We start from the raw sequence: 115,343 nt of genomic DNA, 5'->3' as shown, positions 1-115,343 counted from the left end.
TTCCATCGATTTTGCTTTACGGAATAATTTCTCACTCGGTGGAGATGCTTCGTTTGCCCATTGCCGGAGTCGACGAATCGCTTCCTTCATTTTCTTTATTTTTTTCTGTTGCTCTTGGTAGGCGTGGAACTGTTCCATCAAGCGACGTTCTCGTTCGACGACGAACGCGCTGTAATTCCCTATATAGGTTGTCAGTTCACCGTCCTCGAGTTCAACGATCGAGGTGACGACGGCGTCTAAGAAGACCCGGTCGTGAGAGACGAGCAGGATGGTTCCTGTGTAGTCCCGTAAGAACTGCTCCAGCCATTCCACGGCAGCAAAATCGAGATGGTTCGTCGGTTCGTCAAGAATGAGCAGATTTGGCTCCATGAGTAACATGCGACCGAGACAAATCTTCGTCTGTTCACCACCGCTCAACTGGTGGAAAGGACGAGTGAGTAACGGACGAAGGTGTAACCCGTTCACCATGCGCTCGATCTTCGAGTCGAGTAGATAGCCATCCTTTTGTTCGAACGCATTCGTCGCTTCTGCATATCGTGCGAGTAACGCATCAAGATTCTCTGGTGCTGTCGCCATCATTTGCTCCAACTGTTGCATCCGAGAACGGATCGCGAGGATGTCTTCAAACGCTGTCCAAAGGACGTCGAGTCCGGTCATCGTCTCACTATATACAGGAAGTTGTTCCAAATAGCCGATCGTCAAACCGCTCTTTTGATAGATGACACCACCGTCCGGTTGCTCAAGGCGAGCAAGCAAGCGGAGTAATGTCGTCTTGCCACTCCCGTTTCGTCCAATCAGACCGACACGGTCGTGTTCGTTTAAGAAGAGGGAAACATCCGTTAAGATCGTTTCGCCTCCGAATTGTTTGGTTAGGTGTTGAATGTCGCAAATCATCATAATCAATTGATCCTTTCGCGCGCATCAAAAAAAGGAGAGCGCAAATAGCACTCTCCATCACGTGTGAAAGATGCGCTTTGCTGTATTTTTCAATCATGAAGTTCTAAAAAAGGGCAGACGAGTGCCTTAGAACGCCATTCCATGAAAAATCGCGCGCAACAGATACAATTGTTCCATCAACCAGTGTTTGCACGCGGCAAAGTCCATCTTTTCACACCACCTTTCGTTTCAGATACATTTAGTTTACTATTTTTTTGTCAGTTACGGAAGTCTGAATTATTTGAACACACCCGCGATTGAACTGAAGAAGTCACTAAGTCCATCGAATAGTTTAGCAAAAAACCCTTTCGTTTCTTCTGAAGTTGCGAAGGCATGGATATCTTGTCCCGCATTTTTGAGTCCACTTTCGATTTGTCCCCAGTTGATGTTCGCTTGCTCCATTTGATTGAATAGATTCGTCAACCGGTCCATTTGTGCGTCAGACAACTGGATATTGTTATTTTGAATGACTTGGACGATCAGGTTTTCGATCTCGACTTTGGTTTCCGGTTTTTGATTGGCGATCTCAGCCTTGATCTCATTCATCAAGTCAGCGACCTTATCCGTGCCGACCGTTTTCCCGACGTCTGATGTGACTGATAATTCTTGCTGTGCTAGATCCTTGCGTTCGTCACTTAACTTAATCCCGGTTTCAGCAGAAGTCTGATCGTACGCTTTCATGATTCCTGTCAGAGCTGAAGTCCCGGTCACCTTGTAAGGGGAAGTAATCGTGATGTCGGCATCTTTGACACCCGCTGTGACGAGAGCGTTGAGATACATATCCTTCGTCACCCACGTGATGTTCTCCGTCGAGACGGAGAGCCCATCTCCTTTTTCCGTCAGTTCGATTTTAGCCGACGAATACATGTTGCCCCCTTTTTGCGACTGTGGGATGTTTTTCCCGAGATATTTTTCTTCGTCAGCAGAGGTTGCGATGATTGGCGTGATGCCTTCCGGTGCATTGAGACGGGAAAGCACCCATGCTTTATCCTTTGCGCCGAGCGACTCACCGAGTGTGACGATCGTCTTATCAACGACTTGTTCGGCAGATGCGGCTGTCGGAAGTAATAGAGCAGAAGCGATAACGGCTGACGCCATGATTTTTGTTGGTGTATGCATAATGAAATCCTCCAATTGTAAGTAACAGAATGAATTATAGTATCAGGTACTAAATTTAGTGTACGGGAACGATGTCTGTTCGGAATCGGTCTGCAGATGGAGACGGTATCCGTCTTCTGACACTCCATAGTATAGCGAAAAGAGGACAACTTGACTTCCGTTTTCAGCATGCTATAGTGGATGGGAATCGAATAATGACCACTAGGGGAGTCAGTAGGCTGACTGAGACGAACGAAGACGTTCGGACCCTTTGAACCTGATTAAGTTCGTACTTACGGAGGGAAGTGGCGTCAAGTCTTGTTCTTCTTGCGCCATGCCCGTGTGTTTCGGGGTGGTGTTTTTTCGTTTCATACTAAACGAGGAGGATGAGATCATGACATTCACACAAGAAATCAAACAAGCGGCACAAGCGTATTGGGACAGTAGTTTTACGCACCCATTCGTTCAAGGAATCGGAGAGGGGACGTTACCACTCTCGAAATTTCGGCATTACGTCATGCAGGATGCCTATTACTTAAAACACTTTGCGAAGATTCAAGCGAAGGCAGCGTCAAAAGCAGACGACTTCGCGACGATCGCGACACTTGCCGAGCATGCGACTTCGACTTACGAGGCAGAGTTGAGCTTACATCAATCATTTTTTGAGCCGCTCGGTATTACGGAAGCAGATCTTGAAGCATTTGAACCGGCACCGACAGCATATGCGTATGTCTCCCACATGCATCATGCGAGTGAAGGAACGCTCGGTGAGACGATTGCTGCCATCTTGCCATGTTACTGGTTGTATTATGAAGTCGGACAGCAATTACTGACGTGTACTCCGGAAGAAAAAATCTATCAGCAATGGATCGACACGTACAGCTCGGAATGGTTTGAAAAGGTCGTCTTTGAACAGATTGCACGGCTTGATGCGCTGGCGGAGCAAGCGAGCCCGACGGAACGCGAGCGGATGAAACGTCATTTCGTGACAAGTTGTTACTATGAGTTACTCTTCTGGCATATGGGGTGGACGGAAGAGACGTTTGCGTCAGTTTACGAAACGATTCCAGCACGAGCGGTATCTTCTTGAATCGCTAGATGGTAGAATTAGGAATACCATTTAGTGAGAGTAGGGATTGGAATGGAAATCATCGTGATTGCACTTGTGATCAGTGCAGCATATGCTGTACAACGAATGCTTGGTAAAGTCAAAGTAAGATTTCTTGGATACATCATTCCGATATTAATCGTGTTATCCGGTATATCCGCTTCGACGCGTAACTTTAAGGTAGCGTATAGCATGGGGAGCTACATTTCTGCTGTTCTTGTCATCGTCGTCTATGCACTACTGACTTATTGGTTATACCGCGTCTACCATCGTGCGAAAGAAGAAGCTGAATATCCGTATCAATCACTAAAAGACCGAGGCATCCTTTAAGGAGCTTCGGTCTTTTGGTGTATCATGACATCATTTTTTCCAGTTTTTAAAGCCGTCACCAAATTCGAGATGCAGTTTGTCGGTAAAGACACCGTTCTGAAAGACCGGCACATCAACCGGTAAAGTGCCTTGCGGTTTGAACGTTCCGAAGATCGCGCGGATACCTGCAGGCAGGTTCGGTCCCGCTGATTTCAGATTGCCTGCTTCGGAGTCTGGACCGTTCGGGTCGCCTTTGAAGCCATAGACGAGGACATGTGCCGGTGCGTCCGGTTGAACAGCGACATCGTATGGGTTACGGAGACTGAGCAGGACGGATGGTGTATCCGTTTGTTTCGCATAGCGGAAGATCGAAGCCGGAATGGCTTGTTCTGGTGCAGTAGGGAGTAGTTTAGCACTCGTGTTGACGTTGGAGCCGACGATGATGTAATCTGCTGCATCGAGTTGCGCCCGTAATGTCGGGTTTTGGTCGAGCGGTAGCGTAGTAGCCGAGTAATTCGCTGTCGTCACGTGCCAGTTCCGGTTCTTCGGTAAGGAAGCGATCGTCTTTTTCATGCTGTCCGTCTGATCCGCCGCCGGAGCGATCACAAGAACGTTGGCATTCTTTTTCGGTTTGAATGGTAACGTCCGCTGATCATTTTTCACGAGTGTGACCGCGGCTTCCGTCATCGCGCGTTCTTTTGCTTTATGCTCGGGACTGCCGACGATTTGGTTCGCTTGCGCGATTTTTTCAGCTAGGGATGTCGAATCAGTCGTACCGTTCCATATTCCGCGTTCTGCCTTCAGCGTCAGAATCCGCTCGACCGATTGATCAATTCGTTTCTCTGAAAGGCGACCATCTTTGACCGCTGCGATCACGTCTTTGAAAATCCGATCAAGCTTTGTGACATCTTGCTCGGAACGGAGGATCGTCGGCATGAGCGCGATGTCGACTCCGGCGTCAAACGTCTTCAAGACGGCTTCTGATTCTGTAAAGTTATCAGCGATCGCCTGCATGTTCAACGCGTCCGTGATGACGATGCCATCGTAGCCGAGCTTTTCGCGCAGTACGCCCGTGATGACGTCATCCGATAACGTCGCAGGTAACGGGAAGGTACCGTTTTTCGACGTGACGACTTCGGGTTCGATTTGCGGCATTCCGATATGTCCCGTCATGACCATATCGATGTCTTCAGCGATGGCTCGCTTGAAGGGGACGAGCTCGACTTGTTCCAGCTCTTGCAAGGAGCGGTCGACGACGGGCAAGCCATAGTGGGAATCGGTCGCTGTATCGCCGTGACCCGGGAAGTGTTTGGCGGTCGCTGCGACGCCTTCATCCTGAATCCCCTTCATCAAAGCAGAACCGAGCGTGCCGACGAGCGCCGGATCACTCGAGAACGAGCGGACACCGATGACGGGATTTCCAGGGTTGCTGTTGACATCAAGATCCGGACCGAAGTTGACATTGATACCAAGTGCATGCAGTTCGGAACCGATGATATGACCGGCATCATTCGCATATGCACTGCTTCGAGTCGCGCCTAAAGCCATATTGCCAGGTAAGTTCGTTCCTGTTCCGAGCCGAGTGACGATGCCACCTTCTTGGTCGATCGTGACGAAAAGCGGAATATCGTTGCTGTCGTCTTGTTTGACGACTTCTTGCATATCATGAACGAGTTTCGTCGTCTGTTCGGTTTCGCTGACGTTCTCAGCAAACAAGATGACGCCACCTAAATCATAGCGGTCGATGATGTTCGCGACTTCTGGAGCAAGCGACGTATGATTGCTACCATTCCACTGCCGGAAATCGGGCATGATCATTTGCCCGATTTTTTGTTCGAGTGTCATCGTGTCGATTTTTTGACTGATCCGATCGGCTGAAGACCCTGCCTCTGCCATGACAGGCAAACTACTTGAGATAAGTAATGTTGCGAGTCCTGCTGTTAACGTGAACTGTCCGATTTTTTTCATGATGTATGTCCTCCTTTAGTCAAACCGTGACTGTAATTCTTTTCAATACGGACAGTATAGCAAGGGGGTTATTTTAAAACAATATTTTATTTGTAAACGATTTCAAATTGAAATAAATTTCAAAGTTGTTTTTAGGTAGACTGACTTGAATGAAAAAAAGTGATTCCCCCCTGAAGAGGAATCACTTTCAAGTAATTTCGAATGATCAGCTATAGCGCTCCACGATGTTTGTCAGCTGGCGTTCGACGAACGACTGATCCTGTAGTTCACTATTCGAAAGACGCAGTTTGATCATCGACTCGTCCGCACCAGCCATTTCACTAAACAATGATCCGAGACTGTGCGCACGACGGTCGACTTGGACGATTAAATCAATCCCAGATCCGTCTTGAAGCATGATGATTTCGATCTCATCCAGTTTATGAGCGTAATGTGTATTGCGTGCTGAATACTCAAGCTCCTGAGCAATCGGTAAATCTTTCCGGAATCGTCCAGGTAATTTTTCCGTGTCGGCTTTTTTCAATCGGAAGCCAAGTGACTCCATCGCATCTAAGACTGTTGCTTGGTAGCGGTTTGCTTCGACGATGACGGCGTCACGGTCAGATGGATCAACGGCTTGGGCGATGTCGAGACCCGTTTCGATCCACGATTTCGATTGGCTGACGGAGAGTGGCGTATTCAGTGGAACACGTAGAGTGAATGGAATTTCCCGCTCGACACCCGCTTCGATCGTGAACTTCGCTTCATTTAAGGCAAACCGGTCGAGCGTGAAGGTCGTAAACGTCGTGCTATCATTGACTTCTTGTTTGTACTGCGTGTTGAATTCAAGGTAAATCCGGTCAATTTCTTGATCGACGTTTCCACCTTTGATATGGACGACACCATGGATTTGACCGCCTGGTTCACAGCGATCATCCGTCAAGCGTGTATCGACCGTTGCTGCACCGATTCCGATTTGTGAGAGAATTTTTTTGAACATGATGAATTCCTCCTTATTGATTACGTGCGAATGATGAAGCGTGTAAACTTGTCGAACAGGTACGAATTTGCTACAGTTTCGAAAGAACATCAGAAAAGGACGGGACGACTAGTGGAACTACATGAATTAAAAGCGGGTCTTGCCTCGCAAATCACGCAAGGAACACTGATCCATGCAACGATAAGTAATCCGCGTCAAAAATCAAATGATCTCCGACGAATCAAGGTAAAACCGATTCTATTAAGAGATACGGTGATGATGCAGGTTGAGTTTCAATTTGAACGCGTTATGAAGCATGAAAATATTTTAATGGACGATTTCGTCGGGCGACTTGATGACTGGTTCACGGAATTCCGCCAATTCTTATTCCGTTTTGAAGAAGACGAATGGCAATTCCAGCTCTCGAAAAAGATGAAAGTCGCGCTCAAGACATCCAAAAAGGAACCGATGAAAGCTCTCTTGTCGCATGACCGCAAAAAAACCTATCTATTAGAAGACGGTGTACCGGTTCCGTTTCTGATTCGTTTGGGCGTCATGACGGAAGCGGGTCAGGTCAAAAAACAGAAGTACGATAAGTTTAAACAAATCAATCGCTTTCTTGAATTCGTCGAGGATAGCATCGCTGCCTTACCAAAAGGAAAAAAACTCCGGATCTTGGACTTTGGCTGCGGGAAGTCGTATTTGACGTTCGCTCTCTATCATTATCTAAAAGTCGTCAAAGGATTTGACCTCGAAGTGACAGGTCTTGATTTAAAGAAAGAAGTCATCGAAGAATGTACGCAAATTGCGCGTGATTTGGATTATACCGATCTGACATTTCGCGTCGGGGACGTTCATGATTACACAGAGGAGACGGAAGTCGACCTGATGGTGACACTTCACGCTTGTGATGTCGCAACCGACGTCGCACTCGCGCGAGCTGTTGACTGGAATGCATCGGTCATCCTGAGCGTACCGTGCTGTCAAAAGGAATTGAACCGTCAACTGGACTGTTCGCCACTCGATGTCATGCTCCAGCACGGACTGATCAAAGAAAAATTCGCGTCACTGGCGACAGACTCGATTCGTGCCGAGTTGCTAACGCTCGTCGGATATGAAGCGCAGTTGCTCGAATTCATCGATCTTGAGCACACACCGAAGAACATCTTGATTCGGGCATACAAACAAAACAAGCGACCAACGGAAGCAAAAATCGACCGCTACATCGCGTTTCGTGATTTGTTGCATGCCCGACCATTTTTAGAAACTGAATTAAGCGGCAGACTTGGACAGATTTCATCGAAACTCGTACAATAAGAAGGAGAACGAATCAAAGGAGGCAATACGATGGATTTCCAAATGTATTTTGAAGATGTCGTCCAAACAGCCCGCAAAGAAGCGCAAGCTGCTGGATTTGAAGAATTAACGACGCCAGAGAGCGTGGATGAAGCAATGAAACGCGAAGGGCTAACACTTGTCCTTGTCAATTCAGTATGTGGATGTGCTGGCGGGATCGCCCGTCCTGCTGCAGCGTACGTTAATCGGAAAGAGGGCATCAAGCCCGATCATTTCGTTACGGTATTTGCTGGTCAAGATCGTGAAGCGACAGACCGTGCGCGTGAATACTTCGAAGGTTATCCACCTTCATCTCCATCATTTGCATTAATGCAAGATGGAAACATCCTCTCGATGGTCGAGCGGTTCGACATCGAATCGTTCACGGCAGAAGAGGTCGTCGACAAACTTGAATCATTGATTGAAATCTACGCATAAGCAAAGAAGGCTCCTGATAAAGGGGTCTTTTTTTGTGTATTCATAAGATTAGCATAATAAATTTCAATATTGAAAGCGTTTGCAAAATTGTATAAAAAGTCATTTATGCATGATTTATGAATAGAAAGTCAAAAAAATTTATATATTTATGCTTTACAGTGAATAAATATTCGTATATCCTAAAAGCAATAGAACAGGTCAGGCTTTTCGGTATTGAATTGGACATACACATAAGTCATACTATTGTTAAAGTTCTGACAATTGAGCGTTGGAAGGGGAAAACTCGAATGAAAAAATTATTAGCAACGGCAATGGCAGGCATTCTGGCAGTCACGATGGCAGCATGTGGCGCGTCGGAAGAATCAACAGGTGGATCAAGCAAAAGCGATAAAGTATTGACGATGGGAACGTCAGCGGATTACTTCCCATTTGAATACATCGATACGAAAAAAGGAGAGGACATCGTCGGCTTCGATGTTGCGATCGCCAAAGAAGTCACGAAAAATCTTGGGTATACACTAAAAATCGAAGATATGGAATTTGGTAGCTTACTTGGTGCCCTCAGCTCAGGTCGTGTCGATTTCGTCATGGCGGGCATGACACCGACGGAAGAGCGGAAGAAAAACGCTGACTTCACGGATATTTACTTCGAATCGAAAAACTTGGTCATGACGAAGGATAAAGCGATCAGTTCAGAAGATGAACTAAAAGGTAAGAAAATCGGTGTCCAGCTTGGTTCGATCCAAGAGGGACTCGCGAAAGATCGCTACAAGGACAGTGAAACGGTTCCATTGAACAAGATTCCAGAAATCATTCAAGAATTGAATACAGGTCGGATTGATGCCCTCATCATCGAGGATGCAGTTGCCGTCAAATATATGGATCAAGATGCATCATTGAAAACGTATCAGATCAAAGAAGATGGTCCAGCTGGTTCAGCGATCGCCTTCAAAAAAGGGGATAAGATGCGTGACGATTTCAACAAAGAGCTGAAGAAGATGATCGACAGTGGTGAAATCGATAAATTAGCAGAAGAATGGTTCCAAAAAGAAGCAAAATAAGTCAAGTGCATGGGGGTGGGGGTAACCTCATCCCTTTTGTGCGACGTTAGGAGATTGATTATGATAGACTTTACAAAGATTCAAGATTCAATTCCATATATTCTCGAGGGCATTCCGGTCCTCTTCCAAGTCGTCATCGTCGCAGCCATTGCCGGGATGTTGATCGGAATCGTCGTCGCGGCACTGAAAATCACGAAGAGTCGAATCCTCCGTTTCATCGGTCATGCGTACACAGCGATTTTCCGGGGAACGCCATTGATCCTACAACTCGCGATCGTCCATTTCGGATTACCGCAGTTGACAGGGTATGTCACGACAGGATATCAATCAGCAATCATCGCCTTCTCCTTGAACTCCGGAGCGTATATCTCGGAAATCATCCGGGCAGGGATTCAGGCTGTTGATCGCGGGCAATGGGAAGCAGCGGACGCGCTCGGTATTTCGTATTTCAAACAACTCCGTTCGATCATTTTACCGCAAGCCTTTAAAAACATCCTTCCAGCGATCATGAACGAATTGATCACGTTGACGAAGGAGTCGGCGCTCGTCTCGACGGTCGGCGTGCTCGACGTCATGCGCCGCGCGCAAATTGTCGGAGGAGAAAAGGCGATTTATTTCGAACCGTTATTGTTTGCCGGATTCGTATATTTTGTTCTTGTCATGGGATTGAGCTTGATAGGCCAACAAGTCGAAAAAGCTATGAGAAAGAGTGGGTAATCAGATGGAACCTATGATCCAAGTCACCGATTTGCATAAGCAGTTCGGAAAATTAGAAGTATTAAAAGGTATCTCGACGACGGTTACACGCGGTGAAGTCGTCGCTGTCATCGGACCGTCGGGGTCTGGTAAATCAACATTTTTACGGTGTATCAACTTACTTGAGCAACCAACGAGTGGAACGATCATTGTTGATGGTTTCGAATTAACGAAACCAAAAGCAAATATCTCAAAAGCACGTCAGAACATCGGCATGGTGTTCCAACAGTTCAACTTGTTCCCGCATAAGTCGGTTCTTGATAACTTGACGTACGCACCGATCAACGTCCTCGGTATCTCAAAAGACGAAGCGATTAAACGGGCGGAGACGTTACTGGAACGTGTCGGTCTAGCGGAAAAACGCGATAATTATCCGAACCAGTTGTCAGGTGGACAAAAACAACGGGTCGCGATCGCACGCGCCCTTGCGATGGAACCGAACGTCATGTTGTTCGATGAACCAACGTCTGCGCTTGACCCAGAGATGGTCAACGAAGTACTTGATGTCATGAAGCAGCTGGCGGAAAGTGGGATGACGATGGTCATCGTCACACACGAGATGGGCTTCGCTAAAGAGGTCGCAGATCGTGTCCTGTTCCTTGATGAAGGCATTTTGATGGAAGAAGGTTCACCGGTTGAGCTCTTCGATAATCCGAAAACGGACCGGGCGAAAAAATTCCTCGAAAAAGTTTTATGAGCACAGTACGCTAACTCTGAAAAAGGGTTAGCGTTTTTCGGTTTTTAGTAGAGAGGGGGATAAAATTGAAAAAACTACTGGAAGGTCATCATACTCGTCTGACGCGTTTTCAATCAGAAGATACCGAAGTGATGCAACGACTACTTGACGATGTAACGTTTGCCCGCCATTTTAGTGCGATGCCATACCGTCACTTATCGAAAGAAAAGATTGAACAGATGATGGCGACGGATGCACCGGAGACGTTCCGCTTTGCCATTCGCAGTTTTGAAGATGAACGGATGATCGGGGTCGTCGCATTAGAAGATATATTACCGACACACGGAACAGCATGGCTGATGATCGGCATCGATCCGGATTGTGAAGGGCAAGGATATGCGACGGATGCGCTACAGACGATACTAGAGTACGCCTTCTTAGAGCTGAACCTGTACCGGATTCAATTGACGGTCTTTGAGTATAATACACGTGCGGTTAAGTTGTACGAACGCCTTGGATTCGTTCAGGAAGGTAGATACCGTGCCTTTTTACGACGAGATGGAGAGCGGCATGATATGTTACTGTACGGATTACTTGAACCAGAATGGAGGGATCGCTAATGATTCAAGAAACGGAAATCTTTGTCCGGTCGTTTCATGCGACGGACTTTTCAGGTCATGATTATGCCCACATCGAACGGGTTCGTCGTTTAGCGTTACATATTGCAAAACAAGAAGGCGGGAACGTCAAAATCATCGAACTAGCGGCCTTACTTCATGATGTAGCAGATAGTAAACTCGGAGGAACGGCAGAGACGGTCGCAACATTTTTGCAAGGAAAGGTGACGGAAGAAGAACAGGAACAGGTTCTAGATATCATCACGAGCCTGTCCTATAAAGACGGTACACGCCCACCGATGCAAACGATCGAAGGGCAAGTCGTTCAAGATGCTGATCGACTCGATGCCATCGGTGCAATCGGGATTGCGCGCACCTTTCAGTTCGCTGGTCGGTTCGGGGAGCCGATGCATGTACCTGGACTAGCACCACGAGAACCGGGTGACCGAACGGGAGAGACGAGTGCCCTGAATCATTTTGAAGAAAAGTTATTTCGACTTAAAGATTTAATGAATACGAAAACAGCACTTCATTTAGCGGAGGAGCGACATCGCTACATGGAAGAGTTCGTTAATCGTTTTAAGCAGGAATGGGATGGTGCAACGGGAGAAATAGGTGATATGTAAATCGTTTTAAACACATAAGGCGCGTTGTCCGGTTCATTTTCCAGACAACGCGCCTTATGTTGTATTTAACTAAGGATGATGGCAGTAATTAACCCAAGTGCTGCGAACAGACCAACGATCGCACCACCTTCCTCGTGGGCTTCCGGCATCATCGTCGAAGCGAGCATCGCAATGATCCCACCGCTTGCGAAGCCACCGATCATGGCGAATTGCATGTCCGGGAGTTCTGCGAGAATTGTGTAGCCGGCGAGCGAGGCGAGGGCGGAAATCAACCAGACGACTCCCCACATCAGTAGTACTTTGTTCTTCGAAAAGCCATCTTTTCGCAAACCGGTCGTACTCGATAAGCCTTCCGGGATGTTGCTGACGAAAATCGCCGCGACGAGTGCCGCGCTGACATTTCCGGATAACAGACTGGCACCGATCATGATTGATTCCGGGATCGCATCAAGAATCGTCCCGAAGAAAATCGCTGTTCCCGTGCCTTCGTTCCCACCAGACGAGCGTTTCCGTTTACTCGCGCCGCGTGACGAAACGAATAGGTCGAATCCCGTAAAGACGAGTGCTCCGACGATGAAAGAGATTGCGACGACGAGTGTCGTTGACTTCTTTAATGCTTCATCGAGTAACTCGAACGTCGCTGCTCCAATCAAGATCCCGGTCCCAAACGACATGATGTAACCGATCAGGCGTTGTTTTAATGGTAAGTACAATCCGAACAGGGCACCGATGACAACGGCACCACCTGCTAGCGCTCCCCAACCGAACGCTTCCCACATACGATCGCCTCCTTCTTGTCCTTTCTACCTGTTCTAGATAATTCATAAACATAGCGAAAAGAAATAAAAATAGTTCGCGACGCATGCAAGAGGCTGACTTAAAAAAAGAATGACGCGTCTTTTCACCCCCTTTCCTCAGGCGAGATACAAGATCCTGTAGGAGTGGCGTGAAACGCATCATTCTTATCTTTGTGGAGACCGATTTCTTGAGTCATTGAATCTCAATCATTAGAACGGTTGTTTATTTAACCAATGTCCACCGTCAAGAGCGATACATTCTCCGTTCAAGTAGCGGGCTTGATCTGACACCATCCACGTTGCAAGTGTTGCGATCTCTTCCGGTGTCCCGAATCGACCGAGTGGAACGTTGCGGCGAATTCGTTCCGCGTGTTCTGGTGATAATGCGAGTTTGTCAGCACCACCTGTCCGTTCGATCGGTCCTGGACTGATTGCGTTGACACGGGCTTGATATTTATAGCCCCATTCGACGGCAAGCGTCCGCGTCAAGTTCAGGACACCGGCTTTCGCAGCGGCGCTCGGAGCGACACCAGCGCCGGCCTGCCACGCATAAGACGCAACGATGTTGACGATTTGTCCACCGACGACTTGATCTTCCTGCCATCCTTTGACCAGAGCGTGACAGCAGTTGAATGTCCCGTTGAGGACGATATCGATGACCGTCTTCCATCCATTTGGTGATAACTCGTCGGTCGGGCAGATGAAATTCCCGGCAGCATTGTTGATCAATGCTTCGAGACGACCGAACCGTTCGCGTGCTTGATTGACTGCTGCTAGACAAGCATCCGCGTCACGGACATCCATCTGAATCGTCAGATGTTCGCCTTGAATCTGTCCTAGTGCTTCATCCATCAGTCGCAAGCGTTCCGCGTCGCGTCCTGTAACGACGACATTCCAACCGGCTTCCTTTAAGGCGAGCGCCATCGCTTTCCCCATTCCGTTCGTTCCACCCGTCACCATGATCGTTTGTGTCATATTGATTCCTCCTTTATGTAATGAATGAACAACCATTCATATTCTGTATTCAAAAAAGAAGGAGCGAACTCCTTCTTTTTCTAACTTATTGTGTTGCAAGAGCTGTATCTGTTAAGACAGGAACAACTTGTTTCTTACGTGAAACGACACCTTCGAGGTAAACAAGGTTGTTCGTCGCTTCAAGACCGTAAGCACGCTCGACGAGATTTGCTTCTTTCCCAAGGACGAGTCCAACTGAGTTGTTCGTCAAGATATCCGTGACGATGAAGACGAATAGATCAAGACCTTTTGCAAGGATGACTTCGTTGATTGCTGTTTCAAGTTCTTCTTGGCGAAGCAAGACTTCTGCTGTATCGACCGTGTTGACTTGAGCGATTTCGACTTTGAGTGTTCCCATCGTGAATTCTTTTGCATCAAGTGAGATCAATTCAGGAACCGTTTTCTTCGAGAGATCCGCTCCAGCTTTGAGCATCTCAAGACCGTAGACGTTCGCATCGACACCAGCGATTTCTGCGAGTTCACGCGCTGCGATGATATCTTGCTCCGTGCAAGTCGGCGATTTGAACAGAAGCGAGTCAGAAATGATCGCTGATAACATCAACCCAGCGATTTCTGGTTTGATGGCAACACCATGCTCTTTGTAGAGCTTGTTCAGGATCGTTGCTGTACAGCCGACTGGTTCTGCCCGGTAGTAAACAGGATCTGATGTCTCAAAGTTTGCGATCCGGTGATGGTCGATGACTTCTGTTACAGTAACCGCATCGATATCGTTCGCACTTTGTTGACGTTCGTTGTGGTCGACTAAAATGACGTGTGATGCTTCCGTCGCGACTTCTGTCACGAGACGTGGTGCTGAAACTTTGAACGTATCGAGTGCGAATAACGTTTCATCATTCATTTCACCAAGGCGGATGGCTTCAGCATTGACACCGAGTGCTTTCTTTAATTCTGCATAAGCGATTGCCGATGTGATCGTATCGGTATCAGGATTCTTGTGACCAAATACTAAAACTTTTTCCATGACGTGTTCACTCCTCAATGATTGTTGTCTCGCCCTATAGTGTATCATATCTCGGATTTAGAAAGCGTTCATTTTCACCATGATACCAGCGATTTTTTCACTCCAGAATGGGTCTGACGCGTAAAAGACGTTCATGCCTTTTTGTTTGTTCCCAAGGTACGCCCCGCGGTAATAACGTCCATCCCGATCGAGATAATCCTTTGCGATGAATCGACCGGTTTGCTCGATCGAGTCCGTCAAGGATTTATAGACGGTTGCATCTTCTCCCGGTGCAGAATCGGTCGCATTTACGCCGAACAAGTTATTTTTCTCGCGGGCAATCTCAGACCGTCCATAATCGGATTCGTGAATCGCATGTGCAAGCAGATAAGCCGCATTGACACGGTATTTCTTTTCCACGGACTTAAAGACCTTTCCTTTACCGATCAAGGGACTGTCCGGTGCTTGCTCCTTGATGAACGCATCGAGTTGTTTCGCACTGAGTCGCGTCGGTTTCGTCAAATCACGTGTTAATGTCTTCGATTCGACATATTTGCTCGTCCGAGGAGTCGTTTTCGTCGCTTCGCCGGCAACGATCAGTCCACCAAGTCCGTTGTCCGCAACGATGTAGTGAAGGAGACGACCACCTTTCGTCTGATAGTACGACGCATTCGAGACACGTTCTGCCGGGAACGGACGTAGGCGGTCCGTTGGGACATGACCCGTCACGCCGGCGATGCTGACACGACTTGTCTGTTCCCCGAATTCAAGCAACTGGACACGTGTACCGGAAGCGACATACGTGAGCCGTTTCTTTAAGTCGGCGTTACGATGAATCGACAGGATACCACGATCGTCGACGATCCCAGTACCTGGTCCACCAAGGTAGACGTAACGGTCGTCCGATGAACGTTTCACCGCACCACGCTGACCCGCGTATGCCTTCGCTTCAGTGAACGTCTGGAAGTCTTGCTCGTTGATTTTACCTTTCTCATAGCGCTCAGCAGAATAAGGCGCTTTTGGGGTTAAGACGGTCTTCGGTTCCTCGCGGAGCCAAAAGAACAAGAGTACTCCGATGAGGAAGAAAAAAAGTAATCCTTTTATCGAACCGGTCCGGCGCACGGGGCGACCGGGGCGGATGGTGCGTGTCGTCAAAGTAAATCACGTCCTTTAAATAGCAATGGACATTCGTGTCCAACGTAGGTAGTCTAACAAAGAAAAACAAAAGGGGGTGAACCTGTTGCAAATCGGTTATCGCACGTTGAAGACAGCGGTCGCTGCTGCGCTCGCGATGTGGATCGCAGAACAGCTCAAGCTCGATTATTACGTTTTCGCAGCCATCATCGCCATCTTAAGTATTCAATCGACACGAAAGAAGACGTTCCGGTCTTCTTACGAACGCATCATGGCATCATTACTTGCTATCGTGCTCGGATTCATTCTATTCGAGATCATCGGCTATCGTCCGGTGACGTTATTGATCTATTTCATTTTATTCCTTCCATTCGTTCAACGCCTCCGACTTCAGGACGGTTTCATCACGAGTGTCGTCATTCTGACACATTTGTATACGGAACGTCAGCTCAACGCGCACATCCTGTTAAATGAATCCTTATTGCTCGGAATTGGTGTCGGTGTCGGATTGCTTGTCAACATGTACATGCCAAGTCTCGATCTGTTGATTGACGACCGACGAGAAAAGATTGATCAACGGATTGCGTCCTTATTCTATGAAGTCGCCGCTGCGATCGAGACAGGGCGGGTCAATCATCATGCGTTGACATTAAACGAGACAGAACGTCTGTTACACGAAGGAAAGGATGCCGCTTTGAAACGGATGGGGAATGCGATTGGTCGTCGGAACGATGATGAAGATTATGCCTACTTCCGGATGCGTGAACAACAATTCGAGCTTTTGCGCGGTATCGTCCATCATGCGGAGGAACTGGTCCTCGTCGTCGAAGAAGGAAAAAAAGTCGCCGCCTTCTTTCGGACGATTGGTGACAATGTCCGACCTGAAGCCGACGCAATGGTGTACATTTCAGAACTAGAGGCATTATTGACACGTTTTCGTGCCTCTGCCTTACCCGTCACGCGGGAAGAGTTCGAGGTCCGCTCTGCCTTGCTGCACATGCTACAAGAAGCGGAGCAATATTTACGTTTAAAACAACGCTACGTCAATCAAAAGAAATAAAACATCGTTGAAGCGAACGTACCAAGCAGGAAGATCGCTAAAATCCCGATCGTCGTCCATTTGATGATGCGTTGTTGTTTTGATGGTTTTGCCATATCGTCATTGACTCCTCTCTTGTATCGACTGATTACTGCCATTGTACAAACAACCTTTCAGAAGTGCAAATGACGATCGGGATGGTATACTAAAAAAGCGCTAGTGGATTGAAACATATTTAGAGGAGGTTTTTGTCATGGTCAATGAACAACGCGTATTGGATACGTTTTTAGAGCTTGTCCAGATCGATTCGGAATCAAAAGAGGAAGCACGAATTTGTGCTCATTTGAAAAAAACGTTCGAGGATCTCGGATGTGACGTGTTTGAGGATGACGCTTCGTCTAAGACGGAACATAAAGGGAACAATTTAATTGTCACGCTTCCGGCAACAAAAGACGGCGTCGATAAAATTTATTTCACTTCCCATATGGATACAGTATTCCCGGGTCAAGGCATTAAACCAATCATCGAGGACGGTTATGTCAAGACGGACGGCACGACGATTCTTGGGGCAGATGATAAAACAGGTCTCGCCTCTCTGATCGAACTCGTGCATGTATTGAATGAAACGAAACAACCTCACGGGAAAATTCAGTTCGTCATCACAGTCGGTGAAGAATCTGGACTCGTCGGTGCGATGGTTCTTGACCCATCAAAAATCGATGCTGATTACGGTTTTGCACTCGATTCAGATGGAAAAGTTGGAGACATCATTACGGCGGCTCCAACTCAAGCAAAAGTCAATGCAAAGATTTTCGGGAAAACAGCGCACGCTGGTGTCGCACCGGAAAAAGGTGTCTCGGCGATTACGATTGCTTCGAAAGCGATCGCGAAGATGCCGCTCGGTCGAATTGATGAAGAGACGACAGCGAACATCGGACGGTTCAGCGGTGGTGGTCCGTCAACGAACATCGTTTGTGATTATGTCGAAATCTTCGCGGAAGCACGGTCGCTCGTCGCTCCGAAGATGGAAGCGCAGACTGAGAAGATGAAAGCAGCGTTCGAAGAAGCAGCGGCAGAACTCGGTGGTCGTGCCGAAGTCGAAGTCAAAGTCATGTACCCAGGATTCAAATTCGAAGATGGAGATCAAGTCGTCGAAGTCGCAAAAGCAGCGATCACACAACTCGGACGCACGCCACGCCTCTTACATTCTGGTGGTGGATCAGATGCCAACGTCATTGCTGGTTTTGGTATCCCAACGGTTAACTTAGCTGTCGGGTATGAAGATATCCACACGACGAATGAGAAGATGCCGATTGAAGAACTCGTCAAAACAGCGGAACTTTGCGTGACGCTAGTCGATTACATCACGAACAAATAAGCTGATGAAACACAAAAAGAGTGTATCGCAACATTGCGGTACACTCTTTATCATTGTACGATTAAACTACTTGAGGACGATCCACATATTCCATAGACTCTAGAACGAGTTCTTCTGTACATAATAAGGTCGAAGCGATTTCATCGATTTGAATCGACTTTCCGTATTTTTGCCGATAACTCTCGTTCAGTTTGCGGGCTTCCCGGACGATGCGGGCATATGTCCGTTCAATCTTAGTCATGGAAAAAAACCACCTTCCAAATCTGAATAGGTACAGTTTACCATGCTTCAACAGAAGAAAGGTGTATTTTGTGTATAAAAAATGCTAATTTTACGAAAAGGGGAAAAAGATGGAATTTTATTTTTTAGGGACAGGAGCCGGTATGCCGTCGAAACAACGAAACGTCACATCGATCGCCTTGTTACACCCCAAAATGACCTGGTTGTTCGATTGTGGAGAGGCGACGCAACATCAAATCTTACACAGTCCGATCAAACCACGGAAAGTCAACGCGATCTTCATTACCCATTTACACGGGGATCATATCTTTGGGTTACCAGGATTCATTAGTACAAGAGCAGCGCTGGAAGGAACGACACTGCTAACGATCTATGGACCGACCGGGATCAAAGAATGGATGGACGCGACATTACGCATCACAGGAACATACCTACGTTATCCACTCCGGATCGTTGAAGTCGAAGACGGTCAAACCTATGAACAGGACGGATTCCGCGTGACGGCGCGCTCACTTGAGCATCGTTTCCCGGCGTTCGGGTACCGACTAGAAGGACCAGAAGAGCGGGGTGCTTTGCGTGTAGATGCACTGCAGGAACTAGGAGTGCCTTCCGGTCCGCTCTATCGCCGGATTACTCTAGAAGAAACGTTCGAGTTCAATGGCACGATCTATCCATCGTCTGACTTTTTAGAATCACCAAAACCAGGTGTCAAGCTTGCCGTTCTTGGTGATACGATGCCATGCGCGGCGTCCATCGAACTGGCGCGAGATGTCGACGTATTAGTCCATGAAGCGACGTTCGCCGATCGAGAAGTCGAACATGCGGGACGCTTCGGTCACTCGACTGCCCGTCAGGCAGCTGTCATCGCGGATACGGCTCAGGCGAAAAAGCTTCTCTTGACGCACGTTTCCGCTCGTTATGTCGATCAAGAGGAAGTACTGGAACAAGAGGCACGAGAAGTATTCGCGAACAGCCATCTCATGTTTGATCACCGGGTAGTTCCGGTCAAAGGATAGGCGATGGACTTTCTCATTCTATGGGCACTCTTTTTACTGGCTGCTAGTGGCTTAGCGTTCTTACTCGAGCGGCGGACGGAAAAAGAAACATACTTGTATATGAAGTTCATTTTTTATGCGTGTCTCGGGGCCGTGTCGTTTCCAGTCTATGATATTCAGTTACCGCTCGGCATCATCATTTTCCTGATCGTCCTGCACCCGAAAAAGAACTCGCGTTATAAACGGTACATGGCACTCTTTGGGTTCTTATTTTTCCTGTTCCAACTCTTTCTCGGTCCGTTTGATGCTGGGATGTTGCGGGAAGAGACACAACAGATTGGTCGCGTGACAATCACGGATGATTCGTTCGATCGCTTTCTCACGCAAGTCGAACGCCGTGTCGGAGAAGACGGATTGCGATTGGAACAAAGTCAGTTGATGTTCGATCGGGGCGGGAATCTAAGGAACGCGTCGTTTGAGATGCTCGTCCAAACTCCGAAACGGTTCATTCGTTATGATGTCAGTTATCAAGAGTTGACCGGAACGATTTCCTATCGACCACGTGAAGAGTTGGCAACGAAATCATTGACGTCATATTATCAGAAACTGATTGATGCGAACCAATCGTTTGAGACGTTACGAAAACTCTCGATTCATGAGATTTTGCATGATTCCAAAACCCCCTATATCGAGATGGATCTCGATGGGCTATACGAAACGTTTAGTTTGCAGGATGCAACGGTCTTTTTGATCGATGACAAAGGGAAGCTAATTCCGTATGTCAATACAGGAGATGATGTCTTAGCGAATGCAATTCGCCTGACCTATCTCCGTTCTGACGGTCAATCCCTACGAGACAAAACCATTCTGTTATACAATTACAGCTTTGAGACCTCAAGGCGAAAAGGAGTCGTACGATGAAAAAATGGCTATTTGCTGCAAGTATTGTGTTACTTGCCGGTTGTGCAGAAACAAAAGAGAAACAACAAGCAACGTCTTGTGAGACCGAAGTGAAGGTGTCAGTCGTGGATCACGTCAAGGATAAGACATTATTCGATAAAGACGTGTGCTTGGACAAAAAAGATACAGCACTAGATGCGCTTGAGGATACGACGCTTGATGTCGTCAAAACAGGTAAGGGTGAGATGGCATATGTCACGGCAGTCGATGGGATTCGTGAAAAGTCAGCTGGAGCAGGAAGTGGCTGGGTCTTCGGGGTCAACGGCAAACCAGGCGAAGTCGGTGCTGGGAGTTATGAACTGAAAAAAGGAGACCGTCTTGAATGGCGGTTTGAAAAAGATGCAATGGCTTATTTTGAGTAAACCAGAACGGGAGCGACTTCACCCAGTGAACGTCGCTCTCTTTTTCATCGGGATGATCACGATTCCGTTCGTTCTCACACACGATCAAACGATCATCGTCGTCTATCATCTACTCTTGTTCTTATTCGTTCAAGAGCGGACTGTTTTTCGATATCTCTTACTTCCTGCCATGTATGCCTTTATGATGTGTGTACCACTCCTATATGGTGAAAGCGTTGATTCGTTTGCGATATATGAAACGACGATTCAGGTGACATTATTCGTCACCTCAAGTCAATGGATCTTCACGATAGTTCGACTTGAGCAGATGGGACCGTTGTTTCGTTTTCTTCCTCGACTAACGCGATTGACGGGGATGGTCCTGGCGCTAATTCCCTCGTTTTTACGGACTTGGCCGGAGGTTAAGATGAGTCATCCTGATACGTCGCTTGGCGTTCGACTGGAACGGATGGCGGCTTATCATATCATCCCGATCGAAGCGGAACCGTCTCGTTTACGACGGATCGCGCGACGGGACGTTCAGACCGGAGTATTACTAACAGTGGGACTACTGCTTTGTTTCACACCATGGGCAATCGTTTCGGCACTGTTTCTGCCAATATCATTATTAGTTACAAAGGGAGGAATCCGGGATGCCTATCATGTATACCGAGATCGATCGAGAAGAGCAACTGCGCCAACAGGCAATCGAACATGATCAATCGGTCTTGACCCCAGAGCACTTATTACATGGACGTGTCCGGGATCTGCTTGCGACCGCTTCTTTGTTCCGAGCTGGAGAACTCGCGACCTTGCTTGGCTTAGAAGCCTTTTTTGAAGCAGAGTCGAGTGAACTTTCCGCTGGGGAACAACAGCTCGTCGGACTCGGTCATGCGTTGTCTTCGTCACCAAAGACCTTGTTCTTGTCGGAACCTTTTCTCTTTCTTGACCATGTCAGGCGAAAGCGTTTAACGGGACTGCTTGAAGAAATTGAACGACGATTTAGTTGTCAGATCCACTGTTCGATGACGATCCAATCCGACCTCTCGCTGATGAGTGGATCGGCTGAAACGACCGGACGTCTCCTGAACCGGATTGAAAACGTTCAACATCGTTACCCGCTGCAGACACGGTATGCGCTCGTGACAGGAAAGTTATCGTTTCACCAAGGCGAACGGATTGCGATCGTCGGTGCGAATGGTAGTGGAAAATCGACGTTACTGCGGCTCGCACTCGGCGTCGAGCGACCACTTTACGGAAAAGTCAGACGGGCAGGAGAGACGCATTATGTACCAGCGCATCCGATGCTTGCACCACTAGACGATCGAAGTGGTAGTTTTGCTGTGCAAAAGAAGCGTCTCTTGGACGATATCGATTGGAGCAAGGACAGCTATTATTTTGATGAGCCGACAGCGGGTCTCAATGACAAGGCACGAACGGCTTTCATCGATTCGTGGAATACGAACTTGACGACGCTCATCGTCATGGCGACGCATGACTCAACTCTGATTCGAGCAGCGCATCGAATCATCTATCTTGTGCACGGAGAAGTAGCGTTTGACGGACCAACGGAGCAATTTTTACGTGAAAGCCGGCTATTTGTATGATCGTGGCAACGATTTTGATTATGGGTCTGTTCTTGATCATCTTCGAAAAACTGCCGATGACAGATCAACGATTACGATTCATCGCTATCATCACAGCAGCGGCAATCGTCGGACGATTGTTGTTTTCCAGTTTGCCGAATGTCCAGCCAGCAACGGCACTTGTCTTATTAGTAGCCGTCTTCGTCCATCCTATCGTCGGTGCCATCGCGGGGATGCTTGTCGTCGTGTTGACGAGTTTGTTTCTCGGAAGCGGTCCATTTGTTCTCTTTCAGGCGCTGGCGTATGCTACGATTACCAGTCTAGGATTCGTTCCATTTCTTCGATCCCGAATCGTATTGACTGGATATGGATTCCTCGCTGGTTTTTTATACGGATGGGTAAGTAATCTCGGTTTCTTAGTATTAACCGGATTTTCATGGCAGGCTTTCTTAACCCTGCTTGTGACCGGGGGAACGTTTGATTTACTTCATGGAATCAGTAACGCGATCTTCATTTGGATATTGTTTCCGATTTTTTTACGAATTTTGCATTCATTTGACGAAAAGAGGGGTACAGAATAGTAACATACGGAACGGGAGGGAAGGCATATGCTGGGATCATCGATTTCGCTTGCTTATGTCGTCATGTTACTCATCGTCTCGAGCATCGGCTTAGTGTTTGGCAGTATCTTGTTGATGAAAGATACGATTAGAGGACGTTACGCTGCTTGTTACTTACTTGCTGCCGCCATTTTCCCAAGTGCCATGTTGATTACCTCGTCAGAAGGATTACTGTTTCAACATTTACGGTTCGAGAGTTCATGGTTCCTTGCGATTGTCTCCTGGTTACTCGTCTTATCGACGGGCTATATCGTCTCAATCACGGGTGCGCTCGTCATTCGTTATCTGTATCGCTATACGACGACGTTCGACCGCGTCAAACGTTATGCAACGCGGCGTTTTCGTCATCATGAGGCATAAATACAAAAACGGAAGAACCAGCTATCTGGTCCTTCCGTTTTTTTCATGAATTCGCGTACAAGAGTTCTTCTTCTGTCGATGATTCTTGCTGGCGAGTAGGATCTTGAATTCGACCTGTCACTTCTGTCAGGAGACGGCGTGGTAAGAGACGGGACAAGGACACCATGGCGCGATTGCTTGCGCCTGGAACAACGACGCGACGCCCTTTGAGCATACCGCGGTACCCAGCGAAGGCGACGAGGTGTGACGGCATACTCTTGAACGGTAGCGTGATGTTCGCCCGGTCGAAGAAGTTCGTATCGGTCGGTCCCGGGCAGAGACAAGTCACACTGACACCTGAGCCGTCGACTTCTGTCGCAAGTGCTTCTGAGAACGACAGAACATAGGCTTTCGTTGCGTAGTAGACGCTCATGTATGGTCCTGGCATGAAGGCAGCGACCGACGCGACATTCAAGATGCGTCCAAAGCCACGTTCGACCATTCCCGGTAAGAGACGTTTCGTCAAATCCGTCAAGGCGACGACGTTGACCTGGATCGAGTTAATGTCTTCTGTTGGATCGATTTCCGCAAAGCGTCCCGACGTGGCGAAGCCGGCATTATTGAACAATAGATCGACCGTCAACTCTTGTTCCTCTAAGTACTGCACGAGACGATCAACACTGTCGCTCAGTGATAAATCAGCAGCGAATACATAGACTTTGATCTGATAGCGTTTTTCAAGGACCTGTTGAAGCTCCTTCAATTTCTTCTCATTGCGGGCAACGAGTACACAATCGAAGCCATCTCGCGCCGCGAGAACAGCGAGATCCAGTCCGATTCCACCCGATGCACCGGTAATCAATGCCGTTTTTCGTAACATAGGACATTCCTCCATTCAAAATCGTGAATCTGAGTCTAGTGTATACCATTCCATACCGTTCCCGCGAATCCTGTTTCGTAAGCATTTACTTTTCTTATCACTGGTCCAACCAGTATGATAGAACAGTAGAAGGGAAGTGGAATGGATGAGGAAAAAAGTAACCGTCGCCTTGTTGCTCGCGACGTTTTTAGCCGCGATCGAGGGGACGATCGTTGCAACAGCAACACCTGTCATGGCGAGTGAATTGAACGGGGCGAAATTAGTCAGTTGGATTTTCGCTGGATTTTTATTGTTCATGGCGGTATCAACACCGATTTACGGTAAAATGGCAGATTTATATGGTCGAAAACGGGTTCTCTTATTCGGAATCGGCGTCTTCACCGTCGCTTCGTTAGCCTGTGGACTTGCCCGATCAATGGAGATGTTGATCGTCTTCCGCGCCGTCCAAGGCATCGGGGCTGGGGCTGTGTTACCGATCGCGATGACGATCATCGGAGATTTATATACATATGAAGAACGTGGCAAGATTCAAGGGGTGCTTAGTGCAGTGTGGGGGATTTCGGGTGTTGCTGGACCACTTGTCGGTGGATTCCTCGTCGAATCGCTTTCATGGCGGTATATTTTCTTACTGAACGTACCGTTTGCCTTATTGTCGTTCTTCATGATCGTCGTCTATTACAAGGAGGCGGTCCGTGAAACGGAACGAAAAATTGATTATCGAGGTGCCTTGTTGTTTGCACTCGGGATGAGTGCGTTTCTGTACGGCTTATTGTCGGGGAGTGAGTCGGAGACGTTCTTGCGTCCGATCATTCTAGCGAGTTTTTTCATCAGTTTCGTGTTATTGTTCACGTTTTATCGGGTTGAGAAAAAGGCGAGCGATCCACTCTTGCCACCAGCGGTCATTCGCCATCCGGTCATTCTCGTGATCAACTTGGCAGTCTTTTTTTCCGCTTGGGTGCTCGTTTCGATGTCGGCCTATATTCCGATCTTCGCACAAGGAGTGCTTGGAAAGAGTCCGACCGAAGCTGGTTTCATGTTGATGCCACTGTCACTCTTTTGGACGCTAACCGCCATCATCGGTGGACGGACGATTGGTGTCGCCTCGCCACGGTATCGGACGATGACAGGAATGGGACTGCTGATCGTCGGCACAGTGATTTTATCGTTGATCACGCGCGAATCAAGTGATGTCTTTATCTATCTTGCCGTTTCACTGATCGGAATTGGTTTTGGTCTCTCACAACCTGTCTTCATGGTCGTCTTGCAGACATCCGTCGATTGGTCACTTCGTGGCTCAGCAACGGCCGTCAACTCGTTCTTGAGTACGACGGGGCAGACGCTCGGTGTTGCGATCTTCGGTACGATCTTTAACCTATCAATCCTTCGTTCGTTTTCAGCGTCGGATACGCTCTCAGGGTACGCGATTGATCCATTTTTCCAATCGAGTACGGCAAAAACGTTCGGACAGGACGTGCAATATGCGGCAGAAATCGCGTTATCACATGGACTACGTTACGTCTTCATCGGTGGCGTCCTTTGTGCGATCCTCGCGTTCGCGATGACATGGCGTTTACCGAAAGTTCGACCTGACGATCCACGATCGTAATGAAGGGGCTGACTAAAAAAAAGAATGACGCATCTTTTCACGCCCTCTCCTCAGGCGAGACACAAGCCCGTTTTCCTGCTTCATTCAAGCAGGAAAGTGGGTCTTGTTCGTCTCTGATAGCGCATAAATGCGCTTGTTCCTGTAGAAGTGGCGTGTGACGCGTCATTCTTTTTGTTACGAGATAAGGGTGGCAGATCATCATTCTGCCACCCTTATCTTTGTAGAGACTGACTTTTGAGTTAGACCCCTGTCATTAAGAGGATTGACTAGTGGCACTCTCACGCTGGGCGAGTTGTTCACGAATATCCCGTTCATTGCGTCGAAGGAACAATCCGATTCCGATCAACAGTAAAGCGGCACCGGTAATTTGAATCCATGTCAACTTCTCGTCAAACAGATAATATCCGAAAATCATCCCCCAGACCGCTTCACCAAGAATCGTGATGCTGACGATGCTGGCGCTGACACGAGCAAGGGCCCAGTTGAATAAATTGTGACCGAGTAACGTCGGGAAGACGGCAAGAAGAATATACAGCCACCAATCCTGTTGAAACGCAGCAACGAGATTCGTTGCTTGAATCAACGATAACAAGAGCAAGACGAGCGACGCGACGGCATAGACTCCGAACGAATAAAGGTTCGTTGAGACACTCGTCCGAACGTGTTGACCGAGCAACCAGTAACCAGCGACGAGAATCGTTGCCAGCAAGGCAAGACCGTCTCCGATCAAGGCACGCATGCCAACAGCGATATCTCCGTAAGCGACGAGACCGCCACCGAATAAAGCGACAGCAACGAACAGGAGTGCTTTGCGCGACGGATGTTGTTTGAAGAATAACGCGTTACCGGCCAGGACAAAAATCGGACTCGCGGTCACGAAGAGCGTTGAGCTCGCAACTGTCGTATAATCAAGAGAGAGGAACCACAGCCAAAAATGTCCGGCGAGCAAAACGCCACTTAACAGCATATGCCGGATCGTCGACGAACTGAGCTGCAACAGTTCCTTCAATCGAATGAGTGGGAGCAACAACAAGGTCGAAAACAACATGCGGTAAAAGGCGACAGCCTCGATCGGGGTCTCCGCCCACTTGACGAAGATTGCCGATGTTGAAATAAAGAATAAAGCCATGAATAACGTAAAATAGGGCATGGGTACCTCCACATGTCTGAAGTAAGGAAATGAGGGTGAAGCGTGTGCAATTGATCATTGCTGAAAAACCAAAACAAGCGGAAAAACTGGCAGCACCGTATCCGTCCGTGAAGCGGGACGGATACATTGAAATCAAACCATGTGACCGATTTCCGCAAGGAGCAAAACTCGCTTATGCGGTCGGACACTTATGCGAACTGCAGGAGCCTGCGCATTATGACGCCAAATGGAAACGATGGAACTACGATCATCTGCCGATCATCCCGGAACGATTTGATTACCGACTGGCAAAAGGCAAGAGTAAACCATACCAGGTCATCAAGAAATTATTGAATGAGCGGACGACGACTTCCATCATTATAGCATCGGATGCCGAGCGAGAGGGAGAGGCAATCGTCCGATTGATCTTACGTCTCGCGAACAACGCAAAACCGTTGCAACGACTCTGGATTTCGAGTCTGACGCCTCAAGCCGTTGACCATGGGTTTGCGAACCTGCTCGATGGAAAGGAAACGGAGAACATTTTTCACGAGGCGATGAGTCGCGCTTGCGCCGATTGGTTGATCGGGATGAATGCGTCACGTGCGTATACGACGTTACTGAAGAAGAAGGGCATCGCCGACGTCTTTTCCCTCGGACGGGTCCAGACACCGACGCTTGCACTGATTGTCGAACGGGAAAAACAAATCGAGAATTTCCGACCGGAGACGTACTACGAAGTCGAGGCGGATTTTACGCGATACAAAGGAAAATATATCAATGCGAAGAAACAGACGAAGCTGAGTGACCGTGACCAGGCACAAGCGATCGTGGATCGGACGAAAGGAACCGGAGTCGTCGCATCAATCGAGAAAAAGCGGCAGACGGAACGACCACCGTTTTGGTTCAGTTTGTCACTCTTACAAACAGAAGCGAGCCGACGGTTTGGTCTCGGTGCAAAAGAGACGCTCGATATCGCGCAAAAACTCTATATCCGTGGTTGGATCAGTTATCCGCGAACGGACTCTTCCTTCGTGACGAAAGAGGAGGCGGGACAGTTCCCGGTCATTCTTGATCGGTTATTGAAGCAAGCGGAATATAGCCCAATCAAGGATGTCCTGACGAACAATCCAGCTAACGATAAACGCTACGTCAATCCGGCAAAGGTCAGCGACCACTATGCGATCATTCCAACAGAAGAGGCGGGTGCCGTCGCGAAGCTCTCTGGACGAGATGCGCAAGTCTACGATTTAATCGTTCGCCGTTTCCTTGCTGCATTTGCACCGGACGCCGTCTCGGAGAAGACGGAAATCGTGACGACGCATGAGATGGACCGTTTTTTGACACGCGGCAGTCGGACGATTGATCCGGGCTTTAAACAAGTCTTACAAATCGAGTCAAAAGAAGTCGAATTGCCAGCCGTCGAACAAGGACAAGAGATGCCGATCAAAGGCTGTCGTCTGCTCGAGAAACAAACGGAGCCGCCGAAACGCTATACGGAAGGGACACTCATCCTCGGCATGAAAACAGCTGGTAAATTACTCGAAGATGAGCTACAAGCGATCATGAAGGAAGTCGAGGGACTCGGGACGGAAGCAACTCGTGCCGGGATCATCGACGGACTAAAACGGCGGGAATACATCAAACTCGTCAAAAAAGAGATTCATCCGACGCCGAAAGGTCGAATCTTGATCGATGCCGTGACGGGGAGTATTCTTGCTTCGCCAGAGATGACAGCGAAGTGGGAGAGCCGTCTCGAGCAAATCGGTAAAGGGGAAGCGTCGGCTGCCCAGTTCATTGAACAGGCGAAAAAATTGTCAGAGCATCTCGTCGTCGATGCCAAACAACGAATTGAACAACTCGCCGTTGATCCGACGCAAGTCAAAAGCAAGTCTCCGCGGGGTGCGACGAATCGTCCAGTCGGTCCGTGCCCACTGTGTCAATCAGCGGTACTTGATCGAGGGAAATTCTATGGCTGCAGTGGATATCAAAAGAACAACTGTGGCTTTACGTTACCGAAAACGATCCTTGGTGCCAAATTGACACAAACGGAAGTCAAAAAGGTACTCGCTGGACAAAAAACGAAGCCACTCGAGATGAAAAAGAACGCGCGTCAGTTCAAGGCGATGCTCTATCTCGAACGCGATCAATTAAAATTCGAATTCACGAAAGGGGAAGACTGATGCAATACGAACTGATTCAAAATCAAACGTTTCGTCCCGTCTTTGAACGACTGTTACAGGAAGGGCGTCGTTTGACGGTCTGGTTTCCGGACCACATCGAGGTACAGTCTGCAGAAGGACTCGTCGAAGAGGCAGAAGAACTATTCGGTGTGACAGCGGAAGTGATCGATGATCCACAATCATTCGGAAAACACATCCTGCTTCCGTACTTGACGGAAGTCGAGCACCGGGAAGATGGATTCATCCGCTATGAAGCTGAGCTGACAGAAGAATTACGCCAACTCGTACGCGAATTGACGTTACCGATGTTGACCGAAGGCGACTTCGAAGTGCTGTATTCGTACCAAATCGAGACGGAAACGGAGCGCTTCTTCGTCGAAGACTGGTTCCAAGCTGATTTGCAAAAAATACCTAACTAGGTGAAACTTTCTTGATCAGGATGACGTAATATAGCTTAACGTCATCATACTGTTCAATTGGAGGGTTCATCATGTTCACACTAGCATTCATGGAAGGCGAACTGGGAGGCGACGGCTTCTTCTCGGGTCTGCCGATTTTCATGGTCGGATTTTTCGTGCTCATCATCGGTTTCATTCTGTTCGCAGTCATATCTGCAGCCTCAAAGGGAATTTCGACGAATGCATTGACGCAACAACTGCGTGATCACGCGGCGCGTCTTGTCAGTCCGAATGAATCGGATGCACTGAATTACGTCGCTTACTTAGAAACGTTGACAAGTTTTCCGGTGGAAAAGACGAATCTCGAACCGTTTCGGATTGCGACCGGCATCTTAAGGCTCGTTCAGGGAGCAGATCAGATTTCCGAAACGACGAAAAAACAAGTCGTCGCCCAGTACCTACGACTCGGCATTTTGGATGCGGATCATTTAGCGGACGAACAACAGGTTCACAGCCATAGTCATAGCCATCACCATCATCATTAAAAAAGGGTCCTGAGGGGCTCTTTTTTTGTTGAGAACGGTTGAATCGTGACATCTAATTGTCATATACAACGATTTAAATTAAAGTTGTATGAAATTGAAATCTTTTTGAGCAGAATGCTGTGTATCGATTGAAAAAAGTTTACAATGAATGGACGGGAATACCTTTATTGCTGGAGAAGGATAAAGGGAAAGGAGTTGAATTCCTTAAATGAAAACATGGCTGAATCGAACGATTGGACGGCAAATCATGTCTGCGTTTTATGTGATTTTTCTGACACTGCTGTTAACGACAGGTGGTGTCTACCTATATACGAAACAACAGGTGGATGAATCACGGCAAGAATTAAAGATGTTAAACGAACATCGGACACGGGCGACGGATTTGTACGAATCATGGCAAAGCATGCAGTACGAGATGCGTGGCTTCGTCTTACTAGGTGACGAAGAGATGCTGAAGGAAATTGAAGCAAAGAAGAATGGCATCAATCAACAAACGACGTGGTTTGAGCGCAATGCACGCTTCAAAGAAGAACGGCAGTATGCAACGGATGCACGAGAACTTTACACGGCGTATACCCAACGCGTCATGCCAAGCCTCGTCAATTATGTCGCGGCGAAAAAAGACGGCAAGGTGACGGAGCCGTTCTTGAAGATGCCAACGCTCGGAAAGGTCACGAAATCAAAAGCACTCGATCCACAGCGGAAGTTCAACATCAAGACGAAGAGTGCGGCTGATATGAGTTCAAGTATCGTTGATATGGAGACGGTCTTCACAAAATATCGTAATTCCTTAAACGATCAAGAGATGACGGCGCAAGAGCGGCTTGGTAAACAAGTGAATTCATCGCAAATTCTCGGAGCAGTCAATATCGTAATTCTCTTATTAATCACTCTCGTCTTCGTCCGACCGTTCGTCCGTCGCTTGACGCGTCAGTTGCGTCAGTTGAACCGGGAAAGTGGACGACTTGCTAAAGGTGAGGATGCGACGCCGATCGTCATCAAGAATCGTCAAGATGAGATCGGTGAGTTGACGACGACGTTCAATCAGATGGCAGCCGCTATCTCGGGTCAAAAGTATCAGCTCGTCGCAAGTAACGACGAATTGCAAAGTCAACAGGAAGAATTGATTGCCCAGCAAGAAGAGCTTCAATCGCAACAGGAAGAGCTTGAAGAGGCACTCGACATCACGTTACGTAACGAGACCCATTTGCGTTATCGCAATGAGTTGACCGAGACACTCGCGTCTCGCGAAACGTTGACGGCGTATCCGGCGATCATCGAAAAATTGATCACGATCACCGATGCGGAGCTCGGAGCGATCGTCTTCTTAGAGCAGGACCGCTATACGAATCTCGTCTCGTACGGGATGACGGCAGCTCAGGAGCACCAGTTATTACATGCTTCGACGTCATTACTCGAACGCTCACGTCTAAACAAACGTGCTGTTCGCTCGACGAAACAAGTCGCGAGTCATCATCCGCTCCCATATCCGTACACGATGTACGAAATCGTCGTACCGGTGATGGATCCAGCGACGAACACGATGATTGCAAGCATTTACCTCGTTCGTTACCGGGATGCCTTTACGGAAGACCAGACGAACGAAATCTGGTCGTTCTCCCGTCAATTGGCACTCTCCTTGCTCCGGATGCGTGTCTTTGAAGAAGTCGAACGAGAACGAGAAAAAACCTCGAAACTCCTCCACTCGATTCGGGAAGCGGTCATCTATATCGAAGGGGAAACGATTTTTGCCAATAAACCATTGCTCGCTTTATTCCATCATCCGGCGCACGATCAAGTGGCGGAAGAAGGATTGATGACGCTCGATGTCAAAATCGAAGAGTTGGCAGTGCAAGTCGATCAACATGAGGCGTTCTTAACCTACATGGATCATGTCTGCAGTCAGGAAATTCCGACGGAGAGCTTGGCGTTGTCCTTAAACAAGGAAGAGCGATTCGTCACGCTGTATGCAGAGGAAATCCATTACGGCGGTTGCTTCCGCGGTACGATGCTCGTCTTACGTGACGTGACGGCAGAGACGGCGATCGACCGGATGAAATCGGAATTCGTCTCGACTGTCTCGCATGAGTTGCGGACACCGCTTGCCTCGATTTACGGCTACACGGAATTGATGCTCGCGCGCGACGTCCAGGAATCAAAACGTCAACGGTATCTCGAGACGATTCATGCAGAAACCGAACGGTTGACGAATCTCGTCAACGACTTCCTCGATGTCCAGCGCATGGAATCGAGTCAGCAACAATATGACTTCAAACCGCTTGATTTGACGAAAGTCATTCAGGAAACGGTCGAGTTCCATACGGCTTCGGCAAAAGATCACGAGCTAGTCCTTGATTTTGAAGAAACGACAACGGGGCGGATTCATGCGGACGAACAAAAAATGCGTCAGCTGTTCACGAACCTGATCAACAATGCAATCAAGTATTCACCGGATGGTGGTCAAATCACGATTACGATGCGTCAAGTCGAAGATCGTGTCCAGTTGAAGATCGAAGACGAAGGAATCGGCATTCCGCGTCACGCGCTACCACAACTGTTCAGTAAGTTCTATCGTGTTGATAATTCGGATAGTCGAAAAATCGGCGGTACCGGTCTCGGTCTTGCGATTTGTCAGGAAATCGTTCGTTCACACGAAGGAATGATCCATGTCGAATCAACGGAAGGTGTCGGTTCGGCGTTTATCGTCGAACTACCGATCGTCCAGTCCGTCGTACCGGTCACGGAATCGGTAGAGGACTGTTAATGTCAAAAGCGTTCTTTGATTTTTAAATCAAAGAGCGTTTTTTTTGTTGGTTTCCTTTGCAAAACGGGAACGGATTACTATCAAACAGAAAGGAAGTGAGGAGATGCGGCGAAGCAGATAGCCTTGTTAAGCCCGACGATCACTCATTCTTTGGATCCTGATCGAAGCCAGTAGTTCGTTTATTCCAGCGTATGTGATTGAACGCTTTTATTGGGAAGACCGGGGAATGAGTATTGCCGACGTCGTCATCGCAGAAATCGTCTTTGCTTGGGTCATGTTGATTGGTGAGGTCCCGTTCGGTTTATTATCCGATCGGTGGGGCAGAAAGCCTTTCATTCTAGCTGGTTTCGTATGTGAGTGGTTATCGTTTACGGTGTTGATTGAAGCCTACTCATTACCTGCCTTCCTCTTGGCAATGGTCCTTGCCGGCATCGGTGGCGCAGCACTTAGTGGAGCGCTTGAAGCCCACGTCTACGAAACATTGCGAATGCATAGAATAGAAGAGCGATTCGAGATGGTCTGGCGAATGATCTCGATTGGTGGTTTGTTAACGTCCGGACTTGCGGCACTTGTCGGAAGTTACGCTGCACAATCGGTAGACTTGATCTGGCACTATCACGTGTCCTGGTGGATTTTGCTCGGAACAGCACTCCTGACGTTTTTCTTAAAGGAAGCATCACGAGAACAAAACGTAGAGACGAGTTCGTTGAAGACATTGCTAAATGGTTTTTCGTTTCGACGCGTCTACGTCCGGATTCTTTGTCTTGTTTTGTTATACGGGGCAACAATTGATTTCGTAGATGAATTTTGGCAACTCTATCTACGAGATCAAGCGATACCGATGGTCCATTTCGGATTCGTCTTCGTGTTATTCCAAATCATGCAGGCGATCGGTGCGTCCTTATCTCGCTTACGGTCACCAGTCGGATGGGCGGTGATCTATATCGTGTGTCTTGCCGGATTGTCGGTTGCCTCTCCGCTCGTCAGTATCGTGTTACTCGGTACGCTGTACTTGTGTTATGGCTGGGCTGAGCCGTATGTGACGACAGTTATTCAAGAAGTAGCACCAGAAAGCGGACGCGCGACGTTTACGTCACTGATCTCGGTCATCGAACGTTTAACTGTGCTTGGAACCGGTACGCTGTTCGTCTTCGTCGAACGTGTTTTCTCGCTTCAGATGACCTATGCCGCGCTCGGTCTCGTCTCACTTATCCTACTTTTATTGTATGGTATGATGCGAACGCGTCGAAACTGAATCAAAAAGGACAAAGGTGCGTTGACCTTTGTCCTTTTGACTGTCATTTATTACGACACGTGTCGTTGTTCTGTAGACGAACGTGCCAATACCTGGCGAGCTGGTTGCCACATTAACAAGGAGAGGACTCCTGCGAGCGCATAGACAATCTCGATTGCAAACAGATCGGCAAGCCATCCGAACAGCAGACTACCGAGACAGAAGCAGAGTGCATACACGGTTTGTTGCACGCTATAGACATACGGTAACCGTTCGAGTGGTGTCGTCGTCTGCAACAACGTATTCAACTCGATCGCCCGGACTTGACTTGCGAAGCCTTGGAACAGACAAGCGATCACAGCAAGTGTGACGATTGGAGCGAAAGCGAACAAGAAGGTCGCACTAATCGAAAAGCCGATACTGCGATAAAGCAACGAACGCGTTCCACGACGACGTAACATCATATAACTACCGGCGATCATACTCAGCAGATAGAAGGCATTTAGAATGCCCCACCAGCGTTCCGACAGCTGAAAATGTGTGTCGATGTAAACGAGAAACAGAGCAGAAATCCACGCCGTACTGACGAACGCATCGATTCCGACGAGGTAGGTGTTGGCTTTCGCGAAAGGATTCGATCGCGTATAGCGAATACTCGACCGGAAGGAGACGTCTTCCCCTTCCATCGAAGGGTCGGGTAGAGAGCGGACGCTTCGATAGAACAGATAGCTGATGAGACTGGCACCTAAAAACAGACCCGCCGAGACGGACAAGACGGAAAGAGGCGATAACCAGCTGACCAGAATGGCGCCGAGCGGCCACATGATGAGCTGAATCACTTGATTCGAACCTTGTACGAGACTGTTAGCCTTTTGGACATCCTGGCACAGTCGAGGGATGAAGGCACTTTCGATTGGACGAGCAAATCCGTCGAAGAAGGCGATACACCCAACGAGTGCGAGGACGAGCAGCAGTGGTAAATCAAATCCCCAGATGATGCCTAAGAGAATCGTCTTAAGGAGTTGACTGCCGAACAACAAAGAGGCATGGGGAACACGTTGAGCGACGTGGGCGAATAAGAAGCCGCTTCCTGTCATGCCTGCTGTGACGAGAACGGGAAACAGGGCAGCGAGACTCGCTTGCCCTGTCGTTTGATAGATCATTGCGATCAGGGAGACGATATAGAGCGCATCTCCCGCATTCGCAATCCATTGACTGACCAATAAAAGCGTAAAACGGTTCATTCTGAATGACCTCCACATCGTACGTATTTAGTTAGGAGTGAGAATTCAGAATGACTTACATTGGACGCCCTCATTTCATGTTTTTTTCTAGTGTAAGAGGAAAAAAATGGATTGTCAACGTGTTTCTTGCTTGATGTGATGGCGAACGGGAGCAAATGGATCATCGAGTGATGTGACCGCTGCCTCGTGTTGAACAATTGATGTCTCCTCGATGACAGGTTGATCATGACGGCGAATACGATACGCGCGTTCGAGTCGACTCGTTAATAGATTGCATAAAAAAATCAACAAGGCGATACCAATCGTTGGAACGAGGAACATATGATTGATCCAAGAGACGGCAGAAAACTGGTTGAAATAGTATCCGAACATGGATGCCCATTCGAAGATCAGTGGAGTGATGCCTTCGTATAAGATGACCGTACCCGAAAAGAAGATGCCGAATAGCGATAATTGCACCAGGAGCATCAAAGTTTGAATGAATTGTTGCATGAAGATGATGGATAACGTCGGAACGAGATGAGGCCAGAGGTGGCGACGGAAACGATGCCATGTCCCACCCCCGAGCGTTGACGCCACGACCATGAACTCTTGGGTTAAAATTTGCCGCGTCTCGCCAATGATATAGAGGACGAGTGAGGGTAAACCAAGTACGATCAAAATCGTGAATTCAAACGTTAATCGATCCGAAAGGTAAGGAACAGCCAACATCTCAGGAAATATAAGAGAGGATAACATAAGCATCAAGGCGAGTAGCGAAACAGGCAGTACTAAAAATCCATCCATGACGATTTTTAAGATACCATGCAGTCGTTTTCCTCGAAAGGCTAATGGAATGCCAATCATCAGTCCGAGTATGAGGCGTCCTAACGCAACGAACGCGCAGACACCGAAAGTCCATTTGAATCCTTCGACCATCATTTGGAATAAGTCGTTTCCTGAACGATCGGTTCCAAGCCATTGATCAAATGAAGGTTTTAGCGGAGAAGTGGCAATGAAGGTGCCATCATCAGCATAACGATTTGAAATACGATCCACTTGTCCATCTCGAAAAATCGTGTTTCCAAAACTCATCAAAAGCAGACTGGTCAGTATGATGATACATATCCAAAAAATCGGATCACGCACAAGAGTCCGTCGCATCAGAGTTCTCCTTTCCATGCATTTGGAATAAGCCATTCTGCTAGGAGATCCAATACGAAAATCGGAAGATAGACTAAAAATAAAATAACAAGCAGAATTGGCATTTGTGAATTATAGAGGACGAAGCGGAATAATCCTTGTACTTCGAAAGTATATTCAATGATTAATAAACTCGATAACACCGTGATGATATTTGATCTAAAGAATAAGTAAAAGCGATAGAACATCGTCGGTAACAAATGCTTCCAAAAAAGTGTGCTGTTCTTAAGACCCTTCGCACGCGCGAGTTCGAGGAACAAGGACTCCTCTTGATCTAAGATTTGTGTCGTCAGCCATTTGATAAAGAAAAAGACTGTCGTCAAAGTTAGACATAGAATCGGTAGAAAACGAATAGAGTCAGCATACGTTCCGGCGACCTCGATCCGGTCAAAACCAGTCGTTTTAAAGAGATAAATGACAAGGGATTGAGAAAGGATGACCCAAAATAAATCAGGAACCATTTCGAGCGTGCGACTCATTTGTCTCAAGAACGTTCGCATCCATTTACCACTTCGATAAAAAAGAGAGACGTATAAAATCGCAACCATAAATGAGACGGCAAGCGAAGTCAAAAACAGAATCAGAGTCTCCTGAATCAATGGTTGTAGGGCAGGGAGTAGCTGATCTTCTCGTTCTGCAGTGACGTTATAGTATGTAATTTCATTCAGCTTGGTGAGTTGATGGAACTGTTCCTGTAAGCCAGTCCAGTAACTCTCGGGAACGAAATGCATACGGACGATAAGTGATGGAAGCGCACTAATTGCAATTAAAACGAAAAAGGCGATGATGAGTTGTAGTGATTTTCGAGCAAGAAAAGTCATGAACGAGTCTCCTTTCGTTAAAGTCATCCAATAGCGAGGATCCGGTCATTACCGATTTGGATCAACTGACTATTCATATGTTTTCGGCGAAGTACATAACGTTCGAACTGTTGCGTCGCGATGAACGAATCCCGTGTCGAGACCGTTGAGAGCGTCATCAGGACATGTTTTAATTGTGGTTGTCCTTCTTGTAACGAGAGATGCGTCATCCGATTCGCTCCGTCAAGTCGATTGAGGAATAACTCGATCTTACAACCTTCCTTGATCAATTCACTGATTAGGAACGCCGCTTGTTCAATGAACGTCTCGAATTGTTGGTGGAGACCGTAGCCACTCGGAGCCGATAAGTTCAAAGCAATCGTAAATGTATCCTGATTACTCGTTTCGAATACTTTCGCCTGCAGGCGACCGGTCTTCGCCGTCGCATACCAATCGATCTCTTTTGACGGTTCCGCCGTATAGGGTTTAGCACCAAGCTGAACCAGTTTGTTCTTGAGCGGTGAATAACGGTCCGGTCGGTCGCCGATCCGTAAACGCTGTAATAGTAACGGCGTCGCTTGCGCCGTCAAGGACGGTAAGACTGTAAACGACGGATACGTATCGAACGTAAAGAGATAAACGCCCATCTTCCAAGGCAGACGAATCGTCAAGATGATCTCATCGAATTCGGCTGGTCCGCGGCGAACCGTCTGAATCGGGATCGTCACTGCGTCTTCAGAGTCAATCACCGCATGAAATGTAGCTGGGTGTAGCGGATCCATCTCCGGGAAGATGACTCCGCCATCTGTGTGCAAACGAAGTGTCGCTTCGAGTCCAAGCTGACTCAAGGATTCGACACCGAAGACTTGCAAATGGAGTGACGTCTGTTCCTGGTTGAACATCAATGATTCATAGTGCTTCCATTCAATTGCGACGTCCCGTCGTAGCTGCTTTTCTGTTCGCCCGACGACGAAATGAATCGTCGCCAAGGCTGCGAACAGGAAACCGAGGACGGAAATACGCGGAATGAAGAGGAAGATGAACGTCATCGTGACGTACAGTGGAAAAAGTCGGCGTTCAAGCCAAAACGGGACGGAACGTTCAATCTGCATGATTCGTCACCCCATCTCGACCGGAACCGGCACGTCGTCCAGAATATGTGTTAAAACAGCCGCTTTCGTCGTCTTGATTCCACCTTCGAGTGTCAATGTCAGGCGATGGGACAGGACGTGTTTTGCAAGATATTTGATATCTTCCGGGATGATGAAGTCGCGTTGATTCAAGAACGCATAGCTTTGCGAGGCGCGAAGTAATGCAATCGCTCCACGCGGACTGACGCCAACTTCAATGAGTTCATGGTTTCGTGTCGCTTGAACGATGTGTAATAGATAATCGAGCACGTCTTGCGATGCATGGACACGGCGTGCCTCTTCCTGCCAGGAAATCAAGTCGCCACCTGACGCGATCCCGACGGCTGACCGACGGACGTTCGTTAGAATCTCAGACAATAAGCGACGTTCGTTCTCAAAATCCGGATAACCAACTTCGATCGCGACCATGAATCGGTCGAGTTGGGCGTCCGGTAGTGGGAATGTTCCTGCCGATTCAATCGGGTTTTGCGTTGCGATGACGAAGAATGGGGCTGGCATCTGATAGGTCGTTCCACCGATCGAGACTTGACGTTCTTCCATCGCCTCAAGCAGTGCCGATTGTGTCCGCGGAACGGCGCGATTGATCTCATCGATCAAGACGACGTTCGCAAACAATGGACCGCGTTTATTCTCGAACTCCTGCGTCTTTAAGTTGAAGAAGTCCGAACCAATGACGTCTGACGGGAGAAGGTCCGCCGTGAACTGGATCCGCGAGAAGGCACTCTCGAAGCTTTGAGCGAGCGCCTTCGCGAGCATCGTTTTCCCCGTTCCCGGTACATCTTCTAATAGAATATGTCCTTCTGCGATGAGTGCCGTCAGACAGAGATCAATGACGTCCGGTTTACCGAGATAGATCGAATTGAGTTGGTCTTTTAATTGTTGTAGTTTCACAGAAAATCCCTCCAAGGTTAACTAGTTGAGTAGCGTGCTAATTGTTGTTCGAAGCGTAGAATCTCATCGTCCGTGACGATTGTTTCCGACATGTCACCATATCGAATATTCCGATACAGCTGAAAATCGACAGGGACCTTAATCCGACGTAACCAGTCTTCGAGCGTTTCGTTCGGACGACGTTGCTGACTGCGCGGTAAGTGTTGCTCAAAGCGGATGACGAGATCACGGACACGTGAAGACGAATACGATGCATACAGGTAAGGCGATTTTCTTAAAGAAATAGGATGAAAGATCGATTGAGCGAATGGAACGTCATCCGTTACTTCTCCTGTAGACCTGCGCCGTTTTTTCACGCGGCGTGACTGAACGAGTTTCCAGACCATGAAACTAAACAAGCTGATTAAAATGACATATTGCAGATAAGAAAAGGGGGAGTCAGAAGCATCCGCTTTAAAAGATTTCCAGAGTTCTTTTGGACCAGGTCGTGGATCGATCGGTTCAAAAGGCATCTTGCCTTTTGTTTTAGTAGGTAAATGACCTTCTTTAAAACTAATTTCGCCGTTCGCTTCAGTTTCTGCCATCGAAGGCTTTTTAAAAGGATCCGGCATGATGTAATGCGTATAAACGTACGTCGTGACGGTTTGAAACAAGAACAGACCAATCAGAATGACACCAAGCGACATGATAAAGCGTTGCCGTAACACAAGCGATCCTCCTTCCTGTTTTTAAGGAAAAAATATCCATATGTACTTAGGAAGATTTTAGCATACACGCTTAACAAATAAAAACAATTTTCTGAAAATAAAGACAAGGTAAGACGATTCATTTTCAAGTGGTGAGGGTATGATGGAATCAGTGGTTCTTGAAAGAGAAAGGGTGTTTTGTATGAAATTGATTATTTTTGGAGCGACGGGTCAAACGGGGCAAGAACTGGTCAAGCAAGCGATTGATCACGGGCATGAGGTCACAGCCTTCGTCCGCAGTCCGGAAAAACTGACGCTACGTGACGAACGGTTACACGTCGTGAAAGGCGACGTGCTCGATCAAGAAGCGGTGACGGCTGCTGTTGCCGGTCAAGAGGCTGTCCTGACGGCACTCGGCACAGAGAGTCTTGCCTACAGTGGCTTTTTAGAACGGAGTCTCGTTCGGATCGTGACAGCGATGAAAAAACAGGGGGTAGAGCGGATTGGTTATGTCGCGTCTGCCGGTGTCGATGATGAATTACCGGGTGTGCAAGGGATGCTCGCTCAGCGGATTCTGAAAAATCCATTGAAGGATCACCGGCAAGCCATCGCACTCTTACAACAGGCAGATTTGAACTATACGGTAGCCCGACCACTCCGTTTACTGAACGGTCCGTTAACGGGACTTTATCGTCAAGCAGATACCGGTGTACCGGAAGATGCGAAACAGATCAATCGCGCAGATGTGGCCCATTTCCTCTTACAAGCGATTGAAACAGAAGATCATATCAAATCGAGTGTCGGTTTAGCTGAATGAAGAAGAAAGGTCTCTCCCGTCATATGGAAGAGACCTTTTGAATGCTTATTGTTGACGATAGACGGAGACCGAACCACCGTTGACAAAGAATTGACCGTAGCCATCTTGGTTGATCGTGACCGATGCTGTGTTGTTTCCAGTGATGTCCGTCCAAACTTCTCCTTTGTTCTGAAGCCCGACGTACATCCACTTGCTACCGCCAGGACCATCTGACAGGATTGTCGCAAGACCAGATTTTGCCCGGTCTGAGACACCTTCCCGTGTCCAACCGATGATGTCTTGGTTATCGAGGTAATCGTTTTGTTTTCCGAATGCGAAGTCTTTCCGCGCTTTGAGCAACGGATCAATCTTCGAAGCGAGTGCTGGAATTTCGCGATTCGACGTACCTTTTGTACCATAGTAGTCACCATAGAAGACCGATGGATAACCTTGTTCACGTGTCAGAATCATCGCGTAAGCAAGCGGTTTGAACCATGACTGAACCGTTGATTCAAGCGATTGTCCAGGCTGAGAATCATGGTTCTCTACGAGTGTGACGGCTTGGACTGGATTGCTCTTGACGAGAGTACCGTCAAAGATCGTCCGCATGTCATAGTACCCGCCGCCTTTACTTGCCTGTTCGAACTTGTAATGAAGTGGCGCATCAAAGACGGATTGTTGGTAATTCGTCCGGCTTAAGTAGTTTTGTAACGTGCCAAGATCGTTCTGCCAATACTCTGCGACTGTGAATAATGGTTTGCCCGTTGTCTGACGAACGTTCGCGAGCCAGTCCGCTAGGTAACCATGTTTGATATGTTTGACGGCATCGAGACGGAACCCATCAAGTCCAAGCTCATTGACGTACCATTTTCCCCAGTTCTTCATTTCTTGCTGGACTTCTGGGTGATCGAAGTCGAGATCCGCATACATCAAGTAATCGTAGTTGCCATTTTCAGTTGAGACATCTGTATCCCACGCTTTTCCGGTCCCACGGAACTTATAAATGGCGCTTTTTGAACGCGATTGATCCCAGTCTGTGCCGTCGAAGTGGTACCACTTCCATTTGAAATTCGAGTAGGTGTTATTTCGCGCTGCAAAATTGAAGCCTGTCCACGCTTGGATTTGATAATCACCAGAGACTTCCTGATTGCGGTTACTCGGATTCACTTCGACTGCCGTGACGGCTTCGGTGAAATCAGCACCACCTTTATGGTTCATGACTACATCCCCGTATACATCGATGCCAGCAGTGTGCAATTGCCCGATTGCTGTTTTCAACTGTGCTTTTGTACCATATTTCGTGCGGACTGTTCCTTTTTGATTGAACTCGCCTAAATCATACAGATCATAGGCACCGTACCCGACATCGCTTTGTGAAGTTCCTTTGTAGGCAGGTGGAATCCAGACCGATGTAATCCCGAGCTGATCGAGCTTTGTTGCGTCACTTCCGAGACGATTCCAATGGTTACCGTCATTTGGCACATACCATTCGAAATACTGCATCATCGTTCCGTTGTCTGCCGTTGCACCGACTGCAATCGGTTGCGCAAGTGGCACTAAAAAAGTAGCGGATGCGACGGTTGCTAAAATCCATCCTTTTCTTTTCACGTAAAGACCTCCTCGTAATTTTGTGAAAGCGCTTGCATAATTTATTATAGTGAAGCCTCAGAGGAAAGGAATATCGTCCCAGATTCTTATTTGTAAGACTCTTTCGTTCGTGACTTTTGACCCTGGAATATTTCTTCTGGAGAAATATTTTGATGGGATTGACGTCATGAATGAAAAAAATCAGGACCATCTAACCGTTGCCTTTCGATGAATATTCTGAATGACGACTCATCTTCAAAAAAGCGGGTCTATCGTCCATCTTCCACGACGAATGGATTCGATGTGAAAATGAGCGTGTAACACCCGCTTTCATACATACCAATCGAGGGGGAACACACATGAACTGGAAGTCAAAGGTCACAGGTGCGCTTGCCGCAACACTTGCGCTCGGGTCAATCGTCTTTACGCCGGTCACAGCAAAAACAGTCGATCCAAAACAAGTATCGACAAGTCCGCAGATGGTCACGTCACAATCGACGATTGATGCGTACTATCTACCAGCATCAGGGAAGACAGGGGCAGCGTTGAAGGCATCGCTGCACGATATCATCGACAACCATACACAAGTGTCATACGACACGGTATGGACAGCACTGAAAGAAACAGATCAAGATCCAAACAATGCGAACAATGTCATCGAGTTGTACACGGGGAAATCGATTGCGAAAAGTAACAACGGTGGCAATGTCGGTCAATGGAACCGGGAACATGTCTGGGCAAAGTCGCACGGTGACTTTGGTACGACGAACGGACCAGGAACAGACTTGCATCACTTGCGTCCGGAAGATGTTGTTGTCAACAGTGCACGGGGAAATCTTGACTTCGACAATGGCGGTACGAAATATAGTGGATGCGATTGTTATCGTGATGGCGATTCGTGGGAACCACCGAACCGTGTCAAAGGTGACATTGCACGGATGATCTTCTACATGGCGGTTCGCTATGAAGGTGGCGGAGAAATTGATCTCGAGACTTCAGAAACCGTCAACAATGGAACAAATCCATTACACGGGAAATTATCGACGTTAAAAGCATGGAATAAACTCGACCCAGTGGATAGTTTCGAAATGCGCCGGAACGATGTCATCTTTGAGAAGTGGCAAAAAAACCGGAATCCATTCATCGATCATCCGGAATACGTGACATCCATTTGGGGAAATTGATGTCGAGTCAATCTATAGGAAAATGCGATGTTCTCGATTCAGAGAGCATCGCATTTTTTAAGTCAAAGCTCATCAGGTTGAAACTTTTTACAACCATCATGCGTACAGCATACCGTAAACCATTTTTTAGTAGAAAGGTCGTACGGTATGATTAAACGCACGTTCAACAAACGAAACATTAAATGGCTGGTTGGTGGGGGGATCGTCGCTTGTGTCGCCTTCTGGTACAGTGTCGGAATCTTCGTCAGTAGAGGAGAACGGCCACTCGCTGATGGAACGTCACCATATGTCATCGTCCTCGGCGCTGGTGTCAAAGGCGAAAAACCGTCGCAAATCCTACATAACCGGATTCAGGCGGCAGCCGCATATGGAAAACAATATCCGAACGTCCGCTTCATCTTGAGTGGTGGACAAGGACCAGATGAAGATATCTCGGAAGCAGAAGCGATGCGTCGTGGAATGGTGGCGTCCGGTATTGAAGCAGAACGACTGATTCTTGAATCCAGTTCGACATCAACGACGGAAAATCTACAGTATTCAAAAGAATTGTTACCAAAGGATATCCGACGTGTCTCGATCGTCACGTCAGATTTTCATCTGTACCGCGCTCGAAAAGAGGCGAAACAACTGGGATTACAGACGGACGCGATTCCGGCTGAGACACCCCTTTCAGGAGTCCTTCGATTCGGAATGCGCGAACGCGTTGCGATTGTTGTTCAATTTATTCGCTAAAAACCCCGACATGTTAAACACGTCGGGGAGAATGAAGAAGTGTACCACATGATTAGATACCTTCACCTTTATGTTTTTCCTCAGAAGATTGAGAATCCTTTGCTTGTGAATTAGAAGCGTCGTGCTCGGCAGGTGGTTCTTCTTTGCCGAGTGCGACATCCTTCGCTTCGACGACTTTATTGCTAATCGCATTCAAATCGCCTTTTGTCTCATTGACAGTATCCTTCACGGTCGAAGCATCTGATTTCACCGTTTCAAGTTCTGTGTTCACTTTGTCATAGACATTTTGAACGTCAGAAGCGACTTCTTGAATGATGCTTGAAGCACTCTTCACTTGATTGATGACTTGTGATGCTTTACCTGACGGATCTTCCTTAATGGAAGAGGCGAGTGTCGAGACTGAATCCTTCGCTCCCCGTAAGCTTTGTTTCGTGTTTTGACGAGACGAAGAACTAAGTAGCGTCAATAGTCCGCCGACAAGAGCACCGAGTAACATCCCTGTGACGAGACTGACTTGACGACCTGATGATTCTTCCTGATCGAACTGGCGATTCAGATGTTCTGCGTGTGCTGCGTGTGGATCATGTTGAAGCTTCGGTTCCATGATGAACACTCCCTTGAGATAGTATTTAACCATGATATGGATATACCCTTGTGAGTGAATCAAAAACATTTAAAAATAACATGTATTTGAAATGAATTTAAAAAGACCATCGTGATATGATGGTCTTAAAGGTTCATTTGTTGGATGAATCATCATCATTTTCGTGACGAAGTTTTCGGTTGATTTCATCATAATCGATTTCGATATCGTCCTTGTTGCCCTTATAGCCATATCCTTTTGAAATGACGATGATCGAGGCGACCAAGACGAATACGATGATGAGAATGGAGACGACATATAGCCACATAGTCCACTCCTCCTTTCGTTCACTTTCTAGTATGACGGAAAACGCAGCTTCCGTCTAAACGAAATTGTAGGTTGTGTGCTAAACTGATGTCAGATAAACATGTTAAACGGAACGAGGTGACGGCGTATGAGTATTTTGGTCGTAGATGATGAGTTAACGAATTTAATGCTCCTAGAGCGATTGTTAGAAAATGAAGGCTATGACGTCGTCAAGGCGATGAGTGGGGAAGAAGCAATTGAATTGATGGAGGATCCGTTATTCATTGAAAAATTAGATGTCGTCCTGCTCGACGTCGAAATGCCGGGGATCAGTGGAATCGAGGCAACACGTTTGATTCGAAAACGGTTTGGTCTTGATGAATTACCGATTCTGATCGTTTCCGGGCGATCCAACGAAGAAGATATCGTTGATGGACTGAATGCAGGGGCATCCGATTATACGACGAAACCGATCCGAAAAACGGAATTGCTCGCGCGAGTTCGTAACGCGATTGGTCTGAAGCAAGCAATCGATGCGCGAAAACGCTATGAAAAAGTATTACAGGAAGACTTTGACTTAGCGCAAAAACTGCAACAGAGTGTGCTGAGTGCGAATATCGAAGACGATGAGATCCGGATCATGGCGACATATATCCCGTCTAAGAAATTAGCAGGAGATATGTACGCCTGGTACCGCATCTCTCAGAATAAATACGGCATCATCTTGTTTGACGTTATGGGACACGGTGTCTCTTCTGCGCTGATCACAATGGGAATGAGTTCGATTTTGTTCGAACTCGTGCACCGGATTGGTGATCCAGCACAAGTGCTTGAAGAATTGAATCAGCAGATGAGTCGTTTGTTCCCGGGAGACGAGACAGAAATCTATTTCACTGCTGTTTACCTCTACATCGACTTAGATGAGATGAAACTCAGCTATGCGAACGCAGGGCATCCACCTGGTTTGTTACGCATGAATGATCAAATCATTCCGCTTGAGAATACGGGACTTCCGGTCGGTATGTTCGAAGACTCGACGTATTCGAGTAAGACGATCGACATCGTCTCACCAGGATGCGTTTATCTCTATACGGACGGTTTCATGGAACTCTACAGTAAAGGTATCGATGAAGGAATCTATGCTATCCAGAATCTGATTGAACAACAAGGACCAAACATTCATCAGTTGATTCAACCGGATCAAAGTGATGAAGCGGATGATTTGTGTCTCGTGACGGTCGAAATCAATTAAATCGTAAAATGAAAAGACTCAGCGACGGAAACACCGTCGCTGAGTCTTTTTTAGCCATACAAGCTCTGAACTTGCTTGAACTAGAAGAACCTTCTCCGCCATAAAATGAACGCAGCAAGCCCAGAGAAGAAAATCATCATGCCGAAGACGATCCAGAAACCGATGACTTCTCCTTCCCAGGGTACGTGGACGTTCATCCCGAACATCCCGGAAATCATCGTCGGGATCGAGATGACGATCGTAATCGAGGCAAGGAACTTCATGACGAAGTTAACATTGTTCGAGATGACAGAACCAAACGTATCCATCGTCGAACTGATGATATCCTTATAGATTTGAGCCATTTCCATCGCTTGTCGGTGTTCAACGAAGACATCTTCGAGTAAATCTTCATCGTCTTCATGTTTCTCAAGACTTGGTGTCTTGATGATCCGGTCGAGTACACCATCGTTCGATTTCAAGGACGTCATGAAATAGACCAATGATTTTTGAAGGTTCATCAATTGAAAAATTTCTTGATTTCGCATCGAACGTTGAAGTTCTTCCTCAAGTTCGTCCATGCGACGGTCGATTTGACGCAAGAAACGTAAATACGAGGAACTGACTTTGTAGAGAATCTGGAATACGAAGCGCGATCGATAATTCGTCCGGAAGCCACGCAATTTACCACTCGAGAATAACGTCAGGACATCGAGCTGTTGCGAACAAACGGTTATGAAATGACGAGATGTCACGATGATACCGAGCGGAATCGTATTATAACGGCGTCCTGATGATTCTTCTTCGATGTAGGGAACGTCGACGATCATCAGTAGACCTTCTTCATCTTTTTCAAAACGTGGTTTTTCTTCTACATCCAAAGGGTCATAAATGAAATCCTCTGGAATATTCGTAGCAGCGATGACTTGGTCGGCTTCATCCTTTGTCGGATTGACAAGATGGATCCAGGAACCTTTCGTGAACTCCTGTATCTCGTTGACTGCCCCGGTGACATCGCTTCGATAAATCGTCAACATATTGTCTATCCCTCCTGCTCTTCACTGTCTCATTATAGAAATAGATGTGACAGCGTGTAAATGATTCTCCGATTTTTTTTTACGGAGATTAGTGATAAGATGAAAATAGAGGAGGGGAAGACATGCCTTTTTTTAATGCTAAGAAGCTCGAAGAACTTCAATCGATCGCGGATGGGGATCACGCGTTCCTTCAAAAAATCGGAGAAACGTATATCGCGCAGTTCGATCGAAAGTTTCCTGAACTAAAAGATGCCGTCGCCAAGCAAGATGCTGAGCAAACTGAAAAACTCGCTCACTTGCTAAAAGGTGCTTCCTATTCCGTTGCCGCTGATGATTTAGCCGATGATTTCGAACTACTTGAAAAAGAAGCAGAAACCGGTTCAATGACCGGCACGCAAGAAATCGTCGATCGGATTGAAGGCTGCATGGTTGAATTCCGTGTCATTTGGCTTGATGTGTTTACTGGAAAAAATCTTGACGTGCTGCGTTGAGGAATCGAATAGATTAAAAAAGCCGACATTTTGTCGGCTTTTTTGTGCTTATAAGACGTATGAATCGACCGTTTCGATCAATCGACCGATTTCCGGTTTCGTGATTTGTGCATTGACACCAACCGACTCACCTTTATGACGTAGATCGTCGGAAATTAAGGAAGAGAAGACGATGATCGGCAGTTCTGTATAACGATCGTCTTCACGGAGGCGTTTCGTTAAATGAAGTCCATCCATCTTCGGCATCTCGATATCGGTGATCAGGAGGTCGCAGTTGCTTCCTTGTTCAAAAGCATCGAATGCTTCTTTTCCATTGATGAACCATTTCAGACCATGGTAACCGGCTTCCTCGAGTGTTTCGATGATCAACGTCCGAAGCATTTCCGAGTCTTCGGCAATCCAGATGACTTTGTCGGACCGATCACGAGACTGGACGCGACGTCCTTCTTCGCGGGCGAAGATATCCTTACGTGAGAGCTCAAGTGCGATTTTTTCGTAGTCGAGCAAGATGATCATCTTGTCGCCTGTTTTGACGACACCGTTCGTTAATCCTTCGATGCCACGAGCGAGTTCGTTTGGTGTATCGATTTGTTCCCATGAGATACGACGGATTTCCGTAACGGAGTCAACACGCAGGACGCTCTTTTCTCCATTGAATTCACAGATGATCAATCGATCCTCGGTTGCTTCATCGTGGGGAACGCCGATGACGGTTGGCAAATCGATGACCGTCATGACTTCGCCGCGCAGTTCGATTAATCCTTTGACAGCATCCGGTGTACCTGGGAGTGGTGTCATCGGGAGCGGAACGATGATTTCCCGGACCTTCATGACGTTGATTCCGAACGTGTATGGTCCGCAATGGAAGATGACGATCTCGAGTTCATTCGTGCCGGCTTCTAATAAAATATCGTGCTGATTATACATATGGTTGTGCCCCTTTCCATTACCTTCACTTCACTTCTGACTAGTTATCGGCATGCTACGCTAAAAATTCTAGTTCTGAATTGACAAAAAAAGTGTTGTAATCGCTTTCATAATATGTTAAGCAAAAAGTTTGGCATTTGTCAGACCAATTGATTACAATAAGCTATGCAGCCACACACTGAAATGAGAGAGATAAAAATAAATGGAGGTAGAGTGGAATGACTACAGCAACAACCTACACATTTTTACTAGATGGACAATGGCATGAAAGTGAATCAAAAGAGACGATTGAAATCTCTTCACCATATAAAGAGGATCTTGTCGGTCGCGTCCAAGCGATGACGAAACCAGAAGTCGATCGTGCCATCGCTTCAGCGAAAGCGGCACAAGCAGAGTGGGCAAAACAACCAGCGAACAAACGGGCTGAATTGCTTCACGCTTGGGCAACGGAACTTGAAAAACGCGCGGACGAAATCGGTGAAGTCATCATGCGCGAAGTCGGTAAAGGACGTGCGGATGGCGTCAAAGAAGTTAAACGGACAGCTGAAATCATTCGCTACACAGCGGAAGAAGGTCTTCGTTTCGACGGTCAGATGATGCAAGGAGATTCGTTCCCAGGTGGTAGCGCGAAAAAAATCGCAGTCATCAAAAAAGCACCGCTCGGCGTAGTCCTTGCGATTTCACCGTTCAATTACCCAGTCAACTTAGCAGCAGCGAAACTCGCACCGGCCCTCATGACAGGAAACGCCGTTGTCTTCAAACCGGCAACACAAGGGTCGATCAGCGGTATCTTGATGGTCGAAGCACTCGTCGCAGCAGGTCTTCCAGCTGGACTCGTCAACATCGTTACAGGTCGTGGATCGGTCATCGGTGATTACTTGACGGCTCACCCAGGCATCAACATGATCACATTCACAGGTGGTACAGGTACAGGACAACACTTATCACGTCAATCGGCGATGATTCCACTCGTCCTTGAACTTGGTGGAAAAGACCCGGCACTCGTTCTTGAAGATGCGAATCTGTCACTTGCGGCAGATCACATCATCAGTGGTGCATTCTCTTACTCAGGTCAACGCTGTACAGCAATCAAACGCGTCTTCGTTCTTGATCAGCAAGCGGATGCGCTCATCGAAGAACTCAAGACACGAATCGCGAAATTGACAGTCGGTTCACCTGAACAAGACAGTGTCGTCGTACCGCTTATCGATACGAAATCAGCGGACTTCGTCGAAGGATTGATCACGGACGCAACAGACAAAGGCGCAACGCTCGTCACAGGTGGCGGACGTACGGCGAACTTGATCGAACCAACACTTCTTGACAATGTGACACGCGACATGCGCGTCGCTTGGGAAGAGCCGTTCGGACCAGTTCTTCCAATCATTCGTGTCAACTCGGTCGATGAAATGATCGCATACTCGAACGAATCAGAATACGGTCTTCAAGCAAGTGTCTTCACAGAGAACATTGATGCTGCGTTTGCAGTAGCGGATGCGCTTGAAACAGGTTCTGTTCAAATCAACGGCCGGACGGAACGTGGTCCTGACCACTTCCCATTCATCGGTGTGAAATCATCGGGTCTCGGTGTTCAAGGTGTGGGACGAAGCCTCGCTTCAATGACACGCGACAAATTAACAGTCCTCAACTTAAAATAAGTTTCTGACCGACCTTTCAATCTGCGGAAAGGTCGGTTTTTTGTGCATCCATTTCGGACACCCTAACGTAAGCTAGACAACAAATGTCACCCTTTGACGCACAAAGTTTGGCGCTATAGCTTCATTCTCTCTATAATGAAAGAAAATGGACGAGAGAAAAGAGGCGTGTAGGCATGACTGTATCAGACGAAATCATCCCAATTCCGATTCCGACACCATTTCCGGTAGGAGACGTGAACTGTTATGTATTACGAACGGAAGGGGAAAACATCCTCATTGATTGTGGACCAGATACGCTTGAAGCATGGCAAACGATGCAACGGATGCTTGCGCGATATGAACTTCAGGTCGAGGATTTAGATCGTGTCATCGTGACGCATCACCATGCGGATCATGCCGGTATGGCGCATCGCTTTTCAGTGAAAGGCATTCCTGTATATGGACATGCGCGGTTGCGTCCATACTTGGAGCAAGATGAGACATTTTTAAACAACGGAGATGCGTTCTTGCAGCGATTGGCGACATCGTTTGGTGTTCCGGAAGCGATTCAAAAAATATTACCGAGCTATCAATCTGCCTTGAAATGGCTTGGAAAAGGTCAACTTGATTTCACATTAAAAGAAGGTGACGCGATTACGCCATCTGGGCGATATCGGGTCATCGAACTGCCAGGGCATGCGAGTGACCAAATCGGAATTCTAAGTGACGATGGTGTATTGTTCGCAGCTGATCACCTGCTCGACCGGGTCGAGCCGAACCCGTTGCTCGAACAACCGCAACCAGGTGATGATGTACTAGTGAAACGCCCGGTCCTTGCGTATCTCGACTCTTTAGAAAAATTACAAGGTGAACAAATTCGAATCGCCTACACCGGACATGGTGATCCGATTCGAGATGTCGCGGCGCTCGTCGAAGAACGATTGATGCAACGCAAGGCACGCGGTGATCAACTATTGAAATATTTTACGGGAGAGCATACGTTATTCGACCTAGCTCAAGTGACGTATGGGAATCGATTAAAAAAATCATTTCCGCTCGTCATGAGTGAGATGAAAGCACGGCTCGACACACTCGTCGCGCGTAAAACAATTCAAGTCGAGAAGCGCGAAGGCATCCTCTACTATTCGAAAACGGAGGAAGTCTAATGCAACTCATCAATCGGACGATCGTCATCACGGGTGCTTCGAGTGGACTCGGCGAAGCGTTGGCACGAGCCTTGCATAAAGAAGGCGCAAACTTGATTCTGATTGCACGACGTGAGGAACGATTACAGGTGTTAGCGTCTAATCTTCAAGCAGATTATCTCGTCTACGACTTAGAAGAAGCACCGGAAGATCTCGCACAACTGTTGTCTGACCGTTATGGGCATATTGATGTGCTGGTTAACAATGCCGGATTTGGGGAATTCAGCTTCTTGGAGAAGACGTCGATTGAGACGATTGAGTCGATGCACCGAATCAACGTCTTAAGCCCTGTCCGTTTGACGAAAGCATGCCTTCCGTTAATGCGAGAAGGAGGCATGATCGTCAACGTCGCGAGTCAGGCAGGGAAGTTGCCGACACCGAAGTCGACGATCTATTGCATGACGAAAGCAGCGATGTTGCAATTTTCAAACGCGCTACGTCTGGAGTTACGTCCAAAAGGCATCCATGTCATGACGATTAACCCAGGACCGATCGCGACGGAATTTTTCGAAAGAGCGGATATTAGTCGGAAGTATGAAAAAAACGTAGCTTCGATCGTCTTATCAAAAGAACAGCTTGCACAGACTGTCGTACGGGCGATGCGGCGCCACAAGCGAGAGGTCAATGCACCATGGTGGATGGAGCTTTCAGCAAAAGGATACGGCGTCATGCCACGGCTGATTGAGTGGTTAGGAAAACCAGGTTTCGACAAAAAGTGATGACGGAGGAGAACGACAAATGAAAAAAAAGGTAATCAGCTTTCTTGCCCTAGGTACGCTGCTCGCAGGCTGTGGTACTCCGGATGCGACACCGGAACCGAAGAATGTCTTAGGGACTTCTTATCAGACGATTGAAAAAGAAGCAGAAAAATCAACGGTTCGGATGTACATGTGGGGTGGCGATGAAGGCATCAATGCTTACATCGATGAATACGTAGCACCGCGTTTGAAGAAGGAACACAACATCACGTTAGAACGCGTACCGATCGAGACGGCGGATATCATTCAAAAACTGCGTGCTGAGAAGCAGGCAGGTAAGGAAAAAGGTGTCATCGATGTCGTCTGGATCAATGGCGATAATTTCTTGAATGCCAAAAAAGATGATTTACTGTATGGCGAAATCACAAAAGTACTCCCGAACATGAAGTATGTCGATGCTGCTGCCCAAAGTTCAGATAGCGGCACGAAAACAGAGAGTCTTGAAGCCGCGTGGGGGAAAGTCCAGTACACATTGCACTATGACGCAGCTGACGTGAAGTCGCCACCGACCGATTTGAAAGCGTTGAAGTCTTGGGTCAAGGAAAATCCAGGACGCTTCACGTATCCGGAAGTGACGGACTTTACGGGGAATGCCTTCGTGCGCCATGTCATGTATGGTGTCGAATCGAACGCGACTCTGAAAGACCCGAAGGCAGACTTCAAGAAGACATGGGCCTATCTGAACGAAATCAAGCCTTACCTCTGGAAAAAAGGCAAGACGTATCCGAAGACGCTAGCGCAACTCGATCAGTTGTACGCGAACGGAGACGTTGATTTCACGATGGGCTTCAACGAACGACGAGCAGAACAAGAAGTGAAGTCAGGAACGTTTCCGAAACAAACGCGTCCGATCGTCTTGAAGGATGGTTCAATCGCATCGACCCATTTCCTTTCCGTACCGTTCAACGCACCGAACCCGAAAGGCGCACTCGTTACGATCAATACGCTGTTGTCACCTGAGGCGCAATTGAAAAAATACGATGCGACGTACTGGGGCGACGGAACAAGTCTTGATTTATCGACACTTGAATCGTCAGAACAAAAGCAGTTCGCTGATGTACCGGCCGCACCGTCGACGCCGAAGCCAAGTGTATTTGAAGGGAAAGTCCGAACGGAACTAGATCCATCGGTCTTCGAGATGATCCGTAAGGAATGGCCGTCTCGTGTGGCGCGGTAACGCATATCCTGCTGCACTCTTGATGGCAGGAATGGTCTTATACGGGTTATGGGTCAGTGTTTCGATGACGTCACCCGCCGATTATCACGAGCTACTGACGGATGACGTCTTTTTAGAAAGTCTAGCCGTCAGTAGTTATGTGGCCATCGTCAGTACGATCATCGCTTTGATCATCGGCGTGATACTCGCACGAATCTTGAGCAGAACGCGGCTAGCGGCGTTGCTTGCAATTCCATTATTCATTCCTCATCTAGGAGCAGCGTATCTCGCAATTCTCTATCTCAGTGACGTTCCTGTCATCGGACCGCATGAAGGGAATTATTTTAGTGTCATGTTGACCTATCTGTACAAAGAAATTCCGTTCGTCTTTTTTTATCTCTTACCGGTGGTCCGGCGTCTTGATTCACGTTATCAAGAACTCGGTATAATGCTCGGTTTATCACCAGTGCGCCGATTCTGGCATGCACGGGGTGTTTTCCTGCTCGTTCCAATACTTGAAGCCGGTTTTATCTTACTTGCCTTTATTTCGTTTGCGTATGAAATTCCGGCATTACTTGGCGTCACCTATCCGAAATTACTTGGCGTCTACGCCTTTGACTTATACACTCAAGGTGATTTATCGGATCAACCGCTCGCTTTTGCGATGAGTGTCGTCTTGACGGGTGGACTCTTCCTCTTACTCGTGCTCATGACGGGGTTAACCCGTCCGCTGGCAACAAAGATCAGTAGGGGGCGAAGCGAATGAAAAAAACGAGTGTCATCTTATGTGTTGTTCTTCTCTTCATCGTTCCCTTGATCGGATTGATTCCGGGAGAGTGGACTTGGAATCTACGTCTTGAAGCGACGCTTAGCACGACCGTCGCAATGATCTGTGCCGTCGTGTTGTTGAATCATCTCTTCGGATACATGGCGGGAAAAGCAATCGCCTTTCAAACAGGGAAGCGTATTCGCATGGCAGAGTTCTTGATTAGTTTACCGTTGTTCGTTCCCGTGTTATTGCTATCATTCGGTCTCTATTTAACGTGGATCCGGCTCGGTTTGGCAGATCGTTTTTTCGGCGTATTACTCGTGTTACTTCTGCCGACATTGCCGTATACGGTCCGCTTATACACGAACGGATTTCAGGCACTTGGAGAACGAATGCTCGAACAGATGGTCTTGCTTGAAGGGAACCGATTCAAACGGTGGTTTTATTTGACGGGACCGATGTTGCGGTCAACGTTACAATCCGTGACGTTACTCGTCACCGTGATCACGATCAGTCAATATGCGCTTGTCGCATTGATTGGTGGTGGAATCGTCCGCATGATCGCGCTGGAAGTATTTCCGGCGTATTCTGGTAATTCCCAGGAAGCGGCTCGTCAGGCGACACTTTGGTTGATCGGGTTGCCTGTCCTTTTTTATGCGTTACAAGCGGTTATTTTTTCTAGCTGGATACGAATCGTACGGAGGCGTTTAAATGGAAGTCACGATACAACAAGTCAATAAACGATTTGGAAGCAAGCGGGTGTTGTCCGACATCGATGTCAGCATTGCGTCTGGGCAATGCGTGGCGTTAGTCGGACCGAGCGGTAGCGGGAAAACGACGCTTCTCCGCCTGATTGCGGGTCTCGAACGTGTGACGAGTGGGATGATTCGATTCGGGGAACGAGACGTCACGACACTTTCGCCGAATCAACGAGGTGTGACGATGATGTTTCAACGGTCGTTATTGTTTCCGCATCTGAACGTCGAACAGAACATTCGTCTCGGTGCCAAACAGTTAACACCAATCGAACTCGAGTCGTGGTTACACCGCGTCGGACTCGAGGGGAGAGGGAAAAGTGCTGTTCACGAACTGTCAGGTGGTGAACAACAGCGGGCGAGTTTAGCTCGTGCGCTGGCGAGTCAACCGGACTTCTTGTTGCTCGATGAACCATTCTCGAGTCTAGATGTACCGAGACGACGGGAACTTCGGACATTGATCCGAAAGTTGACCGAGGAACAAGGCGTCACGACGCTACTTGTCACGCATGATCGAGAAGAGGCGATGGCGATGGCGGATATCGTCTATGTCTTAGAACAGGGGCGAATCGTCGATCATGGCACGCCGATCACGCTCAGTCAGACAAGTCCGTTTTTTGGCGAAGGCATTCAGATTGAAGAAACATGGCATCCGTTGACGGCAGTCAACTTGGTCTCAAGACCGACGAAGGAAACGGATGAACGTGTTACGATTACGAAAGAACTCATTCAATACGGTGTTCGTTTCTACGAAGTAGAACGAGCATCCGGAGAACGACTCGTACTCTCTTCAGACGAGACGATTCATGAGAAAGAAGGCTATATCGTTAGAAAGGAGGGGTGACATGTTAGATACGCGTGCGCGTAAAATCGTTCAACCCCTGTTTGATCAAGGGGCGACCTTATTTAAGAAAATTGGATTATCGGCGACACAGGTGACGATCATCTCCGGCATCATCGGTGGTGCGACGGGCTTTTTCGTCTATAACGACATGATGGGAACGGCGATTGTCTTGTTATGGATTTCAGGTATGCTCGATGTCATCGACGGGACGATGGCGCGTAAAGAGAAGACGACACCGATCGGCACGATTCTTGACCTTGTTCTCGACCGGATCGTCGAGCTGTCAGTATTGATTGGTCTTGCACTTCGGTTTCCGGAAACGCAAGTCGTTATTCTGTTGCTCGTCGCATCATTCGTCATTGGGATGACGATGTTCCTTGCAATCGGAGCAGTCAGTGAAAATTACGGCTACAAATCGTTTCAATATCAACCGGGACTGGTCGAACGAACGGAAGGATTCCTATTCTTGACGGCGATGATTCTGTTCCCAAGCGCTATCATTTGGATCGCAAGCGTCTTCTTGATCGCTGAACTCTATACGGTCGGAGAACGATTCCATCAAGCGTCGAAGGTATTACGATGAGTGAACAAGAGATGATCATGACAGTGGACCAATCTGGAAATCCGCTTGGACCGCGTCCGCGATCGGAAGTCCACGCAAAAGGTCTATGGCATGAAACGTTTCATTGTTTTGTCTATGATCCAAAACGGGACGTCGTGTTGCTCCAGCAACGGTCTGAACAGAAAAAGGACTTTCCAGGAATGCTTGATATCACGGCAGCGGGTCACTTGCTTGCGAATGAGACAGTCGAGGATGGTGTCCGGGAACTCGAGGAAGAAATTGGTTTGACATGTACCTTTGATCAATTGATACCGCTTGGCATCCAGGAAGAGGAGTTTCGGGATGCGTCGCTCTGGGACTGTGAGCGATGCCATGTCTTTCTTGCTCGAAGTGATCAAGCGATAGACGCATACGTCCTCCAGGAAACAGAAGTGAAGCGATTGATTGCTTTTTCAATCGAGCAGTTTGAACGAATCGCGGACATGTCCATCGAGCGCATTCAGGACACGACAGGCGAATGGTTCGATCGTCGTCAATTTGTTCCGCATCCTTCTACGTACTGGAGTCATGTCCGACAGGGAATCGAACGATTACGTAACCCAAGCAAATCTTAAGAGTCATGACACAGAACGACCTACGATCGAATGTGATGTCGATGTAGGTCTTTTTTCGTACATTTGTTCGACACGAGAGTAGCGAAATTCAGGTATATTTGAGATAATTAAGTATATATACAAAAGAAGGAAAGAAGGTGCAGCCAGTGGCATTACGATTTGCACTACTCGGGTTGCTGACCCAAGGGGAAGCGACCGGTTATGATTTAAGCGCGACTTTTAAAAAACAGATGATCCACTTCTGGACCGCACATCATACACAAATATACCGAGAGTTGTTAAAGATGGAAGAAGCAGAACTCGTGACGAGTGTTCATATCGTTCAAGAAGATCTGCCGGACAAAAAAGTCTATTCGATCACGGATAAAGGACGGACGGAACTCGTCGAATGGTTACGGACACCAAACGAATTCAAACCAAAGATGAAGGATGAAAACTTGATGCGTGTCTCGCTCTTGCACCTTCTCCCACCAGAGGAAGCAGTCGCTTATCTAGAAGAATCGAAGCGACACCATCAATTTGCCGTCGAGATGATGCAAAGTTGGCGTCACGATCATCTCGAGAACGGTGCAACACTAGGGGAGACCTTGACGAGTGAGTACGGCTTGCGTATGATGTTGAATTACTTGGACTGGTGTGATTGGGCGATCGCGGAAATCAAAAAAAGCGGAGCGAACGTCTAAAAAAACTGGCTCGACCGTCATGTAGATGGCGGATTCGAGCCAGTCTTATTTTTGATGATATGAAGTAAGGAGTTAAACCATGTATTTTAATGATTACGAAGACTGGATCGAAGAAGAAGCGGAATCCTTATTTCGCTTACATCAGGAACCGTTGACGCGAGAAGCGACGTCGTATTCGCAATTTACGGCGTATGTAGAAGAGGCACTCCTTGAACCATTATTACTGAAACTACGTTGGCTTGGAGAAGCGGAAGAAGAAGAGATTCTAGAACAGGCGGATGCGAGCGTATGGGAGAATGCCTCGGGCAATTCGGAAGCTTCTCTTCGGCGAGATGTGTTACGACGAGTCGTCGGACGAGACTTTACTGCGCATATTCTCGCATACCTGACACCGATTCTTGAAGCTAGACAAACTGCGTATGAAGAGGAATTAGAACAGCTTCAATTGGCGCATGCGGAACAAATGGAGGAAGTTCAACAACATGAGCAACAGATTGAACTCGGACCACCACCTGAGAAAATCAAAAAATGGTGGTATCTCAAAGAAAAAGAAGTATCGCGTTCCTATACAGAGGAAGAACGATCTGCATTGCAAACTCAACAACAACAACTCGAGGATGAGTTAAAACGGCTTGAACAAAAAAAGCGTGAGACAGAAGCCAATCTCAAACGATTGGATTCGCTTCACCGTCTATAATTCACGTCAAAAAATGGAGCAGACGGCATGATGTCGCCTGCTCCATTTTGTATAGAGGCTACTCGATTAAGCCTGTGTAGCGAGTTTCGCAAGGACAAGTTTCGCGACCGCTTCACTTGAAGCCGGGTTTTGTCCTGTGACGACGTTGCCGTCGATGACTGCGAATTCTTTACCCGCATCCGATGTCAGGAAAGTAGCCCCTTCACCGCGAAGTGTCGTCTCGAGCAAGAATGGTACTTTATCTTCGAGACCTGTTGATTTTTCCTCTTCATCTGTAAAGCCGTTGATTTGACGACCTGAGACGAATGGTTTGCCATCAATCATGACGTGCGCGAAGGCAGCAGGACCGTGACAAACTGATGCGACGACGCCATCTTTTTTGATGACAGCTTCGATGGCACCCGCAACTTGTGGGTTGTTCGGGAAATCGACGACCGCACCGTGACCACCTGGGAAGTAGACTGCGTCAAATGATGCTGGATCCACTTCTGAGAGTGCTTTCGTGTCGTGCAACGCACGGCGCGCATCTTGGAATTTTGGCAAGATTTCTTTGACGATCGATGCTTTATCGATCGGCACATCTCCGCCTTTGATCGACGTGACTGTCACGTCATGTCCTGCGTCCTTGAAAAGGTTGTATGGTGCTGCGAACTCCTCGAACCATAATCCTGTTTTGTGACCATTCATGTCATCTGCGCTTGTTGATACGATTAAAATACGAGCCATAATAAAACTCCTCCTCTGTATGAACGTTACAAAGAAGGAGTTTCCCGGTGAAGTAAAGAGTTAAACCTCACCGGTGTTCGGTATAGTGATGGACCGGCAACGAAGCAAGCGCTTGGTCAATCTGAGCTTGTGAGACCGGCTCTTTCATCGCTTGGACGTTTGCCTGAAGCTGTGACACGCTCGATGCACCAGGAAGGACGATGTCGACCTGTTGATCGATTGCTTGCAACGCAAGCGCCGGAAGCGGGAAATCTTGAAGTTTTTGTAGACTCGCTTCAAGCGTTTCCTTATCAAATTGTTCAAACCGATCAACCGACTGCAGACGTGAAGCACTTTCGTGTGTCAATAACCCCTTAGCAAGAGGACCGCGGGCAACGACTTGGATGTTTTTTTCTTTTAAGCGTGGTAATAACTCTTCGATGCGACGATCGAACAATGAATAAGGTGTCATCAAATAAGAAAAATTACTATGCTCGAGCCAATATTCGATGACATTCGGGCGCAATGACGACAGACCGTACTCTTTGATTTTTCCATCTGCTTTTAAGTCTTCCATCGCGCGAATCGATGCGTCAAGATCGTCGTCGATTGTGCCACCGTGGACGTAATACAGATCGAGATAAGGTGTTTCAAGACGATTCAAACTTTCAAGACAAGCTTGTTTCAGATAGTCATAGCTCGGATCCCATGTCCAACCGGTTCCGGTCGCGTTCATCCGATTTCCTCCTTTTGAGGCGAGAAACAATCGACTGCGATCTTCTTGTGAGAAGGTTTGACCGATGATCGATTCGACCGCTCCGTTCGCATAGACGTCCGCTGTATCGAAGTGGGTGATACCCGCGTCCAGTGCCGTCCGCAGGATTGCTGTTGCTTCTTCCTGACCGCGCTTTAAGATCGTCATCGTACCTAATCCTAATGACATGTTCAATTCCCTCTTTTCTTAGATGAACTATAAGTTTGGAACTTCTGCATTCTAGTGTATCATATCTTATGAAAAAGACGGTTTTGAAGTCTTGCGGCAATACGTCGGAAACGGCATACTAATCATGACAGAGAACGTAAACTAGGATAGAAGAGGGGAACACTACCGATGGAAGAAAAAACGATTGAACGTGAAGTGATCTATGAAGGAAAAGTTTTTGATGTCGAGAAACACGTTGTCACGTTACCGAACGGTAATACCTCGGTCCGTGAACTGGTCTATCATAATGGTGCCGTCGCCATCATCGCTTTTGATGAACAAGGAGATCTGATTGTCGTCGAACAGTACCGGAAGGCGTTCGAGAGTCTATCGATTGAGATACCAGCGGGCAAACTCGAGAAGGGTGAAGATCCACTCGATTGTGCCGGACGTGAATTAAAGGAAGAAACAGGGTACGTCGCGAAAGAGTTACAACATGTCTTTGATTTCTACGGTGCGCCTGGTTTCTGCAGTGAGCGTGTACATATCTATGAAGCGATTGGTCTCACTGCCGGTGATCGTCAGCTTGATGAGGACGAGTTCCTTGAGAATAAGACCCTTAAGCTTGAAGAAGCGCTCGAACTTGTTGCAAACGGAACGATCGTCGACGCGAAAACGATCATGGCGATCCAGCATTGGCAAATTCGTACTTTAAAATGATTCTCATTTAAATGATTTTCAGTTGATAATCATTTTAATTTGAAAAAAGACTGATTATCAGCTATGATAATAGCATCAGTTCGAACAAAGGGGGCGCTATGATGGAAAGTCGTGTAGAACGCATCAAAAAACAGCTAAGCGGTAAAGGATATAAGCTGACTCCCCAACGTGAAGCGACTGTGCGTGTCCTGCTCGAACACGAGTCGGATCACCTCAGTGCCGAAAATGTCTTTCTCCTTGTAAAAGAAAAGAACTCCGACATCGGACTTGCGACGGTTTACCGGACGCTCGAATTATTGACGGAGCTTGAAGTCGTCGATAAAGTCAACTTCGGAGATGGCGTATCCCGGTTTGATTTACGACAAGAAGGTGCGAGTCATTCGCATCACCATCTCGTCTGTATCGAATGCGGATCCGTCGAAGAGATTTTAGACGATATGCTAGAAGAAGTAGAGAAAGAAATCGTGTCCCGATTCCACTTTAAAATCAAGGATCATCGCCTGACATTCCATGGCGTCTGCCGTGTCTGCCAAGAGCGTCATGCTCGGGAAGCGTTGGAACAATCGCAAACACAAACAGTCTGACCGTCCGACGAAATTTCGGATGGTTTTTCTTTTTCAATTTTATAGGTCAGACCTCTTCACAACGGTTTACACCTTTGATATGATGGGAAAGTAAGCGATTTCGTAAACGAAGAGGATGAGTTCAGTGCGTGAACAACTGGAAGCATTTATCAATTATTTAGTGATTGAACGGCAAATGTCCGCGAATACGGCAGCTGCGTATCGAAATGATTTAAATCAATACTTACAGACGCTTGAAACAGCGGAAGTTTCCTCGTTCGAACAGGTTCACCGACATCATATCGTCGACCATATTGAACGATTGCTTGAAGCACGCAAGTCACGATCGACGGTTCGCCGGGCGACGAGCTCGATCCGTTCGTTCCATCAATATCTGGTCGAAGAGAGACTAACGACGCATGATCCGTCTCGTCATCTTGATTTACCGAAACCGGAGAAGAAGCTACCCGTCGTCTGGAGCCAAACCGACGTCGAACGTTTACTTGATTCGGTCGTCGGTGTCGATCCGCTTACACGACGAGATGCAGCAATGCTTGAACTTCTCTATGGAACAGGGATGCGCGTCAGCGAACTGCTCCAGCTGAAGCTGAACGATTTGCAACTCGAACTCGGTTATCTGTCGTGTATCGGGAAAGGGAACAAATCCCGCATCATCCCGATGAGTTCGACGTCGATCGAGAGCGTCAGGACATATCTTGATCTCGCGCGAAACAGTCTCGGCGGTCAACAGACGGACGATGTCTTCTTAAACAGTCGCGGCGATCGCTTGTCACGGCAAGGTTTTTGGAAGATGATCAAACGACGGGCAAAAGAAGCGGGCATCGAAAAAGAGATCACACCACACGTCCTGCGCCATTCGTTCGCGACCCATCTACTTGAAAATGGTGCAGATTTACGCGTCGTACAAGAAATGCTAGGACACGCTGATTTGTCGACGACACAAATGTATACACACGTCAACAAAGCACGACTCCACGACGTGTATAAGAAACATCATCCACGGGCGTGATGGTTCTATCTTTTAAAGGTCTGACTTCAGACAAATGATGCGTTTTGTCTAGTCCCTTTATGGGAAAAATCGTAACGGGAATCGCACAACTACAGCTTGTATATAGGAGGAACAGCAAATGGCTCAATCATTTAAACGTGTATTTTTGATCGTCATGGACTCCGTAGGAATCGGAGAAGCACCGGACGCTGAACAGTTCGGAGATCTTGGTTCGCATACGCTCGGTCATATCGCGCGTGAACGCAACGGACTCAACATGCCGAACATGGCAAAACTCGGTCTTTCGCATATCGAGTCGATCGAAGGTGTCTCAGCTGAAGAAGCACCGCTTGCGGCATACGGAAAAATGCAGGAAGTATCTGCGGGGAAAGATACGATGACAGGACACTGGGAAATCATGGGACTCCGGATTGATACACCATTCCGTGTCTTTGAAAAATTCCCGGATGATTTGATTCATCGCTTGGAAGAATTCTCAGGACGGAAAATCATCGGGAACAAACCGGCTTCTGGTACGGAAATTCTCGACGAACTCGGACAAGAGCATGTCGAGACAGGCGCCTTGATCGTCTATACATCGGCAGACTCTGTCCTTCAGATCGCAGCACACGAAGAAGTCGTTCCATTAGAGGAACTGTACCGGATTTGTGAATATGCACGTGATATCACACGGGATGACCCGTACATGCTTGGTCGTATCATCGCACGTCCATTCCTTGGTGAAGCAGGAGCGTGGGTCCGGACGGCGAACCGTCACGACTATGCCCTTAAACCATTCGACCGGACGGTCATGAACGAACTTGAGACGGCAGGACTCGATGTCATCTCACTCGGTAAGATTGCTGATATCTATGACGGCGAAGGCGTGACGGATGCAATCCGTACGAAGTCGAACATGGACGGCATGGATCAGCTCGTGAAGCAACTCGATCGGGATTTCAACGGACTTTGCTTCTTAAACCTCGTTGATTTCGATGCGTTGTTCGGACACCGTCGTGATCCGCAAGGCTACGGACAAGCACTTGAAGAGTTCGATGCGCGTCTTCCGGAAGTGTTTGCTCGCTTAAACGAAGACGATCTCTTGATCATCACGGCTGACCACGGAAACGATCCGGTTCATGCTGGAACAGACCATACACGGGAGTATGTACCGTTGCTTGCCTATCATAAAAATGGTGTTGCAAAACCGCTCGGTATCCGTGAAACGTTCGCTGATCTTGGAGCGACGGTCGCAGAAAACTTCGGCGTCAAAATGCCGGCACATGGAACAAGCTTTTTAACAGAACTATAATTCGAGGGAGCGATTCAGATGACAGTCAACTGGAATGAAACACGTTCGTTTTTAGAAAGCAAGATGCAGGCAAAACCGGAGATTGGATTAATTCTCGGTTCAGGACTTGGTGTCCTCGCGGATGAGATTGAAAATCCAATCGCGATTCCATACCACGAAATCCCGAACTTCCCGGTATCAACAGTCGAAGGACACGCGGGGCAACTCGTCTTCGGTACTCTTGAAGGGAAACAAGTCGTTGCGATGCAAGGACGATTCCACTTCTACGAAGGATATTCGATGGATATGGTCACGTTCCCAGTCCGTGTCATGAAGGCGATCGGCGTTGAGACATTGATCGTTACGAACGCAGCGGGTGCTTGTAACGAAGCGTTCGAACCAGGTGATTTGATGTTGATCACGGATCACATCAACTTCTTCGGTACGAACCCATTGATCGGGAAGAACGTCGACGAGATGGGACCACGTTTCCCGGATATGTCGAAGCCATATGATGCGGAATTACTTCGTCTTGCACAGGAAACAGCGGATGAACTCGGAATTCGTGTCCGTCAAGGTGTCTACTTCGGAAACACTGGTCCAACATATGAGACACCAGCAGAAGTTAAGATGGCACGGATGCTCGGTGGCGACGTCGTCGGTATGTCGACGGTCCCTGAAGTCATCGTTGCCCGTCATTCAGATATGCGAGTCCTTGGGATTTCGTGTGTCTCAAACATGGCAGCAGGTATTCTCGATCAACCGTTACACCATGATGAAGTCATCGAAACGACAGAACGCGTCCGCGCACACTTCCTATCGCTCGTTCGCGGTTCGATCAAAAAAATGTAACGACTGTTTTAAAACTCATAAACCACTCCTGAGGAGGAACTAGATTATGCGTATGGTAGATTTGATTGCAACAAAACGAGACGGTGGCGAACTCGCAACAGCTGATATTCAAGCAATGGTAGAAGGATTCACGAATGGTGAGATTCCAGATTACCAAATGTCAGCGATGTCGATGGCGATTTTCTATCAAGGAATGTCAGATCGTGAAATCGCTGATTTGACGATGGCGATGGTCAACTCGGGCGACGTAATCGACCTTTCACGTATCCACGGGAAAAAAGTCGACAAACACTCAACTGGCGGCGTAGGTGACAAAATCAGTTTGATCGTCGCACCACTCGTTGCGTCAATCGGTATTCCGGTTGCGAAGATGAGCGGTCGTGGACTCGGTCATACAGGTGGAACCATCGACAAACTCGAAGCGTTCCCTGGTTTTGACGTCGAGCTTTCAGAAGAAGCGTTCGTTTCACAAGTCAACGACATCAAGATGGCGATCATCGGTCAAACGGGTAACCTGACGCCTGCAGACAAAAAACTCTACGCACTTCGTGACGTCACAGCGACGGTCAACTCGATTCCATTGATCGCAAGTTCGATCATGTCGAAAAAGATCGCAGCAGGAGCAGATAGCATCGTACTCGACGTCAAGACAGGTTCTGGTGCCTTCATGAAATCGTTCGAAGATGCAAAAGCACTCGCGACAGAGATGGTTTCGATCGGTAAGAGTGTCAACCGTAAGACGGTTGCTGTCATTACGGACATGGATCAGCCGCTCGGCTTTGAAATCGGAAACGCAAACGAAGTCAAGGAAGCGATTGAAGTCCTTCAAGGGAAAGATGTCCGTGACTTGAAAGTCATCGCTTTGACGATTGCATCACACATGGCAGTCCTCGGTGATTTCTACCCGACGTTCGACGAAGCATATGCTGATCTCGAAACACGTCTCGGTAACGGAGCAGCACTTGACGTCTTCAAGAAGTTCATCGCAGCTCAAGGTGGCGACGCGTCACTCGTTGACGACATGACAAAAGCACTTGAGACGAAATACGAAAAAACATTCGTCGCTTCAAAAGCAGGTTATGTCTCTGAAATCATTGCTGACGAAGTCGGTGTTGCAGCGATGATCCTCGGTGCTGGACGCGCGACGAAAGCGGATGAAATCGATCACGCAGCAAGCGTCACGTTACACAAGAAAGTCGGCGACCGTGTCGAAGTCGGCGATGTCATCGCAACACTTCGTTCAAACAAAGAAACACTCGATCAAGCAATCGAAAAAATGGATCACGCGTACCACATCAGTGAAACGAAACCGGCAGAACGTCCGCTCGTTCACGCTGTCATCCAGTAAGCAATCCAATCAGCAATACTTGAGTAGTGGACTTTGTCCGCTACTCTTTTTTTTTTGTGATAGAATCAAAATTGTAAAAATATAGGATGACTAATTTTAGGAGTGAGTGTATGAAACGGTGGTTGATCGGAATTGCCAGTCTAGTTGGAATCATCGGAGGTGGTGCCTTATTGATGACTTTCGCTTTTACACAGGACATGAACTCGGATGGAACGAAAGAGACTGAAATACAGCGGAAAGCAAAAACTTACTTAGAACAGCATCTTCCGGAAGCGAAGGTGACCGGTAGTCTTTACGACAACATGGGCAATTTTCCATTTGAATATGCCGCACGCGCGATAGACGAAAAAACGAATACTGAGTTTTTCGTCTATCAACAAGAGGAGTCGGGGAGGTTCGTTGACTCGTATCATGCGTCACTTTGGGAAGATCGGTTAGAGCGACGGATCCCGTCGCCGACTCTCGAACAACTGAACCATCAATTGAGCGTGACCGTACTTTATGACAACGATAAAATACAGCAGCTAGGTGATGCGCGTTTTGATTCAGAGGCTTATTTACGGAAGGAAGTCGCTCCGACGCTCTTAGTGGACGTTCCACGCAAGCGACACGAACAGGATAAAGCGCAGGTCACAGCGTGGGCAAAGTCGTTGCGCGAACAAAAGATTCTTCAACACATGACAGTCAAGGTCGATTATGTTTCGGAAAAAGGAGAATTGCTTGAGAACGGAGATTCGATCTTCGTGAAGCTGTAAGATGGATGGAAAAAATGAGAGTACGCGGTTCCTCTTCGATTTGTTATACTGGAAATACTTGTAATGAAAAAGGGGGGACTCTCATGAAACCACCACGCTTACAAAAAGGGGATAAGATTGCCATCGTCTCGCCGGCGTCTGCTGTCGCAGCATACGTACCGCGTCGGCTCGCCCGCGGCATCGCGACACTTGAAAAAATGGGCTTTGAGGTCGTCTTGATGCCGAACGCAACGGCTGTTCATAGTCATACGGCAGGAACGATCGGGGAACGGCTGCAAGATTTACATATGGCATTCGCAGATCCGTCAATTAAGGCGATCATCTCGACGATTGGTGGGTTTAACTCGCACCAGTTGCTCGACGAACTTGATTATGAGTTGATCCGGAACAATCCGAAAATCTTTGTGGGCTTCAGTGATATCACGGCACTCTTTGCGGGCATCTATCAGCAGACAGGATTGACGACGTTCGTCGGACCCGCGCTCCTGACGCAGTTCGGTCAATTCGATGGTCTTGATCCGTATACGGAAGAATCGTTCAAACGTACGTTCATGCAGACGGAGCCGATTGGTCGAATCGAAGCGTCTGAGGAATGGACGGACGAGATCTTACGCTGGGATGTCGCGGACGACCGAAGACGAGAACATCAAGTGAACGCAGGATACACGATCGTTAAGACGGGTATCGCAGAAGGACCGATTTTGACGGGAAACACGGGAACACTTTTACTCCTTGCTGGAACACCATACTTGCCATCGTTTGACGGTGTCGTCTTGATGCTTGAGGATGACGAGAGTGAGACACCGGAAACGATTGACCGGTATTTCACGCAATTACGGCATATCGGTGCGTATGACAAGATTGCGGCACTCGTCGTCGGACGCTTCCCGCGCAAAGTCGATTTTGATCCGGACTTCCCGCTCAAAGACATCATTTTACGTGCGACACGAGGATATGACTTCCCGATCATTCTTGATGCGGACTTCGGACATACAGATCCTGTTGCGACACTCGCGAATGGGGTGCGGATTCGTGTCGAAGCAACGGATTCGGTGACGCTCGATGTGTTAGAGGCAGCCGTCGAGTAAAAAGGTCTGCACGACGTCTTGAAATTTGGTACACTGTACCATGGAATCACGATCTTGAATCGTGACGAATCTCCTGCTGAAAAGCACGAAAGGTTGGTCAAACATGCAAAAAACTGGTCATATCTTATTAGAAGATGGAAATAAAATCGAATTCGAATTGTTCAACGATGAAGCACCGATCACGACTGAAAACTTCGAAAACCTTGCAAACTCGAACTTCTACGATGGATTGAACTTCCACCGTGTCATCCCAGGCTTCGTCTCACAAGGCGGATGCCCAATCGGAAACGGTACAGGCGGTTCAGGAAAAACGATTCCTTGCGAAACGTCAACATCATACCCACACAAACACAAAGCGGGTTCACTTTCGATGGCACACGCTGGTCGCAACACAGGATCAAGCCAATTCTTCATCGTACACGAGCCACAACCGCATCTCGACGGCGTACACACGGTCTTCGGACAAGTGACTTCAGGTCTTGAGCATGCACAAAAAATGAAGCAAGGCGCTGGCATCAAAGAAATCCGCGTCGAAGCGTAAGTTCTTGCTCCTCTTCGAACGTTCGAAGAGGAGTTTTCTTTTTTTAGATCCGGGTACAATCAGTAAGGGAAGTCAACTCGAAAAGGAGTGTTTGTCATGCGTTTAGAAGGAAAACGAATCATCCAAGTCGTCAGCAATGACTTCGAGGATTTAGAATTATGGTATCCAGTCCATCGCTTGCGTGAAGAGGGCGCAATCGTCGACATCGTCGGGGAAAAAGCAGATGAGACGTACATCGGAAAATATGGTGTCCCGATCAAATCGAATAAGACGTTTGATGAGATCAATCCATCGGAATACGATGCGATTCTTGTTCCGGGTGGTTGGTCGCCCGATCTGTTACGCCGCTTTGACTCTGTTTTGAACATGGTGCGTCATTTTGACCAGAACAAGCAACCGATTGGTCAAATCTGCCACGCTGGTTGGGTGCTGATCTCTGCTGGCATCTTAAAAGGTGTTAACGTCACGAGTACGCCAGGGATCAAGGATGATATGACGAATGCAGGTGCAATTTGGCATGATGAAGCCGTCGTCGTTGACGGACATATCGTCTCGAGTCGTCGTCCGCCCGATCTACCGGACTACATGCGTGCCTTCATCCAAGTGATGGAAGAACAAGCATGATTCAGATGCAGGGGACGTCACGTGACGGTCTCCTGCCTTTTTGATGGATTATGAAAAAAATGCAGTAATTCTGTGTGAGAAGGTGTAGAATGAATGAGTCTCAGTCGTTCATGCTCCTGAGAGTTGTTGAAATTAGGAAGGTGTAGAATCACATGCTAGTAAAATATAAGAAGTTGAATGAACGGACCGCGATGGGGCTGATCGCCTTTTCGTGCGAAGTGAAGGATCCGAAGTATTTGCTTGAAACGGTTCAAGCCTATGAACAGGAAGAAGACCAACGCTTGTATTTGTACAAACAAGATGAGGATTTCGTCGGTGTCATCGGGTTTCAATTAATGGATGGCCATGCTGAATTGAAACATATCGCCTTATCACCGTCTTTCCGTGGAGAACGGATGTCGTATCTCCTACTCGATGAAGCAGTCAAGCTCCTTCGAACGGATATTACGGGTGCGACCGAAGAGACGCAACGCCTCGTCGACAAATGGAAAAACCAATAAAAAGACCGGTCCATGGCTCAGATGGACCGGTCTCTTCGGTTTTGTAGCGCTTCCTGTCGCGCAAGAACGACATCCGTGCGATCACGCAAGCGATGCTTATGCGTCACATAGTCGAGATCAGGTGCTGTCGCTTCAAGCGCGATGGTCCGGATGACATCCGGGAAGACAGATAACGGGATGTGTCGATAAACCGGATCCATAAAATGATGACGATGATCGAGCAAACGAGAGACGTCGATTCCGGACGCAATCAGCGTAGCTCGGTGACGTTCGATCTTATCAAATGCTTTCACATATGTCCGCTGTGCGCCATGCGCATTGCCGCGCCGATGGTGATAGCGGGCGACGGCCAGTTGGATCAGACCGACAAGCGCCTCATCCTGGCGCTGTCCTTCTTGCCAGACTTCCTCTAAGATTTCATGGCACTCGAAGTAATCGTGCCGGATGTTGAATTCAAATACGAATCGCTCGATCGGATTCATGGAATCACCTCTTCCTTTGAATATAACATAGTCGAACCCATCCGTTGTATGGTATACTAAGGCGCAAAAAACGTTGATGGGCAGGGAGAATCATGGAATCATACAGTGTAAAGATGGATGCGTTTGAAGGCCCGCTGGACTTGCTGTTACACTTGGTTGGTAAATTAGAAATCGATATTTATGATATATCCGTTTCCATGGTGACGGATCAATATGTGTCCTATATCCGTGCGATGCAACATCTTGAACTAGATGTTGCTAGTGAATATCTTGTCATGGCAGCGACGCTGTTGCAACTGAAAAGCAAACAACTCTTGCCGATTGAACAGACGGAATACGATGAGATTCCCGATTTCGAGGAAGAACCGACACGAGAAGGTCTGATTCAACAGTTGATCGAGTATAAAGCGTATAAGGAAGCGGCACTCGTCCTCAAGGAAAAGGAAGAGGCGCGTCTTGAGCTGTTCTCGAAACAACCAGAGGATTTGATGCGTTATCTCGATACGGACGCACAAGAGTATAATGGTACGTTATCCCTAAGTGATTTATTGCGTGCATACGAAAAAATGCGTCAACGGGAAGCTTGGAAGGTACGTCGCTCGAAGACGGTTAAACGGGAAGAACGGTCACTTGAGCAACAGATGGAGTCCGTTGCCCGTTACGTCGCGACGCGGGAACGTACGACATTCTTCGGCTTTTTTGCGGAGCAACCGACAGTTGAAGAACTGGTCGTCAGTTTCCTCGCCGTCCTAGAGCTCGTCAAGCAACGGGTCATTGATTGTGAACAGATGACCGATGACATCCTATTGCGGAGCATGGTGAAGGAGGAGAGTCAGATTGGCGTATGAACAAATCATTGAAAGCCTGTTATTCGTCGTCGGCGATGACGGCATTGACCCACGTGGTCTCAGTCAAGCGCTAGAGATCAGTGAAGCAGCGGCGCGCGAACAGTTACTGGCTCTTCAGACGACGTTCGAAGCGGAGCGACGGGTGTTGCAAATCGTGGAGTCAGGTGGCGTCTTTAAGATGGTGACACGTAAAGAGATGTCGCCGTATATTCAGGCGTATGCGGGATCACTTGCAGAAGACTCCTTGTCTCGAGCAGCGATGGAGACACTCGTCATCATCGCGTACAAACAACCCGTCACGCGTGCTGATATCGAAGTCGTCCGTGGCGTCAAGACGGAACGCGTCATCCATACGTTAAGTGCAAAAGGTTTGATTGAAGAAGCGGGACGCGCCAAAGGCGTTGGTCGCGCGAAATTGTATAAGACGACGGATCATTTCCTGGACCACTTTGGTCTGAATAGTATTGAGGAGTTACCACCACTCGAGTTCGAAGAAACGTTCGAATCAGATGGAGATCTCTTCTTCCGGAATGATCCTTCATTAGAGGAGAGAGTGAATTAATGGAACGGTTACAAAAAATCATCGCACAAGCAGGTGTCGCTTCACGGCGTAAAGCAGAGGAATTGATTACAGCAGGCCGCGTCAAGGTTAACGGGAAAGTCATCACGGAGCTCGGAACGAAAGTTGGAGCGCGTGCTGAAGTCGAAGTCGACGGCGTGAAGCTTGAGCGTGAAGAACACGTTTATTACATGCTGTATAAACCAACAGGTGTCGTCTCGACGGTTGAAGACGATAAGGGGCGTAAGACGGTCGTTGATCTCGTACCACCGGGACACCGTGTCTTCCCAGTCGGTCGACTCGACTACAATACGAGCGGTCTTCTTTTGATGACGAATGACGGTGAATTCTCGAACCTTCTGCTTCACCCGAAGTATAAGGTACCGAAACGCTACATCGTCAAAATCAAAGGTGTACCGGAATATTTCCACGTCAAAGGTCTTGAAAAAGGCGTCGTTTTACCGGACGGCTTTAAGACAGGGAAAGCGCGCGTCGAGATGCGTGACATCGACAAGAAGAAAAACACGGCAATCCTTGAGATGGTCATCTACGAGGGGCATAACCGCCAAGTCCGTCAAATGGTCGAGACACTCGGTTCAGAAGTCTTGAAGTTAAAACGTGAACAGTTCGGTTTCTTGACACTGGCAGGTCTTACTTCTGGCGAGTGGCGTGAACTTTCAAAAAAAGAAGTCAATCAATTGCGTGAGCTAGCGGATCCAGCCGCTCCACCTACGAAAAGACGTAAGAACACAAAAAAACGTTAATTTGTAAAGCGAGAAGCTCATCCTCCGGGTTGAGTTTTCTTTTTTTGTGACAAAACGATTAACGAATTTCACATTTTGTCAACGTTTAAGCGATTTCAAGTACAATATGGGTGGAGGCGGTAAAATATGAAAAAAACGAAACAAAATCCGGAAGAACGCTTAGCAGCAGCCCAGCAAAAAAAGAAGAAACGCTCTTTCTGGCGTCTGATGATCATGACGATGGTCTTGTTCGCCGGTGCTGTCGTCATCATGCAATTCGTCGATCAAGCGACACGTGATAAAAACGGTCGTGTCATGGCAGGCGATGATGCTCCTGGTTTCGCACTCGTCGATTTATACGGTGAGAAACAGCACTCGATGGATGAATACAAAGGAAAAGGACTTTTACTCAATTTCTGGGGGACATTCTGTGAACCATGTAAGAAAGAGATGCCTTTGATCAATGACAACTATAAGATGATGCAGGATCAAGGTGTCAATTTCGTAGCGGTCAATGTCGGAGAAACACCGGTTCGTGTCTCAAGCTTCATCAAGGATATCGGCGGAACGGACTATCCGATCCTCATGGATACGAACAGTTCTGTTGAGAAGGCTTACGGGATCTATAACTTACCTGTGACGTTTATCATCAATAAAAAAGGTGAGGTCGTCGAGAAATACGAAGGTGAGATTGATCAAGCGAAGCTGGAAGAGATGGTGAAGAAGGCGAACCAGTAACGCATCGAAGGGGGATTTAAGGATGCAGGAGCAAGAAGATTTCAAACAACTGGACATGCGTTACGAGGAAGCAGAGCTTCGTTCGAAACGTAAAAATCCATCTTGGATCGACCGGGCATGGACATTCTTCTCGTCCGTTAAGGTCGGGTTATGGCTGATCGGTTTGATCATCATCGCGAGTGGGGTCGGTACGATTTTCCCGCAAGAGATGTATATTCCACAGGCAACACCACCGGAAGAGTTTTATCAAAAAGAATACGGTACGGCAGGGGATATCTACTATACGTTAGGATTCCACAACCTGTTTGAGTCATGGTGGTATATCGGATTAATCACACTGTTACTCTTATCAATCATCATCGTATCGATTGACCGCTTCTTCCCGCTCTACCGAGCATTGAAGAAGCAACCGGTCATTCAGTCGGACCGTTTCATGAATGGTCAGCGATTTGGCGCTGAAGCGACTGGAGACGTCAAAAAAATCGATGCGATTGCACCGTTACTTGAGAAGAAGGGCTATAAAATCCGTCGACAAGACGGGGCGCTCTTAGCAGAAAAGCAACGGTTTGGACGATGGGGTCCTTACATCAACCATATTGGTCTTGTACTATTCTTCGGAGGAGCGATGCTTCGGGTCGTACCGGGTATGCATGAAGATGAACTGCTCTGGCTTCGTGAAGGAGAGACATTACCAATCGAAGCGACGGACAACAAGTATTACTTGAAAAATGAAGCGTTCAACATCGAGTTCTATGATCCTGAGAAGGTGGACGCGAAATTCAAGAAATCGCTTGAAGCAGCGGGCGGAAACGTGCCGAAAAACTACGACACGAAGATGACGCTCTATAAAAAAGTCGGAGAGACAAGTGATTTCAAACCGAAACTCGAAGAAATCAAATCAGGTGAGACAGCGGTCAACCGTCCATTCGAATTCGATGATTTCCAAGTCTTCCAAGAACAATACGCGGCAGATCCGGAATTCAAGACGATGTCGTTTAGCATCGTCAACCAAAAGACGGGTAAAGTCGTGGATACGATCAAGGTCGATTTACGTGAACCAAAAGAGATATACAAGTTGAAAAACGGCTATGATGTCGAATTGAAGGATTTCTTGCCTGATTTCGTCGTCAAGGATGGACAGCCGACGACCAATTCTGGACGTCCTGTCAATCCGGCGTTCGTCTTTAATATCAAATCACCGGAGCACCCAAAAGGGGAGCGTAGCTTGATTGGTATCAAGCTGAATGTCGGTGGGGATGAGAACCAGTACAAGATGGCGTTTGCCGGTACGGAACTCTCAAACATCTCAGGTGTCCGAATCAAGAAAGACTTGACGCTCCCGTTCCTCTTTGCGGGTGGTATCATCTTCATGGCAGGTTTATTGATCGGGATGTACTGGCCGCACCGTCGTCTTTGGTTACGTGAGAAGAACGGTCGCATCCAGATTGCTGGATTTACGAACAAAAACGCATTAGGGCTTCAAAAAGAAGCCAATCTCGCGCTGACGGAAGTTGGTCTACCAGAACTTGAAGATCGACAAAAGTTGCGGGAAGAGGGGGAAGCTAAATGAACATGCTTCAGTTGAGTAGTAATCTGCTCTTAACGTCATTCATCGTCTACCTCGTCAGTACAGGTTTTTTCGCTGTTGCGACGAGTGGCAAAAAAGGTCCGACACGTTCTGGTAAGATCGCCTATACGCTCGCGATCATCGGTTTCCTGGCTCAGTTAGGATATTTCTTTACGCGTTGGGCGGGTGCTGGACACGTTCCGGTCTCGAACTTATATGAATACACGACATTCTTTGGCATGATGATGGTCCTTGGATTCTTGATCGTCTATGCCATCTACAAAAACAATGTCCTTGGCTTAATTGCAATGCCGGTTGCCTTGCTCGTCATCGCCTATGCGGCGATGTTCCCGGATGAGGTCCAACCCTTGATTCCGGCACTTCAAAGTGTCTGGCTTAAAATCCACGTTACGACGGCAGCACTCGGTGAGGGAATCCTCGCTGTCAGTTTTGCGACAGGATTGCTCTATCTGGTCCACGCAACAGACTTCAATAAAGAATCGAAAACACGAACGTGGCTTGAGATCGTCATGTTCTCACTCGTTTGTGTCGTTGGCTATATCTTAGTCGGTCTGTTGTTCAAAGCAACAGGTTCTGCATCAACGATCGAGTATGTCGCGAAGAACGGTGCAAAAATGACACATGAGTACACGATGCCGGTTCTGACAGGTCCTGAGAACGGAAAAGTCTTATCGGGTTCAGGTGCCGTCATCGAATTGCCGAACTTCTTGAACGCGAATAAGGTCAATACAGTCTTATGGTCAGTCATCGGCGGGGTCGTTTTATACGTGTTGCTTCGTTTCGTAGTTCTCCGTAAGCGAGTAGCAGAGAGTTTAAAACCAATCGCGCGGAAGATTGATTTAGAAACGGCGGATGAGATTAGTTACCGCGCAATCGCAATCGGTCTTCCAATCTTTATCCTTGGCGGTCTGATCTTCGCGATGATTTGGGCACAAATGGCATGGAGCCGCTACTGGGGCTGGGACCCGAAAGAGGTTTGGGCACTCATTACGATGCTCTTCTACGTGTTCTATCTTCACATGCGCATCCAGCGTGGGTGGATTGGTAAAAAATCAGCATGGTTATGTGTCGGTGGTTTTGCCGTCATCATGTTCAACCTCGTTTTCGTCAACCTTGTCGTAGCGGGACTACACTCGTACGCATAACGAAAAAAAGCAGTGGATCCGGAAACGGTCCGCTGCTTTTTGATGTTTCTTTGACAAAAGAGTATCGGTTAGGGGAAATCAGCCAGTGCAAGCCATTCTTTTCGTTTCATAGTATACTAAAAGAGTAGTAGGATAGAGGAGTAGAGTTTAGTTCATAGGAGGAGACAGCATGTCAGAAGAAGCACGTATTTTAGTCGTCGACGATGAGGAACGAATTCGTCGCCTATTGAAGATGTATCTGGAACGGGAAAATTTCACGATCGAGGAAGCAGACAATGGAGAGACGGCGCTTGAAATGGCGCTTGAGACAGAATACGATGTCATTCTCCTCGACTTGATGATGCCGAAGATGGACGGGATGCAAGTTTGTGAAGAACTACGAAAAACGAAAGCGACGCCGATCGTCATGCTGACGGCAAAAGGTGAAGAGACGAATCGCGTCCATGGGTTTGAGATGGGGGCAGATGATTATATCGTCAAACCATTCAGTCCACGTGAAGTCGTCTTGCGTGTCAAAGCGATCCTTCGTCGGGCGAGTGCGACGAAATTCCTCCACACGGATGCGAAAACTAAAGATGTTATCGTCTTCCCACACTTGACGATCGACAACGACGCGCACCGCGTGACGGTTGAATCACAAGAAGTCAATTTAACACCAAAAGAATACGAACTCCTGTATTTCTTGGCAAAACAAACGGACAAGGTGTTCTCGCGGGAACAATTACTCAAGGAAGTCTGGAACTATGAATTTTTCGGAGATCTGCGGACGGTCGATACACACGTCAAACGTCTGCGTGAAAAGCTGAATCGTTTGTCTCCGAACGCCGCTCAAATGATCACGACGGTCTGGGGTGTCGGATACAAGTTCGAGAATAGTCCAACCTGACGATGAAATGGTTGCAAAGTGTAGTCATCAAACTATGGGGAACGATCCTGTTGCTCGTCTCGGTCGTCTTGATTGCCTTGACGATCTTGTTACTTGAATTTTTTAACTCGTTTCATATCGAACAGGAACGGGGGCATCTCGCAAAGCTCGGTCAACAAGTCGAGACCGTCTTTCAGGCGCATTCAGGCATTGAGGAAGGATCGAGTACCGCGGTTGAAATCACCGATATTTACGGCGCGACGCTGATCGCGAAGACCCAGGACGATTCCGTCGAAGCAAACATCTCACAAGCGAAGGCGAACCGGATCATCAAGGAGCTTGAACGCCAAAACTGGAAAGCGATTGACGGTGAAGAGGGCGAGACGGCGATCGGCAACTATGAGACGTTCGATGGAAAGGCGGCACTCGCGTATCGGGCACCGCTCATTACGGATAGCGGCAATGGAACGATCTACTTGATCGAACAATTGACGAACATCGAGCAGGCGAATGAAGGCGCACGTCAAATCATTCAGCTCTGTGTCTTGTTAGCAATCATCGGGACGACCGTCTTTGCCTTCTTCCTCTCGACACGGATCACGGCACCACTGCGGACGATTCGTCAAGCCGTCGTTGAGGCCGGTGAAGGAAAATTCGATCAAAGCCTGACACAACGTTCGCGGGATGAGATTGGTGACTTAGCGCTTGCCTTTAACGAGATGAGTAGCCAGCTTAATCAATACGTCACGGATCTCGATAAGGAACGTCACTTACTTTCCTCGATTCTGCGCTGTATGGCGGACGGCGTGTTGACGTTCTCGAAATCAGGTGAACTCCTCGCGACGAACCCACCAGCAGAGGCATTCCTTGCGGGGGCTCCCGTTCCAGACGAGCTGATTGAATTATTCCAGACAGTCATGCGGGAAGAGACGGAGATGACCGTCTCCTTCGAACGAGAGGGACGCTTCTACATCATCATTGTCAGTCCGTTACTCGAACAAGAAGAACAGATTGGAGCGGTCGCCGTCCTGCGTGATATGACGGAAGCACAACAACTCGAGAAGATGCGTGCTGATTTTGTCGCGAACGTCAGTCATGAACTGCGGACGCCACTCGTCATGCTGCAAGGATATTCGGAAGCAATCGTTGACGGAATGACCGAAAGTGATGAGGCGACAAAGGAATTCGCATCGATCATCTATGATGAATCGCAACGTCTGTCCCGTCTTGTCAATGATCTCCTCGATCTCGCGCGAATGGAAGCCGGTTATCAGGAGTTACGGATAGAAGCCGTCGAAGCCGTTTCCTTCGCGCGGCGAGTCATCAAGAAGTTCAAACAGATGGGGCGCGATAAGCAGGTCACGTTCTCGGTTTCCGGTCCGAACGTCGTATTTGACGCCGATCCGGATCAGATGGAGCAAGTCTTGACGAATCTCCTCGGCAACGCTCTTCGATATACGGAGAACGGCGAAATCAAGATTAAGATTGACGAAGATAGGGAAAACATTACATTATCCGTGATTGATTCAGGTGACGGGATTCCGGAAGAAGATCTACCTTTCGTCTTTGATCGTTTCTATAAGGCGGACAAGGCACGAACGCGTGGTAAGACCGGTACAGGAATTGGTCTTGCAATCGTCGCGAACGTCGTCCGTGCTCACGGCGGAGAGGTCGAAGTCGACAGCCGCTTAGGAGAAGGAGCGACTTTCCGAATCCGATTACCAAAAAAACAAAGGAAGCGAACATTATGAGTCGCTTCCTTTCGCTATAGGAGTGAATGAAACATGAAAATTTATACGAAATCCGGCGATGAAGGAGAAACATCTCTCGTCGGTGGCAGAGTCAAAAAAAATGATCGATTGATCAGCTTGATGGGAGAACTCGATGAGTTGAATAGCTTCGTCGGACTTGCCCGGACAAAAGCATCATCGATCGAAGTACGAGAACAATTAACAGTCATCCAACATGCGTTATTCGACTGTGGCAGTGATTTGATGTATGTCGAACCGCGCCCGTCACGATTAAGTCAGGAAGCGACGGGTGATTTAGAAAGTTGGATCGATAGTTTGACGGAATTATCGCCACCACTCGACAAATTCATCCTGCCAGGCGGAACGGAAGCAGCTGCGACACTACATGTGGCGCGGACGGTCTGCCGTCGCGTCGAACGTTCGATGATCGACGTTCCCCAAGCGGCTCACTTGTTACCGTTCATCAACCGACTCAGTGATTTCTTCTTTACAGCAGCCCGCTATGAGAATGCCGTTAAACAAAAAGCAGATATTGAATACGTCCGCAGTGCGCATGTATTCAAACGAAAGGATGGAGAGTAATGAGTCAGTCATTCAGCACATGGAAAAAGGAAGGAACGAGCTTTCACCTCGTTCCGACCGATAAATTCAAGACGACGACGATTCTCGTCACGTTTTCAGCACCGCTAGAGGCGAAGACACTGACAAGCCGTGCAATCTTACCATACATCATGGAAAAATCGACAGCGGCTTATCCGTCGATGAAAGCGTTACGTGAGCCGCTTGAGACATTATATGATGCCGGGCTTTATGCGGACGCATCGAAGTTCGGAGAAGAGCATGTCATCTCATTTCAACTTGACGTCGTGCGCGGAGAACTCGTCCATCATCCCTCATTATTAAAAGAAGCACTCGAGTTGTTAGAGCAGATGGTCTTGTATCCAGACTTGACGGAAGGCGGTTTCCGCGAACAGTTCGTCAAACAAGAAAAACGACTGCATGCCTTACGAATCAGCTCGCTGTACGATGATAAGATGCGCTATGCACAGCAGCGTCTCCTTGAATTGATGGCACCAGGTGAAGCTGTTTCGTTACCATCGCTTGGGACACTCGAAGAACTGGAACGAATCACTCCATCGTCCTTACGTGATACATACCGTTCGATGATCGAAGACGATCGAATCGATGTTTTCGTCGTCGGACAGGTGACGCAAGACGAAATGGAAGATGCGTTGTCCTTCTTGCCGTCGCATTCGGAAAAAGTCAGCCATTACATCCCTGCTCAAAAAACAGTCAATGGTGTGAAACGGTCGAGTGAAACGCAACCGATCAAACAAGGAAAACTGCATCTTGGATACCGGGTAGCGGTCGATCCGACATCCGCTGATTCCGTCCGGATGCAAATCGTCAACGGTCTGTTTGGTGGCTTCCCACATTCGAAGCTGTTCATGAATGTCCGCGAAAAAGAAAGTCTCGCCTATTACGCGGCTTCCCGCTACGCAGCATTGAACAGTGCGCTTTATGTCTATGCCGGAGTCGATACGAAAGAGGCGGAACGTGCCGAGAAAATTATCTTAGAGCAACTCGTTGACTTGAAAGCAGGGCAGTTCACGGATGAGGAATTGACGCAGACGAAGGCGATGTTGATCAATGCGCGTCGTCAAATCCTCGATCAGCCGGGGCAATTGATTGGCTGGTTGAATGGTTCAAAGATGCGTGGACTGACACTTGAAGATGAGATCCATATCATTGAGACGGCGACACGTGAAGACGTCGTCCGATTAGCAGCGGCAATCGATCTTGATGCCGTATATCTACTGCGAGGTGAAGAATGATGGAACAACTGACCTATCACGATACAGACGAAACGGTATACCACGAGCAGCTCGATAACGGGTTGTCTGTCTACCTGTTGCAAAAAAAGGGTTATGAAAAGACGTATGCGACGTTTACGACGCGTTACGGTTCGATTGATCAACGATTCAAAAAAGGAGAGGAATGGATCACGGTACCGGACGGCATCGCCCATTTCCTCGAGCATAAGATGTTCGAATCTGAAAAAGGGGACGTCTTCCAAGAGTTCGGTCGTCTTGGTGCCTCAGCGAACGCCTTTACTTCGTTCTCGCGGACAGCGTACTTGTTCTCAGCGACATCATTGATCGAACAAAACCTTGAGACGTTGATCGATTTCGTACAGGATCCTTACTTCACGCCGGAAAGCGTTGAAAAAGAGAAGGGGATCATCACGCAAGAAATCCAGATGTATCAAGATAATCCGGGATGGCGCTTGTTCTTCGGTCTGATCGAATCAATGTATGCGACGCATCCGGTCCGGATCGATATCGCAGGAACACCGGAATCGATCAATCAAATCACAGCGGATGACCTATACACGTGCTATCGTACGTTCTATCATCCATCGAACATGGTGTTGTTCGTGGTCGGAAACATCGATCCGGAAGAGACGCTGGCGTTGATCAAGGCGAATCAGGCGAAGAAGGATTATACGGATCGCCCAGCGATCGAGCGGGATTATGGTCAAGAACCGCACGGCGTGCATCGTCCACGTCTCGAACTCGAACTCGACGTCAAGACACCAAAGGTATTGATCGGTTACAAGGACGAATCTGTCCGCGGCGAAGCACAAGTCCGTCGTGAGTTGACGAGTGAATTATTATTGCACCTCTTATTCGATCAAACATCATCGACGTATTTGGAACTGTATGAAGATGGTCTAATCGACGATACGTTCAGCTTTGATTACTCGAGTGAGGAAGAGTTCGCCTTCGCGACGTTCGGCATGGAGACAGAGGATCCAGACAAGTTTATCCAAGCATATGAGACACTTCTGCAATCACGACCAGATTTCACGGAAGATGAAGTCACGCGCAAGCGGAACATGATGCAAGGGAAATTCCTCCGTGCCTTGAATTCACCGGAATTCATCGCGAATCAGTTCTCGCGTCACGCACTTGCCGGTACAAATCTGTTCACGCTTCCGACATTGATTGCTTCAATTACGAAAGAAGAGATTGAAGCCCGTTTCGACGAGTTGTTCGCCATTGAAAACCGGGCGATCTCAATCGTCAAACCGTACGCGTGATGCGAATTCTCATCACCGGTGCGAGTGGCGCCATTGGTCTTGCGGCAGCAAAACAACTTGCTGCCGCCGGACATGAATTGGTGCTTCAGACGTATCGACAGCAAGCGGTTTTAGAACGGATGATAGAGGAGTGGCAAGGAGAGCACCACATCCTGACTGCGAACTTAGCTGACGAGGAGGACTTGCAGGCATTTTGTGCGGCATTACCTGTCGTCGATGCCTTCGTCCATTGTGCGGGAACGAGTTATAGCGGTCTGTTGCTCGATCAGTCGGCAACATCAATGAGTGAACTTTGGAAAATCCATGTCGAGGCGTTGATGCGCATCAGCCAAACCGTGACACGGACGAAACCGTTTACGTCGCAGCTTGCGATCGTCGTCATCAGTAGTGTGTTAGGGGAACAAGGTGTTGCGGGTGAAGTCGTCTATTCGACCTGCAAGGCGGCACAGCTCGGATTCGTCAAAGCATACAGTAAGGAACTTGGACCGATGCATGGACGCATCAATGCGATTACACCGGGATGGATCGATACGCCGATGAACGCGATTTTTTCTGAGGATGAAAAGGTAGAAGCGATTGCTGAAATTCCTGCCGGACGATTCGGAAAAGCAGAGGAAGTGGCTTCTGCGATCCGTTACTTGGTGCAACCCGAATCGAGTTATGTATCGGGAGCCATCCTTAAAATAGATGGTGCGTGGATGTAAGCATTGGAATTTCAGTTCAGGAATGCTTTTCATTTTTCAAAAAATCATTTAACATGAGGAATGGATAATCGTATCAATAGAGGAGGATGGGCGCGTGAGTGAGTTCGAGCAATGGTATCTCGAATATGAATTAAAGGTCAACCGTCCCGGTATACTCGGGGACATTGCTTCGTTGATGGGAATGTTACATATTTCGATCGTGACGATCAATGGTGTCGATCATCAACGACGCGGTATGTTGCTCCAAACGAAACAACCGGATCAAATTCCACGACTCGCTGCTATTCTCAAGACGATGTCAACCATAGAGGTCATCAAACTACGAAAACCAAAACTGCGTGACCGAATCGCGATTCGTCACGGTCGTTATATTGATCAAAGCAGTGATGAACGAAAGACGTTCCGCTTCGTTCGGGAAGATTTAGGGATTCTCGTCGATTTCATGGCAGAGCTGTGTAAACAGGATGGACACTTGTTGATTGGTGTCCGCGGCATGCCACGAGTCGGGAAGACGGAATCAATCGTCGCTGCAAGCGTCAGTGCGAACAAGAAATGGTTGTTCCTCTCTTCGACGTTGATCAAACAGACGGTCCGAACGTCGTTGTTCGATGATGAACGGACTGGGGATTATGTCTACATCATCGATGCCTTGGTGTCGCAACGGAATTTCGATGAACGGCACTGGCAGATTTTACGAGAGGTCATGCGTTTACCGGCGACGAAAATCGTTGAACATCCGGATGCGTTCGTCAAATCAAGTGAATATACGTGGGATGATTTTGATTACATCATTGAATTACGCAACACGACTGAAGAAATCATTGTGACTGAACTGCCTCGTTCCCATGGGGGAAATGATTGGTTCAACTTTGAATAAGTATGAAAAATGGAAGGTGTGTTACCGATGACCGAGCTCGGAACCTACTTAAAGGAACAACGGGAGGCGCTAGGCGTCTCTCTCGAACAAATTCAAACGACGACGAAGATTCAAAAACGTTATATCGTCGCGATTGAAGAAGGCAACTATGATCAATTACCAGGCGCTTTTTACGCCCGGGCCTTCATCAAGACATATGCGGAAGCACTCGGTCTTGACGTCGATGAAGTCTTTACGACCTACAAGCGTGATCTTCCAGAACCGGAAGCACAACCGGTCGTCGAATTGTCACGACGCGCGACGTATTCGAAATCAAGTGCACCGAAGAAAAGTGTTGCGAAACGCTGGATTCCGAACATCATCATCATCGTACTGATTTTTGCGATTGGTGCTGCCTTGTATTATGGACTTCAGATGTTCCTCGACGGTAACGAAGAGGCGAAAACGTCCGCACCAAAGCAAAACGATGTCACGATTGATCAAGGAGACGCACCGAGTAAAGAGACGGATGCGCCTGCGAAGACAGAAGAAAAGCCGAAGGAAGAACCGGCGAAACAAGAAGAAACAAAAAAAGAGTCTAAAAAAGAGGCAATTGCTGCGAAGTCGACATCTGGTCAAGATGTCACCTATGAAGTCGCAACGAAAGATACGATGAGTGTCTCGATTCAAATCAAGAAGGATGCCTCTCCGTCACCATTCGTTGGTGTGCGTGATACGTCTCTTGAAGGAGAAGCACTCGCGCCAGATCACATCAACGCGTCGGATCCGAATCCGATCGTCGTGAAGGACGCGAAGACGGACTTGATCCGGATCCGGATCGGTTCGATTAAAGGGATTGATAAAATCGTCGTCAATGACCAAGAACTGAAACTGAACCGTTCGCTTCTCGTCCAAAACATCTATCTGAAGAAAGTAGCCACGCCGTAATCCGGCGTGCCTTCTTTTAGATGGCATGTTCATCTACATATGAAATGAAGGAGGAGGGCGTTACATGAACTTACCGAATCAATTGACGGTATTACGCGTTTTATTAATTCCCGTGTTCGTCATCGTACTTGCGATTGATCCGAACTGGGGACAGTGGGATGTACTGGGAGCTGAACTTCCCGTCTCACACTTCGTTGCAGCCATCATCTTCCTTGTTGCTTCACTGACGGACTGGCTCGATGGGTATATCGCCCGTAAACAAAAACTAGTAACGAACTTTGGAAAATTTATGGATCCACTTGCTGATAAGATGTTAGTCGCTGCTGCGCTCGTCTACCTCGTGGAACTTGAGTTCGTTGCGGCATGGATCGTCGTCATCATCCTATGTCGTGAGTTTGCTGTTACAGGTCTTCGTCTTGTCGCATCTGACGAAGGCATCGTCCTTGCTGCCGGAAACTCTGGGAAAGCAAAGACTTGGGTCCAGTTGACATCAATCGCAGCGTATTTGTTGCACGATATCGTCTTTGCGATGTGGAGTATTCCATTCGCTGATATCACGATGTGGCTTGCTCTCATCCTGACGATCTATTCAGGTGTCGAATATTTCGCTAAAAACATCAAGTTAATTACGAAATCCATGTAAGTTGGATCAATTTAGACTGTTCGTCATACCGAACAGTCTTTTCTTATACTTCAAGAAGGTGAGGAATCAACATGAAAGCAGAAATCATCGCAGTCGGAAGCGAACTTCTCCTTGGAGAAATCGCCAACACGAATGCACAGTACCTTTCCGAATGGTTAGCCAGTGCCGGAATTGACGTTCATTATCATACAGTCGTCGGTGACAACCGCGAGCGGATGCAGGATACATTCCGTCAGGCTCAACAACGGGCGGATCTCCTTGTCATCACAGGAGGTCTTGGACCGACGGAGGATGACTTGACGAAAGAGGTGCTCGCAAATCTTCTCGGACGTGATCTCATTCTCGATCAAGCGGCGTACGAGCGAATCGAAGGATTCTTGAAGACACGCCAACGGGAGATGACAATTAACGAACGAAAACAAGCTCTCGTCATCGATGGCGCGACGGTTTTACGCAATGATGCTGGGCTTGCTCCCGGTATGTCGGTCCAGACGGAGCATCATCAATATATCGTCTTACCCGGTGTACCGCGTGAGATGAAGCAAATTCTCAAAGATCACTTCAGTCATCTCTTCGGTCAGGAGACGATTCGTTCCCGGACACTCCGTTTCTTCGGAATCGGGGAGTCGGCTTTAAACGACCGCCTGGAAACGTTGATCAAGGAAGCGACCAACCCGTCGGTCGCCCCTTATGCAGAGCTCGCTGAAGTCCGGTTGCGCCTGACGGCTAAAGCAGTCGATCAACAAGAAGCCGACCGTATGCTCGATGAACTCGAACAACACGTTCTTGCTGAAGTCGGCATGTACTTTTATGGGTATGGCGAGACGAGTCTGCCGGAAGTCGTCCTGAAACGGTATCAAGAAGCAGGATTGACACTTTCGCTCGCCGAATCACTGACGGGAGGAGCCGTCGCGAGTGGTCTCGTTGATGTTAGCGGTGCGAGTCAAGTGTTACGCGGGAGCGCCGTCGTCTATGATGATGCTGCGAAGCAAGCCGTGTTATCGGTACCAGAGGATTTATTACGAGAGCATACTGCTGTCAGTAAAGAGGTCGCGATCGCGATGGCTGAAGGGGCGCGGGAGCTGTATCAATCCGATATCGCTGTCGCCTTGACGGGGGAAGCAGGTCCGACGAGTAACAGTGGAAAAGGGGTCGGAACGGTCTATTGTGCTGTCGCGGACGCGCACGGAACACGGATCGTCGAATGGCAATATCCATCGTTCGACAGAGGCATGATTCGACTGCGCGCCGTCAAGGATACCTATTTCCTTCTACTGAAACATCTCGAAAAAGCACCAGAGTGAGAAAAATGGTCAAAGTGCAAGTATGCGAATAAATGTTCGTAAAATGCTTGTCATTCGGTCTCAAAAGAAGTACAATAATCTCAGTAAGATAATTAAAAGGAGGCCTGCTACGTGAGTGATCGTAAAGCAGCACTTGAGATGGCGTTACGCCAGATAGAGAAACAGTTCGGTAAAGGTTCTATCATGAAACTCGGAGAAAATGCGGATCAGAAGGTATCAGTAATCTCTTCTGGATCGATTACATTAGATATTGCCCTAGGTGCAGGTGGATACCCACGTGGACGGGTCATCGAAGTATACGGACCTGAATCGTCAGGTAAAACGACGGTTGCGCTTCACGCAATCGCAGAAGTTCAAAAACAAGGCGGACAAGCCGCATTCATCGATGCGGAGCACGCGCTTGATCCAGCATATGCAAACAAACTCGGAGTCAACATCGATGAGCTCCTCTTGTCACAACCGGACACTGGGGAACAAGCACTTGAAATCGCGGAAGCACTCGTTCGTTCTGGTGCGGTCGATATTCTTGTCGTCGACTCTGTTGCGGCACTCGTACCAAAAGCAGAGATCGAAGGCGAGATGGGTGACTCACACGTTGGTCTTCAAGCACGTTTGATGAGCCAAGCGCTTCGTAAGTTGTCTGGTGCAACGAATAAATCGAAGACGATCGTCATCTTCATCAACCAAATTCGTGAAAAAATCGGTGTCATGTTCGGTAACCCGGAAACAACTCCAGGTGGTCGCGCACTCAAATTCTACTCGTCTGTTCGTTTAGAAGTGCGTCGTGCGGAAGCATTGAAAAACGGTACGGACGTCGTCGGTAACAAAACGAAGATTAAGGTCGTCAAAAACAAGATCGCACCTCCGTTCAAACAAGCGGAAGTCGACATCATGTATGGTCTCGGGATTTCGAAGGTCGGCGAGTTGATCGATATCGGAACAGATCTCGATATCGTTCAAAAAAGTGGTGCATGGTACTCGTACAACTCAGAGCGTCTCGGTCAAGGACGTGAGAACGCGAAGCAATACATGGTCGAGCACCCGGAAGTCGCAGCAGAGGTCGAACGTTTGATTCGTGAACATCACGGTCTCGTCGATCGCGAAGAGCCGGTTGATTTCGAAGCAGAACAACCAGAAGATCTATTTGCTGAATAAACCGTTTCAGAGAGGATTCGCATGCGAATCCTCTCTTTTTTAGTGTAAAAGAGGGAAACAGTGGAATTCTTTCCCGTCCGTTCGTTGACAATGAACGAGTGCTATCCTTACAATATAGATGTACGTTTTTTAGACAGCTTCGATGAAATACCGAAATGAACTAAGAAACACCTTGCAAAGGGGAGGTGAACCCATGAGTACACTGACTTGGATTGTCATACTTCTCCTCACTTTGCTGATCGCATTCATCGTAGGCTACTTCTTGCGGAAATCGATTGCAGAAGCGAAAATTCAAGGCGCAGAAACGGAAGCGAACAAAATCGTCGAACGTGCGCGTGAATCAGCTGAGGCAACGAAAAAAGAAGCAGTACTCGAAGCGAAAGATGAAGCATTCAAACTTCGTAACGAAGTGGAAAAAGAATTGCGTGAACGTCGCCAAGAGCTAGCGAAACAAGAAGCCCGGTTGCTCCAGAAAGAAGAGACACTCGATCGCCGTGTTGACGCTATCGACCGTAAGGAAGATCAAATCAATACACGTGATGCAGAGATCGCAAAACGGAAGCATCAAGCTGAAGAACTAGAGCGCAAAGTAGAGGACCTGTATGAACAGGGACGTCAAGAGCTTGTCCGCGTCGCGAACTTATCGCAAGACGAGGCAAGAACGATCATCATGGATGAGACGAAACAGGCTGCTTTACATGACGCAGCCATTCTTCAAAAAGAAATCGAACAAAAAGCAAAAGAAGAAGCCGACAAGAAAGCACGTAACATCTTGTCACTTGCGATTCAACGGTTCGCCGCTGAACATATCGCAGAGACGACTGTATCGGTCGTCAACTTACCGAACGATGAGATGAAAGGTCGGATCATCGGACGGGAAGGCCGCAACATCCGTACGCTCGAGACCTTGACTGGGATCGACTTGATTATCGATGATACGCCGGAAGCCGTCATTTTGTCTGGTTTTGACCCAATTCGTCGCGAAGTCGCTAAAATGGCGCTCGAGAAATTGGTTCAGGATGGTCGGATTCACCCGGCCCGTATTGAAGAGATGGTCGACAAATCCCGTCGTGAAGTCGACGAGCGGATTCGAGAAATCGGGGAAGAAGCGACGTATGATGTCGGAATCCACGGCATTCATCCGGACCTTGTCAAAATTCTCGGTCGCTTGAAGTACCGTACGAGTTACGGACAGAACGTCCTGTATCACTCACTTGAGGTTGCCCACCTTGCAGGTATGATGGCAGCTGAACTTGGAGAAGATGTCACGCTTGCGAAGCGTGCGGGTCTTCTGCATGATATCGGGAAAGCGATCGACCACGAAGTCGAAGGCAGTCACGTTGAGATCGGAGTCGAGCTCGGTACGAAGTACAAAGAGCATCCAACCGTCATCAACGCGATCGCGTCCCACCACGGGGATACGGAAGCGACATCTGTCATTTCCGTCTTGGTCGCAGCTGCGGATGCATTATCTGCTGCTCGTCCAGGTGCACGTCAAGAGACACTCGAAAGTTATATCCGCCGTCTCGAACGCCTCGAGGAAATCTCGGAATCGTTCGACGGTGTCGAAAAATCATTTGCGATCCAAGCGGGTCGTGAAGTCCGTATCATCGTTCGACCTGACGTCGTCGATGATGTACTGGCTCACAAGATGGCGAGTGACATCCGGAAAAAAATCGAAGAAGAACTCGATTATCCGGGACACATCAAGGTCACGGTCATTCGGGAAACACGAGCAGTCGAATACGCGAAATAAGTGGAGTGGCGGGCGACCGCCACTTTTTTTAATGAACGGAGGAACAGCAATGAAGATTTTATTCATCGGAGACGTCGTCGGTGCACCCGGTCGACACATCCTGCAACAATTCACAGCACGCCTGAAAGCGAAGTACAACCCGAACGTCATGCTCGTCAACGGCGAAAACGCGGCACACGGACGCGGCATCACGAAGTCGATCTATCATCAATTCCTTGAACTCGGATTCCACGGAATCACGATGGGGAACCACACGTTTGATAACCGCGACATCTTTGACTGGATCGACGACGCGGATCGAATCGTCCGTCCGGCGAACTATCCGGAAGGCACGCCAGGTCGTGGGATGATGATCGTTAAAGCAGGCAATAAAAAGATTGCCGTCATCAACGTCCAAGGAACGGTCTTCTTACCACCACTCGGTGATCCCTTCCGAACAGTTGACGCGCTGATTGCCGAAGTCGAAGGAAAAGTTGATGCCATCTTCGTTGATGTCCATGCGGAAGCAACGAGTGAGAAAATTGCGATGGGCTATCACCTCGACGGTCGAGTACAAGCTGTCGTCGGCACACATACGCACGTCCAGACAGCAGATGAGCGTGTCCTTGACGGAGGAACAGCTTACATCACGGATGTCGGGATGACAGGTCCGCTGAACGGCGTGCTCGGAATGCGCCAGGAAGATGTCCTACGAAAATTCAAGACACAGCTCCCAACACGGTTTGAAGTTGCCGAAGGACGGGAACAACTTAATGGAGTCTTGATTCATATCGATGACACAACCAAAAAAGCAACGAAGATTGAACGGATTCATCTGACGGATCAGTCAGTATTCTTCGACTGATTGCCATTTCTGGATGGGGAGGTACACGCATGGACGTCCTGAAAGTATCAGCTAAGTCGAATCCAAACGCGGTAGCAGGTGCACTCGCGGGTGTCATTCGAGAGAGAGGTTCCGTCGAGATTCAGGCCATTGGTGCGGGAGCGCTCAATCAGTCTGTCAAAGCCGTCGCCATCGCACGCGGATTCGTGGCGCCTTCTGGCATCGACTTGATTTGTATCCCAGCCTTCACAGACATTTTGATTGATGGGGAAGAGAGAACCGCCATCAAACTCATCATCGAACCACGATAACGAATTGGACATAGGTCCTATTTGCAAGTAGACCATTTACTCGACTGGAGTAGATGGTCTTTTTGCTGCGCCTTCGAAATTTTCTCACCTTTCCACCGAGGGAGCATTGTACTACTTCCGGTAAATCGGTATCATGAGGGAGGATAGAGAGAACTATCATTTCAGGGGACAGAGAAGGAGCGAACGTCGATGTATAATCAGTTATCATGGAAAGTTGGCGGTCAGCAGGGAGAAGGGATCGAATCAACAGGCGAAATCTTTGCGATTGCCTTGAATCGACTCGGCTATTACCTGTATGGTTACCGTCACTTTTCGTCACGTATCAAGGGAGGACATACGAACAATAAGATTCGTGTCGCGACACAGGAAGTCCGGACGATTTCCGATGATCTCGATATTTTGGTCGCGTTCGATCAAGAGACGATTGATGTTAACTTCCACGAATTGCGTCAAGGTGCCATCATCATCGCGGATGCGAAATTCAATCCGACGAATCCGGACGAAGCACGCGCTTCCTTGTATGCGATTCCATTTACGGAGATCGCAGCTGATCTCGGTACGGCCTTGATGAAGAACATGGTCGCGATCGGTGCATCGAGTGCGATTCTCGGCATTGCACCGGAACGTTTCCAAGCCGTCGTCGAACAGATTTTCGGTCGAAAAGGACCAGACATGGTCGAGAAAAACTTAGCAGCGATTCGTGAAGGCGCAGCAGCGTTCGAAGCACTTGCAGGAGAGGGCGAACGGTTCGTCTTGGAACCGGCGGACGGAAAACAACGGATGTTCATGATCGGAAACGATGCGATCGCCCTTGGTGCAATCGCCGGTGGAGCGCGTCTGATGGCAGCTTACCCAATCACACCATCATCTGAGATCATGGAATACTTAATCAAGAAACTGCCACAGTTCGGCGGAACGGTCGTCCAGACGGAAGACGAATTGGCAGCAGTCACGATGGCAATCGGGGCCAACTATGCAGGTGTCCGTGCTTTGACAGCATCTGCTGGTCCAGGATTGTCATTGATGGCGGAAGCGATTGGGTTATCCGGGATGACCGAAACACCGCTCGTCATCGTCGATACACAACGAGGTGGTCCGTCAACCGGTCTACCGACGAAACAGGAACAGTCGGACTTGATGGCGATGATCTACAGCACGCATGGTGAGATTCCGAAGGTCGTTCTGGCACCGTCAACGGTAGAAGAAGCGTTCTACGATGCAGCAGAAGCATTCAATATCGCAGAGGAGTATCAATGCCCTGTCATTCTATTGACGGATTTGATGCTGTCGCTCGGAAAACAATCGGTTGAGCCACCGGATATGTCACGCGTTGAAATCCGTCGCGGAAAGTTGATCCAGGAAGACTTACCGGAACTTGAAGGAAAAGCGTACTTCAAACGCTACGAAGTGACGGAAGATGGGATCAGCCCACGTGTCATTCCAGGCGTTAAGCACGGAATTCATCACGTAACGGGTGTTGAGCACAACGAGGAAGGGCGCCCGTCGGAAGCGACGAAGAACCGGGTCGATCAAATGACGAAGCGACTTCGTAAGCTGAACACGTTCCGCTTACAGGATGCCGTTCTCGTAACGGAGCATCATGCAGAACCGGATATCTTATTCGTCGGTTTCAACTCGACACGTGGAACGATCGAAGAGATCATGCCACGACTCGAAGCACAAGGAATCAAGGTTGATCACTTGCATATCCGTCAAGTCCATCCGTTCCCAAGTGAGCTCGTCACGCCGCACTTAGAGCGGGCAAAACGAGTCATCGTCGTCGAGTATAACGCAACGGGACAACTGGCGAAGCTGATCCAGATGAACTGTGGACATGCATCGAAGATCGAGCATATCCTGAAATTCAATGGCGACCCGTTCTATCCAGCAGAGGTCGTCGAGCAGGTCGTAGGAGGGGTATATCATGGCAACCTTTAAGGATTTTAGAAATGATGTCAAACCAAACTGGTGTCCAGGGTGTGGAGACTTCTCGATTCAAGCAGCGATTCAGCGTGCTGTCGCGAACGTCGGGCTCGAACCAGAAGAATTGGCATTGATTTCCGGGATTGGCTGTTCTGGTCGGATTTCCGGTTACATCAATACGTATGGCTTCCACGGCGTTCATGGACGGTCTCTTCCGATCGCCCAAGGTGTTAAGATGGCGAACCGCGAATTGACGGTCATCGCGTCTGGTGGCGACGGTGATGGATTTGCAATCGGCATGGGACATACGATTCATGCATTCAAACGTAATGTCGACATGACGTACATCGTCATGGACAATCAGATTTACGGTTTGACGAAAGGACAGACATCACCTACTTCTGCACCTGGATTCAAGACGAAATCGACGCCAAAAGGGTCGATCGAAAAGAGTGTTTCACCCGTTGAACTTGCCTTGACGGCTGGTGCGACGTTCGTTGCCCAAAGCTTCTCGAACGATTTGAAGGGCTTGACGCAACTGATCGAGCAAGCGACGGCACACAAGGGGTTTGCCTTCATCAACGTCTTCAGTCCGTGTGTCACGTTCAACAAGGTCAATACGTACGATTGGTTCAAACAGAACTTGACGAAGCTGTCCGACATCGAAGGATACGATCCGTCGAACTTGGATCTTGCGAAACAAACCGTTCATGCTCATGACGGACTCGTCATGGGATTGATTTATCAGGATGAAGCACGTCCTGATTACCAGTCACAAATCGACGGCTATCAAGAATCAGGTCTCGCATATGCGGATCTTGAGTTAAACGAAGAAACATTCGGTAAACTGGCAGCAGAATTCATGTAAGATAGAGGAAAGATGTGTTTGGTTTTTTGGGGATGCTAAACATTTGGAAGTTCGCCACATATAAATAAACGTGAACTTCCGCGAAGGAGTCGGGGAAAGATGACGAAATTAGTAACGACGGTAGAAGAGACGGCAACGACGAAAACAATGCGGGCACTCGTCAAAGAAGAACGCGGGTTCGGTGCGGCACTGAAAGAAGTACCGGTACCCGTACCCGGTCGTGGGGAAGTTTTGATTCGAGTCGAGGCAACATCGATCTGTGGAACGGACGTTCATATCTATGAGTGGGACGCGTGGGCAGCCTCACGTGTCAATCCGCCGTATGTTTTCGGTCACGAGTTCTCGGGCGAAGTCGTCGAGCTTGGAGAAGGCACGAAACGCTTGAAGCTCGGTGACCGTGTCTCGGCGGAGACGCATATCGTCTGTCATCAATGTAAACAATGTCTTCGTGGTCAATATCACATCTGTAAGAACACGAAGATCATCGGTGTCGATACACAAGGTTGTTTTGCGGAATACGTCGTCATGCCGGAAGAAAACCTTTGGGTCAACCCGGAAGATATGCCAGCAGGAATCGCTTCGATCCAAGAGCCAATGGGCAATGCCGTCCATACGGTACTCGCGAGCGATGTCAGTGCGAAAACGGTCGCAATCGTCGGTTGTGGACCGATCGGTCTGATGGCAGTCTCCGTCGCTAAAGCAGCTGGTGCGGCGGAAGTCGTTGCGATCGACGTCAATCCGTATCGTCTTGAACTCGCGCGGACGATGGGGGCGGATGTCGTCATCGATTCACGTCATGACGATGTCTTGGAGCGGATCGAGCGCATGACGGACGGAGATGGAATTGATGTCGTCTGTGAGATGAGTGGTCATCCGGTTGCGATTCGTCAAGCCTTCGAGATGGTGACAGCAGGTGGAGACGTCAACATCCTCAGTCTGCCGGTCAAACCGGTTGAAATCGATTTGACGAACCACGTCGTCTTCAAAGGTGTCCGGGTCCAAGGAATCACGGGTCGGAAGATGTATGAGACATGGAGCCAGGTTTCTGCTTTCTTATCGAGCGGAAAAGTCGATGTCCGACCGTTAATCACACACACGTTGCCGCTAGAGCGGTTCGAAGAAGGATTTGAATTGATGCGTCAAGGGAAATGCGGGAAAGTCGTATTACAACCAAGGGGGACGAATTAATGGGATTTGAACACTTACGGACAGAACTAGAAGAGATGAAACAGGCGGGCACATTCCGCAACCTCGTAGCACTTGAGAGCGCGCAACATAACCGCGTGACGATCGACGGGAAGGAACTCATTCAACTGTCGTCGAACAACTACCTTGGACTCGCCGCACATCCGCGTCTCGCTGAACAAGCAGCGGAAGCAGCGCGCACGTTCGGTGCTGGAACAGGATCCGTTCGGACGATTGCCGGAACACTCGAGATGCACCAAGCATTCGAACGGGAACTTGCGACATTCAAGCACACGGAAGCAGCACTTGTCTTCCAGTCGGGATTCGCAACGAATCTCGGTGTCTTATCAGCACTGCTCGGTCCGGAAGACGTCGTCATCTCGGATGAGTTGAACCACGCTTCGATCATCGATGGGATTCGTCTGACGAAAGCGAAACGCCGGATCTATAAACACGTCGACTTGGCGGATCTTGAAGCGGCCTTACAAGAAACACAAGACGCGCGGACGCGCCTCATCGTCACGGATGGTGTCTTCTCGATGGATGGAAACATCGCACCACTTCCAGAGATCGTTGAATTAGCCGAGCGTTATGATGCACTCGTCATGGTCGATGATGCCCATGCGTCAGGTGTGCTTGGGAAAGCGGGACGCGGTACGGTCAATCACTTCGGTCTTGACGGGCGTGTTGCACTGCAGGTCGGTACGCTCTCAAAAGCCATTGGTGTCCTCGGTGGATATGTCGCTTGTGAACAGCATGTCAAAGATTATCTGATCCATAAAGGACGTCCGTTCTTGTTCTCGACATCACATCCACCAGCGGTCGTCGAAGCGAACCGTGAAGCGCTCCGCGTCATGGAGGAAGAGACGGAACTTTTCGATCGTCTCTGGGAAAACACGGAATTCTTTAAACAAGGACTCCGTGATCTTGGATTCGACATCGGTACGTCGACGACGCCGATCACACCGGTCATCGTCGGGGATGAAGCACGTTGCCACGAATTGTCGGACCGCTTACGTCAAGAAGGTGTCTTCGCTCAAGGCATCGCCTTCCCGACGGTCGCTAAAGGAAAAGCACGTGTCCGGACGATCGTGACGGCGGAACATACGCGTGAAGATTTAACGACGGCACTTGCAGCCTTTGAAAAAGTCGGTCGTGAATTAAACTTGATCGGTTGATATCGATCACGGACGAAATGCGTCCGCATACTTTCAGGCAGCGGATCAGCGATCCGCTGCCTGAAGTGCGTCACGGGCGAAAGAATCAACGTCGACCGTTTTTACTTTTGCGAGATAGGGAATAACAGATGAGGAAAGGATGTGACCTGATGAGTACGAAGAAGAAAGGGATTTTGCTCTCATTTTTGATGCTGACGCTGCTCCTTGGGGGTTGTATTCGCATCCAATATGATGCGACGATCCATACCGATCAGAGTGTCACCTTAAAGACGACATATGCCGCAAAGGAACACCCAGTAGCGCGTTTACTGAATCTAAATCCGAACTGGAATAGTTATGTCAAACAGGCAGAAAAGAATGGCTATGCGGCGAAAACGTTCAAGACGAAGGATGACTATGAAGGAATCCGGATGCAGAAGACATTCGCAAACTTCAAGGACATGACGTCGATCAAGGACGAATGGAAGACAGGTATCGGAGGGATTCTTATTCCACCCGATACGAAGTTCGACATGAAAAAATCGGATGGTTTTTGGTTTGATACGTATCGACTGGATACGAACATCGATCTCAGTATCGATCGTTTGAATATCAAAGGCTATCAACCGACGGGACAGGTCAAGAAACTCGCAGACCGGTATATCCGTCAAGCCGATATCGAAATCAAGCTCCACGGTCCGAAAGTGATTGGTCTCCAAAATGGAGAAAAGATCGACTGGTCGAATTACCATGATGTGTCATGGAAATTATACGGAACGAAAGCCAACCAGCTACAGTTGATTGCGTATGTACCGAATCCGACAGGTTGGATCATTACCGGTATCGTGTTATTAATCGGCGTCGGATTATTCCTCTACTGGGTCTTTCACCGTGTCCGCCGTTTGCGCAGGCAACAGTTGAAGACGATTAGCATCTCGCTCCTCGTCTGTTTGATCGTCGGGGGAGGCGCGTGGTGGGTGTTCGCGGAAGATACGTCAAGTGCCCCGCCACCAACGCGTCAGATCGTCACGCAAGGAAAGAGTGAAATCGTACCGACGTTCCTCGTCCACGGTCTATTCGGGACGGAGCGGACGTTCGTGCCGATGATTCAAAACTTCACGAATAAAAAAGTCGCCGATGATGGTGGTCGATGTGACGTGACTCGTTCCGGGAAAGCAACCTGTAGCGTCAACCCCTCGCCGACCGGATACCCACTTGTCCGAATCGTCTTCGCCGATGATGAGGCAAGTCTTGCCGATCAGCAAAAGTGGTTGAATGCGGCGATTGCCGCTTACGATGCGAAACAAAAAGCGACCTTTTCCGATATTCAGCTCGTTGGGCACAGCATGGGTGGTGTCGATGTCGTCGCCTATACGGTCCAAGAGGAGATGCCGTATCACGTCCGAAAAGTCGTGACGCTCGACTCACCGATCGCCGGCTCCGATTACGCGAAACTCGGCTTGACGCTCGCGCCGCTCGGCACGAATACGAACAGTCCTGCGATCCGCGATCTTGCGAAGGGCTCACCAGCGATGAACAATCTGACCCAAAGGCTTGAGACGTGGCCACGCGACGTACTCGTCTATTCATTTGGTGCCAAAGGAGGCGACTTCAATCTGATTTCGCTAAAGAGTTCGTTTGCACTCGAGAAGTTTACGGATAACATCCAGACGAAATCATACAAATATGATCACTTCACAATTCATCGCCGGGAGCCGGTCTTCCGCGAAATTCGCAATTTCCTGTTTAAAGAAAATCAAGTCACGGAGGAGGAACCATCATGAAACAGGTCGTCATCGTCGGCGGAGGAATTGCCGGTCTAACGGCTGCGGCATTGATCGCACAAGAAGGACATGCTGTTACGGTACTCGAGGGAAGCCGTGAATGGGGAGGATCAGCCGGGAAGTTCACACGCCGGGACTTGACGTATCCCGTTGGAGCGACCCTTGGGATGGGATTTGAACCGGGTGGTATTCATGCCCGTGTGCTCGATCATCTCGGAGTGACGCACCAAGTCGAGTCGCTCGATGTCGTCATGACGATTCGCATCGAAGGACGATTGATTCATTATTATCAAAATCGCGATGCATTTCTAGCCGAATTGACGTCACATTTTCCGGAGCAAGCATCGTCGATTCGGGCGTTCTTTGCTGAAATCGAGCAGATACACGAGGCGATTCGACCATTGATGGCAGAACTGCCGGCATTGCCACTTCAAGATTTAGCTGATGTCAGGCGGTTAGTTCGACATGCGAAAAGTGTCGTCCTCTTACCGTATTTTCCGCTGACGATTGGTCATCTGTTACGAAAACATCAACTAGCGGATACGTTGTTCGCACAAGTGATCGACGGGATCTTACTCGACAGCATGCAGACAGGGCAGGAGGCGTCAGCTTTGCTAGGGGCTGTCGCCTTATCGATTTATCATGAAGGTGCCTATTATGTTCCGGGCGGATTATACCGGCTGGCTGAGCAATTGAAAGAGACAGCCGAGGCGAGCGGAGCGACTTGTCTCCTTGGGCGAAAAGTCACGTCGATTCGTAAGACACCAGATGGGTTCTTGATCGAGGACCGTCGCGGGCGCTTGACGCTTGCTGATGCTGTCATCTGTGCGGTTCCGCTTGAAGGCATCCGAGAAATCGTCAGCGCGGATATGCGACGAACGTTACGACGGACGTACCAGCGACAGGAAAAGCTACAGCAATGGGCGACCTTTACGTATTATGCGGCGATACCAGAGTCGATCACTTTGTCTGACGAAGCATTCCGGCAAGTCCATGATCCGTCCCTACCTTCAGGTCATGCCTTCATCTCTCTCTCTCGTCCGGATGACCGGTTACGTGCACCAGCCGGTCAGCGGACGCTGACGATGTCATGCCATGTTCCGATTGGTACGTTCGATAAGACGGACCGGAAACGCTACGACGAACAAGTCGAGAAGATGTCGGCAATCTTCGAAGCCATTCTTGAACAACAGTTTCCAGGTTTCCGTCAACAGGCAATCGAACGTCATCCGGGTGGACCCGGTGCGTGGGTTCGCTATACGTTCCGTCCGGACGGTGGAGTCGGGGGATATCCGCAACGTCCGAGTACGAGTCTCTTGTTCGCAGCACCGTTTCGAACAGGCATTGATCACTTCTTTGCAATCGGCGACACGATCTTTCCGGGTGCCGGGACGATCGGGGCGACGACGTCCGCGATTCATGTTGCCCGACAGTTTGATGTCAGATTATGAGAAATCATCGTAAAATGATGAAAGAAGCGACGCATCTGTCGCTTTTTTCACATTTGAGGATTATGATGAGGAAGAGTCGGGAACATGATATCCATGAACAGAAAGAGAGAAGGAGTGAAGAACCATGGAGACATTCGAGCAAAAATGTCAGTCGTTCATTCAGGAACGACGACCTGAAGTCGGTCCGATTCAATTCGAGTCGGCGCGTACGTTTCTCAATGCACGCGGTTTAAGCGTTTACGAACGGATTTATCAAGGGAAAGAGGAAGTCCGATTGGCGTTCGTCGAGCAGACGAATGGTCAACAACTCGTGTCATTAATGGAAAATACATTCGGCAACGGACTGGTCTATTTTGTCTCAACGGCAACCGCGACATGGGATGGCGACCGTTTTGGTGAATACACGTTTTAAGTACATAGGGAGTCCCAGTCGATGACTGGGGCTCTTTCGTGTCGAAACCTAATCCTTGTCCCGTTCGTAAGGTAGATAAGTGACTCAGTTGAAGGAGGAAACGATGTGTCATCACTTGAACAACCTAAAACATCGACACGGCGGCTTGCGACCGTCTCGTTGATTTTCATGGCGGTCGGATTCGTCGTCTCATTGCCATTTAAAGAAAATGCGTGGGTCTTTTGGCTCCAGAGTGGTTTTGAAGCCGGACTCGTCGGTGGGATTGCTGACTGGTTCGCGATCACGGCGTTGTTTCGCCATCCGCTTGGCTTAAAGATTCCCCATACGAACCTGTTGCCGAAAAATCGGGAACGGGTCATCGAATCAATCGTTCATATGCTCGAGACGGACTTGCTCAATAAAGAGAGTATCGTCGCGAAACTCCAGCACATGACGCTCGCAGATCGTGTCATCAAAATCTTACGTTCGATTCTCGTTCTGCCTGCTTTTCGAGCGACCGTTACCGAACTATTGGTCGGTCTGATCCGGAAATTACCGAAAGAGGCGATTCTTGAGTTTGCGAATACACGGGTGACGGAGACGATCAAAGCGTATCCGTCAAAACGGCTAGCTGTCCGAGCGATGGAGTTAAATGAGGAACGTCGACTCGACGAGTGGCTGATGGATCAGCTACTCGGTTATGGGCAACGTCTGCTCGAAGACCCCGTCATCCGCGATCAGATTGGGCGCCTTGCCTATACGGCGATGATCGACCAAGAAAAGAATACATTCTTGCGGGTGACGGCGCGAACCGTCCAAAAAGTCTATTCAGAAGAAAAACTCAGTCTTGTCATTCAAGGTGTCTTGTTGACGGTCATTCAAGATATGCGACACGTCCATCACCCGAATCGTTTAGCGATTCTTGATCATCTGCGTCGTAACTTGGCACAGTTGTCGATTGATGAAGAGCGTCTAGCGAAAATCGATGCTTGGAAGGCAAGCGAGGTCGACCGGTTTGACTTCGTTCCGGTCATTGAACGCGCGTATGATGCTGGTTTGATCGAACTCGAACGCTACTTGACGTCAGATGCCTTCTGGACGGAACGGGCGATGCCGATGCTTTCGCGCGCTTTAGACGACTGGGAACAGCATCCGACGTTCAAAGATAGCAGTGATCAATGGATGAAGGAGCAACTCGTTCGTTTCGTCGAACAAAATCACCAAAAAATCGGTGGACTCGTCCGCGAGAACTTAAACCGGTTCGATACGGAGACACTGATTCATATGATCGAGGATAAGGTCGGCAGTGACTTGCAATGGATTCGGGTCAACGGAGCATTGTGCGGATTTATCATCGGTTTGATTCTCGGTGCGATCAAGGTGTTCGTCGGATGAGCCGATGGACATATGATGTGACATTGTCGGAAGCATTTGATTTTAAAGGAATCGTGTCTCGTTTGACGGAAGACCCGTTACAAATCGAACAGGATGGGCGACTCGTCGTTCCAGTCTTCGTCAACGATCAGGCATACATCACGATGATGGAAGCCATCGATGGTTATACGTTACGGATTGACGGTTCAGGACCGCAAACAGCGGTGCTGACGCAACTCAATCGGCGCTTTCGACTCAATGAACCGAATCCTGCGCAGCGTCTCAAGGCGACGTCGTTACATGCAATCGTCGAACGGTTCGGCGATGAACGACTCGTGCTTGATCATTCACCGTTCACGGCCTTGATTCGCTCGATCATTCATCAACAGATCAATCTCTCATTTGCCCATACGTTGACGGAACGTGTCTTTCGAACATTCGGAACGGTCAAGGACGGGATCATCCTTCCGCCGACACCGCGTCAATTAGCGGCAGCGCGTCGCGAAGACTTGCTTGCTCTGCAACTATCAGGACGTAAAGTTGATTATCTGCTTGGTGTAGCGACAGCAGCGATTGATTATGATGCATTGATGTCAGCCGACGATGCAGAAATCGCTGAGACGTTGATTGCACTGAAAGGCGTCGGACCATGGACAGTCCAAAATGTCCTGATGTTCGGGTACGGTCGTCCGGACCTTTTTCCGGCATCAGACATCGGGATATTACGGGCTTTCGAACGGTTGCTCGGTTACCGACCGACGGTGGAAGAAGCGACGCGACTGGCAGAGGAATTTGCCCCTTTCCGCAGTCACGCCGCCTATCTATTATGGCGTTCGATTGAATAAGGAACTATTCTTGTCACTCTATCGCGAGAACGGTATAATGAATGCGACAGAACGAGGAATCGTTCAGAATGCTAAGGGAAGCGACGTGTTCGCTAACGATAGAGGGGACGAATGTGGATGTATACAGATGAACAAATCATCGAAAAAGCCAATGAAATCGCCAAAATGATTTCAGAGACACCGGAAGTAGAACGATTTAAAGCGGCAGAAGCCAACATCAATGGAAATGAAAAAGTCCAAAAGATGATGAAACAAATCAAGTTCCTTCAAAAAGAGGCAGTCAACTGCCAACATTACGGCAAAACAGAAGCACTCGCACGTGTCGAAGCGAAGCTCGATAAATTGTTCGCTGAGCTCGATGAGATGCCTGTCGTCCAACAGTTCCAAGAAACACAAGAAGAAGTCAACGGACTTCTCCAATACATCACGGTGACGATCTCGAACGGGATTACGGATCAAATCATCGAAGCGACGGACGGAGATGTTCTCGCTGGTAAGACAGGTAGCGGCATGGAAGCAGAAAACAAAAGCGGCGGTTGCGGCTACTAATCACGAAATGAACGAAAAGCCGACGGACATCCGTCGGCTTTTTCTACGAATGAGGTGGAAGAATGGAAGCAGTACACAACACTCCGATGATGAAACAATACTTCTCGATCAAGGCGGACTATCCGGATGCCTTCTTGTTTTATCGGCTCGGAGATTTTTACGAATTATTCTTTGAGGATGCCAAAAAGGTCGCCCATGAGCTGGAGTTGACGCTGACGGCGAAAAACGGCAAGAACGCGGAACATCCGATTCCGATGTGCGGCGTGCCCCATCACGCAGCGAACGGCTACATCGAACAGTTGATCGAGCGTGGTTATAAAGTGGCACTTTGCGATCAAGTCGAGGATCCGAAGTTGACGAAAGGACTCGTCAAACGCGAAGTCATCCAAGTCATCACGCCGGGAACGTTGATGTCCGCCTTGACGGAAAAAGAGAATCGGTACTTAGTCGCGGTCGTCGAACAGGACGGTCGCTTTGGGATTGCTCGCGGAGATGTCTCGACAGGTGAGAGTGCCTTGACAAGCGTTGCGACACTCGACGGTGTGGTCAAGGAACTGAGCATCATCCTGCCACGGGAAATCATCGTCACGACAGAAGAACATGAGACAGCACTCGCACACTTACGGATTCCACTGACGCGTAGTTCACGGCGCGAGACGCATCCGCACGGCGACCGTGCGATTGATACAGCCCAAGCGGAAGCCTTTGCGGTGCTCTATGCCTACATGCACGATACACAAAAACGAGCGTTGACACATCTACAACCTGCTGTCGTCTATGAAGCGAGCGACTTCATGCAACTCGAGCCGAATACGGTCAAGAATCTCGAGCTCGTTCGCTCGGCACGGACAGGAGATAAAAAGGGTTCGTTGCTTGGTCTGCTTGACGTGACAGGTACAGCGATGGGTGGACGGATGATGAAACGGTGGTTAGAAAAACCGTTATTATCGGAACGCGTGATCACGGAACGGCTCGACGCCGTTGAAGAACTGTTGCAACACTATTTCGAGCGTCAACAACTAAAAGATACGTTACGCGAAGTCTATGATCTCGAGCGACTCGTCGCGAAAGTTGGGTATGGAACAGCGTCTGCGCGCGACCTCGTTCAATTGAAGTCGACGTTACGGCTGATTCCCCGCATTCAATCAGCGCTTGAGGAGATGATGAGTGAACGTCTCGGTCAACTCAGTCTCGGACTTGATCCGCACGATGAGTTGAGCGATCTACTCGATCGTGCGTTCGTTGAAGCCCCACCGATCTCAACGAAAGAGGGCGGAATGATTAAGGCTGGTTATTCAGCAGACCTCGACGAGTTACTCGTCGCCTCAAAAGACGGCAAGACATGGCTTGCGACACTTGAAGCCAGTGAACGGGCAGCAACCGGTATCAAGACGTTGAAGATCGGCTACAATCGCGTCTTCGGTTATTACATCGAGGTCTCACGTGCCAATGCCAAGCTGTTGCCGGAAGGACGGTATGAACGGAAGCAGACACTTGCCAATGCCGAACGTTATATCACACCGGAACTGAAGGAAAAAGAAGCGTTGATCCTTGGTGCGGAAGAGAAGAGTGTCACACTCGAGTACGATCTCTTCTGCGGGGTGCGCGATGAAGTCAAAGGACACATCGAAAGCTTACAACGGGTCAGTCGCCGGATCGCAGAACTCGACGTCCTCGTCGCACTGGCTGAGATTGCTGAGACGCATGACTACGTCCGACCAATCACGACGACGGGACGAACGGTTGATATTCAGCAAGGACGTCACCCGGTCATCGAAACAGTTTTACCGCGAGGTGAATACGTCGCGAACGGGATTACCTTAAACGAAGGACGCGAGATGCTGTTGATCACTGGACCGAACATGTCTGGTAAATCGACCTATATGCGACAGTTCGCCTTGATCGCCTTATTGCATCAAATCGGCTCGTTCGTACCAGCTGCTCAAGCGGAACTGCCGATCTTCGATCAAATCTTCACGCGGATCGGGGCGGCAGATGACCTCGTCAGTGGACAGTCGACATTCATGGTCGAGATGGTCGAGACACAAGAAGCCTTGACGCGTGCGACGGACCGGTCGTTGATCCTGCTAGATGAAATCGGTCGCGGGACCTCGACGTACGACGGGATGGCACTCGCACAAGCGATCGTTGAACACATCGCCCGGCACGTTGGGGCGAAGACGCTATTTTCGACTCATTATCATGAACTGACGGTGCTTGAAGAATCGATTGATCGATTAGCGAATGTTCACGTTCGTGCCGTTGAACAAGATGGGCGTGTCGTCTTCTTGCATGAAGTACGCGACGGAAAAGCCGACCAATCGTACGGAATCCATGTCGCGCGGTTAGCTGATTTACCGGATAGTCTGATCGAGCGGGCGCAAGTCCTCTTGTCCGAGTTCGAGCAGGCAGAGCCTGTTCCGGTCGTAGCACCTGTCAAAGCTCCTGTTCAGGAGGAGCCGGTTGATCAACTCAGTCTGTTCTCAGAAGCGGATCCGCTGCGTGAGACGATGGCGAGTCTTGATTTAATCAATATGACGCCACTCGAAGCATTGAATACGCTGTACCGCCTACAAGCCGAAGCAAGAAAGTGAGGAGAATGCAGTGGGAATCATTCGTGAATTATCCGATAGTTTAGCGAACCGGATCGCGGCGGGAGAAGTCGTCGAACGCCCGGCATCGGTCGTCAAGGAATTGGTCGAGAACGCACTTGATGCCGGTGCGACCCAAATCGATGTCGAACTCGAAGAAGCCGGAATGAAACGGATGACGATCCGCGACAACGGGCATGGCTTTTATCCGGATGACGCTGAACTGGCTTTCGTCCGTCACGCGACGAGTAAGATCAAGGACGAGCATGACTTGTTCCGGATCAAGACACTCGGATTCCGCGGAGAAGCACTTGCCTCGATTGCGTCCGTCAGTAAAGTGACGTTGAAGACGAAACGTGAGGATGCGGAAGGGATTCAGGTGACGCTTGAGTACGGGACGGTCGTTGAACGGACACCAGCAGCAATGAACCGAGGAACGGAATTGACGGTCGAGCATCTCTTCTTCAATACACCGGCACGGCTGAAGTATTTGAAGACGACGCATACAGAACTTGCGGCGATCACGGACGTGCTGAACCGGATGGCGTTTGCTCATCCAGACGTCAAACTTCGGGCTACCCATGAAGGAAAGACGTTGATCCAGACGAACGGATCAGGAGACGTCCGGCAAGCGCTGGCGAGTGTCTACGGTCATCAAACGATTCAAGGAACGTTGGTCGCCAAGGGCGCGAATGCCGATTATCAATTGACGTGTCATCTCGTCAAACCGGAAGTGACCCGTGCCTCGAAGAATTACATTACGTTGATTCTCAATGGACGTTCGGTCAAAAACTTCGCTCTGACGCAAGCGGTCTTGAACGGTTACCATACACTCTTGCCGATCGGGCGGTATCCGATTGCAGTCATCGAGGTGACGATGGATCCACTCCTGATCGATGTCAACGTTCACCCGGCGAAACGAGAAGTCCGTCTTTCAAAAGAGATGGAGCTCTGCCAGTTGATTCAGGAGACGATCAAGATGACGCTCAGCCGGGAGACACTGATTCCGAAAGTGACGCCACCGAAACCAAAAAAAGATCCGAGTAGCCAAGAAAAACTCGATTTTTCTTATGTCGCGGAACCAGTCGAAGAGACGTCATCGCGAGCGGTCTGGAATTATCCGATTCCGAAAAAGCCGCAAGAAGACGATCGATCACCTGTCGAGAAATCATTACCGTTTAGCAACGAGGATGATCTATTCGAGCCCATCGCACCGGTCAAGCAAGACTTTGTCGAACCGATTGAGGAACCAGCCGCGCGTCCGCGCTTTCCGCATCTCGACGTCATCGGTCAACTTCATTCGTCCTATATCGTCTGTGCCGGGGAAGACGGGATGTATATGATTGATCAACATGCAGCACAGGAACGAATCAAATACGAGACGTATAAGGTCATGTTCGGTCGACCACCGGAACAGAGGCAACAATTGCTCTTGCCGTATACGTTCGAAATCTCGTCGGATGATATGAAACGGATGGATGAGGTCCTGCCATTGCTAAAAGACGTCGGTATCGAGTTTGAAGCATTTGGTCCACAAAGTTTTATCGTTCGAGAAGTTCCGACCTGGTTCCCGTCCCATCGGCAGGAAGAGACGATTCAGGAATTACTCGATGAAGCCTTGATGAAGCGAAAAATCGATCTTGAGACGTACCGGGAGGACGCTGCCATCATGATGGCATGTAAAAAATCAATCAAGGCGAATCATCCGTTGAACGATGAGATGATGCGCCGATTGATTGACGATCTAGCGAAAACGGAGATGCCGTTCACGTGCCCACACGGACGCCCGGTCATCATCGAATGGACAACGTATGAACTCGAGAAGTTATTCAAACGGGTCATGTGATTAAGATGAGGAGACGATCCCATTCAGGTGTCGTCTTCAGATTGAAGACAAGGCGCAATTTTTCTCTAATGAGAAGGATTGCGCTTATTGTTCGTCTCGAATCATTTATTGTACTGATACACGACTGACTGGTTTTTGTTTGTGCTAATACAAAAAAAGGTGTGGATTTTCATGAGAACGGTTACTTCAGTAGATTAACTAGATTTCATTGATTGTTGAAGGAAAGAGGCGGATAATAAGACCCGAAACTGTTAACAAGGGGACCTTTATCATGCTTTCACGCGTTATGCGTATCATTCAAATCATTGCTCAAATCGCACTTATTTTTTGTTTTTCACTCAGTGGGGACTGGGTGAGCGAAACTTTCCAGTTACCATTACCCGGTAACATCATCGGCTTGATTCTTCTATACGTGACGTTAAAAAGTCGACTGCTTCCTCTCGTTGCCGTCGAACGGGGCGGAACCTTTCTGCTGTTCGTCATGCCGTTATTCTTTGTCCCAGCATTGTCTGGAATCATGGATTATACGGCATTCCTTCGAACATCTGGTCTTCAAGTCGTGTTGATCGTCGTCGTCAGTAGCCTGCTGACGTTAGTCGGCTCGGCTTATATCGTCGATCGCTTGGCACACCGGAAAGAGGCGGTGACCCCACATGAGTGAGACATTGTTCTGGATCATCCTGACCATTCTTTTATTCAGTGGTGCAATGTTTCTTTACCAACGTCATCCCCGTGTCTGGACGTTACCGATCCTGACGGTGACGGCTGTCCTGATCGTAATTCTCGTCTATAGCGGCGTCTCACATGCAGAATACATGCAAGGGGGACAATACTTGTCGAAGATGCTCGGTCCAGCGATCACGGCGTTTGCGATTCCGCTCTATCGTGTCCGACATCACGTCCGGCGTTTCTTACCGGAAATCGGACTTGGTGTCTTGCTTGGAACCTGTATTGCAATGAGTTCAGATTTGTTACTCGGTCTGTTGCTTCATCTCGAGCGGACGACGAACCTTGCCTTGTTACCGAAATCGGTCACGTTACCCGTTGCCTTAGCGATCTCACAAAAAGCTGGCGGGACGACGACGCTGACGGCAGCCTTCGTTTTATTGACCGGATTAACGGGATCCATCGTCGGACCAAAATTAATGACGGGCTTGAAGATTCGGCACTTCGTCAGTCGCGGAGTAGGCTTGGCATCGATTGCCCATGTCATGGGCGCGACGAAATCGATGAGTCTTGATCAACGCGAAGGGGCGGTCGGTCTGCTGACGATGGTATTGACAGCCGTCTGTGCCAGCGTCATCGCACCGTTTTTAATCACATGGTTATATGGATGAACACTCTGTTTTTTTAACGGAGTGTTTTTTTGTAGCCGATTGAAACTTGTCGACCGTTTTAGCAGTATAGTACAACAGAAAACAGGGTGGAGGAGAAGATGATGATTATTTGGATTAACGGTACATTTGGCGTCGGGAAGACGACAGCAGCAACTGGGTTACAAAAGCGCTGGAGCGGCTCACATATCTTTGACCCGGAAGAGACAGGTTATTTTCTACGGGCGCAACTGCCGGAAAAGAAGGACGATTTTCAGGATGAGCCGTTGTGGCGCACGTTTAACCGCCAGCTCCTCGAGCAGCTCGATACGGAAGATGCGCGGATTATCGTGCCGATGACCTTGACGAATCCAGCGTACTTTCAGGAAATCATCGGCACGTTACGAGCGAACGGTCATGACGTCCGTCATATCGCCCTGATGGCGAAGGAGGCAACTGTCAAACGCCGCCTGATCAGCCGCTTTGAGCGTCCAAACTCGTGGGGCGGTCAACAAGCGGAACAACGACTAAGGCAATTATCCGATCCGCTGTTCAGTCAACAGATCGAGACGGATGATCTGACGAAAGGGCAAGTCATCGATGCGATTGCTCTCGTGACTGGGATTGGACTCTCGCCTGCCCGATCGTGAAGGGTTCAAGAAAGAGGTTTCCGGGAATCATTAGATGATAATACATGAGGAGGAAACCATCTTGAACGAGGGGCAACTTATTGCTAGGAGGATTTATGAACATGAAACACTGGATGACTGAGAAATTGGGCAGACAGTTGATGGCGATTTTTTATAGTGTCTTTGCACTAAGTGTCATCACATCGGTTGCCAGTTATTTATACGTGGATAATGCAGACGGTCGGACGAAGGAGCAAGTACTCGACCAGTTACAAAAGACACAATGGTTCTGGTTCTTGAACTTGATGATTTTTTTATTTTGTCTATTGTTCATCGTCCGTCCGTTGATACATCGGGTGACGTCACAGCTCCGCGAACTGAACGTCAAGAGTCGTCGTCTTGCGGAAGGCAAGTCGATTTCGCTCGAGCATGATGTCGACAGCCATAATGAAGTCGGTCAATTGACGGCATCGTTTTACCAGATGGCACGGTCGATCTCATCACAACATGCGGAATTGTCAACTAAGAATCAAGAAATGGAACACAATCAGGAAATATTGAAGCAAAAACAGAACGAGCTTGAGCGCGCCTTGGAAGTGACCCGGACAAACGAGTTGCATCTACAAGATCGTAATGAATTAATCGAAACACTTGCGTCAAAAGAAAGTTTATTTGATTACTCCTCTGTCATCAGTACCATCGTCCGGTTGACGAAGACAGAGTTTGGGGCATTGTTACTGATTAAGAATAATGAAATCGCTCAAGTCGTTCCAAAAGAAATGACGGAAGAACAACAAGAAAGTCTGAAGACAGAATCGTTACTGTTAAAGCGAGTTATGATTTCAAAAGAAACCGCACATTCCTCAAAAAAAGTTGCGAACGATGATCTCATCAAGTATCCGTATCACGTTTATGAAGGTGTCATTCCGATTATGGATCCTGCAAAAGAAGAATTGATTGCCTGTCTTTATCTAGCACGGTTTGACGCACCATTCAACCAGCAGGATTTAGCGGAACTGGAATCGTTTTCGAAACAAATCGCGATCTCATTGATGCGAATGTCACTCTACGAACAGATGGAATACGAACGAAAAGAGACGGCACAGCTGTTGAATTCCGTTCGGGAAGCGATTCTCTATATCAAACACGAAGAGAAGACGATCTTAGGGAATCAGGCGTTATTTGATATCTTCCAGTCGTTACAAGTCGAAGAAGACAATGATTCGATGACCTTCCTTGAAGTTCGACCGGAGACGATGTTCGAACAGATGGACCAGAAGGAAGCGTTTGAAGCATACTTTGAAGAAGTCTTATCGGGTGAGATTCCGGAGGGCATGTTCTCCTTATCAATCGATCAAGGTGAATACTTCATTCAAGTTTATGCCGAAGCGATCGCGCATGGGGAACAGTCGAAGGGAACGATTCTTGTCTTCCGTGACGTCACGGCTGAGACAGAAGTCGACCGTGTGAAGTCGGAACTCGTCTCGACGGTCTCGCATGAACTAAGAACACCTCTTTCCTCGATTTATGGCTTTACGGAGCTCATGTTGAAACGAGATCTCGATCCCGAGCGGAACAAGCGATACTTGCAGACGATTCACGATGAATCGAAACGTCTGACTGATCTTGTCAGCGACTTCTTGAACGTCCAGCGGATGGAGTCAGGAAAGCAAGAGTATGACAAACAGATCTTTGACCTGAAGGAAATCGTCAAAGAACAAATTCAGTTTTATCAAGCGGCTACGGAACAACACAGTTTGCAGCTTGATTTAAACGATGAACAGGACTTCATGGTCGAGGCAGATGCAAACAGCATGAAACAATTACTCGGCAACCTCTTGAATAATGCGGTGAAGTACTCACCGGACGGCGGGGATGTCGTCGTGACGCTGACCCACCAGCACAATCAGATTGAACTCAGCGTTCGTGATTTCGGAATCGGGATTCCAAGTCATTCGATGCCGCATCTATTCAGTAAGTTTTATCGCGTCGATAACTCAGACAGCCGAAAAATCGGCGGGACGGGTCTTGGATTATCGATTTGTAAGGAAATCGTTCGCGCACATGACGGTAACATCGAGGTCGAATCGATTCTTGGAGAAGGAACAGTCTTCCGAGTTAAGTTGCCGAGTGCGACGGACGCGTTACTCGAAGCAGAATGAAATGATGAAGAAGAGGCGATATCTTGCGTCTCTTCTTTTTTGTCGTGCCTCGTGTGAGATTCGTCCAAATCCATGCGTTTGGCTAAAGCGAGTAAAATACAGATATTTAATCAATAAATCGAACAGATTGATGACAGAACGGCTAAAACAGTTGAAAAAATCGTAAGTTGTGCAGGTCTTGCGAACGTTTCTGAACTCTCGCTATAGTGTTTACAAAAAAGCGTGAGAGGAAGAGATCGATGCAAAGCTTGGAAGCGTTACTCACACCATCTCAAGATATCGAACAAGAGAATGCCAACATTGATGGAAAAACACCACTGGCGAAATTACAACGGATTGCCGGGGAAGCAGCACGACAGATGATGCGGCGACAACTCGAACCGGATGTCCTGCAGGCGCTTGACGATAACATCTTATATATCCATGACGCCGATTATTACGTGACCGGGACGACGACCTGCGCCCAGATCCCACTCGGTCAGCTACTTTCAAACGGATTTCAGACGACACACGGTTCAATCCGTCCAGCGCAAGATATTCGTTCTGCCCTTGCCCTTGCGGCAATCATCGTCCAGGCAAATCAAAACATGCAGCACGGCGGACAAGCCTTCGCGACCTTTGACGATGATCTAGCACCGTTCGTCGAGAAGACCTACCAACGCGAATGGAGCAAACTAAATGACCTCGTCCCCCTTTGGAAACGACGTAAGCGAGAGCGGCGCGCGTGGCAGGAGACGTACGAAAAGACGTTTCAGGCATGTGAAGCGTTCATCCATAATACGAATTCGATGCATTCGCGCGGCGGAGGACAGGTGCCGTTTTTATCCGTCAACTACGGAACGAATACGACGCAAGCAGGGCGGCTCTTCCAGCGTGCCTTGCTGACAGCGACGGAACGTGGACTCGGAAAGGGCGAGACGCCGATCTTTCCGATTCAAATCTTTAAAGTCAAACAAGGCGTCAACCTGTCACCGACAGATCCGAACTACGATTTGTTTCAACTTGCCACTCGCGTGACAGGAAAACGATTGTTTCCGAACTTTGCGTTTCTCGATGCACCATTTAACCGTCAGGAGCAACCGGGAGGAGCAGAAGTCGCGTATATGGGGTGTCGGACGCGTGTGTTTGAAGATCGGGAAGATGCACCGTCTGTCACGGGAAGGGGAAATCTATCCTTTACGAGTATCAATCTCGTCCGCTTGGCGCTTCAGAGTCAAACGGTCGATCAAATGTTCGAGTCTGTTCAAGACATAACAAGACTTGCATGCCGGCAACTCATCGCACGTTATGAGTTCCAGGCAAGCCAAACGGCTGACGCGTTTACATTTTTATATCAGCATGTCTGGAAAGACGGTGAGACGTTAAAAAGTACGGATCCTGTGGGTTCGGTCCTCAAGCACGGGACGTTAGCGGTCGGCTTCATCGGTCTCGCGGAATGTTTGACCGTCTTGACTGGGAGTCATCATGGTTATTCCGAACTGGCGCACCGGATTGGTCTTGCGTTGATTCAAGCGATGCGAACAGTCGTCGACAACTATGGTGAGATGACGGGATTGAACTTTAGTTTACTTGCCACTCCGGCCGAAGGGTTATCCGGGAAGTTTACACGCCGTGATATCAGTGATTTTGGAGAGATCGAAGGAGTGACCGATCAACCGTATTACACGAATTCCTTTCATATCCCCGTCGACGCGCCGGTGACGATCCGTGAGAAGATTCAACTCGAAGCTCCGTTTCACGCCTTATGTAATGGTGGACATATCACCTATGTCGAAACGGATGGTGCCCTTGCTGGAAATCCGGAAGCGATTGAAGACATCGTTCGTTTGATGGCAGAGGCTGGAATCGGCTATGGATCAATCAATCATCCCGTCGATCGTTGTCTAGATTGCCGAACGGAGCAGACGATCGAGGATCAGTGTCCGGTTTGCGGGAGTAAGTCGATCGAACGGATTCGACGCATCACAGGATATCTCGTCGGGACGCTGGACCGCTGGAATGAAGCAAAACGGGCTGAAGAGCAGAATCGGGTGAAGCACGATGCTACGCGTTCTTTCCCTTCTTCCTGACTCTGTCGTCGACGGTCCTGGTTTACGAACGGTTCTGTTTCTTGCCGGTTGTCCACACCACTGTGTCGGCTGTCATAATCCATCCTCCTGGGATCCGGCAGGTGGAGTAGCTTGGACGATTGACGAGACGGTTGCGCGGATTCAAGCGATCGGTCACCGGCGTCTGACGATATCCGGTGGGGAACCGTTATTACAAGCGGTAGCGCTCTTTCGGCTACTTGAACGACTCGGACAAGACTACGAGATACTCTTATACACAGGCTACATGTTGGAAGATATCATCAAACAGCTAGAATGGCATCCTTTGTTGCGCCAACTAGACGGATTGATTGATGGTCCGTTCGTCCTATCAAAACTTGACCGAACGATGAGTTTTCGCGGTAGTACGAATCAACGGATCTACGATCGACAGCAGCTAAACGAACGTTTGGACTAAACAAAAACTCCCCCATCTTTTCAGACGGGAGAGAATCAAATCATGCATATTTTTGTTCTTGATCGACGGATTCGACGACTGCGAGTGTCGTTGTCCGTCGTTTTTTGATGAAGAACGACAAGATTAAGGCTGCGAGTGCGAGTAACGTCGCGATGAAGAACGTATCATTAATTCCTTCGATCATCGCCTGCATCTGCAACCATTCCGGATTAGCGGCTTCAGGTTGTGAAGCGAATTCCGGGACATGGTGTTTCGTCCGTGATGTCATGATCGTCACGAGCAGACCTGAACCGATCGCACCCGATACTTGTGACAATGTGTTGTTCAATGCCGTACCGTGGGGTGTCAAATGTTGCGGAATGTGGTTCAATCCGTTCGTCATGACGGGCATCATGACCATTGAAATCCCAAGGAAACGTAGCGTATACATGATGACGAGAAACGCATATGACGTATCCGCAGCTAGCTGACTGAACGAGAACGTTGTTAGAACCGTCAGTGATAAGCCGATGATAGCAAGGATCCGAGCACCGAATCGGTCGAACAGACGACCCGTGATCGGTGACATGATCGCCATGACGATCGCACCCGGTAACATTAAGAGACCAGAGTGAAACGGTGAGATACCGCGAATCGTCTGGATGTAGATCGGCATCAAGATCATTGCTGAGAACATCGACATGTTCAAGACCATCGAAATCCCTTGTGATAAAGCGAACATCGGATACCGGAAAATCCCGAACTCAAGCATCGGTTCTTCGAGCATGAATTGACGTATAATGAAGGAAGTCAGGCTGATCACACCGATGATCAATGATCCGATGACCGTCCAAGACCCCCATCCGGCAGAACCGGCGGAACTGAAACCATACAGTAAACCACCGAAACCGAAGCTTGAAAGGACCAGTGAGAACAAATCGAGTTTGAGTGAACTTCGAACTGTCTCTTTCTTCAATAAGAAGGCACCCGTGAACAGCACGAGTAACGCAATCGGTGTGACGAGATGGAACAACATCCGCCATTCATAATGTTCAAGAATCCAGCCGGACAATGTCGGTCCGATCGCTGGTGCGAACGTAATGACGAGTCCGAAGATGCCCATCGCTTGCCCGCGCTTCTCGATTGGAAAACCGGTCAAGAGAACGTTCATTAATAGTGGCATCATGATCGCAGAACCCGATGCCTGCATCATACGTGCACCGAGTAGAAGCGGGAAGATGTGTGCTTGTCCAGCGATGATCGTACCAAGTGAGAACAGCGTCATCGCTGTCAAGAACAGTTGACGTGTCGAAAACTTCTGGACGAGGAATGCCGACGTCGGAATCATGATTCCGTTGACGAGCATATAGCCCGTCGTCAACCACTGGGCGGTGCTTGCCTGAATACCGAATGAGCCCATGATCGACGGTAAGGCGATGTTGAGTAAGGTCGAGTTCAGGACCGCAACGAACGCACCTGCCATGAGGACAGCTAAAATTAAATAAAGTCGTGATGATTGCTTGCTTGATTGCATTTCGTTATGCTCCTTTTGTACTATGAGTCTAAAATGTTAGACTTGAATTCTATGACTGACTTGGCTATCTTACCAGCAGAAGTCGAATGAGTTCAAATTATTTGCTTCATACACTAAAATAAGTGGTTGTCGAACCAATTATGAACAGAAAAGGACAAGACCATGAATCCAAAAAAGAAACAATTATTAGATGCTGCCTATCAACTATTCGTCGAAAAAGGTTATCAATCGACGTCCATTCAGGATATTCTCGAACATAGTAACGTCTCTAAAGGGACGTTCTATAATTACTTCTCCTCTAAAAATGAACTATTCATCGATGTATTCAATACTGTTTTTGAAAAGATGCGAACGGCGCGTAAGGAAATTCTCGTCGGACGAGATGTCTCGGATTATGAGACGTTCATCCAACAAGGTAACTGTTACTTGGAACTGATGCAAAAGTATAAATTGTATACGTTGTTCGAAGAGGCGATTGCTTCAAATGAAAAAGAACTGAAGACGTTCATGGAGAATAACCGTCTTCTTGAAATCGAGTGGACGTTTGAGCGGTTACGTGATTTATTCGGTCAGACGAAAGAACCGTATCTTCTAGATTTAGCGGTCATTTACACGGGGATGTTGCAATATGCGATGTATTTCTTCCGTCAATCCGAGCCGAACACCCAACCAGAACGGGTCGTCCGATATGTGTTCAATCGGTTGACGCATCTCGTCGAAGACGTCAGTCGAACGGAGGAACAGTTGATTCCGCCAAGATTCCTATCGGTCTGGCTTGATCGTCCACAAGATGAAGTCGTCATTCGGAAGGATTTATTCGAAAAGACGAGTGCGCATATGAAACGTTTGATCACCTTGTCTTCGATTTCCGAAGAATCAAAGGAAGCACATGAAGAAGTTCTCGATTTCATCTATGAAGAACTACTTGAACGGAAGAAACCAAAAATTCATCTTCTGCGTCGTGCACTCGAGACGATGGATGAAGATCCAGTCTTCGCGGGACAGGAAATCATGGCGACTTATAAAGCGATGGTCGATGAGATTGCCCGCATTCGGACCAAAACTTCCTAAAAAGGTTGCTTTTTGAAACTTAGCCGATTACACTGAGACCATTCATATTAGAAAAGGGGTCTCAATCATCATATGTTTACTCAATGGAAAAAAGAGTGGTTCTTGCAACCAAAAGCGGATTTGCTGTCCGGAATCGTTGTTGCTTTGGCACTCGTTCCGGAAGCAATCGCGTTTTCGCTGATCGCTGGCGTTAACCCGATGGTTGGTTTATACGCTTCCGTCATCATTGCGATCGTCATCTCGATTGCCGGTGGTCGTCCCGGAATGATTTCAGCTGCGACCGGTGCGATGGCACTCGTCGTTGTCCAACTCGTCAAGGACCATGGTGTCGATTATTTACTAGCTGCCGGTATCCTTGCCGGAATTCTACAAATCGCGTTCGGATTTTTAGGAATTGCTAAGTTATTAC

General features: G+C 48.4%; 117 protein-coding genes and 1 riboswitch (2 of these 118 only partly in view). Of the genes, 91 read left to right on the top strand and 26 right to left on the bottom strand.

Going from position 1 to position 115,343, the window contains the following annotated elements; genetic code table 11:
• On the bottom strand, nt 1-897 hold the start of the coding sequence (gene abc-f, locus ACHWTJ_RS11665; protein ID WP_394679759.1) for a ribosomal protection-like ABC-F family protein. 960 nt of this gene lie to the left of the window's left edge; the window shows 897 of its 1,857 coding nt (coding positions 1-897); its start codon is at nt 895-897; its stop codon lies off the left edge, out of view.
• 276 nt (nt 898-1,173) lie between these two features.
• Nucleotides 1,174-2,055: a DUF1002 domain-containing protein gene (locus ACHWTJ_RS11660; RefSeq protein WP_023467610.1), complete on the bottom strand. Its 882-nt coding sequence runs from the start codon at nt 2,053-2,055 to the stop codon at nt 1,174-1,176.
• Between the two features lie 193 nt (nt 2,056-2,248).
• A riboswitch (TPP riboswitch) is annotated at nt 2,249-2,355 on the top strand.
• A 73-nt stretch (nt 2,356-2,428) separates the two neighbouring features.
• Between ACHWTJ_RS11660 and tenA the strand changes: the two genes are divergently transcribed.
• Together tenA and ACHWTJ_RS11650 are read left to right on the top strand one after the other, a co-directional pair.
• Complete coding sequence (gene tenA / locus ACHWTJ_RS11655; protein ID WP_055966824.1) at nt 2,429-3,124, top strand: thiaminase II; 696 nt, start codon at nt 2,429-2,431, stop codon at nt 3,122-3,124.
• 51 nt (nt 3,125-3,175) lie between these two features.
• On the top strand, nt 3,176-3,472 hold the full coding sequence (locus tag ACHWTJ_RS11650) for a hypothetical protein (RefSeq protein ID WP_394679758.1): 297 nt from the start codon (nt 3,176-3,178) through the stop codon (nt 3,470-3,472).
• A gap of 30 nt (nt 3,473-3,502) precedes the next feature.
• Here the strand turns inward: ACHWTJ_RS11650 and ACHWTJ_RS11645 are convergent, their stop codons facing one another.
• Nucleotides 3,503-5,419 (bottom strand): glycoside hydrolase family 3 protein, encoded by a 1,917-nt coding sequence (locus ACHWTJ_RS11645; protein WP_294747518.1) that lies wholly within the window; start codon nt 5,417-5,419, stop codon nt 3,503-3,505.
• Nucleotides 5,420-5,624: 205 nt separating this feature from the next.
• Nucleotides 5,625-6,398, bottom strand: a complete 774-nt coding sequence (locus ACHWTJ_RS11640) for a sporulation protein (RefSeq protein WP_294747515.1) — start codon at nt 6,396-6,398, stop codon at nt 5,625-5,627.
• 111 nt (nt 6,399-6,509) lie between these two features.
• On the opposite strand from ACHWTJ_RS11640, the gene ACHWTJ_RS11635 reads away from it, so the two are divergent.
• From ACHWTJ_RS11635 to ACHWTJ_RS11605, 7 genes are all read left to right on the top strand, one after another.
• Complete coding sequence (locus tag ACHWTJ_RS11635) at nt 6,510-7,694, top strand: SAM-dependent methyltransferase (protein WP_294742709.1); 1,185 nt, start codon at nt 6,510-6,512, stop codon at nt 7,692-7,694.
• 30 nt (nt 7,695-7,724) lie between these two features.
• Nucleotides 7,725-8,150: a BrxA/BrxB family bacilliredoxin gene (locus tag ACHWTJ_RS11630; protein ID WP_064300267.1), complete on the top strand. Its 426-nt coding sequence runs from the start codon at nt 7,725-7,727 to the stop codon at nt 8,148-8,150.
• A gap of 287 nt (nt 8,151-8,437) precedes the next feature.
• On the top strand, nt 8,438-9,211 hold the full coding sequence (locus tag ACHWTJ_RS11625; RefSeq protein WP_294742704.1) for a transporter substrate-binding domain-containing protein: 774 nt from the start codon (nt 8,438-8,440) through the stop codon (nt 9,209-9,211).
• Nucleotides 9,212-9,268: 57 nt separating this feature from the next.
• Complete coding sequence (locus ACHWTJ_RS11620) at nt 9,269-9,928, top strand: amino acid ABC transporter permease (RefSeq protein ID WP_035409731.1); 660 nt, start codon at nt 9,269-9,271, stop codon at nt 9,926-9,928.
• A gap of 13 nt (nt 9,929-9,941) precedes the next feature.
• On the top strand, nt 9,942-10,664 hold the full coding sequence (locus ACHWTJ_RS11615; RefSeq protein ID WP_035409728.1) for an amino acid ABC transporter ATP-binding protein: 723 nt from the start codon (nt 9,942-9,944) through the stop codon (nt 10,662-10,664).
• Nucleotides 10,665-10,729: 65 nt separating this feature from the next.
• A complete protein-coding gene (locus ACHWTJ_RS11610; protein ID WP_294747513.1) occupies nt 10,730-11,263 on the top strand; it encodes a GNAT family N-acetyltransferase in 534 nt (177 codons plus the stop codon).
• The gene (locus ACHWTJ_RS11605; RefSeq protein WP_394679757.1) at nt 11,248-11,886 is read left to right on the top strand and encodes an HD domain-containing protein; all 639 of its coding nucleotides are present in this window, start codon (nt 11,248-11,250) and stop codon (nt 11,884-11,886) included. Before ACHWTJ_RS11610 ends, ACHWTJ_RS11605 begins: the two co-directional genes overlap by 16 nt.
• 65 nt (nt 11,887-11,951) lie before the next feature.
• On the opposite strand, the gene ACHWTJ_RS11600 is transcribed toward ACHWTJ_RS11605, so the two are convergent.
• The 4 genes from ACHWTJ_RS11600 to ACHWTJ_RS11585 form a co-directional block, all read right to left on the bottom strand.
• Nucleotides 11,952-12,665, bottom strand: coding sequence for a ZIP family metal transporter (locus tag ACHWTJ_RS11600; RefSeq protein ID WP_047390876.1), 714 nt, complete (start codon nt 12,663-12,665; stop codon nt 11,952-11,954).
• Nucleotides 12,666-12,893: 228 nt separating this feature from the next.
• Complete coding sequence (gene fadH, locus ACHWTJ_RS11595) at nt 12,894-13,658, bottom strand: 2,4-dienoyl-CoA reductase (protein WP_214724501.1); 765 nt, start codon at nt 13,656-13,658, stop codon at nt 12,894-12,896.
• An 85-nt stretch (nt 13,659-13,743) separates the two neighbouring features.
• On the bottom strand, nt 13,744-14,679 hold the full coding sequence (locus ACHWTJ_RS11590; RefSeq protein ID WP_035409025.1) for a manganese-dependent inorganic pyrophosphatase: 936 nt from the start codon (nt 14,677-14,679) through the stop codon (nt 13,744-13,746).
• Between the two features lie 57 nt (nt 14,680-14,736).
• The gene (locus ACHWTJ_RS11585) at nt 14,737-15,813 is read right to left on the bottom strand and encodes an N-acetylglucosaminidase (RefSeq protein ID WP_394679756.1); all 1,077 of its coding nucleotides are present in this window, start codon (nt 15,811-15,813) and stop codon (nt 14,737-14,739) included.
• Nucleotides 15,814-15,898: 85 nt separating this feature from the next.
• Here ACHWTJ_RS11585 and ACHWTJ_RS11580 point away from each other — a divergent pair, with 85 nt between their 5' ends.
• Complete coding sequence (locus ACHWTJ_RS11580) at nt 15,899-16,852, top strand: aromatic acid exporter family protein (protein ID WP_294742682.1); 954 nt, start codon at nt 15,899-15,901, stop codon at nt 16,850-16,852.
• Nucleotides 16,853-17,084: 232 nt separating this feature from the next.
• Complete coding sequence (locus ACHWTJ_RS11575) at nt 17,085-18,209, top strand: M20/M25/M40 family metallo-hydrolase (RefSeq protein ID WP_050678519.1); 1,125 nt, start codon at nt 17,085-17,087, stop codon at nt 18,207-18,209.
• Between the two features lie 61 nt (nt 18,210-18,270).
• Here ACHWTJ_RS11575 and ACHWTJ_RS11570 read toward each other — a convergent pair whose 3' ends face one another.
• A complete protein-coding gene (locus tag ACHWTJ_RS11570; RefSeq protein ID WP_023467629.1) occupies nt 18,271-18,450 on the bottom strand; it encodes a hypothetical protein in 180 nt (59 codons plus the stop codon).
• Nucleotides 18,451-18,559: 109 nt separating this feature from the next.
• Here ACHWTJ_RS11570 and rnz point away from each other — a divergent pair, with 109 nt between their 5' ends.
• The 7 genes from rnz to ACHWTJ_RS11535 are packed head-to-tail and all read left to right on the top strand — an operon-like array spanning nt 18,560 to nt 23,311.
• A complete protein-coding gene (rnz, locus tag ACHWTJ_RS11565; RefSeq protein WP_394679755.1) occupies nt 18,560-19,465 on the top strand; it encodes a ribonuclease Z in 906 nt (301 codons plus the stop codon).
• A 3-nt stretch (nt 19,466-19,468) separates the two neighbouring features.
• On the top strand, nt 19,469-20,365 hold the full coding sequence (locus ACHWTJ_RS11560) for a hypothetical protein (protein ID WP_294742677.1): 897 nt from the start codon (nt 19,469-19,471) through the stop codon (nt 20,363-20,365).
• A complete protein-coding gene (locus tag ACHWTJ_RS11555; protein ID WP_394679754.1) occupies nt 20,362-20,766 on the top strand; it encodes a DUF4430 domain-containing protein in 405 nt (134 codons plus the stop codon). The genes ACHWTJ_RS11560 and ACHWTJ_RS11555 overlap by 4 nt, the downstream gene beginning before the upstream one ends.
• On the top strand, nt 20,723-21,463 hold the full coding sequence (locus tag ACHWTJ_RS11550) for a hypothetical protein (RefSeq protein WP_394679753.1): 741 nt from the start codon (nt 20,723-20,725) through the stop codon (nt 21,461-21,463). The genes ACHWTJ_RS11555 and ACHWTJ_RS11550 overlap by 44 nt, the downstream gene beginning before the upstream one ends.
• Entirely contained in the window at nt 21,399-22,352 is a 954-nt protein-coding gene (locus ACHWTJ_RS11545) for an ATP-binding cassette domain-containing protein (protein WP_394679752.1), read from the top strand. Before ACHWTJ_RS11550 ends, ACHWTJ_RS11545 begins: the two co-directional genes overlap by 65 nt.
• Nucleotides 22,349-22,912, top strand: a complete 564-nt coding sequence (locus ACHWTJ_RS11540) for an ECF transporter S component (protein WP_294742667.1) — start codon at nt 22,349-22,351, stop codon at nt 22,910-22,912. Before ACHWTJ_RS11545 ends, ACHWTJ_RS11540 begins: the two co-directional genes overlap by 4 nt.
• Before the next feature lie 27 nt (nt 22,913-22,939).
• Nucleotides 22,940-23,311: a hypothetical protein gene (locus ACHWTJ_RS11535; RefSeq protein ID WP_394679751.1), complete on the top strand. Its 372-nt coding sequence runs from the start codon at nt 22,940-22,942 to the stop codon at nt 23,309-23,311.
• A 43-nt stretch (nt 23,312-23,354) separates the two neighbouring features.
• Here the strand turns inward: ACHWTJ_RS11535 and ACHWTJ_RS11530 are convergent, their stop codons facing one another.
• Entirely contained in the window at nt 23,355-24,170 is an 816-nt protein-coding gene (locus ACHWTJ_RS11530; protein WP_394679750.1) for an SDR family NAD(P)-dependent oxidoreductase, read from the bottom strand.
• A gap of 145 nt (nt 24,171-24,315) precedes the next feature.
• On the opposite strand from ACHWTJ_RS11530, the gene ACHWTJ_RS11525 reads away from it, so the two are divergent.
• The gene (locus tag ACHWTJ_RS11525) at nt 24,316-25,776 is read left to right on the top strand and encodes an MDR family MFS transporter (RefSeq protein ID WP_394679749.1); all 1,461 of its coding nucleotides are present in this window, start codon (nt 24,316-24,318) and stop codon (nt 25,774-25,776) included.
• A 253-nt stretch (nt 25,777-26,029) separates the two neighbouring features.
• Here ACHWTJ_RS11525 and ACHWTJ_RS11520 read toward each other — a convergent pair whose 3' ends face one another.
• Entirely contained in the window at nt 26,030-26,926 is an 897-nt protein-coding gene (locus ACHWTJ_RS11520; protein WP_394679748.1) for a DMT family transporter, read from the bottom strand.
• A 44-nt stretch (nt 26,927-26,970) separates the two neighbouring features.
• Between ACHWTJ_RS11520 and ACHWTJ_RS11515 the strand changes: the two genes are divergently transcribed.
• The 5 genes from ACHWTJ_RS11515 to ACHWTJ_RS11495 all read left to right on the top strand — a co-directional run bounded on the left by ACHWTJ_RS11515 (nt 26,971) and on the right by ACHWTJ_RS11495 (nt 34,050).
• The gene (locus tag ACHWTJ_RS11515; protein ID WP_394679747.1) at nt 26,971-29,088 is read left to right on the top strand and encodes a DNA topoisomerase III; all 2,118 of its coding nucleotides are present in this window, start codon (nt 26,971-26,973) and stop codon (nt 29,086-29,088) included.
• Nucleotides 29,088-29,507 (top strand): hypothetical protein, encoded by a 420-nt coding sequence (locus ACHWTJ_RS11510; RefSeq protein WP_075642039.1) that lies wholly within the window; start codon nt 29,088-29,090, stop codon nt 29,505-29,507. The genes ACHWTJ_RS11515 and ACHWTJ_RS11510 overlap by 1 nt, the downstream gene beginning before the upstream one ends.
• Nucleotides 29,508-29,578: 71 nt before the next feature.
• A complete protein-coding gene (locus tag ACHWTJ_RS11505) occupies nt 29,579-30,031 on the top strand; it encodes a hypothetical protein (protein WP_394679746.1) in 453 nt (150 codons plus the stop codon).
• A gap of 208 nt (nt 30,032-30,239) precedes the next feature.
• On the top strand, nt 30,240-32,795 hold the full coding sequence (locus ACHWTJ_RS11500) for an ATP-binding protein (RefSeq protein WP_394679745.1): 2,556 nt from the start codon (nt 30,240-30,242) through the stop codon (nt 32,793-32,795).
• A gap of 145 nt (nt 32,796-32,940) precedes the next feature.
• Entirely contained in the window at nt 32,941-34,050 is a 1,110-nt protein-coding gene (locus ACHWTJ_RS11495; protein WP_394679843.1) for an MFS transporter, read from the top strand.
• A 50-nt stretch (nt 34,051-34,100) separates the two neighbouring features.
• Here ACHWTJ_RS11495 and ACHWTJ_RS11490 read toward each other — a convergent pair whose 3' ends face one another.
• The 6 genes from ACHWTJ_RS11490 to ACHWTJ_RS11465 all read right to left on the bottom strand — a co-directional run bounded on the left by ACHWTJ_RS11490 (nt 34,101) and on the right by ACHWTJ_RS11465 (nt 40,004).
• Nucleotides 34,101-35,273 carry an MFS transporter gene (locus ACHWTJ_RS11490; RefSeq protein WP_394679744.1) on the bottom strand — a complete coding sequence of 391 codons (1,173 nt, stop codon included), beginning with the start codon at nt 35,271-35,273 and terminating at the stop codon, nt 34,101-34,103.
• Between the two features lie 114 nt (nt 35,274-35,387).
• Nucleotides 35,388-36,416 carry an ABC transporter permease gene (locus ACHWTJ_RS11485; protein ID WP_394679743.1) on the bottom strand — a complete coding sequence of 343 codons (1,029 nt, stop codon included), beginning with the start codon at nt 36,414-36,416 and terminating at the stop codon, nt 35,388-35,390.
• Nucleotides 36,416-37,276, bottom strand: coding sequence for an ABC transporter permease subunit (locus tag ACHWTJ_RS11480; protein ID WP_294742644.1), 861 nt, complete (start codon nt 37,274-37,276; stop codon nt 36,416-36,418). Before ACHWTJ_RS11480 ends, ACHWTJ_RS11485 begins: the two co-directional genes overlap by 1 nt.
• Nucleotides 37,277-37,299: 23 nt before the next feature.
• Nucleotides 37,300-38,367, bottom strand: coding sequence for a DUF58 domain-containing protein (locus ACHWTJ_RS11475; RefSeq protein WP_394679742.1), 1,068 nt, complete (start codon nt 38,365-38,367; stop codon nt 37,300-37,302).
• Nucleotides 38,368-38,373: 6 nt separating this feature from the next.
• Nucleotides 38,374-39,297, bottom strand: a complete 924-nt coding sequence (locus ACHWTJ_RS11470; RefSeq protein WP_029341157.1) for a MoxR family ATPase — start codon at nt 39,295-39,297, stop codon at nt 38,374-38,376.
• Nucleotides 39,298-39,314: 17 nt separating this feature from the next.
• The gene (locus tag ACHWTJ_RS11465) at nt 39,315-40,004 is read right to left on the bottom strand and encodes a hypothetical protein (RefSeq protein WP_394679741.1); all 690 of its coding nucleotides are present in this window, start codon (nt 40,002-40,004) and stop codon (nt 39,315-39,317) included.
• A 181-nt stretch (nt 40,005-40,185) separates the two neighbouring features.
• Between ACHWTJ_RS11465 and ACHWTJ_RS11460 the strand changes: the two genes are divergently transcribed.
• Entirely contained in the window at nt 40,186-40,800 is a 615-nt protein-coding gene (locus ACHWTJ_RS11460; protein WP_294742636.1) for an NAD(P)-dependent oxidoreductase, read from the top strand.
• A gap of 45 nt (nt 40,801-40,845) precedes the next feature.
• Here the strand turns inward: ACHWTJ_RS11460 and amyS are convergent, their stop codons facing one another.
• Nucleotides 40,846-42,387, bottom strand: a complete 1,542-nt coding sequence (gene amyS / locus ACHWTJ_RS11455) for an alpha-amylase (RefSeq protein WP_294742632.1) — start codon at nt 42,385-42,387, stop codon at nt 40,846-40,848.
• A 338-nt stretch (nt 42,388-42,725) separates the two neighbouring features.
• Here amyS and ACHWTJ_RS11450 point away from each other — a divergent pair, with 338 nt between their 5' ends.
• The gene (locus ACHWTJ_RS11450; protein WP_394679740.1) at nt 42,726-43,550 is read left to right on the top strand and encodes an endonuclease I family protein; all 825 of its coding nucleotides are present in this window, start codon (nt 42,726-42,728) and stop codon (nt 43,548-43,550) included.
• A 147-nt stretch (nt 43,551-43,697) separates the two neighbouring features.
• Nucleotides 43,698-44,282, top strand: a complete 585-nt coding sequence (locus ACHWTJ_RS11445) for a YdcF family protein (protein WP_394679739.1) — start codon at nt 43,698-43,700, stop codon at nt 44,280-44,282.
• 52 nt (nt 44,283-44,334) lie between these two features.
• Here ACHWTJ_RS11445 and ACHWTJ_RS11440 read toward each other — a convergent pair whose 3' ends face one another.
• Together ACHWTJ_RS11440 and ytzI are read right to left on the bottom strand one after the other, a co-directional pair.
• Complete coding sequence (locus tag ACHWTJ_RS11440) at nt 44,335-44,886, bottom strand: hypothetical protein (RefSeq protein ID WP_394679738.1); 552 nt, start codon at nt 44,884-44,886, stop codon at nt 44,335-44,337.
• A gap of 133 nt (nt 44,887-45,019) precedes the next feature.
• On the bottom strand, nt 45,020-45,193 hold the full coding sequence (gene ytzI, locus ACHWTJ_RS11435; protein WP_023467656.1) for a YtzI protein: 174 nt from the start codon (nt 45,191-45,193) through the stop codon (nt 45,020-45,022).
• 126 nt (nt 45,194-45,319) lie between these two features.
• On the opposite strand from ytzI, the gene ACHWTJ_RS11430 reads away from it, so the two are divergent.
• Nucleotides 45,320-46,423: a PP2C family protein-serine/threonine phosphatase gene (locus ACHWTJ_RS11430; protein ID WP_294742619.1), complete on the top strand. Its 1,104-nt coding sequence runs from the start codon at nt 45,320-45,322 to the stop codon at nt 46,421-46,423.
• Between the two features lie 80 nt (nt 46,424-46,503).
• On the opposite strand, the gene ACHWTJ_RS11425 is transcribed toward ACHWTJ_RS11430, so the two are convergent.
• Complete coding sequence (locus ACHWTJ_RS11425; RefSeq protein WP_023467658.1) at nt 46,504-47,439, bottom strand: magnesium transporter CorA family protein; 936 nt, start codon at nt 47,437-47,439, stop codon at nt 46,504-46,506.
• Nucleotides 47,440-47,561: 122 nt separating this feature from the next.
• Here ACHWTJ_RS11425 and ACHWTJ_RS11420 point away from each other — a divergent pair, with 122 nt between their 5' ends.
• Nucleotides 47,562-47,930 (top strand): Hpt domain-containing protein, encoded by a 369-nt coding sequence (locus ACHWTJ_RS11420; protein ID WP_294742616.1) that lies wholly within the window; start codon nt 47,562-47,564, stop codon nt 47,928-47,930.
• A gap of 48 nt (nt 47,931-47,978) precedes the next feature.
• Here the strand turns inward: ACHWTJ_RS11420 and ACHWTJ_RS11415 are convergent, their stop codons facing one another.
• A complete protein-coding gene (locus ACHWTJ_RS11415; protein ID WP_294742613.1) occupies nt 47,979-48,857 on the bottom strand; it encodes a chemotaxis protein CheV in 879 nt (292 codons plus the stop codon).
• Nucleotides 48,858-49,075: 218 nt separating this feature from the next.
• Here ACHWTJ_RS11415 and ACHWTJ_RS11410 point away from each other — a divergent pair, with 218 nt between their 5' ends.
• The 11 genes from ACHWTJ_RS11410 to ACHWTJ_RS11360 all read left to right on the top strand — a co-directional run bounded on the left by ACHWTJ_RS11410 (nt 49,076) and on the right by ACHWTJ_RS11360 (nt 58,537).
• Nucleotides 49,076-50,515 carry an NADP-dependent glyceraldehyde-3-phosphate dehydrogenase gene (locus tag ACHWTJ_RS11410; RefSeq protein WP_294742610.1) on the top strand — a complete coding sequence of 480 codons (1,440 nt, stop codon included), beginning with the start codon at nt 49,076-49,078 and terminating at the stop codon, nt 50,513-50,515.
• A 173-nt stretch (nt 50,516-50,688) separates the two neighbouring features.
• Nucleotides 50,689-51,660 carry an MBL fold metallo-hydrolase gene (locus tag ACHWTJ_RS11405; RefSeq protein ID WP_394679737.1) on the top strand — a complete coding sequence of 324 codons (972 nt, stop codon included), beginning with the start codon at nt 50,689-50,691 and terminating at the stop codon, nt 51,658-51,660.
• Nucleotides 51,660-52,418: an SDR family oxidoreductase gene (locus ACHWTJ_RS11400; protein WP_294742606.1), complete on the top strand. Its 759-nt coding sequence runs from the start codon at nt 51,660-51,662 to the stop codon at nt 52,416-52,418. The genes ACHWTJ_RS11405 and ACHWTJ_RS11400 overlap by 1 nt, the downstream gene beginning before the upstream one ends.
• 19 nt (nt 52,419-52,437) lie before the next feature.
• Complete coding sequence (locus tag ACHWTJ_RS11395; RefSeq protein WP_294747478.1) at nt 52,438-53,634, top strand: ABC transporter substrate-binding protein; 1,197 nt, start codon at nt 52,438-52,440, stop codon at nt 53,632-53,634.
• On the top strand, nt 53,621-54,379 hold the full coding sequence (locus ACHWTJ_RS11390) for an ABC transporter permease (RefSeq protein WP_294742602.1): 759 nt from the start codon (nt 53,621-53,623) through the stop codon (nt 54,377-54,379). The genes ACHWTJ_RS11395 and ACHWTJ_RS11390 overlap by 14 nt, the downstream gene beginning before the upstream one ends.
• Entirely contained in the window at nt 54,376-55,122 is a 747-nt protein-coding gene (locus ACHWTJ_RS11385; RefSeq protein WP_394679736.1) for an ABC transporter permease, read from the top strand. The genes ACHWTJ_RS11390 and ACHWTJ_RS11385 overlap by 4 nt, the downstream gene beginning before the upstream one ends.
• Nucleotides 55,094-55,981, top strand: a complete 888-nt coding sequence (locus ACHWTJ_RS11380) for an ABC transporter ATP-binding protein (protein WP_394679735.1) — start codon at nt 55,094-55,096, stop codon at nt 55,979-55,981. Before ACHWTJ_RS11385 ends, ACHWTJ_RS11380 begins: the two co-directional genes overlap by 29 nt.
• A 1-nt stretch (nt 55,982) precedes the next feature.
• Nucleotides 55,983-56,564, top strand: a complete 582-nt coding sequence (locus ACHWTJ_RS11375; RefSeq protein ID WP_238239286.1) for a CDP-alcohol phosphatidyltransferase family protein — start codon at nt 55,983-55,985, stop codon at nt 56,562-56,564.
• Nucleotides 56,561-57,157: an NUDIX domain-containing protein gene (locus ACHWTJ_RS11370; RefSeq protein WP_394679734.1), complete on the top strand. Its 597-nt coding sequence runs from the start codon at nt 56,561-56,563 to the stop codon at nt 57,155-57,157. The genes ACHWTJ_RS11375 and ACHWTJ_RS11370 overlap by 4 nt, the downstream gene beginning before the upstream one ends.
• Nucleotides 57,158-57,303: 146 nt before the next feature.
• Nucleotides 57,304-57,840, top strand: coding sequence for a PadR family transcriptional regulator (locus ACHWTJ_RS11365; RefSeq protein ID WP_294742594.1), 537 nt, complete (start codon nt 57,304-57,306; stop codon nt 57,838-57,840).
• A 79-nt stretch (nt 57,841-57,919) separates the two neighbouring features.
• Nucleotides 57,920-58,537, top strand: coding sequence for a hypothetical protein (locus ACHWTJ_RS11360; RefSeq protein ID WP_394679733.1), 618 nt, complete (start codon nt 57,920-57,922; stop codon nt 58,535-58,537).
• Nucleotides 58,538-58,603: 66 nt separating this feature from the next.
• Here the strand turns inward: ACHWTJ_RS11360 and ACHWTJ_RS11355 are convergent, their stop codons facing one another.
• Nucleotides 58,604-59,263 carry a type 1 glutamine amidotransferase domain-containing protein gene (locus ACHWTJ_RS11355; RefSeq protein ID WP_023467672.1) on the bottom strand — a complete coding sequence of 220 codons (660 nt, stop codon included), beginning with the start codon at nt 59,261-59,263 and terminating at the stop codon, nt 58,604-58,606.
• Nucleotides 59,264-59,330: 67 nt separating this feature from the next.
• Complete coding sequence (locus tag ACHWTJ_RS11350; protein WP_294742589.1) at nt 59,331-60,185, bottom strand: aldo/keto reductase; 855 nt, start codon at nt 60,183-60,185, stop codon at nt 59,331-59,333.
• A 168-nt stretch (nt 60,186-60,353) separates the two neighbouring features.
• Here ACHWTJ_RS11350 and ACHWTJ_RS11345 point away from each other — a divergent pair, with 168 nt between their 5' ends.
• From ACHWTJ_RS11345 to ACHWTJ_RS11295, 11 genes are all read left to right on the top strand, one after another.
• Entirely contained in the window at nt 60,354-60,884 is a 531-nt protein-coding gene (locus ACHWTJ_RS11345) for an NUDIX domain-containing protein (protein ID WP_238240036.1), read from the top strand.
• Nucleotides 60,885-60,985: 101 nt separating this feature from the next.
• Entirely contained in the window at nt 60,986-61,468 is a 483-nt protein-coding gene (locus ACHWTJ_RS11340) for a Fur family transcriptional regulator (RefSeq protein WP_023467675.1), read from the top strand.
• Between the two features lie 124 nt (nt 61,469-61,592).
• Nucleotides 61,593-62,477 (top strand): site-specific tyrosine recombinase XerD, encoded by an 885-nt coding sequence (xerD, locus tag ACHWTJ_RS11335; protein ID WP_294742582.1) that lies wholly within the window; start codon nt 61,593-61,595, stop codon nt 62,475-62,477.
• A gap of 118 nt (nt 62,478-62,595) precedes the next feature.
• Nucleotides 62,596-63,768 carry a phosphopentomutase gene (gene deoB, locus ACHWTJ_RS11330; RefSeq protein ID WP_394679732.1) on the top strand — a complete coding sequence of 391 codons (1,173 nt, stop codon included), beginning with the start codon at nt 62,596-62,598 and terminating at the stop codon, nt 63,766-63,768.
• A gap of 18 nt (nt 63,769-63,786) precedes the next feature.
• Nucleotides 63,787-64,599, top strand: a complete 813-nt coding sequence (locus tag ACHWTJ_RS11325) for a purine-nucleoside phosphorylase (protein WP_029341181.1) — start codon at nt 63,787-63,789, stop codon at nt 64,597-64,599.
• A gap of 46 nt (nt 64,600-64,645) precedes the next feature.
• Nucleotides 64,646-65,947, top strand: a complete 1,302-nt coding sequence (locus ACHWTJ_RS11320; RefSeq protein ID WP_055967087.1) for a pyrimidine-nucleoside phosphorylase — start codon at nt 64,646-64,648, stop codon at nt 65,945-65,947.
• Between the two features lie 110 nt (nt 65,948-66,057).
• The gene (locus ACHWTJ_RS11315) at nt 66,058-66,702 is read left to right on the top strand and encodes a hypothetical protein (protein WP_394679731.1); all 645 of its coding nucleotides are present in this window, start codon (nt 66,058-66,060) and stop codon (nt 66,700-66,702) included.
• 83 nt (nt 66,703-66,785) lie between these two features.
• A complete protein-coding gene (locus tag ACHWTJ_RS11310; RefSeq protein ID WP_294751312.1) occupies nt 66,786-67,790 on the top strand; it encodes a S66 peptidase family protein in 1,005 nt (334 codons plus the stop codon).
• A gap of 103 nt (nt 67,791-67,893) precedes the next feature.
• Nucleotides 67,894-68,331: a peptidylprolyl isomerase gene (locus ACHWTJ_RS11305; RefSeq protein ID WP_023467682.1), complete on the top strand. Its 438-nt coding sequence runs from the start codon at nt 67,894-67,896 to the stop codon at nt 68,329-68,331.
• 96 nt (nt 68,332-68,427) lie between these two features.
• Complete coding sequence (locus ACHWTJ_RS11300; protein WP_029341185.1) at nt 68,428-68,955, top strand: type 1 glutamine amidotransferase domain-containing protein; 528 nt, start codon at nt 68,428-68,430, stop codon at nt 68,953-68,955.
• A 152-nt stretch (nt 68,956-69,107) separates the two neighbouring features.
• Nucleotides 69,108-69,455, top strand: coding sequence for a GNAT family N-acetyltransferase (locus tag ACHWTJ_RS11295; protein ID WP_290755424.1), 348 nt, complete (start codon nt 69,108-69,110; stop codon nt 69,453-69,455).
• A gap of 17 nt (nt 69,456-69,472) precedes the next feature.
• Here ACHWTJ_RS11295 and ACHWTJ_RS11290 read toward each other — a convergent pair whose 3' ends face one another.
• Nucleotides 69,473-69,937 carry a DUF309 domain-containing protein gene (locus ACHWTJ_RS11290; protein WP_294751315.1) on the bottom strand — a complete coding sequence of 155 codons (465 nt, stop codon included), beginning with the start codon at nt 69,935-69,937 and terminating at the stop codon, nt 69,473-69,475.
• A gap of 92 nt (nt 69,938-70,029) precedes the next feature.
• On the opposite strand from ACHWTJ_RS11290, the gene ACHWTJ_RS11285 reads away from it, so the two are divergent.
• From ACHWTJ_RS11285 to ACHWTJ_RS11100, 38 genes are all read left to right on the top strand, one after another.
• Nucleotides 70,030-70,785, top strand: coding sequence for a segregation/condensation protein A (locus ACHWTJ_RS11285; RefSeq protein WP_023467686.1), 756 nt, complete (start codon nt 70,030-70,032; stop codon nt 70,783-70,785).
• The gene (gene scpB, locus ACHWTJ_RS11280) at nt 70,775-71,347 is read left to right on the top strand and encodes an SMC-Scp complex subunit ScpB (RefSeq protein ID WP_214855249.1); all 573 of its coding nucleotides are present in this window, start codon (nt 70,775-70,777) and stop codon (nt 71,345-71,347) included. The genes ACHWTJ_RS11285 and scpB overlap by 11 nt, the downstream gene beginning before the upstream one ends.
• Nucleotides 71,347-72,108, top strand: a complete 762-nt coding sequence (locus tag ACHWTJ_RS11275) for a pseudouridine synthase (protein ID WP_023467688.1) — start codon at nt 71,347-71,349, stop codon at nt 72,106-72,108. The genes scpB and ACHWTJ_RS11275 overlap by 1 nt, the downstream gene beginning before the upstream one ends.
• Nucleotides 72,109-72,234: 126 nt before the next feature.
• Nucleotides 72,235-72,825 (top strand): redoxin domain-containing protein, encoded by a 591-nt coding sequence (locus ACHWTJ_RS11270; protein WP_294742554.1) that lies wholly within the window; start codon nt 72,235-72,237, stop codon nt 72,823-72,825.
• Nucleotides 72,826-72,847: 22 nt separating this feature from the next.
• Entirely contained in the window at nt 72,848-74,395 is a 1,548-nt protein-coding gene (locus ACHWTJ_RS11265; RefSeq protein ID WP_394679730.1) for a cytochrome c biogenesis protein ResB, read from the top strand.
• A complete protein-coding gene (ccsB, locus tag ACHWTJ_RS11260; RefSeq protein ID WP_294742549.1) occupies nt 74,392-75,558 on the top strand; it encodes a c-type cytochrome biogenesis protein CcsB in 1,167 nt (388 codons plus the stop codon). The genes ACHWTJ_RS11265 and ccsB overlap by 4 nt, the downstream gene beginning before the upstream one ends.
• A gap of 169 nt (nt 75,559-75,727) precedes the next feature.
• Entirely contained in the window at nt 75,728-76,444 is a 717-nt protein-coding gene (locus tag ACHWTJ_RS11255; protein ID WP_023467692.1) for a response regulator transcription factor, read from the top strand.
• Nucleotides 76,445-76,446: 2 nt separating this feature from the next.
• A complete protein-coding gene (locus tag ACHWTJ_RS11250; RefSeq protein ID WP_294747451.1) occupies nt 76,447-78,174 on the top strand; it encodes an ATP-binding protein in 1,728 nt (575 codons plus the stop codon).
• Between the two features lie 33 nt (nt 78,175-78,207).
• Nucleotides 78,208-78,756 (top strand): cob(I)yrinic acid a,c-diamide adenosyltransferase, encoded by a 549-nt coding sequence (locus ACHWTJ_RS11245; RefSeq protein ID WP_394679729.1) that lies wholly within the window; start codon nt 78,208-78,210, stop codon nt 78,754-78,756.
• A complete protein-coding gene (yfmF, locus tag ACHWTJ_RS11240; RefSeq protein ID WP_294742538.1) occupies nt 78,756-80,009 on the top strand; it encodes an EF-P 5-aminopentanol modification-associated protein YfmF in 1,254 nt (417 codons plus the stop codon). The genes ACHWTJ_RS11245 and yfmF overlap by 1 nt, the downstream gene beginning before the upstream one ends.
• Nucleotides 80,006-81,277 (top strand): EF-P 5-aminopentanol modification-associated protein YfmH, encoded by a 1,272-nt coding sequence (yfmH, locus tag ACHWTJ_RS11235; protein WP_294742535.1) that lies wholly within the window; start codon nt 80,006-80,008, stop codon nt 81,275-81,277. The genes yfmF and yfmH overlap by 4 nt, the downstream gene beginning before the upstream one ends.
• Nucleotides 81,277-81,981, top strand: coding sequence for an elongation factor P 5-aminopentanone reductase (ymfI, locus tag ACHWTJ_RS11230; RefSeq protein ID WP_294742532.1), 705 nt, complete (start codon nt 81,277-81,279; stop codon nt 81,979-81,981). The genes yfmH and ymfI overlap by 1 nt, the downstream gene beginning before the upstream one ends.
• Before the next feature lie 94 nt (nt 81,982-82,075).
• On the top strand, nt 82,076-82,858 hold the full coding sequence (locus tag ACHWTJ_RS11225; protein ID WP_023467698.1) for a DUF3388 domain-containing protein: 783 nt from the start codon (nt 82,076-82,078) through the stop codon (nt 82,856-82,858).
• 27 nt (nt 82,859-82,885) lie between these two features.
• Nucleotides 82,886-83,785, top strand: coding sequence for a RodZ family helix-turn-helix domain-containing protein (locus ACHWTJ_RS11220; RefSeq protein WP_294742528.1), 900 nt, complete (start codon nt 82,886-82,888; stop codon nt 83,783-83,785).
• Nucleotides 83,786-83,849: 64 nt separating this feature from the next.
• Complete coding sequence (gene pgsA / locus ACHWTJ_RS11215; protein WP_294742526.1) at nt 83,850-84,428, top strand: CDP-diacylglycerol--glycerol-3-phosphate 3-phosphatidyltransferase; 579 nt, start codon at nt 83,850-83,852, stop codon at nt 84,426-84,428.
• 71 nt (nt 84,429-84,499) lie between these two features.
• The gene (locus ACHWTJ_RS11210; protein ID WP_294750072.1) at nt 84,500-85,732 is read left to right on the top strand and encodes a competence/damage-inducible protein A; all 1,233 of its coding nucleotides are present in this window, start codon (nt 84,500-84,502) and stop codon (nt 85,730-85,732) included.
• 111 nt (nt 85,733-85,843) lie between these two features.
• Entirely contained in the window at nt 85,844-86,887 is a 1,044-nt protein-coding gene (recA, locus tag ACHWTJ_RS11205; protein ID WP_023467702.1) for a recombinase RecA, read from the top strand.
• A gap of 193 nt (nt 86,888-87,080) precedes the next feature.
• Nucleotides 87,081-88,643 (top strand): ribonuclease Y, encoded by a 1,563-nt coding sequence (gene rny, locus ACHWTJ_RS11200; protein WP_023467703.1) that lies wholly within the window; start codon nt 87,081-87,083, stop codon nt 88,641-88,643.
• A 49-nt stretch (nt 88,644-88,692) separates the two neighbouring features.
• A complete protein-coding gene (locus ACHWTJ_RS11195) occupies nt 88,693-89,487 on the top strand; it encodes a TIGR00282 family metallophosphoesterase (protein ID WP_023467704.1) in 795 nt (264 codons plus the stop codon).
• 29 nt (nt 89,488-89,516) lie between these two features.
• Nucleotides 89,517-89,777 carry a stage V sporulation protein S gene (locus ACHWTJ_RS11190; protein WP_023467705.1) on the top strand — a complete coding sequence of 87 codons (261 nt, stop codon included), beginning with the start codon at nt 89,517-89,519 and terminating at the stop codon, nt 89,775-89,777.
• 189 nt (nt 89,778-89,966) lie between these two features.
• A complete protein-coding gene (locus tag ACHWTJ_RS11185; RefSeq protein WP_035398188.1) occupies nt 89,967-91,715 on the top strand; it encodes a 2-oxoacid:acceptor oxidoreductase subunit alpha in 1,749 nt (582 codons plus the stop codon).
• A complete protein-coding gene (locus tag ACHWTJ_RS11180) occupies nt 91,702-92,568 on the top strand; it encodes a 2-oxoacid:ferredoxin oxidoreductase subunit beta (protein ID WP_294742514.1) in 867 nt (288 codons plus the stop codon). The genes ACHWTJ_RS11185 and ACHWTJ_RS11180 overlap by 14 nt, the downstream gene beginning before the upstream one ends.
• Before the next feature lie 99 nt (nt 92,569-92,667).
• Nucleotides 92,668-93,756, top strand: coding sequence for an L-threonine 3-dehydrogenase (gene tdh / locus ACHWTJ_RS11175; RefSeq protein ID WP_294742512.1), 1,089 nt, complete (start codon nt 92,668-92,670; stop codon nt 93,754-93,756).
• Nucleotides 93,756-94,931: a glycine C-acetyltransferase gene (locus ACHWTJ_RS11170; RefSeq protein WP_023467709.1), complete on the top strand. Its 1,176-nt coding sequence runs from the start codon at nt 93,756-93,758 to the stop codon at nt 94,929-94,931. The genes tdh and ACHWTJ_RS11170 overlap by 1 nt, the downstream gene beginning before the upstream one ends.
• Nucleotides 94,932-95,080: 149 nt before the next feature.
• On the top strand, nt 95,081-96,694 hold the full coding sequence (locus ACHWTJ_RS11165; RefSeq protein ID WP_394679728.1) for an alpha/beta hydrolase: 1,614 nt from the start codon (nt 95,081-95,083) through the stop codon (nt 96,692-96,694).
• Nucleotides 96,691-98,145 carry a phytoene desaturase family protein gene (locus tag ACHWTJ_RS11160; RefSeq protein ID WP_394679727.1) on the top strand — a complete coding sequence of 485 codons (1,455 nt, stop codon included), beginning with the start codon at nt 96,691-96,693 and terminating at the stop codon, nt 98,143-98,145. The genes ACHWTJ_RS11165 and ACHWTJ_RS11160 overlap by 4 nt, the downstream gene beginning before the upstream one ends.
• Before the next feature lie 124 nt (nt 98,146-98,269).
• Complete coding sequence (locus ACHWTJ_RS11155; RefSeq protein ID WP_029341204.1) at nt 98,270-98,557, top strand: hypothetical protein; 288 nt, start codon at nt 98,270-98,272, stop codon at nt 98,555-98,557.
• A 105-nt stretch (nt 98,558-98,662) separates the two neighbouring features.
• Nucleotides 98,663-99,931, top strand: coding sequence for a DUF445 domain-containing protein (locus tag ACHWTJ_RS11150; protein ID WP_035398181.1), 1,269 nt, complete (start codon nt 98,663-98,665; stop codon nt 99,929-99,931).
• Nucleotides 99,928-100,755, top strand: a complete 828-nt coding sequence (locus ACHWTJ_RS11145) for a DNA-3-methyladenine glycosylase family protein (protein ID WP_394679726.1) — start codon at nt 99,928-99,930, stop codon at nt 100,753-100,755. The genes ACHWTJ_RS11150 and ACHWTJ_RS11145 overlap by 4 nt, the downstream gene beginning before the upstream one ends.
• A gap of 111 nt (nt 100,756-100,866) precedes the next feature.
• Nucleotides 100,867-101,304, top strand: a complete 438-nt coding sequence (locus tag ACHWTJ_RS11140; RefSeq protein ID WP_023467714.1) for a RicAFT regulatory complex protein RicA family protein — start codon at nt 100,867-100,869, stop codon at nt 101,302-101,304.
• Nucleotides 101,305-101,366: 62 nt separating this feature from the next.
• Nucleotides 101,367-103,898 carry a DNA mismatch repair protein MutS gene (gene mutS, locus ACHWTJ_RS11135; protein WP_394679725.1) on the top strand — a complete coding sequence of 844 codons (2,532 nt, stop codon included), beginning with the start codon at nt 101,367-101,369 and terminating at the stop codon, nt 103,896-103,898.
• 10 nt (nt 103,899-103,908) lie between these two features.
• Nucleotides 103,909-105,741: a DNA mismatch repair endonuclease MutL gene (gene mutL / locus ACHWTJ_RS11130; protein ID WP_394679724.1), complete on the top strand. Its 1,833-nt coding sequence runs from the start codon at nt 103,909-103,911 to the stop codon at nt 105,739-105,741.
• A gap of 271 nt (nt 105,742-106,012) precedes the next feature.
• Nucleotides 106,013-106,402, top strand: a complete 390-nt coding sequence (locus tag ACHWTJ_RS11125; RefSeq protein WP_050677344.1) for a CidA/LrgA family protein — start codon at nt 106,013-106,015, stop codon at nt 106,400-106,402.
• Nucleotides 106,395-107,078, top strand: a complete 684-nt coding sequence (locus ACHWTJ_RS11120) for an LrgB family protein (RefSeq protein WP_023467718.1) — start codon at nt 106,395-106,397, stop codon at nt 107,076-107,078. The genes ACHWTJ_RS11125 and ACHWTJ_RS11120 overlap by 8 nt, the downstream gene beginning before the upstream one ends.
• A 101-nt stretch (nt 107,079-107,179) precedes the next feature.
• Nucleotides 107,180-107,704 (top strand): AAA family ATPase, encoded by a 525-nt coding sequence (locus ACHWTJ_RS11115; RefSeq protein WP_394679723.1) that lies wholly within the window; start codon nt 107,180-107,182, stop codon nt 107,702-107,704.
• Nucleotides 107,705-107,805: 101 nt separating this feature from the next.
• The gene (locus ACHWTJ_RS11110; RefSeq protein ID WP_394679722.1) at nt 107,806-109,845 is read left to right on the top strand and encodes an ATP-binding protein; all 2,040 of its coding nucleotides are present in this window, start codon (nt 107,806-107,808) and stop codon (nt 109,843-109,845) included.
• A gap of 239 nt (nt 109,846-110,084) precedes the next feature.
• Nucleotides 110,085-111,914 carry an anaerobic ribonucleoside triphosphate reductase gene (locus ACHWTJ_RS11105; protein ID WP_394679721.1) on the top strand — a complete coding sequence of 610 codons (1,830 nt, stop codon included), beginning with the start codon at nt 110,085-110,087 and terminating at the stop codon, nt 111,912-111,914.
• Complete coding sequence (locus tag ACHWTJ_RS11100; protein WP_394679720.1) at nt 111,886-112,350, top strand: 4Fe-4S single cluster domain-containing protein; 465 nt, start codon at nt 111,886-111,888, stop codon at nt 112,348-112,350. Before ACHWTJ_RS11105 ends, ACHWTJ_RS11100 begins: the two co-directional genes overlap by 29 nt.
• A 40-nt stretch (nt 112,351-112,390) precedes the next feature.
• On the opposite strand, the gene ACHWTJ_RS11095 is transcribed toward ACHWTJ_RS11100, so the two are convergent.
• Nucleotides 112,391-113,863: a DHA2 family efflux MFS transporter permease subunit gene (locus tag ACHWTJ_RS11095; protein WP_294742485.1), complete on the bottom strand. Its 1,473-nt coding sequence runs from the start codon at nt 113,861-113,863 to the stop codon at nt 112,391-112,393.
• A 162-nt stretch (nt 113,864-114,025) separates the two neighbouring features.
• Between ACHWTJ_RS11095 and ACHWTJ_RS11090 the strand changes: the two genes are divergently transcribed.
• Together ACHWTJ_RS11090 and ACHWTJ_RS11085 are read left to right on the top strand one after the other, a co-directional pair.
• Entirely contained in the window at nt 114,026-114,934 is a 909-nt protein-coding gene (locus ACHWTJ_RS11090) for a TetR/AcrR family transcriptional regulator (protein ID WP_223041572.1), read from the top strand.
• 72 nt (nt 114,935-115,006) lie between these two features.
• Nucleotides 115,007-115,343, top strand: partial view of a SulP family inorganic anion transporter gene (locus ACHWTJ_RS11085; protein WP_394679719.1) — the start only. It continues 1,106 nt past the right edge of the window; the window shows 337 of its 1,443 coding nt (coding positions 1-337); its start codon is at nt 115,007-115,009; the stop codon falls past the right edge of the window.

The sequence above is a fragment of the uncultured Exiguobacterium sp. genome (genome assembly GCF_964277885.1).
Taxonomy (GTDB): domain Bacteria; phylum Bacillota; class Bacilli; order Exiguobacteriales; family Exiguobacteriaceae; genus Exiguobacterium_A.
Note: the sequence above shows the minus strand (reverse complement) of the source record. Positions and strands in the feature narration are given on the sequence as shown.

Coding starts and splice junctions, on each gene's coding strand:
- ACHWTJ_RS11165 (WP_394679728.1), top strand. CDS start 95,081: ATGAGTACGAAGAAGAAAGGGATTTTGCTCTCATTTTTGATGCTGACG.
- ACHWTJ_RS11370 (WP_394679734.1), top strand. CDS start 56,561: ATGAGTGAACAAGAGATGATCATGACAGTGGACCAATCTGGAAATCCG.
- ACHWTJ_RS11420 (WP_294742616.1), top strand. CDS start 47,562: ATGCCTTTTTTTAATGCTAAGAAGCTCGAAGAACTTCAATCGATCGCG.
- ytzI (WP_023467656.1), bottom strand. CDS start 45,193: ATGTGGCTATATGTCGTCTCCATTCTCATCATCGTATTCGTCTTGGTC.
- tenA (WP_055966824.1), top strand. CDS start 2,429: ATGACATTCACACAAGAAATCAAACAAGCGGCACAAGCGTATTGGGAC.
- ACHWTJ_RS11360 (WP_394679733.1), top strand. CDS start 57,920: ATGTATTTTAATGATTACGAAGACTGGATCGAAGAAGAAGCGGAATCC.
- ACHWTJ_RS11095 (WP_294742485.1), bottom strand. CDS start 113,863: ATGCAATCAAGCAAGCAATCATCACGACTTTATTTAATTTTAGCTGTC.
- ACHWTJ_RS11630 (WP_064300267.1), top strand. CDS start 7,725: ATGGATTTCCAAATGTATTTTGAAGATGTCGTCCAAACAGCCCGCAAA.
- ACHWTJ_RS11385 (WP_394679736.1), top strand. CDS start 54,376: ATGAAAAAAACGAGTGTCATCTTATGTGTTGTTCTTCTCTTCATCGTT.
- ACHWTJ_RS11525 (WP_394679749.1), top strand. CDS start 24,316: ATGAGGAAAAAAGTAACCGTCGCCTTGTTGCTCGCGACGTTTTTAGCC.
- ACHWTJ_RS11445 (WP_394679739.1), top strand. CDS start 43,698: ATGATTAAACGCACGTTCAACAAACGAAACATTAAATGGCTGGTTGGT.
- yfmF (WP_294742538.1), top strand. CDS start 78,756: ATGAGTCAGTCATTCAGCACATGGAAAAAGGAAGGAACGAGCTTTCAC.
- ACHWTJ_RS11395 (WP_294747478.1), top strand. CDS start 52,438: ATGAAAAAAAAGGTAATCAGCTTTCTTGCCCTAGGTACGCTGCTCGCA.
- tdh (WP_294742512.1), top strand. CDS start 92,668: ATGACGAAATTAGTAACGACGGTAGAAGAGACGGCAACGACGAAAACA.
- ACHWTJ_RS11305 (WP_023467682.1), top strand. CDS start 67,894: ATGCAAAAAACTGGTCATATCTTATTAGAAGATGGAAATAAAATCGAA.
- ACHWTJ_RS11660 (WP_023467610.1), bottom strand. CDS start 2,055: ATGCATACACCAACAAAAATCATGGCGTCAGCCGTTATCGCTTCTGCT.
- ACHWTJ_RS11350 (WP_294742589.1), bottom strand. CDS start 60,185: ATGTCATTAGGATTAGGTACGATGACGATCTTAAAGCGCGGTCAGGAA.
- fadH (WP_214724501.1), bottom strand. CDS start 13,658: ATGACACAAACGATCATGGTGACGGGTGGAACGAACGGAATGGGGAAA.
- ACHWTJ_RS11650 (WP_394679758.1), top strand. CDS start 3,176: ATGGAAATCATCGTGATTGCACTTGTGATCAGTGCAGCATATGCTGTA.
- ACHWTJ_RS11145 (WP_394679726.1), top strand. CDS start 99,928: ATGAGCCGATGGACATATGATGTGACATTGTCGGAAGCATTTGATTTT.
- ACHWTJ_RS11500 (WP_394679745.1), top strand. CDS start 30,240: ATGAAAACATGGCTGAATCGAACGATTGGACGGCAAATCATGTCTGCG.
- ACHWTJ_RS11475 (WP_394679742.1), bottom strand. CDS start 38,367: ATGCAGATTGAACGTTCCGTCCCGTTTTGGCTTGAACGCCGACTTTTT.
- ACHWTJ_RS11250 (WP_294747451.1), top strand. CDS start 76,447: ATGAAATGGTTGCAAAGTGTAGTCATCAAACTATGGGGAACGATCCTG.
- ACHWTJ_RS11180 (WP_294742514.1), top strand. CDS start 91,702: ATGGCAACCTTTAAGGATTTTAGAAATGATGTCAAACCAAACTGGTGT.
- pgsA (WP_294742526.1), top strand. CDS start 83,850: ATGAACTTACCGAATCAATTGACGGTATTACGCGTTTTATTAATTCCC.
- ACHWTJ_RS11540 (WP_294742667.1), top strand. CDS start 22,349: ATGATCGTGGCAACGATTTTGATTATGGGTCTGTTCTTGATCATCTTC.
- ACHWTJ_RS11120 (WP_023467718.1), top strand. CDS start 106,395: ATGAGTGAGACATTGTTCTGGATCATCCTGACCATTCTTTTATTCAGT.
- ACHWTJ_RS11485 (WP_394679743.1), bottom strand. CDS start 36,416: ATGCGACGGACTCTTGTGCGTGATCCGATTTTTTGGATATGTATCATC.
- ACHWTJ_RS11570 (WP_023467629.1), bottom strand. CDS start 18,450: ATGACTAAGATTGAACGGACATATGCCCGCATCGTCCGGGAAGCCCGC.
- ACHWTJ_RS11115 (WP_394679723.1), top strand. CDS start 107,180: ATGATTATTTGGATTAACGGTACATTTGGCGTCGGGAAGACGACAGCA.
- ACHWTJ_RS11605 (WP_394679757.1), top strand. CDS start 11,248: ATGGAGGGATCGCTAATGATTCAAGAAACGGAAATCTTTGTCCGGTCG.
- ACHWTJ_RS11440 (WP_394679738.1), bottom strand. CDS start 44,886: ATGGAACCGAAGCTTCAACATGATCCACACGCAGCACACGCAGAACAT.
- ACHWTJ_RS11125 (WP_050677344.1), top strand. CDS start 106,013: ATGCTTTCACGCGTTATGCGTATCATTCAAATCATTGCTCAAATCGCA.
- ACHWTJ_RS11530 (WP_394679750.1), bottom strand. CDS start 24,170: ATGTTACGAAAAACGGCATTGATTACCGGTGCATCGGGTGGAATCGGA.
- ACHWTJ_RS11155 (WP_029341204.1), top strand. CDS start 98,270: ATGGAGACATTCGAGCAAAAATGTCAGTCGTTCATTCAGGAACGACGA.
- ACHWTJ_RS11220 (WP_294742528.1), top strand. CDS start 82,886: ATGACCGAGCTCGGAACCTACTTAAAGGAACAACGGGAGGCGCTAGGC.
- ACHWTJ_RS11285 (WP_023467686.1), top strand. CDS start 70,030: ATGGAATCATACAGTGTAAAGATGGATGCGTTTGAAGGCCCGCTGGAC.
- ACHWTJ_RS11600 (WP_047390876.1), bottom strand. CDS start 12,665: ATGTGGGAAGCGTTCGGTTGGGGAGCGCTAGCAGGTGGTGCCGTTGTC.
- ACHWTJ_RS11400 (WP_294742606.1), top strand. CDS start 51,660: ATGCAACTCATCAATCGGACGATCGTCATCACGGGTGCTTCGAGTGGA.
- ACHWTJ_RS11510 (WP_075642039.1), top strand. CDS start 29,088: ATGCAATACGAACTGATTCAAAATCAAACGTTTCGTCCCGTCTTTGAA.
- ACHWTJ_RS11270 (WP_294742554.1), top strand. CDS start 72,235: ATGAAAAAAACGAAACAAAATCCGGAAGAACGCTTAGCAGCAGCCCAG.
- ccsB (WP_294742549.1), top strand. CDS start 74,392: ATGAACATGCTTCAGTTGAGTAGTAATCTGCTCTTAACGTCATTCATC.
- ACHWTJ_RS11450 (WP_394679740.1), top strand. CDS start 42,726: ATGAACTGGAAGTCAAAGGTCACAGGTGCGCTTGCCGCAACACTTGCG.
- ACHWTJ_RS11405 (WP_394679737.1), top strand. CDS start 50,689: ATGACTGTATCAGACGAAATCATCCCAATTCCGATTCCGACACCATTT.
- ACHWTJ_RS11170 (WP_023467709.1), top strand. CDS start 93,756: ATGGGATTTGAACACTTACGGACAGAACTAGAAGAGATGAAACAGGCG.
- ACHWTJ_RS11490 (WP_394679744.1), bottom strand. CDS start 35,273: ATGAACCGTTTTACGCTTTTATTGGTCAGTCAATGGATTGCGAATGCG.
- ACHWTJ_RS11625 (WP_294742704.1), top strand. CDS start 8,438: ATGAAAAAATTATTAGCAACGGCAATGGCAGGCATTCTGGCAGTCACG.
- ACHWTJ_RS11575 (WP_050678519.1), top strand. CDS start 17,085: ATGGTCAATGAACAACGCGTATTGGATACGTTTTTAGAGCTTGTCCAG.
- ACHWTJ_RS11645 (WP_294747518.1), bottom strand. CDS start 5,419: ATGAAAAAAATCGGACAGTTCACGTTAACAGCAGGACTCGCAACATTA.
- ACHWTJ_RS11425 (WP_023467658.1), bottom strand. CDS start 47,439: ATGTTGACGATTTATCGAAGCGATGTCACCGGGGCAGTCAACGAGATA.
- ACHWTJ_RS11140 (WP_023467714.1), top strand. CDS start 100,867: ATGTGGATGTATACAGATGAACAAATCATCGAAAAAGCCAATGAAATC.
- ACHWTJ_RS11185 (WP_035398188.1), top strand. CDS start 89,967: ATGTATAATCAGTTATCATGGAAAGTTGGCGGTCAGCAGGGAGAAGGG.
- yfmH (WP_294742535.1), top strand. CDS start 80,006: ATGATGGAACAACTGACCTATCACGATACAGACGAAACGGTATACCAC.
- ACHWTJ_RS11430 (WP_294742619.1), top strand. CDS start 45,320: ATGAGTATTTTGGTCGTAGATGATGAGTTAACGAATTTAATGCTCCTA.
- ACHWTJ_RS11415 (WP_294742613.1), bottom strand. CDS start 48,857: ATGTATAATCAGCACGATATTTTATTAGAAGCCGGCACGAATGAACTC.
- ACHWTJ_RS11480 (WP_294742644.1), bottom strand. CDS start 37,276: ATGACTTTTCTTGCTCGAAAATCACTACAACTCATCATCGCCTTTTTC.
- ACHWTJ_RS11535 (WP_394679751.1), top strand. CDS start 22,940: ATGCTGGGATCATCGATTTCGCTTGCTTATGTCGTCATGTTACTCATC.
- ymfI (WP_294742532.1), top strand. CDS start 81,277: ATGCGAATTCTCATCACCGGTGCGAGTGGCGCCATTGGTCTTGCGGCA.
- ACHWTJ_RS11615 (WP_035409728.1), top strand. CDS start 9,942: ATGATCCAAGTCACCGATTTGCATAAGCAGTTCGGAAAATTAGAAGTA.
- ACHWTJ_RS11560 (WP_294742677.1), top strand. CDS start 19,469: ATGGACTTTCTCATTCTATGGGCACTCTTTTTACTGGCTGCTAGTGGC.
- mutS (WP_394679725.1), top strand. CDS start 101,367: ATGGAAGCAGTACACAACACTCCGATGATGAAACAATACTTCTCGATC.
- ACHWTJ_RS11100 (WP_394679720.1), top strand. CDS start 111,886: ATGCTACGCGTTCTTTCCCTTCTTCCTGACTCTGTCGTCGACGGTCCT.
- deoB (WP_394679732.1), top strand. CDS start 62,596: ATGGCTCAATCATTTAAACGTGTATTTTTGATCGTCATGGACTCCGTA.
- ACHWTJ_RS11410 (WP_294742610.1), top strand. CDS start 49,076: ATGACTACAGCAACAACCTACACATTTTTACTAGATGGACAATGGCAT.
- ACHWTJ_RS11245 (WP_394679729.1), top strand. CDS start 78,208: ATGAAAATTTATACGAAATCCGGCGATGAAGGAGAAACATCTCTCGTC.
- ACHWTJ_RS11275 (WP_023467688.1), top strand. CDS start 71,347: ATGGAACGGTTACAAAAAATCATCGCACAAGCAGGTGTCGCTTCACGG.
- ACHWTJ_RS11295 (WP_290755424.1), top strand. CDS start 69,108: ATGCTAGTAAAATATAAGAAGTTGAATGAACGGACCGCGATGGGGCTG.
- ACHWTJ_RS11290 (WP_294751315.1), bottom strand. CDS start 69,937: ATGAATCCGATCGAGCGATTCGTATTTGAATTCAACATCCGGCACGAT.
- ACHWTJ_RS11460 (WP_294742636.1), top strand. CDS start 40,186: ATGAAATTGATTATTTTTGGAGCGACGGGTCAAACGGGGCAAGAACTG.
- ACHWTJ_RS11325 (WP_029341181.1), top strand. CDS start 63,787: ATGACAGTCAACTGGAATGAAACACGTTCGTTTTTAGAAAGCAAGATG.
- ACHWTJ_RS11255 (WP_023467692.1), top strand. CDS start 75,728: ATGTCAGAAGAAGCACGTATTTTAGTCGTCGACGATGAGGAACGAATT.
- ACHWTJ_RS11380 (WP_394679735.1), top strand. CDS start 55,094: ATGGAAGTCACGATACAACAAGTCAATAAACGATTTGGAAGCAAGCGG.
- ACHWTJ_RS11090 (WP_223041572.1), top strand. CDS start 114,026: ATGAATCCAAAAAAGAAACAATTATTAGATGCTGCCTATCAACTATTC.
- ACHWTJ_RS11210 (WP_294750072.1), top strand. CDS start 84,500: ATGAAAGCAGAAATCATCGCAGTCGGAAGCGAACTTCTCCTTGGAGAA.
- ACHWTJ_RS11315 (WP_394679731.1), top strand. CDS start 66,058: ATGAAACGGTGGTTGATCGGAATTGCCAGTCTAGTTGGAATCATCGGA.
- ACHWTJ_RS11310 (WP_294751312.1), top strand. CDS start 66,786: ATGAAACCACCACGCTTACAAAAAGGGGATAAGATTGCCATCGTCTCG.
- ACHWTJ_RS11105 (WP_394679721.1), top strand. CDS start 110,085: ATGCAAAGCTTGGAAGCGTTACTCACACCATCTCAAGATATCGAACAA.
- ACHWTJ_RS11520 (WP_394679748.1), bottom strand. CDS start 26,926: ATGCCCTATTTTACGTTATTCATGGCTTTATTCTTTATTTCAACATCG.
- ACHWTJ_RS11340 (WP_023467675.1), top strand. CDS start 60,986: ATGGAAAGTCGTGTAGAACGCATCAAAAAACAGCTAAGCGGTAAAGGA.
- ACHWTJ_RS11300 (WP_029341185.1), top strand. CDS start 68,428: ATGCGTTTAGAAGGAAAACGAATCATCCAAGTCGTCAGCAATGACTTC.
- ACHWTJ_RS11160 (WP_394679727.1), top strand. CDS start 96,691: ATGAAACAGGTCGTCATCGTCGGCGGAGGAATTGCCGGTCTAACGGCT.
- ACHWTJ_RS11640 (WP_294747515.1), bottom strand. CDS start 6,398: ATGTTCAAAAAAATTCTCTCACAAATCGGAATCGGTGCAGCAACGGTC.
- ACHWTJ_RS11265 (WP_394679730.1), top strand. CDS start 72,848: ATGCAGGAGCAAGAAGATTTCAAACAACTGGACATGCGTTACGAGGAA.
- ACHWTJ_RS11555 (WP_394679754.1), top strand. CDS start 20,362: ATGAAAAAATGGCTATTTGCTGCAAGTATTGTGTTACTTGCCGGTTGT.
- ACHWTJ_RS11505 (WP_394679746.1), top strand. CDS start 29,579: ATGTTCACACTAGCATTCATGGAAGGCGAACTGGGAGGCGACGGCTTC.
- ACHWTJ_RS11355 (WP_023467672.1), bottom strand. CDS start 59,263: ATGGCTCGTATTTTAATCGTATCAACAAGCGCAGATGACATGAATGGT.
- ACHWTJ_RS11320 (WP_055967087.1), top strand. CDS start 64,646: ATGCGTATGGTAGATTTGATTGCAACAAAACGAGACGGTGGCGAACTC.
- ACHWTJ_RS11110 (WP_394679722.1), top strand. CDS start 107,806: ATGAAACACTGGATGACTGAGAAATTGGGCAGACAGTTGATGGCGATT.
- ACHWTJ_RS11375 (WP_238239286.1), top strand. CDS start 55,983: ATGTTAGATACGCGTGCGCGTAAAATCGTTCAACCCCTGTTTGATCAA.
- ACHWTJ_RS11545 (WP_394679752.1), top strand. CDS start 21,399: ATGCCTATCATGTATACCGAGATCGATCGAGAAGAGCAACTGCGCCAA.
- ACHWTJ_RS11590 (WP_035409025.1), bottom strand. CDS start 14,679: ATGGAAAAAGTTTTAGTATTTGGTCACAAGAATCCTGATACCGATACG.
- rnz (WP_394679755.1), top strand. CDS start 18,560: ATGGAATTTTATTTTTTAGGGACAGGAGCCGGTATGCCGTCGAAACAA.
- ACHWTJ_RS11190 (WP_023467705.1), top strand. CDS start 89,517: ATGGACGTCCTGAAAGTATCAGCTAAGTCGAATCCAAACGCGGTAGCA.
- rny (WP_023467703.1), top strand. CDS start 87,081: ATGAGTACACTGACTTGGATTGTCATACTTCTCCTCACTTTGCTGATC.
- ACHWTJ_RS11195 (WP_023467704.1), top strand. CDS start 88,693: ATGAAGATTTTATTCATCGGAGACGTCGTCGGTGCACCCGGTCGACAC.
- ACHWTJ_RS11345 (WP_238240036.1), top strand. CDS start 60,354: ATGGAAGAAAAAACGATTGAACGTGAAGTGATCTATGAAGGAAAAGTT.